Consider the following 112,100-nt stretch of genomic DNA (forward strand, 5'->3'; position numbering starts at 1 on the left):
GTGGCGGCCACCGGCGGCCTGCTCGGCGGCCTGGCCGCCCGAGGTGCGGACTGGCTGCCCGCGGGCGGTCCGCCGTTCTCCGGCCTGGCGCGCTGAGCCGCGCCGAGCCGCGCCGAGCCGCGCCGAGCCGCGCCGAGCCGCGCCGAGGACGCCACGCGTCGTCACCCGGCAGACGCTGACCGGATGCCAAGACTTCTGTCCGCCAGGTGGGCGGCGGTGGCATCATGGAGTCATGCAGTCCCGTCAGCCCCGACAGCACCGACAGCACCGCACGATCATTAGCTAGCGCGTCGGGACACCGACGCGCCGACCTCTCGTACCCCGAGAGGTTTTTTTGTGCCCGGACCGAAGCCGAGAAGGACCGATGAGCGATTTCCACGTCTACGACACCACGCTGCGCGACGGCGCCCAGCAGGAGGGCCTCAACCTCTCGGTGGCCGACAAGCTGGTGATCGCGCGGCAGCTCGACGGGCTCGGCGTGGGCTACATCGAGGGCGGCTGGCCGGGCGCGAACCCCAAGGACACCGAGTTCTTCAGTCGCGCCCGCAGCGAGCTGAAGCTGGAGCACGCCCAGCTGGCCGCGTTCGGCGCCACCCGTCGGGCCGGGATGCGGGCCGCCGACGACCCGCTCATCGCGGCGCTGCGCGACTCCGGTGCGGGCGTGGTCACGCTCGTGGCCAAGTCGCACGATCGCCACGTGGAGCTGGCCCTGCGGACCACGCTGGAGGAGAACCTGGCGATGGTACGCGACACGGTCACCCACCTGCGGGAGGAGGGCCAGCGCGTCTTCGTCGACGCCGAGCACTTCTTCGACGGCTACCGCGCCAACCGGGCCTACGCCCTGGAGGTGCTGCGCACGGCGGCCGAGGCGGGTGCCGAGGTCGTCGCGCTCTGCGACACCAACGGCGGGATGCTGCCCGGCTGGGTCGCCGACGTCGTCCACGACGTCGCCTCCGTGGTGGGGTCCGGCGGGCTGAGGGTCGGCATCCACTGCCACAACGACACCGGCTGCGCGATCGCCAACAGCCTGGCCGCGGTCGACGCGGGCGCGACGCACGTCCAGGGGACCGTCAACGGCTACGGCGAGCGCACCGGCAACGCCGACCTCGTCGCCGTCGTCGCCAACCTCGAGCTCAAGCTCGGCCGGCAGGTGCTCCCGACCGGCCTGCTGCGGGAGGCCACCCGCACCGCGCACGCGATCGCCGAGGTCACCAACGTCCCGCCCGCCTCGCGCCAGCCGTACGTCGGCTCGTCGGCGTTCGCCCACAAGGCCGGCCTGCACGCCTCGGCGATCAAGGTCGACCCTCACCTCTACCAGCACATGGACCCGTTCGGCGTCGGAAACGACATGAGGCTGCTCGTCTCGGACATGGCCGGGCGCGCCTCGATCGAGCTGAAGGGTCGCGAGCTCGGCTTCGAGCTCGACGCCGACCTGGCCCGCCGGATCACCGCGCGGGTCAAGGAGCTCGAGTCGAACGGCTACACCTTCGAGGCCGCCGACGCCTCCTTCGAGCTGCTGCTGCTCGAGGAGGTCGAGGGCGCCCGGCCGTCGTACTTCGAGGTCGAGTCGTGGCGGGTGATCTCCGACCACGACGGGCTGACCGAGGCGACCGTCAAGATCGTGGGCGACGGGGAGCGGTTCGTGGTGACCGGCGAGGGCAACGGGCCGGTCAACGCCCTCGACGCCGGGCTGCGGGCGGCGATCGGGCAGGCCTTCCCGGAGGTGCAGCAGTTCGAGCTGACCGACTACAAGGTCCGGATCTTCGACGAGAGCCACGGCACCGACGCCAAGACGCGCGTGCTGATCGAGACCTCCGACAGCGACGGTTCGTGGGTGACCGTCGGCGTCGGCGAGAACGTCATCGAAGCGTCGTGGGAGGCGCTCGTCGACGGGCTGACCTTCGGGCTGCGCCGCCACCGCTGAAACCCACTGGCCGGGCACCGGGTCCTCTGCCAGGGTGGCGGCCGTGCACCTGTCACCGAGCTACCCGATCGAGACCGAGCGGCTGCTGCTGCGCCCACTGTCCCCCGACGACGTCGACGCCGCCCACGCCTACATGTCCCGGCCGGAGGTGACCGCCTACACGCCCTACGAGCCGCGCAGCCGCGAGGAGGTCGCCGCCCGCTTCGCCGACCCGAAGTTCACGCGCACCACGCTCGACGCGGAGGGACAGTTCGTCTTCCTGGGCATCGTCGTCAAGGAGACGGGCCAGCTGGTCGGCGACGCGCTGCTCGCCTGGCACAGCGAGCTGCACCGGTCCGGCGAGGTGGGCTACCAGCTGCACCCCGACCACTGGGGCCGCGGCTACGCGACCGAGGCGGCGCGGGAGATGCTCCGGCTCGGCTTCGAGGACCTCGGGTTGCGCCGGATCGTCGCCCGGATCGACGAGGACAACCCCGGCTCGGCGGCCGTCCTGCGCCGGCTCGGGATGCGTCAGGAGGCCGTGCTCGTGGAGAACGAGTGGTTCAAGGGGCGGTGGAGCACGGAGGTCATCTTCGCGATGCTGGACCGCGAGTGGCGCGACCTGTCCGGCGGCGCCTGAGCGGCGTACCGTCGCGGCGTGACCGAACTCCACGACCTCTCCGCGCTCGAGCAGGGCGAGCTGGTCCGGCGGTGCGAGGTGTCGCCCTGCGAGCTCGCCGAGCACTACCTGGAGCGCATCGACAGGCTCGACACTGGGAACGGCGCGCTGGGCGCGTTCGTGACCGTCACCGCTGATCGGGCCGAGAGCTGCGCCCGGTCGCTGGCGGTCGGTCCGGTGGGGGAGTCGCCCCTGTTCGGCGTACCGACCGCCATCAAGGACCTCAACCTCACCGCCGGCGTACGCACGAGCTTCGGCTCGGCCGCGTTCGCCGACTTCGTGCCCGAGATCTCCGACAACGTGACACTCTCGATCGAGTCCGCCGGGATGGTCTCCCTGGGCAAGACTGCGACCCCCGAGTTCGGGTCGCCCTGCTACACCGAGCCGGACGGCGCGCCGCCCGCCGTCACGCCCTGGGACCGCACACGCGGGGCCGGCGGCTCGTCGGGTGGGGCGGCCGCCGCCGTGGCCGCCGGGCTGGTCCCGGTCGCCCAGGGCTCCGACGGCGGCGGGTCGATCCGGATCCCGGCCTCGTGCTGCGGCATCGTCGGGTTCAAGCCGTCGCGCGGCGTCGTCTCCGCCGCGCCGATGTACGGCGACCCGATCGGCCTGTCGACGTCCGGCTCGCTCGCCCGGTCGGTGCGCGACGCGGCCGCCCTGCTCGACGTGCTGGCCGGTCACCGGGTGGGCGACCCGACGTGGGCGGTGACCGGGAACTACCTCGAGGCGTGCGACCGGCCGGTCGGGCGGCTGCGGATCGCGCGGTTCGTCGAGCCGGTGATCGCCTCCGCCACCGTGGACCCCGAGGTCGTGGCCGCCTGGGAGTCCACGTCGTCGCTGCTGGAGTCGCTGGGCCATGAGGTCATCGACGTAGCCGTCCCGCTGCCGCCCGAGGCGGTCCCCGTCTTCGAGACGTGCTGGGCGGTGCTGACCGCGCTGTCGGTGGTCCCGCCCGAGAAGGAGCGCTTGCTGAGGCCGCTCACCCGGTGGCTCTCCGAGCGCGGCCGCGCGGTGTCCGGCCCGGAGCTGGGGCTGGCGATCGGCGCGATGCGGCGCTTCGCGGCCGGTGCGCTCACCGCCCTGGCGCCGTACGACGCCGTGCTCACCCCGACCCTCGCCGTGCCGCCCGCGCCTGTCGGCGCCCTGCGCGACGACGCCGACCCCTCGCGTGACTTCGAGAACCAGAAGGCCTTCACGCCGTGGACCTCCGCGTGGAACGTGACGGGCATGCCCGCGGTGTCCCTGCCGCTGCACTGGACGCCCTCAGGCCTGCCCGTCGGTGTCATGCTCGCGGCGCGGCCGGCCGAGGACGAGCTCCTGCTCTCCCTGGCCGCCCAGGTGGAGTCAGCGGTCGGTGGGTTCGTGCGGCGGCCGCCGGGCTGGTGAGACCGCCTCAGTCACCGATCCCGCGGGCCTGGAGCGCGGCGCCGGTCTCGTGCGCACGTGCGACCACGCGGATGACGAAGGGGGTGAGGTAGGCGCGCGCCGACCGCAGGCCACGAGCGCGCGCGGCGTCCCGGGTCTCCAGCGCCAGCGCGTGCGTCTCGGGCAGCGAGGAGATGGTGAGGCTGATCGTCAGGGCGACCCGGTCGGGGTCGACGCCGAACCGGCGGAACGGCTCGAGCCAGCGCACGAACGCGTCGATCAGGTCACCGCTGGCGGTGGTGACCGTCAGGCAGAGCCCGAGCAGGCCGAGCGTCACGACGTCGAGCAGGGTCTCCAGCGCCCGGGAGGCGCCCGACGACCACCACTGGAACGCACCGCCGACGAGCGCGATGACGAGCAGCAGCCGCAGCGAACGCGCGGTCGTGGCCAGGGGGATCCGCGCGACGAGCGCCAGGACGACGGCGCACCCGAGGGCCACCAGCGCGGCCGGAGGGCCGTGGGTGACGACGACCGCGGTGCACGCCACGACCAGCCCGAGCAGCTTCGCACCGACCGGGAGCCGGTGCAGCACCGAGGTCCCGGGGCGGTAGACGCCGAGTGGGCTGCTCATCGCGCCACCGAGGCGACGTAGGAGTCGACGGCCGCTGCCGCGGGTCCGTCGAACGCCACCGCGCCGTCGGCCACCACGATGCCGCGGTCGCAGCGTACGGCGAGGTCGAGGTCGTGGGTGACCAGGACGAGCTGCTGGGGGAGCCCGAGCAGCAGCTCACCGACCGAGCGGGTGTTGCGCAGGTCGAGCAGCGTTGTCGGCTCGTCGGCGACCAGCACCTCGGGGTCGGTCGCGAGCACGCCGGCCAGCGCGAGCAGCTGTCGCTGACCGCCCGACAGGGTGTGCACCGACTGGTCCTCGCGCCCGGCCAGCCCGAACCGCTCGAGGACGTCGACGGCCTGCGCCCGCCGCGTCGCGCGGTCGCGGACGGTCCGTCGCAGCGACAGCTCGACGTCCTCGACGCAGGTCGGCATCACCAGCTGGGCGGAGGGGTCGGTGAAGCTGAATGCCACCTTGCGCCGTACGGCGGCGCCGTGGCGGGCGACATCGAGGTCGTCGACCAGCACGCGACCCGTCGTGGGCAGCACGAGGCCGTTGAGCAGGCGGGCGAATGTCGACTTGCCGGAGCCGTTGCCGCCGATGACGGCGACGCGGTGCTCGGTGAGGGTCAGCGAGGTCGGCGCGAGGATGACGCGGCCGGTGTCGGGGACCGTGACCCCGGCCTGCTCGAGCCGGATGAGCGGCATGTCAGCGCCGCAGCAGCGCGGGGAAGGCCCGGTGCACCTCGGCCGCGACCAGCGCGACGACGGCGGCCTTGACGATGTCGCCGAGCCAGTAGGCGCCGTCGATGGTGAACGCCTTCGACCAGGACACCCCGAGCACGACCTGCAGGCCGACCACGCCGCCGAGGTGGTTCACGACGGTGCCGACCAGAGCCGCGGCGAAGATCCAGAGCGCGCGCGTACGCCGCTCGCCGGCGACGTACTTCACCAGGATGCCGACGACGAGCGCCGCCAGCGGGAACGTGTAGAGGTAGCCGGCCGTCGCGCCCGTGAACACCTCGGCGCCGGACGTGTGGCCCGCGAAGACGGGGAGGCCGGCGAGGCCGAGCAGCAGGTAGAGCAGGGTGGCGAGGAGGCCGCGCAGCGGGCCGAGGACGGCGCCGGCCAGCAGCACCGCGAAGGTCTGCAGGGTCAGCGGGACGCCCGCGCCGCCGACCGGGATCGCGGCCGTGTAGGACGCCACCGCGATGAGCGCAGCGAAGGAGGCGACCAGCGCAAGGTCGGTGGTGGAGAGCCTGCGGCGTACGTCGGGCACGGCTGGTGTCTCGGTCATCGTCATGGGGGCGGCTTCCTCGTGCGGGCCTGAACGGTGTTCAGGTGAACGGCGTTCAGGTTAGGGTGCTCGTGCCGGGCGGTCAATCCGTGCCCGGCTCGTGGGGGGCTGAGCCGAGGAAGGAGTCGATGTGCGCTACCGCAGGTCCGACGTGGTGTCCCGCGCGATCGAGGCGCTCGACGACTACGGCCTGGCCGACCTCACCATGCGCCGGCTCGGCACCGAGCTCGGGGTGCAGCCGAGCGCGCTCTACCACCACTTCGCCAACAAGCAGACGCTGCTCGCGGCGGTCGCCGACGAGATCCTGGCCCGCGCTCCGTGGCCGACCCGGCAGCCCGGTGAGGCCGACTGGGTCGACGTGGTCGGTGACATCTGTGTCGGCCTGCGCGACACCCTGCTGACCTGGCGCGACGGCGCTGAGCTGGTCGCGACGGTGTGGTCGTTCGGCCTGGGCGCGGCAGCACCCTACGAGCGTCTCGTGGCCGCGCTGACCGCGGGCGGGCTCGAGCCGCTCGCCCCGGTCGCCGCCCGGACGCTCCTGCACTACGTCTACGGGCACGCCGTCGACGAGCAGACCCGCCTGCAGGCCGCGGCGGCGGGCGCCATCGACGACGACCCGCGCGACGAGAGCGACTTCGCCGCCGGGCTCGGGATGGTCATCGCGGGGATCCAGGTGGTGCGGGCGGCTCGCTGAGCCGTGCGGTCAGCCGCGCCCGGCCGTCGCGGCCGCCGCTCCGAGCGCCTGGAGCGCCTCCCCGGTGAGGCGGTTGACCGTCCAGTCGTCCATCGCGACGGCGCCGAGCGAGCGGTAGAACCCGATCGCCGGCTCGTTCCAGTCCAGGACCACCCACTCCAGCCGCTCGTAGCCCTGGGCGAGGCACTCCTCGGCCAGCGCGGTCAGGAGGGCCCTGCCGAGACCGCCGCCCCGCTGGTCGGGCCGCACGAAGAGGTCCTCGAGGTAGAGCCCGTGCTCCCCGCGCCAGGTGGAGAAGTTCAGGAACCACAGCGCGACACCGGCGACGGCTCCGTCCGCGTCCGTCGCGACGTGGCCGAAGAGCTTCGGGTCCGGCCCGAAGAGCGCTCGGGAGAGCTGCTCCTCGGTCAACCGGCAGGACTCCGGCTCCCGCTCGTAGGCGGCGAGCTCGTGGACGAGGGCGACGGCGGCAGGTACGTCGGCCCGGGCGATGCGGCGGATGCGGGAGTCGGTCACGCCGACGATTGTGCCGGTCCGGCCATCGGACGTGCTCAACAGCAGGATGGTCGCTCGCCGGCTCCCCGGACGACCATCCTGCTGCTCAGCGGCCGTGCCGAGGTCGGTCGAAGAGTCCGTGCCGAGGACGAGGAACACGCGACGCCGCGTGGCGTCAGCGTATCTCTCGCGTCCTGGCTCAGTGGAACCGTCGGCGGTGGAGCGCGCGGGCGGTCAGCCCAGCCAGCCGCCGCCTCGCTGGCGGGCCTTGCGGTACTGCTCACCACCGGGTCCGTCGTCGGCGCGGCCGGCGCTCCACCAGATGAGGACGAGCAGCAGCAGGATGGCCAGACCCAAGAGAACAAACCTCAGCATGCGTCAGTCTCCCTGCTGTTCGCCCGACGTGGGAGGAAAGGGTACTGCTCCGCCCCCGCTGACGGCCATCGTCAGTCGCTGACGGCCAGCAGCCGCTCGCACTCCTCGATCAGCCGCTGCCGGAGGGGAGCGGCGCGCTCCGAGTGACGACGCTGGAGGTCCGCGTACTCGCGCTTGCCGTCGGGCGTCTCGACCTCGACGGGCGTCCACGGCTCGCCGGTCGGATCGAGGACGACGCCGGACATGTCGTACGGGGCCGCTCTCATGTCGAGGATCCGGATGTCCCAGGCGAGCTCGAAGGCGTCGGCGGCGAGGTCGGACGGGATCAGCGGCGTCAGCCGGAACGCGTGCTTGTAGAGGTCCATCCCGCCGTGCAGGCAGCCCGGCTGCTCGAACACCTCGCGATCCGTCGAGGAGGGCGAGAGCGCGTTGAGCGGCACGGCGTCCGGCGTGAAGAACCGGAACGCGTCGAAGTGCGAGCAGGCGACCCGGTGCGACTCGACCACCGTGTCGGTCGCCGGCCCGCCGAGGCGGAGCGGGACCGCGTGGCGGGTGGCGTCGGCGCGATAGACCATCGCCCACTCGTGCATCCCGAAGCAGCCGAAGTTGCCCGGCCGGGCCGCGGTCGCGCGGAGCAGCCGGAGGAGCGTCTCGAGCAGGACGCGCTGGGTGGCGAGGTAGGTCGGGGAGACGGCGACGGTCGGGGTCTCGATACGCTCGCTGGCGCTCGCTACTCGACCACCGACAGCCTCGCTGGCGCTCGCTACTCGACCACCGACAGCCTCGCTGGCGCTCGCTACTCGACCACCGACAGCCTCGCTGGTCGAGTAGCCCGAGCCGCTGGGCGAGGGCGTATCGAGACCGGGTGGGACGGGTGCGTAGCCCTTGAGCGACGCATACGGATCGGCGTCGGCGAGCGCCACGCCGAAGCCCGGGTGCCAGCGCAGCAGCTGCGCGGGTCGCTGGGAGTAGTAGGTGAAGAGGAAGTCGTGCACGGGGTGCTTGACCCCGGCCGCCCGACGGGCGAGGTGCGGGTCGACGTACGGCGCGAGCCGGGCGCGGTGTGACGCGGCCCGTGTCTCCCACTCCTCGCGTGACAGCACCTCCACGGCCACCAAGGGTAGGTCGATAGGCTCAGCGGGTGCGCATCGCGAGATTCACGACCGGCGGAGACCCCCAGTACGGCGTCATCGCCGGTGAGCTCGACCAGTTCGGCCAGCCCGAGGAGGATGCGCAGATCCTCGTCCTGGCCGGCGACCCGCTCTACGTCGGTCTGAAGCCGAGCGACCAGGCGGTCGCGTTCAAGGACGCGAAGCTGCTCGCGCCGGTCATCCCGCGCAGCAAGGTCGTGGCGATCGGCAAGAACTACGCCGACCACGTCGCCGAGATGAAGGGCGTCACCGGGGGCGAGGCTCCCGAGGAGCCGCTGTTCTTCCTCAAGCCCAACACCAGCGTGATCGGGCCGGGCGACGCCATCGTCTACCCGCCGCAGACCGAGAACCTGCACTTCGAGGGCGAGCTCGCCGTCGTCATCGGCCGCATCTGCAAGGACGTCCCGGCCGAGAAGGCCGCCGACGTGATCTTCGGCTACACGCTCGCCAACGACGTCAGCGCTCGTGACCTGCAGGTCAAGGACAAGCAGTGGAGCCGCGCGAAGGGTTTCGACACGTTCTGCCCGCTCGGCCCGTGGATCGAGACCGAGCTGACCCTCGACGAGATCAAGGCCGGCATCGACCTCAAGACCTACCTCCAGGGTGATCTGAAGCAGGACGGCAGCACCGCCGACCTGATCTTCGACATCCCGCGGATCATCGCGCACGTCAGCGCCGCGATGACCCTGCTCCCCGGTGACGTCATCCTCACCGGAACGCCCGCTGGCGTCGGCCCGATGGAGCCGGGCGACGAGGTCGAGGTGGCCTCGCCCCGGCTGGGCGCCCTGACCAACCCCGTGACCAAGAAGTCCTGAACCAGAAGTGAGTGCACCAGTGACCGTCCGCGTCCGCATGGCCCCCAGCCCCACCGGCTCCCCGCACGTCGGCCTGGTGAGGACGGCGCTCTTCAACTGGGCGTTCGCGCGGCACCACGGCGGCACGTTCGTCTTCCGCATCGAGGACACCGACAAGGAGCGCAGCACCCAGGAGTCCTACGACTCGATCATCGACCTGATGCGCTGGCTCGCGCTCGACTGGGACGAGGGCCCCGAGGTCGGCGGCCCGCACGCGCCGTACTTCCAGAGCGAGCGCAGCGAGGTGTACGCCGACGCGCTGGCCCGGCTCCGCGAGAGCCGCTTCGCCTACGACTGCTACTGCACCACCGACGAGGTCGCCGCCCGCCGGCTCGAGAGCGGCTCCAAGGTGATGGGGTACGACGGCTTCTGCCGCGACCTCACCGACGACCAGGTCGCTGCGTTCATAGCGGAGGGCCGCCGGCCGATCGCCCGGTTCCGGATGCCCGACGGCTCCATCACCTGGGACGACCTGGTCCGCGGCGAGGTGACCTTCGAGACGCAGTACGTCCCCGACTTCGCGCTGTGCCGCGCCAACGGCGACCCGCTCTACACGCTGGTCAACCCCGTCGACGACGCGCTCATGGAGATCACCCACGTGCTCCGCGGCGAGGACCTGCTCTCGAGCACTCCGCGCCAGCTCGCGCTCTACGAGGCGCTCAAGGAGCTCGGCATCGCGAAGCTGACCCCCGAGTTCGGGCACCTGCCTTACGTCATGGGCGAGGGCAACAAGAAGCTGTCCAAGCGCGACCCCGAGGCACACGCGCTCGCCTACCGCGACCAGGGCTTCCTCCCGGAAGGCCTGCTCAACTACCTGGCGCTCCTCGGCTGGTCGATCGCGGCCGACCGCGACGTCTTCTCCCTCGAGGAGATGGTCGAGAAGTTCGACATCAAGGACGTCAACCCGAACCCCGCGCGCTTCGACATCAAGAAGGCCGAGGCGATCAACGCCTCGCACATGCGGCTGCTCTCCACTGACGAGATCACGCACCGGGCGCTGCCCTACCTCAAGCGCGACGGCGTCCTCACCGACCCGGTCAGCCCGGCCGACCAGCAGCTGCTCGAGCTGGCGATGCCGTTCGTCGCCGAGCGGATCAACAAGCTGACCGAGGCCTCCAGGATGCTCGGGTTCCTCTTCGTCGCCGAGCAGGACTTCGCCCTCGACGAGGCCGACCGGGCCAAGCTGGTCGACACCGACGAGGGCCAGGCGGTCCTCCGGGCGGCGTACGACGCCCTGGCCCGCGTCGAGCCGTGGTCGGCCGCTCGGATCAGCGACGCGCTGACCGCTGCGCTGGTCGAGGAGATGGGACTCAAGCCGCGGGTGGCCTTCGGTGCCGTCCGCGTCGCGGTGACGGGCAAGCGGATCAGCCCACCGCTCTTCGAGTCCCTCGAGCTGCTCGGGCGTGACCGCGGCCTGGGCCGCCTGCAGTCGGCACTCTCCTGACGGGCCGGCCGATGCGCGCCGGACTGGGCTACCAGGAGCTGCACAAGGGCGGTGTCACCAGCTGGTGGCGCGCGCTCGTCGGCGTGTTCGTGCTGACCCTGAACTTCCTCGGCTTCACGTTCTTCCCCCTGGTGCTGCTGGGTCTCTTCGCGGCCGGCTTCGTCGCCCAGGGCGACTCGACCGACCAGGCGATGGACCGGCTGGCCGGACACGTCGTCACGCCGGGGTCGCTGGCCTTCCTCAACCTGGCCCTCGCCTCGACCATCCCGATGGTCATGATCCTGACCTACGTCCTGCACGGCTGGCTGCGGCCCGGCTGGCTGGCGTCGGTGGTCGGCCGGATCCGGTGGGGCTGGCTGCTGGTCTGCCTCGGGATCTCCGTCATCGCCCTCGTCGCCACCCTCCTCGTCTCGGCGTTGCTGCCCGCGGCCGGGGACACCGACGACATGGGCGGGCAGCTCAACGACTTCACCCCGACCACGCTGGCCTTCCTGCTCGTGATCGTGTTCCTGACCCCGTTGCAGGCGGCGGGGGAGGAGTACGCCTTCCGCGGCTACCTGACCCAGGCCGTCGGAGGGCTCTTCCGGCGGCGCTGGGTCGCGGTCGTGATCCCCGCCCTGCTCTTCGCTCTCGCCCACGGCGCGCAGGACGTCCCGGTCTTCTTCGACCGGTTCGCCTTCGGCCTGGTCGCCGGTGTCCTGGTGATGGCGACGGGCGGACTCGAGGCGGGCATCGCGATGCACGTCCTCAACAACTTCCTCGCCTTCGGGCTGGCGTTGGCGTTCGGCGACATGACCGACGCGCTCAACGCCGAGGGCGGGAGCTGGTGGATGATCCCGACCACGCTGACCCAGTCCCTCGTCTACCTCGGGCTCGTGACGTACGCCGCCCGCAAGCTCGGCATCGCGACGAGGACGACCGCCGAGCCGGCGGAGGGCCCTATCGTTTTGGTCGGCCAAACCCCGGCCGTGTAGGGTTCCATCTCGGTTCGGACGCCTCGGCGGAAGAGCCGATCGACTCCAAAGTCGATGGCCTATGGTGTAATTGGCAACACGACTGGTTCTGGTCCAGTTATTCTAGGTTCGAGTCCTAGTAGGCCAGCGGATCCGCACGGAGACGTGCGGATTTGGAGCAGAAACGAAGCCACGGCTAAGGTTCTGCGAGTCTTGAGGACACGAGTCCGAGAGACGAAGCCCCCGTTGTGTAGCGGCCTAGCACGCCTGCCTCTCACGCAGGTAGCGCCGGTTCGAATCCGGTCGGGGGTACACACCGACAAGAGCCCCTGATCAGCGGAGACGCTGGCCAGGGGCTCTTCTCGCTGCGCCGGCCCCTCGTTCCTGGTTCAAACCGCGGGGCGATCCTTCCGGGGGTCGTTCAGCCATGACCTGGCCCCGGTCCGCGCAGCGTCGTGTCCGTACCATTCCGATCCATGAGTCCGCTCTCCGAGCCGCAGATCCGCGCCGCCTTCGTGAACCTCAGCAAGGGGGCCGCGGCGCGCGTCAACCTGCCAGCCGACCTGGAGGAACGGGCCTGGCAGGAGCTCGACTACCTCGGTTGGCAGGATCCGAAGGCACCGGGACGGACCTACCTGGTCACCGATCGTGCTGGGCAGACCCGCGCGATCGCCCTGCGGGTCTCGGAGGCGGGCCGGCGCGCGCGCAAGACGATGTGCGACCTGTGCTTGACCGTAGGGTCCGTGACGCTGATGGTGGCGCCGCGAGCGGGCCGGGCCGGGCAACGCGGCGACTCGGTCGGGACCTACATCTGCGCCGACCTCGACTGCTCTCTCTACGTCCGCAACAAGCGGAGCAACGGCACCGTCGTCATGGAGGAGCGACTCAGCGTGGAGGAGAAGATCGCGCGGCTCGTGGCAAACCTCGACACCTTCGTCACGAGGGTGCTCGGCTGAGGGCGGGGCGTCGACAGGGCCAGGCGGCGCAGCTCAACCTGCGTGGTTCCGTCGAGCCTGACGTTTCCCGACCTGCATGCGGATGAGGTACCAGAAGCTGGGTGGCACCCAGCCCAGCTGCTTGGCCATGCCGAGGTCGTCCCTGTTGGCCCAGTGTTCGCAGATACGACCGTCCTCGAGCCGGAACCAGTGGGATTGGGTGGCGGCGAACTCCTTCCCTGTCGGCGGGAAGACGGTGTCGACCTCGCCTGACGCGGCGTATACCACCCAGGGCGCCGTGTGGCGGCCCTTCATCGTCGAGTTGACCGCCACCAGGTCCCCGGCGACGGCCGCATGGTGGACGTCGTAGTGAAGGCCGGCGAACGCCGCGCGGAGCCATTGCGCGGTCGACCAGAAGCAGTCGGGGCCCGGGACCCGAGAGCTCGGGGGCTGGATCGGGTTCTCCCGGTCCCGCGCGGTCGGGCAGTAGAGGACGTCGAACTCGTCGCGCTCGCCGCGGGACATCGCGTGGATGCTGCGTACGGCGATCGCGATCGGGTCGAATGGGACGCCAGGGCGGGTAGCCCTGGGCGTCGCCGACACGCCGGAAGATACGTCGGACATGGGCGGAGCCGTCCTTTCGCTACAGTGCGTCTGTATTGAAAGTGTGGAGGTCGACGTGCACACCGTCAAGAGGTCCTACGACGCGTCGGGCCGCCGAGAGGTCGCCCGCTCGCGACGGCACCGCGTGGTGCGGGCTGCCCGGGACCTGTTCGAGCGTGACGGCTTCCGGGCCACCACCATCGCGAGCGTCGCAGCGGCCGCTGAGGTGTCCCCCGAGACGGTGTACAAGGCGTTCGGCAGCAAAGCCGTCCTCGCCAAGGCGGTGTTCGACCTCGCCCTGGCGGGCGACGACGAACCGGTACCGATCCGTGAGCGTCCCGGGATGCTCGCGATCAGGGCCGAGCACGACGTGCGCGGCAAGATCGCGATGTTCGTCGATGGTCTCGTCCAACGCCTGGAACGGTCGGCCAAGGTGCAGATCATGGTTCGAGACGGTCGGCATGTCGACGAGGCCCTGGTCCCGGTCTGGGACCAGCTTCTCGCCGAGGGCCTCACCGGCATGGAGATGTTCGGCGAACAGCTGCTGGAGACCGGGCAGCTGCGCGACGACCTCGACCGGGACGAGGTCCGCGACCTGCTGTGGAACTACCTCGCGATCGACCACTACGAACGGCTGGTGCTCCTGCGCGGATGGTCCTTGAACCACTACCGGCAGTGGCTGAGTTCTGCCATCACGAACGCACTCTGCCCGTGACCCGGCGAAGGATCACCGTGAAGGGCGAACAGTGCCAACCGGTGGACGGTGCGCCACGAGCCGGCGTCAGCGGAGGACGGCGTCCTCGCCCGGCCGGGTCCGGCGAGCGTTGCGCGCGCCGTAGCCGAGGTAGATGGCGATCCCGATGACCAGCCAGACGACGAACCGCAGCCACGTCTCGATGGCGAGGTTCGCCATCAGCGCCACGCAGAGCACCGCCGAGACGATCGGGAGCACGGGCACCAGGGGCGTGCGGAAGGGCCGCTGCAGGTCCGAGCGCGTCCGCCGCAGGATCGGTACGGCGAGCGAGACGACCGTGAACGCGAAGAGCGTGCCGATGCTCACCATCTCGGCGAGGTCGGCGAGCGGGATGAAGGCGGCCAGCACCGCCACGAGCGCAACGACGACGAGCGTGATCACGCTCGGCGTGCCGAACCGGGGGTGCAGCCTCGCCAGCTTGGTCGGCAGGAGTCCGTCGCGGGCCATCGCGAAGCCGATCCGCGACATGGTCACGATGTCGACGAGAATCACCGAGGTCAGCCCGCACATCGCGGCGAGGCTGATGAGCGACGCGGCCCAGCCGAGGCCGACGGTCTTGAACGCCTCCGAGATCGGGGCGCCCTCGTCGAGGTGGCGGAAGTCCACCATGCCGGTCAGGACGGCCGACACCCCGACGTAAAGCACCGTGCAGATGGCGAGGGAGCCGAGCAGCCCGATCGGCAGGTCGCGCTGCGGCCGGCGGGTCTCCTCCCCGAGGTTCGCCACCGCCTCGAAGCCGGTGTAGGAGAAGAACACGATGGCCGCGGCGGAGAGGACCCCGGCCATGCCGAAGATCGACGGCTCGACTCCGACCACCGCCTGCCAGAGCGGCTGGGTCAGGCCGTTCGTGGCCTCCTCCGGCGCCCGGCCCGGCGGGATGTAGGGGTGCCAGTTGGCGGTCTTGACGTAGAAGGCGCCGACGACGATCACGAAGACGCACACGGTCACCTTGATCACGACGAGGATGTTGGTCAGCCAGGTCGACTCGCGGATGCCCACCCACGCCACGGCGCCGAGCACCAGGACGATGAGCACCGCACCGACGTCGACCGGAGCCGACTCGCCGAACAGGCTGGTCGGCACAGCGTCGGAGAGGCTGGCGAGGTAGCCCGCCCACCCGCGCGCGACGACCGCCGCGCCCAGCGCGAACTCGAGGATCAGGTCCCAGCCGATGATCCAGGCGAAGACCTCGCCGATCGTCGCGTAGGCGTAGGTGTAGGCCGAGCCGGCCGTCGGGACGGAGGCGGCCAGCTCGGCGTAGCAGAGCGCGGCCAGGAGGCTGACCACACCGGCCAGCACGAAGGACAGCATCACGGCAGGGCCGGCGTAGTTCTTCGCCGCGACCCCGGTCAGCGTGAAGATGCCGGTGCCGATGACGATGCCGATCCCGAAGCTCATCAGGTCGACGGGTCCCAGCCGTCGCTGGAGGTGGTTGGAGTCGTCCTCCGGCAGCTCGGCGCTGGTCGCCAGGATCTCGTCGACGGACTTCGTTCGGGTCAGGTCCACACCCGTCCTTACCCGGAGCAACGAGGCCACACGCACGGCCGGCGCCGAGCGGGTCGAGCGCTCAGGCGCAGAGCCCGTTGGCGGCCGCCTCCTCGGCGGACGGCCCGGTCGGCGTGGAGGTCGGCGAACCGCTGGGTGTGCTGCTGGGTGCGCCGCTGGCCGACCCGCTCGGCGAGCCGGTCGGGGTCGGCGTACCGGTGGCATTGGGCGGCGCCCCGGCGTTGATCGCGTCGCCGCTGAAGCCCTTGCCGAGCGGGCGGTCGGCAGCGACCTGCTGCCACAGCCGCTTCGAGCTCGGCAGGATCCGCACCCGGCCGCGGTGCTCGCCGTCGTTCGGGTAGGGCTCGTTGGGCACCGTGACGAACTGGATGTGCTGCAGGTCGGCGTGGCGCAGCTGCCGGGCGAGCTTGACCAGCGAGCCGAGGCCGTCGATGTCCGGATCGGTCGTGATCGAGCCGGTCAGCGCGTCGGCGAACTGGTAGAGCCGTGCCGGCTGGCTGAGCGTCTGGGCGGAGAAGACCTTGTTGATCAGTGAGGCGAGGAAGGCCTGTTGCCGCTTCATCCGGCCGATGTCGGAGTTGGCCGTGGAGTAGCGCTCGCGCACGTAGTCGAGGGCCTTGCGCCCGGTCAGGGTCTGGTCGCCCTTGTCGAAGTGGATGTGATGGTCGGTGTCGTCGATGTCCTCCGGGATGCAGACCGTGACGCCCTGGACGGCGTCGACCATCTTGATGAACCCGGCGAAGTTGAGGGTGAGGTAGTGGTCGACGTAGATGCCCGTCAGCGCCTCGACCTGCTGCGCCGTGCAGGCGGCCCCGCCGATCGCGTAGGCGTCGTTCCACATGGCCAACGTCGCCGGCTCGGTCTGCTCGCCGTCCGCCGTCGTGCAGGAGGGTCGGTCGACGAGGGCGTCACGCGGGATGGAGATGCCGTACGCCGACCGGCGGTCCGCCGCGACGTGCAGGAGGATCGTCGTGTCGGACCCGCCCTTGCCGCTCTCGGTGTCGATGTCACAGCCCTCGCAGTCGCGGCTGTCGATGCCCAACAGCAGGATGTTGAGCGGCGCCTTGGGCTCCTTGGCTTTCTTCGTCGAGTGCTTGATCGCGGTCCCCACCTGCAGCCGGCCGTCGAGGTGACGGTAGGCCAGCACCGTCGTGGTCGCGGTGAGCACGGCGAGCACGACGAGCGCGCTCAGGATCACGACCAACACGGTCCGGCGAGCATGGAGGACCGCGGTCGGTGGCATGAGCGGATCCTGACAGCACCGGGCCGTCGGCGGAAGGAGATGGCGCCCGACGCGGGTGCACGGTGGTGTCCGAATTCCGCCAGAAGGTGTCGATGGCATGGGGGAGGATGGGGGCATGTCATTCGATCCGCAGGCGTGCTACCGGGCCGTGCAGAGCCGCGACCGTCGCTTCGATGGCGCGTTCTACACGGCGGTCCGGACGACCGGGATCTACTGCCGCCCTTCGTGCCCGGCACGGACCCCGGCCTTCGGCAACGTCACCTTCCATCCGAGCGCGGCGAGCGCCCAGGCGGCCGGCTACCGAGCGTGCAAGCGCTGCCTGCCGGACGCCACGCCTGGCAGCCCCGAGTGGGACGTCGCCGGAACCGTGGCCGGGCGGGCGATGCGGCTGATCGCCGACGGTGTGGTCGACCGCGAGGGGGTCGAGGGCCTGGCCCGGCGGGTCGGCTACACGCCGCGCCACCTGAGCCGACTGCTCGTCGCCGAGCTGGGAGCCGGCCCGCTGGCGCTGGCCCGCGCCCGTCGCGCCCAGACCGCGCGGGTGCTCATCGAGACCACCTCGCTCGGCTTCGCCGACGTCGCGTTCGCCGCCGGGTTCGCCAGCGTGCGGCAGTTCAACGACACGGTGCGGGAGGTCTACGCCGCGAGCCCGACCGACCTCCGGGGGCGCCGCGGCGGCGCCGACCCCCAGCCGGGGGCCGTCACGATGCGGCTGGCGGTGCGGACCCCGTTCGCCGGCCGCGCGCTGCTGGCCTTCCTGGCAGGGCACGCGGTGGCGGGCGTCGAGACCTCGGGCGAGGGCTGGTACGCCCGCACGCTCGACCTCCCGCACGGGCCCGGCGCCGTCCGGCTCGACCTGGCCGACGCGCTCGACGTCGGCGAGACGGCGTTCGTGCACGCGACCTTCCGGCTCACCGACCTGCGCGACACCGGCGCGGCGGTGGAGCGCGCCCGCCGCCTGCTCGACGCCGACTGCGACCCGGTCGCGGTCGGCGAGCAACTCGGCCTCGACCCCGTGCTCGGGCCGCTGGTCCGCCGCACGCCGGGGCTCCGCGTCGCCGGACACGTCGACGGCGACGAGCTGGCGGTCCGCACCGTCGTCGGACAACAGGTGAGCGTTCTCGGCGCCTGCACCGTCCTCGGCCGGCTCGTCTCGACCCACGGAACACCCGTCGAGACCGGGATCGAGGGGCTCACCCATCTCTTCCCGCGCGCGTCGGTGCTCGCCGAGGTCGACCCCGCGACCCTGCCAATGCCGCGCTCGCGCGGACGAGCGATCGCCGGGCTCGCGGCGGCGCTCGCCGACGGGCGGCTCGCGCTCGACCGTGGCGCCGACCGGGCCGACGTACGCACCCGGATGCTGGCTCTGCCCGGCATCGGGCCGTGGACGGCCGACTACGTCGCGATGCGCGCCCTCGGCGACCCCGACGTCTTCCTGCCGACCGATATCGGCGTGCGCCGCGCGCTCGACCGGCTCGGCGCCGACCCAGCCCCGGACCCCGCGGCGTGGCGCCCCTGGCGCTCCTACGCCCTCATGCACCTGTGGCACAGCCTCGACCTGGACCTGGAGGACCTCTGATGTGGACCGCCATCGACTCGCCCATCGGCGAGCTGCGACTCGTGGAGCACGACGGCGCGATCAGCGCCATCGAGTTCTCACCGTTCCGCGACGACACCGGCCGCCCGCTCGGCGACCGCGCCGACGACACCCCGGTGCTCAAGGAGTGCGCGCGCCAGCTGCACGCCTACTTCGCCGGCACGCTCACCGACTTCGACCTGCCGCTGAAGCCCGAGGGCACGCCGTTCCAGCTCCGGGTGTGGGGCCAGCTGTGCCACATCGGGTTCGGCGAGACGGCGACGTACGGCGAGGTCGCCCACCGGCTCGGCATGACCGCCTGGTCGGCCGCGCGCGCCGTCGGCCTGGCCAACGGCCGCAACCCGATCCCGATCGTGATCCCGTGCCACCGGGTCATCGGGGCCAACGGATCGCTGACCGGCTATGCGGGCGGCCTCGACCGCAAGCAGCTCCTGCTCAGTCTGGAGACCGACTCGCTCTTCTAGCCTGGGCGGGTGAACCCCTGGCAGACCACCTCGTCCCGCACCTCCTACGAGAACCCCTGGATCCGTGTCCGTGAGGACGAGGTGGTCCGGCCGGACGGCGCCGACGGCATCTACGGCGTCGTCGAGGTGCGCAACCCGGCGGTGTTCGTCGTGCCGGTCACCGACGCCGACGAGGTCGTCCTCGCGCGGATGTACCGCTACACGATGGGCCGCGAGACGCTCGAGGTCCCGGCCGGCGGCAGCGACGGCGAGGACCCGCTCGTCGCGGCCCGCCGGGAGCTGCGTGAGGAGACCGGGTACGCCGCCTCCGACTGGCGGCTGCTCGGCGAGGTGTTCTCGCTCAACGGCGTCGCACACGCCCCGGGCTATGTCTACCTCGCCCAAGGGCTCAGCCTCGCCGGGGGCGAGGAGATGCTCGAGGAGGGGATCATCGGCGTCGAGCTGCTGCCGTGGGGCTCGCTGATGGAGATGGTCGGCCGCGGCGAGATCGTCGACGGCGAGACGCTGGCCTCGCTCCTCTACGCCGCCGTCGCCCTCGGCAAGCTCCCCTGACGCCGAGGGGTCAATCCCTCAGCACCGAGGGGTCAATCCCTCAGCACCGAGGGGTCAATCCGTCGCTGTCGAGGGGTCGATCTCTCGCTATCCGGGAAGTCGAATCGTCTGGATCGCCCCCCGGGCCTCAGGGAATGACTCCTCGGGCGTGAGGGATAGACCCTTCGATGCTGTGGGAATGACTCCTCGGGCGTGAGGGATTGACCCCTCGATGCTGAGGGATTGACTCCTCGCGGCTACTCGGCGGCGCGGCGCAGCGACTCGGAGAGCCGCTCGGCGGCGGCGAGGACCGCGGGGGCATGCATCCGGCCGGGCTGGCGGGAGAGCCGCTCGAGGGGCCCGGAGACCGACACGGCGGCGATGACCTTGCCGCCGGGGGAGCGGACCGGCGCCGAGACCGACGCGACGCCCGCCTCGCGCTCGCCGACCGACTGGGCCCAGCCGCGTCGGCGGATGCCGGAGAGGGCCGCAGCGGAGAAGGCGGCGTTCTGCAGGCCGCGGTGCATCCGCTCGGGGTCCTCCCACGCCAGCAGGACCTGGGCGGCGGAGCCGGCGCGCATCGTCAGCTGGGAGCCGACCGGGATGGTGTCGCGCAGGCCGGAGGGGCGCTCCGCGGCGGCGACGCAGACGCGGGACTCGCCCTGGCGGCGCCACAGCTGAGCGGACTCGCCGGTGATGTCGCGCAGCCGGGCGAGCACCGGCCCGGCCGTGGCCAGCAGGCGGTCCTCACCCGCAGCGGCGGAGAGCTCGGCGAGCCGCGGCCCGAGCACGAAACGGCCCTGCATGTCGCGGGCCACGAGACGATGGTGCTCGAGGGCGACGGCGAGGCGGTGTGCCGTCGGCCGGGCCAGTCCGGTGGCGGAGACGAGACCGGCGAGCGTCGCCGGACCCGACTCCAGCGCGGTCAGCACCAGAGCCGCCTTGTCGAGAACGCCCACACCACTGCCGTTGTCCATAATGCAAGATTAATGTCTCACCTTCTGGGATGCAAGCGTAGGCTTTCGGACGCACGCTTGAAGGGCGGTCGACGGCGACCGCGACGTTCGGAGGAGATGTCATGGGTAGGACGCTGTCGGAGAAGGTGTGGGACGAGCACGTCGTCCGGTCGACCCCCGGTGAGCCGGACCTGCTCTACATCGACCTCCACCTCATCCATGAGGTGACCAGCCCGCAGGCCTTCGACGGCCTCCGTCTCGCCGGCCGCACGATGCGCCGGCCGGACCTCACCCTCGCGACCGAGGACCACAACGTCCCGACCGTCGACTGGGACAAGCCGATCGCGGACCCGGTCAGCCGGACGCAGGTCGAGACGCTGCGCAAGAACGCCGCCGAGTTCGGCGTACGGCTGCACCCGCTCGGTGACGAGAACCAGGGCATCGTGCACGTCGTCGGCCCGCAGCTCGGGCTGACCCAGCCGGGCATGACGATCGTGTGCGGCGACTCGCACACCAGCACGCACGGCGCCTTCGGTGCGATCGCCTTCGGCATCGGCACGTCCGAGGTCGAGCACGTCCTGGCCACCCAGACGCTGCCGCAGGCCAAGCCGAGGACGATGGCCGTGACCGTCAACGGGAGCCTGCCGGCCGGTGTCACCGCCAAGGACCTCATCCTCACGCTGATCTCGAAGACGGGCACCGGCGGCGGCCAGGGCTACATCGTGGAGTACCGCGGCCAGGCGATCCGCGAGCTCTCCATGGAGGGCCGGATGACCGTCTGCAACATGTCGATCGAGTGGGGCGCCAAGGCCGGCCTCATCGGCCCGGACGAGACGACGTTCGCCTACATCCAGGACAAGCCCGAGGCGCCGAAGGGCGCCGACTGGGACGCCGCCGTGGCGCACTGGAGGACGTTGGTCACCGACGACGACGCCGTCTTCGACCAGGAGATCGTGCTCGACGCGGCCGAGGTCACCCCGTTCGTCACCTGGGGCACCAACCCGGGTCAGGGTGCCCCGCTGGGCGCGAGCGTGCCGAACCCGGCCGACTTCGCCGATGAGCAGGACCGGGTCGCGGCCGAGAAGGCGCTGACCTACATGGGTCTGGAGGCGGGAACGCCGCTGCGCGAGATCAAGGTCGACACCGTCTTCATCGGCTCGTGCACCAACGGCCGCATCGAAGACCTGCGCCTCGCCGCCGAGACCATCAAGGGCCACAAAGTCGCCGAGGGCACCCGACTGCTCGTGGTCCCCGGCTCGGTCAAGGTGCGCCTGCAGGCCCAGGAGGAGGGCCTGGACCAGGTCTTCATCGAGGCCGGTGCCGAGTGGCGCGGCGCCGGGTGCTCCATGTGCCTGGGCATGAACCCCGACACCCTCGCGCCGGGCGAGCGCTCGGCTTCCACCTCCAACCGCAACTTCGAGGGGCGCCAGGGCAAGGGCGGCCGCACCCACCTCGTCTCCGTGCCGGTGGCCGCCGCGACGGCGGTGCGCGGCACCCTCTCCGCCCCCGCCGACCTCGAGCCGGCCTTCGCCTGATCCGCCGCTGGTCGAGGAGGGCCGCCAGGCCAGCCTCGAGACCACGGATCGAAAGGAACACTGATGGACAAGTTCACGACCCACACCGGCGTCGGCGTCCCGCTCAAGCGCAGCAACGTCGACACCGACCAGATCATCCCGGCGGTCTACCTCAAGAGGGTGACCCGCTCCGGATTCGAGGACGGCCTCTTCGCGGCCTGGCGCAACGATCCGGACTTCGTCCTCAACCAGGACATCTACCAGGACGGCACGGTGCTGGTCGCCGGCCCCGACTTCGGCACCGGCTCCTCGCGCGAGCACGCCGTCTGGGCGCTGCAGAACTACGGCTTCAAGGTCGTCATCTCCTCGCGCTTCGCCGACATCTTCCGCGGCAACTCCGGCAAGGCCGGCCTGGTCGCGGCACAGGTCGACGAGAAGGTCGTCCAGAGGCTCTGGGACTACCTCGACGACAACCCGGGTGGCCGGATCACCGTCGACCTCGAGGCGCAGACGGTCTCGAGTGCGGACGGGTCGGTCATCGACTCCTTCGACATCGACCCCTACACCAAGTGGCGGCTGCTCAACGGCTTCGACGACATCGGCATCACCCTCTCCCACGAGGCCGACATCGAGTCCTACGAGAGCACCCGCCCGGCGTGGAAGCCCGCGACGCTCTGACCTCTGCCTCCCCGTCGCCGGGGAATTTCGCAGGTGACACGCCCGAGGTGGTGTCGGTGGGCCGCCGTCGTCACTAGCGTGCGAACTACCACGTCGGGCAGCGAGCCCGGCTCTCGAGGTTGTTGAGGAGAGGCCGATCGTGAACAAGTCCCAGCTCGTCGACGCGCTTGCGGCGCGGTTCGACGGCAACAAGAAGGCCGCAGCGCATGCGCTGGAGTCAGTGCTCGACACCATCACTCGCGAGGTCGCCCGGGGCGAGAAGGTCGCCATCACCGGCTTCGGGTCCTTCGAGAAGAGGGTCCGGCCCGCGCGACTCGTCCGCAACCCGCGGACCGGTGAGCAGATCAAGACGAAGAAGACCTTCGTCCCGAAGTTCAACGCCGGGGCCGACCTCAAGAACGTGGTGTCCGGCGTGAAGAAGCTCCCGAAGCTCTCCCTCCCGTCCCTGCCCGGCAAGCGGGCGGCCGCCGCCAGGAGCACCGGCGCCGCGCCGGCCAAGGTGGCCGCCAGCAAGCCCGCGCCGGTCAAGCAGACGACAGCGGCGAAGAAGACCACCACCACCAAGTCGGCTCCGTCCAAGAAGGTGACGGAGAAGTCCACCGCCGCGAAGGCCCCGGCCAAGTCGACGGCTGCGAAGACATCGACCACCAAGTCGACGGCGGCCAAGAAGACGTCGACCACGAAGGCGGCGCCGGCGAAGACGTCGACCACCACGTCGGCGGCGGCCAAGACGGCGACCAAGTCGTCGGCGGCGAAGAAGGCCCCGGCCAAGAAGACGGCGACCAGGTCGGCCGCCAAGAAGACCTCCTGACGCCCTCCTCGAACGGGCCTCGAACGGGCCGTTTCCTCCGGGGGCGGCCCGTTCGGCTCATCTCAGGCGGTCACGACAGGGCGAGCCCCTCGACCACCGCTGCCGTTCGCGGGCCGAGACCGAGCGTGATCGCGTGGTTCAGGTCGGCGACGGAGTCGACGTCACGGCGCAGGGAGGCGAGCTCGCCGGCCACGGCTCGAGCGCCGGCGCTCTCGTGCGCCCGGCTCGAGCCCTCGCCGAAGTGCGGGTCGAACCGCGCGGCGTCGGCCGTGTAGAGCGTCGTGCCCACGCCCTCCGCGTCCGAGACGTACGCCGGGCTGCCGGCCGGGACCGACGCGAGGGCCGCGTCGAGGTCGGCTGCGCGCAGCGCCGGCAGGTCACCGGTCAGTGCGACCGGGACCAGGTCCGGCCAGCGCCGGCGTGCCTCCGCGGCCGCCTGCACCAGGGTGGCGTTGAGGTCGTCGGAGACACCGTCGGGGATCGCGGCGCACCCCAGCGCCTGCAGCCGCGCGGAGAATCCCGCGTCGTCGGTGACGACGAGGACGGCACCGACCGACGACGCCGACAGGCAGGCCTCGGCCGTGTCCAACGCGAAGGCCTCGGCCAGCCGTCGGCGTACCTCGTCGGGGAGACCGGAGAAGACGGTCAGGCGGGACTTGCCGCGCGCGGGCGGCTTCACGGGGAGCAGGACGACGTGCGTGGACATCACCACGATCTTCCCAGGTGACCGACGTCATGATCGCCGCGGGGACCGGTAGCCTCCTTCCTCGTGGGCAAGTACCGGAACCTGAAGCACAAGCGCGGCTGGGCGTGGTGGATAGCGGTGTCCATCGTGAAGCCCACCCTCCTGGCGACGACGAAGCAGGACTGGGACGGCGGCGACAAGATTCCGGAGACCGGCGGCTGCATCCTCGCGCTGAACCACATCTCCCACATCGACCCGCTCACGGCGGCCCACATCACGTGGGACTACGGCCGTCAGTCGCGTTACCTCGCGAAGGCGGGGCTGTTCAAGAACAAGTACCTCGGTCGGTTCCTGCGGGCCGCCGGCCAGATCCCGGTCGAGCGTTCCGCGGCCGGCGCGCGCGCGTTCGACGAGGCGGTCAAGGCGGTCAACGCCGGTGAGCTCGTCGTCGTCTACGTCGAGGGGTCCATCACCAAGGACCCGGCCGGCTGGCCGATGGTCGGCAAGTCGGGCGCCGCCCGCATCGCGCTCGCCACCGGTGCCCCCGTCATCCCGGTCGGGCAGTGGGGCGCCCAGGAGCTGCTGCCCGCCTACTCCGCCAAGCCGCACCCGTTCCCGCGCAAGACCGTCCGGATGAAGGTCGGCGACCCCGTCGACCTGTCCGACCTGCTCGCGGAGGAGCCGACCACCAAGGTGGTGGCCGAGGCGACCGGCCGGATCATGAACGCGATCGTCGACCTCGTCGCCGAGGTCCGCGGTGAGCCGCGGCCGGCCGAGCTGTTCGACCCGCGCAAGGCCGGGGTCAGCTCCACCGGCAACCCGAACAAGAAGCGCAAGAAGTGACGGGCAAGGTCGCCGTCTTCGGCGCCGGCTCGTGGGGGACCGCCTTCTCCATCGTGCTCGCCGACGCCGGCAACGACGTCACGATCTGGGCGCGGCGGGAGGAGGTCGCCGACCGGATCAACGAGCGCCACGAGAACGCCGACTACCACCCCGGCGTCCAGCTGCCGCCGGCCATCTCCGCGACGCACGACGTCGAGAAGGCCGTGCACGACGCCGACGTGGTCGTGCTCGCCACCCCGTCCCAGACGCTGCGTGACAACCTCGTCGAGTGGGCGCCGTTCGTCCCCGATCGGGCCGTCCTCGTCTCGCTCATGAAGGGCGTCGAGCTCGGCACCCTCGCCCGGATGAGCGAGGTGATCGCCGAGGTCACCGGCGCCGGTCCGGACCGCATCGCCGTCGTCAGCGGCCCCAACCTCTCGCCGGAGATCGCCCGCCGCGAGCCGGCCGCGGGCGTCGTCGCCTGCACCGACGAGGGCGTCGCGCAGATGCTCCAGGGCCGCGTGCACAGCCCGGCGTTCCGGCCCTACACCTCCACCGACGTCATCGGCTGCGAGATCGGCGGCGCCTACAAGAACGTCGTCGGCATCGCCGCCGGCATGGCCGCCGGCCTCGGCTTCGGCGACAACACGCGTGCCTCGGTCATCACGCGCGGCCTGGCCGAGACCGCCCGTCTCGCGACCAAGCTGGGCGCGAACCCGCTGACCCTGATGGGCCTGGCCGGCCTCGGCGACCTCGTCGCCACCTGCTCCTCACCGCTGTCGCGCAACCGGACCTTCGGCGAGAAGCTCGGCCGCGGCATGTCGGTCGACGAGATCGTCGCCCAGACCCGCCAGGTCGCCGAGGGCGTGAAGTCGTGCCACTCGCTGCGCGAGCTCGCCGCGCGCAACGACGTCGACGTCCCTCTCGCGCAGTACGTCGACGACCTGGTCGCCGGCCGGATCAGCGCCGACCAGATGATGGACGAGATGCTCGGCCGCCCGACCAAGGCCGAGACCGACTGAGCCGAGTCGTCAGAGCTTGTCGAGGGCCTGGAGCAGGTCGCTCCACAGGTCGTCGACGTCCTCGATGCCGACAGAGACCCGCACCAGGCCCTCGGGGACGTCGGGCGACTCGCCGCTCCAGCGGCGGCGGCGCTCGAAGGTCGACTCCACGCCGCCGAGCGAGGTGGCGTGCACCCACAGCAGCGTGCTGTGGGTGAGCAGCTCGGCCTGCTCGGCGGTGGGCAGTACGACGGCCAGCATCGCGCCCATGCCGGGGTAGCGCACCTCGCTGACCGCGGGGTGTGCCTCCAGCCGGCGAGCCAGCTCGGCGGCGCTGGCCGACGCGCGCTCGATGCGCAGCGGCAGCGTGCGCAGCCCGCGCAGGGCGAGCCAGGCCTCGAACGGACCGGGGATGGCGCCGTACAGGTCGCGGCGGCCCTTGAGGACGTCCCACAGCGCCGGGTCGGAGACCACGAGGGCGCCCATGACGACGTCGGAGTGACCGGCGAGGTACTTCGTGACCGAGTGCAGCACGACGTCGGCGCCGAGCTCGAGGGGACGCTGCAGGATCGGCGTGGCGAAGGTGTTGTCGACCACGACCCGCGCGCCGACCTCGTGGGCCGCCGCGATCAGGGTGGGCAGATCGGCCACCTGCATGCCGGGGTTGGTCGGCGACTCCAGCCACAGCAACGCGGTGTCCTCGTCGATGGCCTCGAGCACGGCGGCGGTGTCGCTCACGTCGACGAGTCGGGTCTTGACCCGCCCGCGCGACTCACGGTCGGCGAGCTGGCCGATCGTGCCGAGGTAGGCCTGCCCGGCCACGACCACGCTGTCCTGGTCCACCAGGTCGAGCAGGGTCGCCGTCGCCGCCTGCCCGCTGGAGAAGGCCAGCGCCTTGCCGCCCTCCAGCGCGCCGAGGGTGTCCTCGAAGGCGACCCACGCGTCGTTGGTGTAGCGGCCGTACTCCTTGTCCCCACCGGCGACGTAGGTCGACGTCAGGGTGATCGGCACGTTCAACGGCTGGTCGGGCTCGTGCGGCGGGCGCCCCGCGTGGACGGCCACCGTCGAGGGGCGCAGGGTGCTGGGCTTCGGAGTCTCGGCCATGGTGCCCAGACTAGGGTGATCCTCCGTGAGTGGGACGACCGGGATGACCGCATGATCGCGCTGACGCTGGACCGGATCGCCGAGGTCGTCGGGGGCCGGATCGCAGGGGAGGTCGCGGCGGAGAACGAACCCGTCACGATCGACGGCCCGGTCGTCATCGACGGTCGCGAGGCGGCACCGGGCAGCCTGTTCGTGGCGTTCGCCGGCGAGCGTGTCGACGGCCACGACCATGCCGCCCAGGCCGGCGAGAACGGCGCCGTCGCGGTGCTCGGCAGCCGCCCGACCGCCCTGCCGACCGTCGTCGTTGAGGACGCCCGGCTCGCGCTGCAGCGACTCGCCGCGTACGTCGTCGCGCAGGTGCGCGCGCAGGGCCGGCTGACCGTCGTCGGGATCACGGGCTCGCAGGGCAAGACGTCGACCAAGGACCTGCTCGGCGCGGTGCTCGGCAGCGCGGCGCGGACCGTCGCCACCCGGGGCTCGTTCAACAACGAGCTGGGGATGCCGCTGACCGCCCTGCAGGTCGAGCCGGACACCCGCTTCCTCGTGCTCGAGCTGGGCGCCCGCGGCAAGGGCCACATCGCCGAGCTGACCGCGCTGGTCGCCCCGGACATCGCCGTCGTGCTCAACGTCGGGCAGGCGCACCTGGGCGAGTTCGGGTCGCAGGAGGCGATCGCGGAGGCGAAGGGCGAGCTCGTCCAGGGCCTGGCGCCCGGCGGCACGGCGGTCCTCAACGCGGAGGACCGGCGGGTCGCCGCGATGGCTCGCCTCACCGACAGGCCGGTCGTCGCCTTCGGGACGGGGGAGGCGGCCGACGTACGCGTCGAGGGGCTGACGCTGGATCGTCTCGGCCGTCCGTCGTTCATCCTGGCCACCCCGGCCGGCAGCGTCCCCGTGGGCCTGCGGCTGGTCGGGGCGCACCAGGCGCTCAACGCGGCCGCCGCTGCCGCCGCAGCGTTCACGGCCGGGCTCGCCCCGGCCGAGATCGGCCAGGCCCTCGCCGGCGTCGAGACGCTCTCGCAGTGGCGGATGGAGCTGCGCGAGCTCCCGAGCGGCGTCCTCCTCCTCAACGACTCCTACAACGCCAACCCCGACTCCATGCGGGCCGCCCTCGACGCGCTGGCCTCGATCGGGGTCGACGCCGACGTCCGCCGCACGATCGCCGTCCTGGGCGAGATGCGCGAGCTGGGCGAGGCCGGTGCGGCCGAGCACGAGACGGTCGGCGGCTACGCCGCGCAGAGCGGTGTCGACCACGTGCTGGTGGTCGGCGACGCGGCTCGTGGCATCGCGGCGGGCGCGGGACCGCTCAGCACGTTCGTCGACGACAACGCCGCGGCGATCGCCTGGCTGCGCGACAACGTCGCCGCGGGCGACGCGATCCTCGTGAAGGCCTCGCGCGGGGCGCGCCTCGACGAGGTGGCCGCTGCCCTGGAGTGAGCGGGCCATCATCTAGGCTCGACGGCCATGACCGACAGCCCTGCCCGCAAGATCCGGGTCGCCCTCGTCTTCGGCGGCCGCTCGGGCGAGCACGCCATCTCCGCCGCGACCGCCGCGGGCGTGATGAAGGCGATCGACAGGGACCGGTACGACGTCCTGCCGGTCGGCATCACCCGCGAGGGGCGGTGGGTGCTCGCCTCCGGTGACCCGGCGCAGTGGGAGCTCTCCGCCGGCCGCCTGCCCGAGGTCACCACGGACGCCGGCCGCGAGCTGGCCGGCCTCAACGAGGTCGACGACGTCGACGTGGTCTTCCCGCTCCTGCACGGTCCCTACGGCGAGGACGGCACCATCCAGGGCCTGCTCGAGCTCGCGGGCGTGCCCTACGTCGGCGCCGGTGTCCTGGCGTCCGCGGTCGGCATGGACAAGCAGTTCATGAAGCTCGTCTTCACGGGCCACGGCCTGCCGGTCGGGCCCTACGTCGTCGTGAAGCCGCGCGACTGGGAGCACGGACAGTCCGAGGTGGTCGCCCGGGTCCAGGCCGAGCTGAAGTTCCCCGTCTTCGTGAAGCCGGCACGGGCGGGATCCTCGCTGGGCGTGACCCGGGTGGACGACCTGACCGGCCTGGCCGACGCCATCGAGGAGGCCCGCTTCCACGACCCGAAGGTGATCGTGGAGGAGGGGATCGCCGGCCGTGAGATCGAGTGCGCGGTCCTCGGCGGCCGCGGCGGTGCGGCGCCGCGGGCGTCCGTCCCCGGTGAGATCGTGGTCGACCACGCCGAGGCGCAGTTCTACGACTTCGAGGAGAAGTACTCCGCCGACTCCCACGCCCGCACGCAGGCCCCCGCCGACCTGCCCGACGACGTCGCGGCGCGGGTGCGCGAGCTCGCGGTGCAGGCCTTCGAGTCGATCGGGGCCGAGGGCCTCTCCCGTGTCGACGTCTTCGTCACGCCCGAGGGCGAGGTGATCCTCAACGAGATCAACACGCTGCCGGGCTTCACGCCCATCTCGATGTACCCCCAGATGTGGCAGGCCTCCGGGATCTCCTACCCCGAGCTCATCGACGAGCTGATCCGCCTCGCGCTGGAACGCCCGACCGGTCTGCGCTGATGGCGGTCGAGGTCCGTCGCGTCCGGGCCGAGGACTGGCAGCGGGTGCGGGCGATGCGGCTGGAGGCGCTCCAGGACGAGGTGGCGTCGATCGCGTTCGTCGAGAGCCATGCCCGGGCCCTCGTCGAGCCGGACTCCTTCTGGCAGGAGCGCACGACCGGAGCCAGCGCGGGCGACCGGATCGCGCAGTTCGTCGCGATCGACGGCGACGACTGGGTGGCGAGCGCGGTCGGCGTCCGCGAGCAGGCCGGCGCCGTTGACTGGTCCGGTCGCCCCGTCAAGCAGGACCAGGTCCACGTCGTCGGCGTCTGGGTCCGGCCCGACCGCCGCGGCGCAGGACTGCTCGGGCGGCTGGTCGACGAGATCGCCGTCTGGGCCGCCGGGCAGGGCATCGAACGGCTGCGCCTGCTCGTCCACGAGGACAACGCCCGCGCCCGGGCGGCGTACGGCAAGCTCGGGTTCGTGGCGACGGGGGTCGTCGTCGTGCTCGAGGCGGGCAACGAGCTCGAGATGCGTCGCCCCTGACCCTCAGAGACAGCGGGTGCCCGCGGTGAGCGTCTCCGTCAGCGGGCCGGCCAGGTCGACCAGCGCCGCGGCCAGGGTGCCGCCCCGATAGGTCGCCGGCACGTGCAGCCTGACGCGTGGCGTGAGCGTCACCGTCGTCAGGGTGATGTCGGAGTCGTTGTCCTGCGTCTCGTCGTCCGGGGCGAACCAGTCGACGCCGTTCGCCGCGATGCAGCTCGAGGCCGGTCCGAAGCCGCGGGGTACGCCGACCCCGCAGGTCAGCGTGATCGGCGGGTCGCCCCAGGCGCCGCCGTCGGCGTCCTCGGGGGTGAAGGGCACCGGGTCGAGGTCGGCCAGACGCTCGGGAAGCCGGTCGGCGAGCGCCTCGCACGCGGCGCGGTCGCGACTCGGCGGGCGGGCGATCTCGACCGGTCCGCCACAGGCGGCGACCAGCACGAGCAGTGCCCCCGACACAGCAGCACCCCGTGCCGCGGACGGCACGGGGCGCGGCAGGAGGGTCACCCTCAGATGTGGACGACCGGGCAGGTCAGCGTGCGGGTGATGCCGTCGAGCGTCTGGACCTTCGCGACGACGAGCTTGCCCAGCTCGTCGACGTTGCGCGCCTCGGCGCGGACGATGACGTCATAGGGGCCGGTGACGTCCTCGGCCAGCGTCACGCCCTTGATGCGGGCGATCTCGGCGGCGACGTCGGCAGCCTTGCCGACGTCGGTCTGAATGAGGATGTAGGCCTGGACGACCATCGTGTTCTCCCTGCTGTCGGGGGATGTCTGGGCTTGCTGGGCGGTGCTGAGCAACCTCTCGGGCCGACGATCAACCTATCGCGAGGCGTGGTCGTGCCGATAGCCGTGTCCGCCGGCCGTGTCCGCCGTGGGCGGCGGGGGCCCGCGTGTTGGGATGGGTCCGTGGCGGAGCAGACGTTGGCGGACATCGGTGAGTTCGGGCTGATCGCCGAGCTCACGAAGCGGTTCCCGCAGGGCGAGCAGGTGGTGGTCGGCCCCGGTGACGACGCGGCGCTGCTGCGGATCCGCAACGGGCACGTGGTCGTGTCCACCGACCTGCTGGTCGAGGGCAGGCACTTCCGACGTGACTGGGCCTCCGCGGCCGACGTCGGCCACCGGGCCGCCGCGCAGAACCTCTCCGACATCAACGCGATGGGCGGCCGCGCCCACTCCCTGACCGTCGGCTTCGCTGCTCCGCCGGACCTGCCCGCGCGCTGGGCGTTGGAGTTCGCCGACGGGTTCGCCGAGGAGTGCGCACTGGTCGGCGCGAGTGTCGTCGGCGGCGACGTGACCCGCTCGGCACAGATCGTGGTCTCGGTGACGGTGCTCGGCTCGGTCACCCAGGCCCCGGTCCTGCGCTCGGGCGCCCGCCCGGGCGACGTACTCGCGCTCGCCGGACGGCAGGGCTGGGCCGCCGCCGGGCTCGCCGTGCTCGGTCGCGGCTTCCGCTCCCCGCGTGCGGTGGTCGCGGCCTACCAGCGCCCGGAGCCGCCGTACGCCGCCGGGCCCGCCGCAGCTGCCGCGGGAGCGACCGCGATGGTCGACGTCTCCGACGGCCTCCTGGCCGAGGCCGGCCACCTGGCGTCGGCGTCGGGCGTCGCCATCGACGTGACCTCCGGTTCGCTGGAGGTCCCCGAGCCGTTCCGGGCCGTCGCCGCGGCCCTGAACGCAGACCCGCTCTCCTTCGCGCTCAGCGGTGGTGACGACCACGCGCTGCTCGCGACCTTCCCCTCCGCGTCCGCCCTGCCCGAGGGCTGGCGGGAGATCGGGTCGGTCTCCGATGGGGACGGCGTCACCGTCGACGGGAAGCCGTACGACGGGCCGACGGGCTGGACGCACTTCTGAGCGAACGGTGTCCGGCTCGGGCTGCTGGTTCATCGAGGTATGCAGCCGAGCCTGCGCATCCCTAGCGGAACTCCGCGAGGTAAGTGACGGTTCGCCTGCATACCTCGACGAACCAGCAGAGGCGACCAGCAGAACCGTCGACGTACATCGACCGGGACCGTCAGCCCGCGAGGCCGAGCACCCGCTCGAGACGCGCACGGGTCACAGCAGGTGAGTCGAAGTCGCTCCAGACGAGGCGGATCATGCCCGCCTTCGTCAGCTCCCGGATCTCGTCCTCCCGGCGCTTCTCGGCGAACACGGCGTCGCCGGGGTCCTGCCCGGGCTTGAGGAGGCGGCCGTACTTGATCCGCCCGTCGAACTCGCCGTAGCAGCGGTGCGCGGGCCACCACCAGTCCGTGATGCCGACGAGAGATCCGTCGGCGCGTCGTACCTCGACCTGTGCCTCTGGGCGCGGGAGGCCGCTGCGGTGGAAGAGCCAGTTGCCACGGGACTCTCCGATGGACCCGGAGAGCGGGCTCGCGAGATCGAGCGGGATGCCGAGGTGCCGCACGTACGGCCAGTGCCGGATCAGGTCGTAGGTCCCCTCGAGCGCCGCGCGGTCGAAGAGGCCGGCTCGCATCCCGGCCTCCATCAGGCAGAGAGCCTTCTCGTCGGTCGTGCGCGACCCCGCCTCCAACACGCATCGGTCGGCGCGAAGGACCCGCTGCCCCCCGACCGTCATCACGTCGTCATCGGCCCAGAAGCCCTCGTGGTGGGTGACATCGCCCTCGACCCTCCCGGCGCCGCCGTCGAGCCGGGTCACGTGCACGCGCGTGAGGTCCAGGCCCCACACGTCGATGCCGTGGCGGATCACGCCGGACGCGTGGCTCAGAGCGACAACGTCGCCGAGGGGGTGGAGGACCGCGCTGGATCGGATGCGATGCCGGGCAACGTCGTCGAGCGAGGTCCAGACGTCGGTGAACACGTAGGCCCCGCGTCGGAGGCGGGTCCACACCTTCGCACGCACCATGCGGGTGACGTCGCGGTCGGCGTAGCCCGCCTGGCGGGCGTGGGCGCGGGTGAAGAAGCCGTCGGCGGTCGCGATCTCGCGCAGGGGGTCGATGTCCATCGGCCGAGCCTCCGCCCGGACCGGCCCGTCGGGCACTGTCGATGGACGAGGCTGTGGACCACGGCGCTCACGCGGCCGCCTGTGGACGCCAGGTGGCTCAGCTGCTGGTTCATCGAGGTATGCAGCCGAGCATCCGCTTTCCCAGCGGAACTCCGCGAGGAAAGTGACGGTTCGGCTGCATACCTCGACGAACCGACCGAGCCCGCGAGCCACCGACCCACCAAGCACGAGAGCCGCCGCCCGGATCGGGCGACGGCTCTCGTGGGAAGACTGTCAGCGGGTCAGCGAGTGACCTTGCCGGCCTTGAGGCAGCCGGTGCAGACGTTGAGGCGCTTGGGGGTGCCGTTGATGACGGCACGGACGCGCTGGATGTTGGGGTCGAAGCGACGCTTCGTGATCTTGCGGGACCACGGCCGGTTGTTGCCGAAGCCCGGCTTCTTGGCGCAGATGTCGCAGACGGCAGCCACCGTGAACTCCTGAAGTGATTTCGTTGCTAGGTCAGTCGTCACCGGCGGAACTGCGCCAGGCAACCGAAGAAGAATATCCCAGGCCCGCCGGACCGGTGAAATCCCCGGCGACCGCAGGTGCAGCGGCCGCTGTCGACCGGGACACCACTAGCCTGTGACGACCACAGGCTACCCAGGATGGCAGGAGGACGCATGTCGACGGAAGGCCGCCCCCAGCGCCCCCGCGGCCCCCTCGACATCGCCGTCGTCGCCCGCTTCGCCGACCTCGCCACCGACGCCCTCGCCGCGGCGCGCGAGGAGGTGGACGCCCTCAACGTCTATCCGGTCCCCGACGGCGACACGGGGACCAACATGTTCCTCACCATGTCGGCCGCTCGCGACGCGCTGCGCGAGGCTCGTGGCGAGGACCGGGCCGGGGCGCTCGAGGCCTTCGCCAAGGGGGCGCTGCTCGGCGCACGCGGCAACTCGGGCGTGATCCTGGCCGAGATGCTCGGCGCCGTGGCGCGCCGGCTCGCGCACCAGCAGGAGGGCGAGGCGTCGGCGGTCGTGGTCGCCGACGCGCTGGTGGAGGCGACGGAGGCGTCCTACGCCGCAGTGGGCGAGCCGGTCGAGGGCACGATCCTGAGCGTGATGAAGGCCGCCGGCGAAGCCGCGACGCGGCGGGCGATGCCGGATACCCGGACCGGGGACGTCCTGTGCGCAGCAGCGGCCGCGGCACGCGAGGCCCTGGCGCGTACGCCGGACCAGCTCGCCGTCCTGCGCGAGGCGGGTGTCGTCGACGCGGGTGGTCGGGGTCTCACGGCGATCCTGGACGCCGCCGAGACCGCGCTCACCGGGCGCCGACCGAGCCCGGTCGAGCCGCGGTTCGCCCCGCGCCACACCATCCCGACGCCGCAGCCGGGGACCCGGCCCGAGCAGGACGGCCCGGCCTTCGAGGTGATGTACCTGCTCGACGCCCCGGCCGACGCCATCGGTCCGCTCCGCGACCGGCTGTCGGCCCTCGGCGAGTCCCTGGTGATCACCGGGTCCGACCCGCTGTGGAACGTCCACGTGCACGCCGACGACGCCGGGGCCGCGCTCGAGGCCGGCATCGAGGCCGGTCGGCCGCACCGGATCCGCGTCACCCACCTCCAGACCGGCACGAGGGTGCCCGCCCGGACCGGCCGCAAGGTCGTCGCGGTTGCGGCCGGCCCGGGGCTGCACGCGCTCTTCGACCGGTCCGGCGCCATCGTCGTCGACGGTGGACCGGGGCGGCGACCCTCGACGGGCGAGCTGCTGGACGCGATCCGGCGCAGCCACGCCGCCGAGGTCGTCGTGCTCCCCAACGACAACGACACGATCCGCTCGGCGGCCGTCGCGGCCCGCACGGCGGAGGCGGACGACGGCATCCGGGTCGCCGTCATCCCGAGCCACGCCCAGGTGCAGGGGCTCGCCGCGATGGCCGTCCACGAGCCGGGCCGCTCCTTCGACGGCGACGTGCTGGAGATGACCGCGACGGCGCGCCACGTCCGGCACGGCGCGGTCACTGTCGCCGCCAAGCGGGCGATGACGATGGCCGGCCCGTGCGAGGTCGGCGACGCCCTGGGCGTCGTCGACGGCGACTTCGTGGTGGTCGGCAGCGACCTGGCCGCCGTCGCCACCGACGTCCTCGGGCGCCTGCTCGGCGCGGGCGGCGAGCTGGTCACGATCGTCACCGGCGCGGGCGACGCCGCCGCCGGGCTGGGCCGCGCGTGCGCCTCCTGGGTCGAGGAGCACCACCCGACTGTCGACGCCATGGTGTACGACGGGGGCCAGGACCGGTATCCGCTGCTGATGTCCGTCGAGTAGGAGGGGAGCATTGATCGCGCTCGACTCCCCGGTGGCCGCCGTGCTCGGCGCCAACAAGAAGGCCGAGAAGTTCACCAAGGGTCTCGGCCTGCAGACCGTCGGCGACCTCCTGCGGCACTTCCCTCGCCGCTACCTCAACACCGCCGACCTCACCAAGGTCGACCAGCTGCACGATGGCGACTTCCTGACCGTGGTGGGGGAGATCGTCGACAGCCGGATCAAGGACTACACCGACCGCCGCACCGGCCGGGGCGCCTCGCGGCTGGAGACCACGCTCGCCACCGACGGTCCGCAGCTCCAGATGACCTTCTTCGCCAAGAAGCGCCACGTCACCGAGTGGCAGGCCCGCCGGTTGGCACCGGGCACCCGCGGCGTCTTCATGGGCAAGGTCGGCAGCTTCCGCGGCACGTGGCAGCTCACCAACCCCCAGCTGGTCCTCTTCGGCGACGCCGACGCCGGCGACGCCGACGCCGAGGCGGCCGAGGCCGCAATGACGATCGAGGAGCTCACGGCCCTCTTCCCGATCTACCCGCTCACCGCCGGCCTGGAGTCGTGGGAGGTGATGCGGGCGGTGCGGTTCGCCCGCGCGGTCGTCGAGGACGTGCCCGAGGTCGTCCCGGAGAGTGTGCGGTCGGCGTACGACGTCGTCGGCGCGCGCCAGGCCTTCGACTGGGTGCACGCACCGGAGGACTGGGCGCAGGTCAAGGCCGCTCAGCGGCGCTTCCGGTTCGAGGAGGCGCTGGTCCTGCAGACCGTCCTCGCCCGCCGGCGTCAGTTCGCCCGCACGATCGGCGCCGCCCCGCGGACCGGGGGCGGCGACCTGCTCGAACGGTTCGACGCCACCTTGCCCTTCACGCTGACCGAGGGCCAGCGCACGGTGGGGGAGCAGGTCGAGCGCGACCTCGCCCAGCCCCACCCGATGAACCGCCTCCTGCAGGGAGAGGTCGGCTCCGGCAAGACCCTCGTGGCGCTGCGCGCCATGCTCCGGGTCGTCGACTCGGGCGGCCAGGCGGCCCTGCTCGCGCCGACCGAGGTCCTCGCCCAGCAGCACTACCGGTCGATCACCGCCATGCTCGGCGACCTCGCCGGTGGCGGGCTCTTCGGTGAGGGGACCGGCGTGGAGCTGCTCACCGGCTCCATGACGAAGACCCAGCGCACCGGCCCGCTCAGCCGTCTCGTGACCGGCGAGTCGGGCATCGTGATCGGCACCCACGCCCTGCTCGAGGACCAGGTGCAGTTCTTCGACCTCGGCCTGGTCGTCGTCGACGAGCAGCACCGCTTCGGCGTGGAGCAGCGCGCGGCGCTCACCGACAAGGCCGGTACGCCGCCGCACGTGCTCGTCATGACCGCGACCCCCATCCCGCGGACGGTGGCGATGACCGTCTTCGGCGACCTGGAGGTCTCGACGCTGACCGAGCTCCCCGCCGGGCGGGCGCCGATCCAGACCAACCTGGTGCCGCTGGCCGAGCACCCTCAGTGGCAGGCCCGCGTCTGGGAGCGGGTCCGCGAGGAGGTCGGGAAGGGCCATCAAGCCTACGTCGTCGCCCCGCGGATCAGCGGCGACACCCAGGAGCAGGGCGAGACCGACGCGGTCGACCGCGACGAGGAGGGCAACCCCATCAGCCCCGTCGCGGCGCCCGGGAGCCTGAGCGCCGTCGTCGAGGTGGCCGAGCAGCTGTGCAGCGGCCCCTTGGGCGGGCTTCGCGTCGGCGTGCTCCACGGCAAGCTCCCGCCCGACGAGAAGGACCGCACCATGCGGGCCTTCGCCGCGGGCGACCTCGACGTCCTCGTCTCCACCACGGTGATCGAGGTCGGCGTCGACGTCGCCAACGCGACGGCGATGGTGATCCTCGACGCCGACCGGTTCGGCGTCTCGCAGCTCCACCAGCTCCGGGGCCGGGTCGGCCGCGGCGGACTACCCGGGCTGTGCCTGCTCGTCACCCACGCGGAGATGGGGTCGCCCGCCCGCGAGCGGCTGGATGCCGTGGCAGGCACCACCGACGGCTTCGAGCTCAGCCAGGTCGACCTCGAGCTGCGCCGGGAGGGCGACATCCTCGGCGCCTCGCAGTCCGGCCGTTTCTCCAGCCTCCAGAACCTCCGGGTCCTGCGCGACGAGCGGACCATCGTCGAGGCCCGCACCGCCGCGACGACACTCCTCGACGCCGACCCCGAGCTGACCGGCGCGCCCGAGCTCGCGCGCACCGTCGCCGAGATCGAGCGCACCGAGGGTGCGCAGTTCCTGGAGCGGTCGTGAGGACCCGATGACCCGGATCATCGGCGGCACCGCCGGCGGGCGCCGGATCGCGACGCCCAAGGGGGACGCGACCCGGCCCACCAGCGACCGGGTCCGGGAGGCGCTCTTCTCGGCGCTGGAGTCCTGGGCGGGCTCGCTGCACGGCCTGCGGGTCCTCGACCTCTACGCCGGCTCGGGAGCCATCGGCCTGGAGGCCTGGTCCCGCGGGGCCGCCGCCGTCACGCTCGTCGAGTCCGACCGTCGCACCGCCGCCCTGATCAGCGCCAACGTCCGCGACCTCGGCTGCCCGGTCGCCGACGTCGTCGCGGGGTCGGTCGCGACCGTCCTCGCCGGACGGCCGCGGCCGTCGTACGGGTCCGACGACCCCTTTGACGTCGTGTTCAGCGACCCGCCCTACCCCCTCGACGACCGGGCCCTCGCTCACGACCTCGCCCTGCTGGTCGACAACGACTGGCTCACCGAGGGCGCCCTCGTCGTCGTCGAGCGGGCCAAGCGCAGCCCCGAGCCGACCTGGCCGGACGGCCTGACGCTCCTGCGCGAGAAGAAGTACGGCGAGACGCGGCTCTGGTACGCCGAGAAGACCGACGCATCGGCCGACCGCTAGCGTGTCCGCCATGCGTCGCGCGGTCTGCCCCGGCTCCTTCGACCCGGTGACCAACGGTCATCTCGACATCATCGGCCGCGCGTCGGGCCTCTTCGACGAGGTGGTCGTCGCCACGGGCGTCAACGTCTCCAAGAGCCGGCTCTTCGATCCCCAGGAGCGCCTGGCGATGCTCGAGGAGGCGGTGCGGCCGTGGGACAACGTCCGTGTCTCCGGCTTCGAGGGCCTGATCGTCGACTTCTGCCGCGAGATCGGCGCCGTCGCGATCGTGAAGGGGCTGCGCGGGGCGACCGACTACGAGTACGAGCTGCCGATGGCGCACATGAACTCCCACCTGACCGGCATCGAGACGGTCTTCCTGCCCGGCGCCGCGGGCAACTCCTACGTCTCCTCGACCCTCATCAAGGAGGTCGCCGGCTTCGGCGGCGACATCTCACCGTTCGTGCCCCGGTTCGTCGCCGACGCGCTCCTCAGCAAGCTCGCCCGCTAGGGTCGTCCGGTCCCGACGCCCCGTTCCAGGAGCCGCATGTCCACCTCCGGTCGCTCTCCGCTCGCCATCGCCAAGCAGACCTACGCGGGCTCGATGAAGGCTGTCGGTCGCGGCCTGGCCCGCACGGGTCTCGCGCGCGACACGGCGCCTCCGGTCGAGCATCGCGTGCGGCACTGGGCGCACAGCCTCACGAGGGTCTACGACTCCCTCGCGATGGCCGAGCTCGACGTCCCGTGGTGGAGCTACGCCGCGATCAGCCATGTCGACGGCTGGCTCGCCGGGCGACGCCGACCGATCCGGGTCTTCGAGTATGGCTCGGGCGCCTCGACCGTCTGGCTGGCCAAGCGCGCCGACGAGGTGCACAGCGTCGAGCACCACCGTGGCTTCGGCGAGATGATGGCGACCGAGCTCGCCAGGCTCCCCAACGTCTCGCTGCGGATCGTGGAGCCGACCGCGTCGGCCCACCCCGTCGTCGGGTCGGCCAAGGAGGGCCACCAGGACCTCGACTTCCAGGCGTACGTCGACGCGATCGACGCGGTCGACGGCGCGTTCGACCTCGTCGTGATCGACGGGCGCGCCCGCGAGGCCTGCCTGGCGAAGGCGTCGCGGCGGCTCGCGCCGGACGGGATCATCGTCTTCGACAACAGTCGCCGGCAGCGCTACCGCGTCGCGATCGTCGGGTCGGGCCTGCGTGAGCGGGTCTTCCGCGGCCTCACGCCGACCCTGCCCTACCCCGAGCAGACCTCGGTCCTCACGAGGCCCTGACCGACGGCCCGACCCGCCGCCGGGCCAGCGCGCCCAGGGCGGCGAGGAGCACGTCGGCGAGCAGCAGCAGCAGCCGAGACGCGAGCGCGACGGTGAGCGCCTGCGAGGACCCGGTGATCGGAGTCAGGGTGAGGACGAGCACGGCGTCCCGCACGCCCGCGCCGGCCGGGGCGGGGATGAAGGCGATGCCCGCCGCCCAGGCCAGGCCCATGCCGCCCACCGAGGCGGCCACCTCGCGGAGGCCGACCCCGTGGAAGGCGCCCACGAGGACGGCGACGTGGGCGCCCAGCACGAGCCAGCTCGCGAGCGACCAGGCGCCGGCTGCCGCCAGGCCGCGCGGGCTCATCCGGGTGCCGAGCGGCTCGCGGCCGATCCGGCGCAACAGCATGTCCAGCACGGCCGGGACGGTGCGCGGGTGCAGCCCCGCGAGCAGCGGGACCAGCAGGAGCACCAGCCACCAGTAGTGGCTGAGCCCTCGCGGGCTCGCCCACGGCAGCAGGACCGCCCCGACGGCGATGCCGCTCGCGGTGACCGCCCCGAGCAGCAGGACGTTGGCCGCGAACATGACCGCGCGCGGCACGCCCCAGCGCCGGCCGAACTGCATCTGGGCGACGACCGGCCAGACCGACCCGGGGAGGTACTTGCCCAGCTGGCTGACGAAGAAGACCGAGGCTGCGTCGCGCCGGCCGGGATGCGCGTCGAGACCGTGCAGCAGTGCGCCCCAGATGTTCTGGATGAGGACGGTCCCGACGACCGCCAGCACGCCCGAGACGAGGAAGCGCCCGAGGCTGAGCCGGTCCACCGCGTCGGCGATGTCGTCGCTCCTGGTCCAGACCAGGAGGGCGCCACCGACCAGGACCGCAGCACCGATCAGGAGCTGGGGCCAGCGAGGTCTCGAGCGGACCTCCGACCCGGCCTGCGGCTGCGGGGCGCTCAGCGCCGACCCGATTCGAGCCGCTCGTAGGTCAGGGGCGCCAGACCCTGCATCGCGAGCCGCTCCTCGGGCGAGGACCCGAAGCGGAGCCGCTTGGTGTGCTCGAGGTTGTCCTCGATGAGGACGCGGTTGGTCCTGATGAGGTCCGAGATCACCCCGAGCATGATGCAGAGCACCGCGACGATCATCAGGAGGGAGCCCAGCAGCAGCGACTGGAGGTGGCCGTCCTCCCGGTCGCCCAGCCACAGGACGGCGTACCGCACGAACGGCACGAGGCCGAGGACGCCGAAGACGGCGGTGAGCCAGGCGAAGATGACGTAGGGCTTGTACATGATGAACGAGCGGATGATCGCCGCCGCCGACTTCGCCACGTGCTCGGGCGTGGACCTGAACAGCCTCGACTCACGGGTCTTGGCGTTGGTCACCACCGGGATGCTCGCGATCTTCAGGTTCTTGTTGCCCGCCTGGATGATCGTCTCCATGCAGTAGCTGAACCGGGTCACCGTGTTGAGCAGGATCAGGCTCTCGCGCGAGTAGGCGCGGAACCCGCTGGCGGCGTCGGGGAGCCGGGTGCCGGCGGCGCGGTTGACCACGGCGCTGCCGACCCGCTGGAGCTGCTTCTTCAGCTGTGAGAAGTGCTCGACGAGATGGACCTGACGGTCGGCGATGACGATGTCGGCCTCGCCGCGCAGGATCGGCTGCACCAGGTCGGTGATGCGGTCCTGGGGGTACTGGTTGTCGCCATCGGTGTTGACCACGATGTCGGCACCCATCTCCAGGGCCCGCACCACGCCGTCGTGGAACGAGCGGCCGAGGCCCTGGTTGCGGGTGTGGTGGACGAACTCGGTGACCTCGTGGGCGCGCGCCACCTCGACGGTGCCGTCGCTGCAGCCGTCGTCGACGACCAGGATGACGATCTCGTCGATGCCGGGGATCTCGGTCGGGATGCCCTCCAGCACCGACGGGAGGGTCTCCTCCTCGTTCAGGCACGGGATCTGGACGACTAGTTTCAACGCAGAGCCTTATCTGGACGTCGCGACCGCGGGCCGGCGGGTGCGGATCCGCCGGGTTGGCGCGACCGCAAGCGTAATCGTCCGACGCCGATCCCGCGCGCCGCCACCCGGTGAGCGGCGCGCGGCGCGGGTAGCCGCCGCCAGGTAGCGGCCGTCCTGGCCGATGGTGCCGGAATGCCGTGCCCGCCTGCCGCGCGGCTACCGTTGTCCCTGTGAGCAGCTCCGCCAAGCGACTGGACCCCCGGGCCCCGTTCGTTCTCGACGTGCACGACCTCGGCCGCCGCCCCGGCACGCAGCGCGAGGTCACCCACACGGCGCCAGCGCCGGCCGACCTCGGGATCGAGGTGCTCAGCGTCCCCGAGGGCTCGCCGGTCGAGCTCGACCTGCGGCTCGAGGCCGTCATGGACGGCGTCCTGGTGACCGGGGAGGCCCGTGCCGCCCTCGAGGGCGAGTGCGTGCGCTGCCTGGAGCCGATCACCGACGAGCTCGACGTGGACTTCCAGGAGCTGTACCTCTACGACGACACCCGCGACGCGGCGTCGGTGGAGCAGGAGGGCGACGACGAGGTCAGCATGCTCCACGGCGACCTGCTCGACCTCGAGCCGGTGCTGCGCGACGCCGTCGTCCTGGCGCTGCCCTTCCAGCCGCTCTGCCAGGACGACTGCCCCGGGCTCTGCACCGAGTGCGGCGCGCGCCTGGCCGACGACCCCGACCACCACCACGACGCGCCGATCGACCCGCGCTGGGCGAGCCTGACCACGCTCGAGGAGGGCCAGGAATAACGCCCCGGCGCTCGGGTCTCGTAGGATTGCCAGGTTGCCTGATCCGCCGCGTCGTCGCGGCTGACGGGTGAGTCGACTTGGTCTGCAGTTAGAGGAGAGAAAAGTGGCTGTCCCGAAGCGGAAGATGTCGCGCAGCAACACGCGTCACCGTCGCTCGGCCTGGAAGGCCGTTGCGCCGACCCTGGTCACCTGCGCCAACCCGGCGTGCGGTGCCAAGCACCTCCCGCACCGTGCGTGCGGCGAGTGCGGTCAGTACGGCGCTCGCGCCGACCGTCGCCAGGTCCTCTGACACCTGACCTCCACAGTGCCGTCGAAGGGTCAGGTCCGCTGACCGCCTACACGGACTATCCCGAGCTGCGCGAGGCGCTCGGGGATCCCACGCTGGACCCCGAGCTCCTCGAGCTTGCCCTCACCCACCGCTCCTACGCCTACGAGAACGGCGGCCTGCCGACCAACGAGCGGCTGGAGTTCCTGGGCGACTCGGTGCTGGGCGTCGTCGTCACCGAGACGCTCTACCTGAAGCACCCCGACCTCTCCGAAGGTCGGCTGGCCAAGCTGCGGGCCGCCGTCGTGAACGCGCGTGCGCTGGCCGGCGTGGGCCGGGCCATCGGCTTGGGCGGCTACGTCAAGCTCGGCCGTGGCGAGGAGTCGACCGGAGGCCGCGAGAAGGCCTCGATCGTCTCCGACACCGTCGAGGCCGTGATCGGCGCCGTCCATCTCTCCGGCGGCATCGAGACGTCCTCGGCACTCGTCCACCGGCTGTTCGACCCGCTCGTCGAGGCGGCCTCGGCGCTCGGCGCCGGGCTCGACTGGAAGACCTCCCTGCAGGAGCTCACCGCCGACCGCGGTCTGGGCGTGCCCGAATACGTCATCACCGACGAGGGCCCCGACCACATGAAGGTGTTCACCGCCCAGGTGAAGGTCGGCGACGAGCTCTACGGCAACGGCGTCGGCCGGTCGAAGAAGGAGGCCGAGCAGGCGGCCGCCGAGACGGCGTACGGCGAGCTCGACGCCGCCCTCCCTCCCTCCGCCTAGAGCCGTGCCCGAGCTTCCCGAGGTCGAGGTCGTCCGCGCCGGCCTGGAGCGCCACGTGGTCGGCGCCACGCTCGCGCAGGTCGAGGTCCTGCACCCACGGCCGGTCCGCCGTCATCCGACCGGCTCCACCGGCTTCGTCGCCGAGCTCCGCGGGCGCACCGTCACCGCCGCCCGCCGCCGCGGCAAGTACCTCTGGCTCCCTCTCGACGACGGCAACGCGCTCCTCGGCCACCTCGGCATGAGCGGCCAGCTCCTGGTCCGGCCGTCCGACGCGCCCGACGAGCGCCATCTCCGCGTCCGCTTCTCCCTCGAAGAATCCGCCGGCGATGTCGCTGGTCGAGTAGCGAGCGCTGGCGAGCGTGTCGAGACCACCTCGTCCCTCGAGCTGCGCTTCGTCGACCAGCGCATGTTCGGCGGCCTCGCCGTCAGCGCCGGGGGAGCCGAGCTGCCGCCCGAGATCGTCCACATCGCTCGCGACCCGATCGACCCCGAGTTCGACCCCGAGCAGTTCGTACGCCGGGTTCGCCGGTCCTCCAGCGGCATCAAGCGGCTGCTGCTGGACCAGACCGTGATCTCCGGCGTCGGCAACATCTACGCCGACGAGGCGCTGTGGCGCTCGCGCCTGCACGGTGAGCGGCCGGGGAACCGGCTGACCGGCCCGGTGCTCCGCGAGCTGTTGGGGCACGTGAACGATGTGATGACCGATGCCCTGGCCCAGGGCGGCACGTCGTTCGACGCGCTCTACGTCAACGTCAACGGCGAGTCCGGCTACTTCGACCGCTCGCTCAACGCCTACGGCCGCGAGGACGAGCCCTGCCGGCGCTGTGGGACGCCGATGCGGCGGGTGGCGTTCATGAACCGGTCGTCGTACTTCTGCCCGGTGTGTCAGCCGGCGCCACGGCGCGCAGCGGTCACTCGGTCAGCCTCTTCTGCTCCACGTGAGCGTTGATAGCGACGAGCTCGGGGTGCCGGTCGAGGAGGTCGATGATCTGCTCGGCCCCGAGTCCGGCCGCGTCGTGCTCCTCGATCAGTCGCCGGATCAGCTCGAAGTCGTCCGCGGTGTCGAGGGTGACCCGGTAGGCCGAGGCGTCACCGGCTCGCCGGAACGCGCGCATCGGACGCCGGTCGGAACCGGCGCCGGAGTAGAGATAGGGCGTCACGTGCTCACGCTGCGCCTGCTCACGGGCGTTGCGATCAGCATCGAGGAGTGCTCCCGCGCTGAAGACCTCGAAGTCGAAGCCGCGTGGATAGGTGCGCTCCACCGAGTTGGAGAGGTAGAGGGTCGGATCGCCGGCAGCCTCGAAGGCGCGCACCCCCTCGGCGACGACGGCACCGTCGATCAGCGGACAGTCCGACGTCACGCGAACGACCACGTCCAGCCCGAACTCGCGCGCCGCGTCGGCGTACCGGCCGAGCACGTCGTCCTCGCTGCCGCGGTGCACGGGCACGCCGAGCTCGCCCGCCGCCTCGACGAGGGGGTCGTCCGTCGCGTTCGTCGTGGTCGCGACGTGGACGGCCAGGCCGGCGCGCTGGAGTCGCGTCACGTGGTGGGAGAGCATCGTGACACCCCCGGCCTTCATCAACACCTTGCCGGGTAGGCGGGTGCTCGTCATCCGGGCCTGCGTGATGACGCCGACGGTCATCGGAGCGCCGTGACGACGCTGTCCACCACCTGATCGACCTGGTCGTCGGTGAGGTCGGGGAACAGCGGCAGGGAGAGCTCCTCGGCGTAGAACGCCTCGGCGTTCGGGCACATGCCGCGCCGGTAGCCGGCGTCGGCGTAGACGGGGTGCCAATAGACCGGGATGTAGTTGACCTGCACGCCGATCCCATCGGCACGCATCCGCTCGAACACCTGCCGGCGCCGTCCGTCGAGGACCCGGAGCGGGTAGAGGTGCCAGACCGGGTCGACGCCGTCACGCTGAACGGGGGTGCGCACGCCGTCGAGCGCGGCGAACGCCGCGTCGTAGCGCGCCACGATCTCCGCGCGGCGGCGCTTGAAGTCGGCGAGCCGCCGTAGCTGGGCGAGGCCGAGCGCACTCGCGATGTCGGTGAGGCGATAGTTCAGCCCGAGCTCGTGGACCTCCTGGTGCCACGGGCCCTCGTCGGTGAGGCGGAAGCGGTCGGAGTCGCGGACCAGCCCGATGAAGTGGAACTCGTGGGCCCGCTGCGCGATCCCAGGATCCTTCGCGACGACCGCGCCACCCTCACCCGTGGTGAGGTTCTTCGTCGGGAAGAAGGAGAACGTCGTGACGTCCGCCAGGTCGCCGACCGGCCGTCCTCCCGCCGTCCCGCCGATGGAGTGGGCCGCGTCGGCGAGCGTCAGCGCGCCGACGCGGTCGGCGATCGGCTGGAGTGCCGCGTAGTCGGCGGGCTGCCCGGCGTAGTCGACCGCAGCGACGACCTTGGTGCGCTCGGTCATCACCACCTCGACGGCGGCCGGGTCGAGCAGCGCGGTGTCCTGGTCCACGTCGGCGAACAGCACGGTGGCGCCCAGGATCGACGCGGTCGAGGCGGTGGCGACGAATGTCATCGGCGTGGTGACCACCTCGTCGCCGGGACCGACACCCATGCCGGCGTACGCCGTGTGCAGCGCCGACGTGCCCGACGTGGTCGAGATTGCGCGATGGCCGCCGGCCAGCTGGCCGACCGCCTGCTCGAAGGCGGTGACCGCGGGCCCGGTGGTCAGCCAGTCGCCCCGGAGAATCTCGACGACGGCGGCGATGTCCTCCTCGCTGATCGACTGACGGCCGTAGGGCAGCACGTCAGACGCCGCTCTCGAGAACACGCCTGATGTCGTCGACGCCGTACCAGAGGTCGTTCTTGTCCGAGGCGCAGTGGAAGCCCTCGGGGACGGGTTGGGCGTCCTGGATCGGCCGGTAGCCCCACTGCGGCGTCTCAGGCTCGATGACGAAGTACTTCCCGTCGGAGATGATCACCGCACGGCGGCCCTCCTCGGGGCTGATCATCTCCTCGTGCAGCTTCTCGCCGGGTCGCAGCCCGATGTCGACCAGCTCCGCCCCGGGCGCGACGGCGTGCGCCAGGTCGACCACCTTGTGCGACGGGATGTGCGGGACGACGAGCTCGCCGCCCTGCATCAGGTCGAAGGTGTCGACCACCATCTGGACGGCCTGGGGCAGCGTGATGAGGAAGCGCGTGCAGCGCAGATCGGTGATGCCCAGCGGCTCGCCGCGAGCGGCCATCTCGCGCCACTTGGGGATGATCGAGCCGCGTGAGCCGGTCACGTTGCCGTAGCGCACGACGCTGAACCGGGTCGGGTACGACGCCGCGTAGTTGTTGCCCAGGATGAAGATCTTGTCGGCGGTCAGCTTGGTCGCGCCGTAGAGGTTGATCGGGCTGGAGGCCTTGTCGGTCGACAGGGCGACGACCCGTTTCACGCCCGCGTCGATGCAGGCCTCGACCACGTTCTCGCTGCCCAGCACGTTGGTCTTGATGAACTCGAAGGGGTTGTACTCGCCGGTGTCGACCTGCTTCAGCGCCGCCGCATGCACCACGTAGTCGACATCGTGCATGGCGCGGGTGAGCCGTTGCCGGTCCCGGACGTCGCCGATGAACCAGCGCAGCCGCGGGTCGTCGGCGAAGAGCTGCCGGCACTCGAACTGCTTGAGCTCGTCACGGCTGAAGACGATCAGTCGGCGGGGATCGAGGTGGTCCAGCGCATATCGGACGAAGGCCTTGCCGAACGAGCCGGTCCCTCCGCTGACGAGGATGCTGGACCCTTCCAAGATGGACAAGCTTCGCCTCTAGTGCTCTCGATGCAAGTGACTGCCGGCCAACGGCCGCCGGTCCTGACTCCCCGTATCCTAGGCAGGCCCGTGCGAGAGCCCGGGGATCGGTCGAGCGAAGGAGATCACGTGCCACGACGCCTGGTCGTTCACTGCAACGCCGGCGGAGCTCATGGCATGGGTCACCTGATGCGGTCGCTAGCCCTGGCCGAGGAGGCTGCTGGCCGTGGGTGGGAGGTCCGTCTCGCGGGGGACCTGGACGAGGTCGCTCGGGCACGGGTCCGGACCTGGCTGCCGGACGCCGCGTTGGAGCACGTGGGCGTCCAGGACGTCCCAGCCTGGTTGGGGACTCTCCACGCTCGCACCGGTGTCGACGTCCTGCACGTCGACTCCTACCGCCCGGAGGCCGACGTCCTGCCGCGAGGTCCTCGGCTGGTCAGCAACATGCAGGACGGTCCGTTCGGGGCCCGACGGGCCGATCTGGCGATCGACGCGAACCTCGGCGGTGAGCAGCGGCTCACCGCCGTCGACGCGCGGACCGTCCTCGCCGGGGTCACCGTGGTCCCCATCCGTCAGCAGGTGCTCCGCCAGCGTGCCCTGCGGCAGGAGCAGGGGACCCCGGCCCGGACCGGGCCGCCACGCGTCCTCGTGGTCCTCGGCGGCACCGACCCGTTCGGTGCGACGACGACCGTCGTGGCCGGCCTGGACGCCGTTCCCGCAGACCTCGAGCTGACGGTCGTGACGCCTCCGGGTCAACGAGAGGCGATCGAGGAGCTCGCCGCCACGTCTGTGCACCGGATCGATCCGGTGGCCTTCCTGGACGACCTCCCGGGTGCCGCGGCGCGTCACGACCTCGTCATCAGCGCGGCCGGCACGTCGGTGTGGGAGCTGGCCTGCCTGGGGGTGCCGATGGCCCTCCTCTGCGTCGCCGACAACCAACGTGAGGGTTACGACGCCGTGGTCGAGGCGGGCCTCGCCATCGGGCTCGGACGCCCGGCGCACTCGGACCTCCACGAGCGGCTCGCAGCGCTCGGCGAGACGCTCCGGCACCCCGCCGGACTCGCGCAGATGCAGGATCGTGGCCGCGGGATCGTCGACGGCCTCGGCGCGTGGCGGATCGTCTCGGCGTGGGAGCAGTTGCTCGACGTACCACAGGCAGGCCCCGAGCGTTCCGGGCTGGTGGGCCGGCCCGCCACGCTCGACGACGCCCGAGCGCTGTTCGACTGGCGCAACGACCCGGTGGCCCGGGTCGCGTCGCGCTCGCGGGAGGAGGTGGCGTGGGACGACCACATCGCCTGGCTCAGGCGAACGCTCGCGACTCCCGCCCGGCGCCTCCTTGTCATCGAGTCCGAGGGGTCTCCGGTCGGCGTGGTCCGCTGGGACTCCCGGGGTGATCACGACTGGGAGGTGTCCATCACCGTCGCCCCCGTCGTCCGGGGGCATGGCCTGGCCCTGCCGCTGTTGCGGGCGGGGGAGGAGGAGCTCGGCGTCGCCGGACCGGTGCGGCTGGTCGCAACGGTGCATCGTGACAACGTGGCCTCCCGGCGGCTCTTCCAGCGCGCGGGCTACCTACCGTTGATGCCGTCGGACGCGGACGGCTTCGCCACCTACGCACGGTTGCGGGTCTAGTCGGCGGACGACCCCGTTCAGAGCACGTCCCACGTCAGCGGCGTTCCGCGGCTGACGTCCGTGGTGAAGCGGCGGCCGCTGACCGTCGACATCTCGTCAGGCGACAGCCCACCGGAGGGACGGATCGAGCGGACGTTGACGGGACTGACCTCGTCGCCCGCCTTGACGTCCTCCACGACATACAGCGACCGACGCAGCGCGAGCACGGCGCGCTCCTCCTCGGTCGGCCCGAACGCCACTCCGCTCCGTACGCCGACCCTGGCCTGCTCCGCGGCGGTGACGAGGGTGGACAGCTCGCTGGGGTTGAGCGAGAACTCCGAATCCACGCCGCCGTCCCGACGGTCGAGGGTGACGTGCTTCTCGATCGCCACCGCGCCCAGCGCCGTCGCGGCGACGGCCACGCCGACGCCGGGCGTGTGGTCGGACAGACCGACGGGCACATCGAAGGCCTCGCGCAGGACGGCGATGTTGCCCAGCCGGGCCTCTTCGGGACTCGCCGGGTAGGCCGCCGTGCATGCCAGCAGCACGACCTGGCTGCCTCCCACGCTCCGGATGGCGCCGAGGGCGGCGTCGATCTCGGCCAGCGTCGCCATGCCGGTGGAGACGATCATCGGCTTGCCGGTGGAGGCGATCTCGCGCATGAGCGGGAGGTCGATGATCTCGGCCGACGCGGTCTTGTAGAGCGCCACGTCGAGGCTCTCGAGCAGCTCGACGGCCGACGGGTCGAAGGGGGTCGAGAAGGGGATGAGCCCTCGGTCCCGGGCGCGCTCGAAGATCGGCGCATGCCAGTCCCACGGCGTGTGCGCCTCCTGATAGAGGCTGTAGAGGTTGCGCCCGCCCCACAGCCCGTGTTCGCCGGTGACCCGGAACGGCTCGGTGTCGACGTCGATCGTGAGCGTGTCCGCGGTGTAGGTCTGGATCTTCAACGCGGTGGCCCCGCCGTCGGCCACAGCGTCCACGATCTGCAGGGCGCGGTCGAGGTCGCCGTTGTGGTTGCCCGACATCTCCCCGATGACGAAGACCGGTGCCTGGCGACCGATGATCCGGCCCGCTACCTTGATCTCCTGCGCAGCGCTCATGGTCCGAGCCTAGACGTTCGTCGGTGGTGCCGTGACCCGCGCTGAAGGCACTCCTCCGTTTGACCCTGACTTCCATCGGTGGGACTCTGGTAGACGGCCCGGTTCGCGGGCCGTATGGCGATGCAACGAAGGAACGTTCCCCATGGCCAAGGCGCTGATCGGCTACATGCACAGCGACCTGCGGACGCCGCACCACCTGACTGCCGAGAACGCTCGGCTGCGTGCGCGCGTGCAGGAACTCGAGAAGCTCGTCCTCTCGCTGAAGAGCGAGAACGACGGCCTGGTCGCTGCCCACACCGAGCTGCTGGAGACCTCGATCCAGGAGATGCAGCCCGCCTGATGAGGCGGTGAGGCCACCGCCCCGATCGACCACGGTCGGCGAGGGGCGGTGACAACTGGTGCGCGACCAGCGAGGATCGCGCCATGACCACTCCGGGCACCGTCGGACCTGACGCTCCGGCCGCCGTACCTGCTGGCCTCGCCGTCGAGCTGAACGCGCTCAACCCGATCCCCGAGGACGAGCGCCGCGGGCGGCCGGCCGACCTCTTCTGGCCGTGGTTCGGGGCGAACGTCTCGGTGCTGGGCCTCGGCTACGGTTCCTACCTGCTCGCCTTCGGGGTGTCGTTCTGGCAGGCGCTCATCGTCGGGGTGCTCGGCATCATCGCGTCCTTCCTGCTGTGCGGCTTCGTGTCGCTGGCCGGCCGGCGCGGCTCCGCGCCGACCATGGTGCTGAGCCGGGCGTCCTTCGGCATCGACGGCAACCGGCTGCCGGCGCTCGTCTCCTGGGTGCTCACCGTCGGCTGGGAGACGGTGCTGGCCTCGTTGGCCGTGCTCGCGACCACCACGGTCTTCAAGGAGCTGGGGTGGTCGCACGGCGACGCCACGCAGGTCGTCGTCCTGCTCGTCGTGGTCGCCGTGGTGATCGCCGCGGGCGTCTTCGGCTTCGGCATCGTCATGCGCCTCCAGGTCGTGATCACCTGGGTGACCGGTGTGCTGACGCTGGTCTACTTCGCGCTCGTGCTGGACGACATCCACTGGGACACCGTCTCCTCGCTGCCCGGAGGGGGCACGCCGGCCGTGATCGGCGGCTTCGTGTTCATGATGACCGGCTTCGGGCTGGGGTGGGTCAACGCCGCGGCCGACTACTCGCGCTACCTGCCGCGCGTCGCCTCCGGCCGCGGCATCGTCGGGTGGACGACGCTCGGGGGAGCGGTCGCCCCGGTCGTGCTGCTCGTCTTCGGCCTGCTGCTCGCAGGGTCGTCGACCGACCTCAGCGACGCGATCGGCGCGGACCCGATCGGCGCACTCTCTACGCTGCTCCCGACCTGGTTCCTCGTGCCGTTCGCGCTCGTGGCGGTCCTCGGCCTCATCGGCGGGGCGGCGCTCGACATCTATTCGTCCGGGCTCGCGCTGCTCTCCGTCGGCCTTCCCGTCCCGCGGTACGTCGCCGCGGCGATCGACGGCGTCATCATGCTGCTCGGCGCGATCTACATCGTCTTCGGCTCCGGCACGTTCATCTTCACCTTCCAGGGCTTCCTGATCACCCTCGGCGTGCCGATCGCGGCCTGGTGCGGTGTCTTCCTGGCCGACGTCGCCACGCGTCGGCGCGACTACGTCCAGGGCGACCTCTACTCCGCCGCCGGTCGCTACGGCAGCATGCGCTGGGTCCCCGTTCTGGCGTTGGTGCTCGGCACCGTGGTCGGCTGGGGCCTGGTCACCAACACCTACGCCGGGTGGCTCGACTGGCAGGGCTACCTGCTCGGTCCGATCGGTGGCCGCGACGGTGACTGGGCCTTCGCCAACCTCGGTGTGCTGGTGTCCCTCGTGATCGGCTTCGTCGGCGGCCTGGTGACGTGGCTGTGGCTGCCGCCGACCGAGGTCGAGGCGACGGAGGCGGCGTGACCGAGCCGTGGCTTGTCGTCGTCGACATGCAGCAGGTCTTCACCGGGGCGAGCCCCTGGGCCTCGCCTCAGTACGACGACGCAGCAGCCGGCATCGCCCGGCTGCTGCCCCGCTTCGGTGACCGGGTCGTCCTCACCCGCTACGTCGCGCCACAACCGCCGACCGGCGCCTGGGTCGACTACTTCGAGCAGTGGCCCTTCGCCCTCGTGCCGCCCGACGACCCGCTCTACGACCTGACCCTCGACCCGGGGGAGCACCGGGTCGTCACCGCACCGACCTTCGGTAAGTGGGGGGCCGAGCTGGCGGAGGCGACCGGCCACGCCGACCAGATCGTGCTGACCGGCGTCTCGACCGACTGCTGCGTCCTCTCGACCGCACTCCCCGCGGCGGACGCGGGGGTACGGGTCGTCGTACCGGCCGACGCCTGTGGCGGGGCGACGCCGGAGGACCACCGGCGCGCGCTGGACGCGATGGGGCTCTACGCCCCGCTCGTCGAGATCTCGACCGTCGATGAGGTGCTCGCGTCGTCGCGCTGAGCCGTCAGCGCGCCGCCGCCTCCTCACGCGGCTTGAGCGGGAGCAGGAAGACGGTGAGGAAGCTGACCGCGTAGCAGCCGAGCGTCGCCCAGGTCACCCACCGCGTCGAGACGGGGAAACCGTGCTCGGGCAGCAGGTGGAAGAGCAGCGTGCCGAGCGCGGCGACCCCGAGGGCGCCGGAGAACTGCTGGACGGCGTTGAGGAGGCCCGAGCCGGAGCCGACCTCCTGGTCGCTCAGGTCGGCCAGGATGATGTCGAAGAGCGGCGCGAAGATCAGACCGCTGCCGAGCCCGGCCAGCAGGAACGGCCCGGCCAGGTGCCAGGCGCTGGCGCCGTGGTCGAGCCCGCCGGCGACCAGGCCGAACCACGCGATGCCGACCATGGTGACCGCCAGGCCGATGTGCAGCACGTGCCGGCCGAGCTTCGGGCCCAGCAGCGCACCCGAGAGCACGGCGCCGACGGAGATGCCGATCGCGTACGGCGTCTGCGCGATCGCCGCATGACGCACGCCGAACCCGAGGCCGAGCTGCATGAACAGGCTCATCACGAGGCCGAGGCCGACCATCGAGACGAAGAAGGTGCCGAGGAAGACGATCCCGGCCACGAAGCCGTGGTGCCGGAAGAGCGTCGGCTCGATGATCGGGTGGTCGCTGCGCTGCTCGGTCCACACGAAGAGGACGAACATGACGAACGAGCCGACCACGACGGCGTACAGCCACGTCGGCCAGCCGAGCTCACGGCCCTGCACCAGGGCGTAGATCAGGCCGGCGCTCGCGACCGTGATGAGCAGGGAGCCGAGCGGGTCGAGCCGCGCTCCGCGCACCTTGGGGACGTCGGGGAGGTAGCGCCAGGCCACCCACGCGCCCGCCAGGCCGATCGGCACGTTGATGAGGAAGATGGCGCGCCAGCCGGTTCCGGCGATGTCGGCGTCGATGAGGAAGCCGCCGAGGATCGGGCCGAGCACCGCGGACAGGCCCATGATCGGGCCGAACGGGATGAACGCCTTCTGCAGCTCCTCGGGTGGGAAGGACTGCTTCACCATGGCCAGGCCCTGCGGGATCATCGTGGCGCCGAAGAGTCCCTGCAGCACGCGGAAGGCGATGAGGCTGTCGGGGGTCGGCGCCAGTCCGCAGGCCAACGAGGTGACCGCGAAGCCCGCCATGCCGAGGATGAACATGGGGCGCCGCCCGACGATGTCGCCCAGGCGGGCCGAGGTGATCAGCCCGACGGCGAAGGCCAGCGTGTAGGCGGCGAGGATCCACTGGAGCGTGGTCTCGGAGCCACCGATGTCACGCCGGATGGACGGCCCCGCCAGCTGGGCGACGGTGCCGTCGATGAGGTCCATGACGTCGGCGATGATCACCGCCGCCATCACGAACCAGCGGTTGCGATAGGCGGCCGATGTCGGGGACCCCGGCGTCGTGGCTGGTGCTGCGGTCGTCATGGCGTCTGCCTCCTGGCGAACGGCGTTCGTTTCAACGAACGGTGTTCTACTGGCGAACGCTGTTCGTGTCAAGCCGCTAGAATCGCCGCCATGGCGGCGGAGAAGTTCTTCCAGGTCGGGCCCGTGCGGGTCCGCGTCAGCACGACGGCGGATGCGCCGCGGGAGCGCCTCAGCCGCGAGCGCATCGTCGACGTCGCGCTGGCGCAGATGAAGGAGAGGGGCTACGACGCCGTCTCGATGCGCTCGATCGCCAAGGAGCTCGACACGGGCCCTGCGTCGCTCTACGCGCACGTCGCCCACAAGGACGAGCTCGACCAGCTCGTGATCGACCGGATCGCGACGCTCGTGGAGGTGCCCGAGCCCGACCCCGAGCGCTGGGCCGAACAGGTCAAGGACGTCATGCGGGCGAACCTCGCGGCCTATCGCGCGCATCCCGGCTCGGCGCAGGCGGCGCTCGCCATGATCCCCACCGCGGAGGGTGGGCTGCGGGCGGCCGAGGGGTTCATGCAGCTGCTGCTCGCCGGAGGGATCCCGCCCCAGGCCGCCGCCTGGTTCTGTGACCTCGCGGCGCTCTACGTCAGCGCGATCGCCGCCGAGGAGAGCATCTGGGCCCAGCGCGGCAAGGCTGCTGCGGCCGGCGGGCGACCGGTCTCCGAGGAGGACGTGGTCGCCCAGGTCCGCCAGGTCTTCGCCGCGCTGCCTCCGGAGACCTACCCCGCGCTCACCAGGCACGCCACCGAGATGACGACCGGCGACGGGGACGACCGCTTCGAGTTCGGCCTCGACGTCCTCCTGGCCGGACTGGTCGCCGTGTCGCGCCGCGCGTGAGTCTTCGGCGGATCGCCCGAGCCGGCAGGTAGGGTGAGACCCGCTGAGCTTCCCCCGCGCAGCACCAGGGCAGTCCGAGAAGGACAGCTGCGCGACGTCCGTACCAGTTGGGAGCCCGCGTGTACCTGAAGAGCCTGACCCTGAAGGGGTTCAAGTCCTTCGCGTCGTCCACGACGCTCCAGCTCGAGCCGGGCATCACCTGCATCGTCGGCCCCAACGGCTCGGGCAAGTCCAACGTCGTCGACGCGCTCGCGTGGGTCATGGGCGAGGCCAGCGCCAAGAGCCTGCGCGGCGGCAAGATGGACGACGTCATCTTCGCCGGCACGTCCGGTCGCCCGCCGCTCGGCCGCGCCGAGGTCGTCCTCACCATCGACAACTCCGACGGGGCGCTGCCGATCGAGTACGCCGAGGTGACGATCAGCCGGACCATGTTCCGCTCGGGCGGGTCCGACTACGCCATCAACGGGCAGTCCTGCCGCCTCCTCGACGTCCAGGACCTGCTCAGCGACTCCGGCATCGGCCGCGAGATGCACGTGATCGTCGGCCAGGGCCAGCTCGACACCATCCTTCATGCGACGCCCGAGGACAGGCGAGGGTTCATCGAGGAGGCCGCCGGCGTCCTCAAGCACCGCAAGCGCAAGGAGAAGGCGCTGCGGAAGCTGGACTCCACCGAGGGCAACCTGACCCGGCTGAACGACCTGCTGACCGAGATCCGCCGCCAGCTCAAGCCGCTGGGCCGGCAGGCCGAGGTGGCGCGGCAGGCGCAGACCGTGCAGGCCGACGTCCGCGACGCCAAGGCCCGCCTGCTCGCCGACGACCTGGTCACCGCACGGTCCGCGCTCCAGCAGGAGCTGGCCGACGAGTCGGTGCTGGTCGAGCGGCGCGAGCAGGTCGAGCAGCAGATCGCGACCGCACGCGAGAACGAGGCGGCGCTGGAGGCCGCGCTCCGTGAAGACCTGCCGGCCCTGGCGAAGGCGCAGGAGACCTGGTTCGCCCTCAACGGCCTGCGTGAGCGGTTGCGCGGCACCCAGTCGCTGGCCGCCGAGCGGGTCCGCAACGCCACGTCGGTGCCCGAGGTCGAGCACGGGCGCGATCCCGATCAGCTCGAGGCCGAGGCCGGGCGCGTCCGCGAGCAGGAGCGCGCGACCGACGCCGAGGTCGAGGCCCGGCGCAGCGTCCTGGAGCAGGCCGTCACGGCCCGCCGGGCGGCCGAGGACGCCGCCGCGGAGGAGGACCGTCGCATCACCTCCCTCCACCGGGCCGCCGCCGACCGGCGCGAGGGCCTGGCCCGCCTGCACGGCCAGGTCAACGCGCTCAAGTCCCGCGCAGCAGCCGCCGACGACGAGGTCGGCCGCCTGACGCTGGCCCGCGAGGACGCGGTCGCCCGCGCCGAGCGCGCGCAGCGCGACTTCACCGCGCTCGAGACCAAGGTGGCCGGCCTCGACGCCGGCGAGGAGGGCCTCGACGCCGAGCACGAGGCGGCCTCGACGGCGCTCGAGGACGTCGAGCAGCGGCTCGCCAAGCTGCGCGAGGAGGCCGCCCAGGCCGATCACGACCGCTCCGCCCTCGCCGCCCGCAAGGACGCCCTCGAGCTCGGCCTGGCCCGCAAGGACGGCGCCGGCGCGCTGCTCGCCGCGGCCGCGGACCCGGGCCGCCTCTCCGGCCTGATGGGATCCGTCGCGGCCGTCGTCAGCGTCCGCGCGGGCTACGAGACCGCCATCGCGGCGGCGCTCGGGGGCGCCGCGGACGCCGTCGCGGTAGCGGATGCCGACTCGGCGCTCGCCGCCATCGACCTGCTCAAGGCCGACGACCTCGGCCGGGCCGGGCTGCTGCTCGGCGGCGCCCCTGCCGACCCCCGGGACCGGCCGGCCCTGCCCGCAGGAGCTGTCTACGCCGTCGAGGTCGTCGACTGCGCCGAGACGCTCCGCCCCGCGTTGTCGAGGCTGCTGCTCGACGTGGCGCTCGTCGACGATCTCTCCGCGGCCCGGGCCCTGGTCGCCGACCGGCCCGACGTCACCGCCGTCACGCGTGAGGGCGACGTGCTGGGGGCGCACTTCGCCTCGGGCGGGTCCAACGCCCAGCAGAGCCTGATCGAGATCCAGGCCGCCGTCGACGAGGCGACCGACCGGCTCGCCGAGGCGGTCGCCGCGGCCGAGCGGCTCACCTTCGAGACCTCCCGGCTCGAGGCCGAGCGGCTCGACGCCCAGAAGAGGGTCGACGTCGCCCTCGCCAGGCTGCACGAGTCCGACGCGACGCTGGCGGCGGTCGCCGAGGAGCTCGGGCAGTACGGCGCCCAGGCCCGCGCCGCGCGCGGAGAGGCGGACCGGCTCGGCCAGGCGATCGCGAAGGCCCTCGAGGCCCGCGAGCAGGCGGTGACCGGCCTGGCCGACCTGGAGGCGCGGCTGTCCGCCGCCGAGGACGCCGGCGAGGAGGAGCCGTCGTCCGACGAGCGCGACCGGCTCGCCGAGGCCGCCCGGGACGCCCGTCAGGCCGAGACCGACGCGCGCCTGGCCCTGCGCACCTCCGAGGAGCGAGCGCGGGCGATCTACGGCCGCGCCGACGGACTGCTGCGTGCTGCGAAGGCCGAGCGGGAGGCCCGTGCCAAGGCGGCCGAGCGGCGCGAGCGCCTCCTGCGCGAGGGCCGGGCGGCCCGGGCGGTGAGCACCGCCGTCGCCCACGTCCTGGTCAGGCTCGAGGGCGCGATCGCTCGCGCGGCCGACGCGCGGATCGCCGTTGAGCAGGCCCGCAGCGGTCGGGAGCAGGAGCTGCTCGGCGTACGCGCCACGCTGCGCCAGCTCGGCACCGAGCTCGAGGAGCTCGTCAGCTCGGTCCACCGTGACGAGATGGCCCGGACCCAGCAGCGGATGCGGATCGAGCAGTTGGAGGAGAAGGCGCTGGCCGAGCTCGGCCTCGACGCCGACTCCCTGGCCGCCGACTACGGTCCCGACCAGCCGGTGCCGGTCGCCTCGATCGGCTCCACCGGTTCGACCGACGAGGACTCCGACGACGCTGCTGTGGAGGCGGTGCCCTACGTCCGCGAGGAGCAGGCCAAGCGTCTGCGCGCCGCGGAACGGGCCCTGGCCCAGCTGGGCCGGATCAACCCGCTGGCGCTCGAGGAGTTCGCGGCGATGGAGGAGCGTCACCAGTTCCTCACCGAGCAGCTCGAGGACCTGCGCAGCACCCGACGTGACCTGCTCGACATCGTCAAGGAGGTCGACGCGCGGGTCGAGCAGGTCTTCACCGAGGCGTACGCCGACGTGGAGCGGGCGTTCGACCACGTCTTCAAGCGGCTCTTCCCCGGCGGCGAGGGACGGCTCGTCCTCACGGACCCGGACCACATGCTCACCACGGGCATCGAGGTCGAGGCCCGGCCCCCGGGCAAGAAGGTCAAGCGCCTCTCGCTGCTCTCGGGCGGCGAGCGATCACTGGTCGCCGTCGCGTTCCTGGTCGCCCTCTTCAAGGCGCGGCCGAGCCCGTTCTACATCCTCGACGAGGTCGAGGCCGCCCTCGACGACACCAACCTCGGCCGCCTGCTGGAGATCTACGAGGAGCTGCGCGAGAACTCCCAGCTGTTGGTGATCACCCACCAGAAGCGGACCATGGAGGTCGGCGACGCGCTCTACGGCGTGACCATGCGCGGCGACGGCGTCTCGACGGTGATCAGCCAGCGCCTGCGGGAGTCCGAGCCCGCCTAGCGGCGTCAGGCCGGCTTGCGGAAGACCAGATGCATGATGTCGCTCGCCCGGGGACTGTTGAAGACCGGCGCGAGGAGCCACACGACCGCCACGCCGAGCACGCTGGTCGGTGACGGACGCCGGTCGGAGTGGGCGCGCTGCCACAGGCCGGTCCGGCGGACGCTGTCGAGGGTCTCCGACGACTCGAGCACCAGTCCGTGCCGCTCGCACAGGCGGGTCAGGCCGTCGCTGTCGAAGAACCACAGGTGCGGCGACGGCAGGCCGACCTGCCACAGTCGCTCGAACGCCGAGCGCAGCCCGAGCACGTGGCAGACCATCGCGAGCCGGTAGAAGAGGCCGCGGCTGTTGGGGATGTTGATCGACAGGAGGCCCCCGGGGTTCAAGTGGCGCACCGACGCCTCAACCGCCGCGTCGGCGTCGGGGAAGTGCTCGAGCACGTCGTTGTAGGTGATCGCGTCGAAGCGCTCGTCGTCCTCCAGCACGTCGGGGAAGAAGCCCACGCGCACGTCGCCGGTGCCGGCCCGCTCGGCGACCGCCTCGTCGGGCTCGATGCCCTCGGCCGTCAGGCCCCGCGCCTGCGCCGCGGCCAGGAACCATCCATGCGCCGAGCCCACGTCCAGGACGCGCGCGCCCGGTGTCAGGCCGTGGGCGACCAGCCGGTCCGCGACGATGCCCAGGTTGTGGTGGCGGAGCTCGGCCAGACCGGTCTCGCGCTGGTCCTCGTCGAGCGACGCGTGGACGTCGGAGTTGATGCCGATCTCGAGCGTCGAGCCCCACGTCCCGCAGCTGTCGCACCGCCAGCACCAGTCGGTCCGCCGCGGGGTCATCGGCCGCTCGCAGACGGCGCAGCGGATCGGGCTCATGTGGTTCCTCTCATCCGTCGGGGCCGGCCTCGCCGGTCGTCCGGCCCCTCGACTCGAGCTCGAGCCGCAGCAGCGCGGTCTCCTCCGCAAGCGTGCGGGTCCGCTCCTCGAGCCGTCCCAGCTCGACGCTGTGCTGGATGCTCGTGAGCAGCAGCAAGAGGCTGGCCAGGAAGAAGAGCAGGTTCGAGGGCACCTCGACGCCGGCGGCATCGGCCAGCCAGGTGAGGATCCCGGGAAAGATCGTGATCAGCAGCGAGCAGAGGGCGACGGTTCCCCACAGGACGGCGTACTTCTCCCGCAGGTGCCGGCGGCGGAGCATCTCGAACAGGAAGACGAGGGTGCCGAGCGAGCCGATCAGGCCCAGCACGAGGGTGGCCTTCACACGTGCTCCTTCGGAGGGTGCTCCAAGGTGGTCGGCCAGCGCCGGACGAGCGCCAGGCCGAGGGCGATCACCGCACGGGCGAGGTAGATCGCCGCGCGGACCGGGGTCTGGCTCGCCCGGCCGCCGGCCCGGGGCCGCATCTCCACGGGGACCTGGCGGACCGTGCAGCCGGTCCGCAGCGCGATCACCAGGGACTCGACGGTGTCGCCGAGGTACTCGGCGGGGTAGTGGGTGGCGAAGATGTGCAGCGCGCGCCGGTTGATGACCCGGAAGCCACTGGTCACGTCGGTGAGCCGGGTCCCGGCCAGGCGGCTGAGCACGGCGGCGAGCAGGCGCATCGCGAGGCCACGGACGAACCCCACCTGGTAGTCGCCGCGGCCGGCGAAGCGGGCGCCGACCACGACGTCGGCGGAGTCCAGCGCGGCGATCAGCTCGGGCAGGTAGGCGCCGTCGTGCTGGCCGTCGGCGTCGACCTGGGCGACGACGTCGTAGCCGTGCTGCACGGCGTACCGGTAGCCGGCCCGCATCGCCCCGCCGACGCCGAGGTTGAAGGGCAGCGGGCACACGATGGCCCCCGCTCGGGCTGCCTCCGCGGCGGTTCCGTCGCTCGAGCCGTCGTCGACCACGAGCACGTCGATGCCGGGTTGGGCCGCCCTCAGCGAGCGGACGGTGGCCCCCACCGACTCCTCCTCGTTCCACGCCGGCATCACCACGAGGACGCGCGGGGACGCGGGCGAGGCGGTTGGCATGCGCGGGACCTTACCGGCTACGGTCCGCGGGTCGGAGTCGGAGTAGCACGCGCTCGAGGGTGGAGGGGATCGGTGACGACCACGCCGGAGCGATCGCCCCTCCGTCGGCCCAGGACGGTCGCCGGCATGCTCGCCGCGGTCATCGATGGTGCCGTCGACGGCGCCGTCGTGGCGGGAGCGCTCTGGACCCTGTGGTACCAGCTCGCCCTGGCCCTCCAGTTCGACCTTCGCCCGAGCGGATGGCCCTTCGCCGTCGCCGCGCTGCTCTGCGTTGTCGTCGGTGCCCACCGGGCCGTAGCCGCAGCGCGGCCAGAGGAGCGCATCGTCGCGCTCGACGACGAGCGCCCCGGACCGGCCCGAGATTCCACGCGCCGGCTCGCCGTGCGCGCCGTGCTGGTCGTCGTAGGTGTCGTCGGGCTCGTCCAGATCGTCCGCGACCGGGACTCTCTCGGCGCGGTGGCTCCCGCGGTCGTCGTGATCCTGCTCGTCGTCCTCCTGGCCTGGCCGGTGGTCGCGGCGCCGACGCCGGACGCGCGCGAGGAGGAGGCCCCCGGAATGGTCTCCCACCTCGTCGTAGTCGCGGCCGGCCTCGCTCTCGGCGCCCTGTCCCTCTTCCTGGTCAGGTACGACGCCGACGACGTCTACTACGTCAACCGCGCCGCCTGGGTCGCCGAGCACGGCACGGCCCACCTGCGCGACACGATGTTCGGCCCAGGCACGTTCCCCAACTCCTACGGGGGCGGGCTGCCCACCCCGAGCATCGAGGCGCTGCAGGGGGTGGCGGCCTCCATGCTCGGCGTGGAGGCGGGGACGTTCGCCTACCTGCTCTACACGCCGGTGCTCGCCGCGGCGTTCGTCTGGGCGACCTGGCGACTGGTGCGGACCTGGGCCCCGCGCCGGCACCTGCTCGTCCTCCTCGTCGCGATCCTCTTCGTGCTCGCCAGTGGGGCGTCGATCATCGGCAACTACTCCGTCGGGCGCATCTGGCAGGGCAAGGTGACGGCGTACGCCGTCCTGCTACCGCTCGTCTGGGCCTACCTCAGCCGCGCCGCGGCCGGGCGGTCCAGGTCCGCGACGGTCCTGTTGCTGTGCTCGGGCGTGGTGTTCGTCGGGCTCACGACGAGCTCGGCGTTGCTGATGCCGGTGATCGTGGGCGCCGGCCTGCTGGCCGCGCTCGCGCTGCGCTCGCGCTCGCTGCTGGTCGGCGCGCTGGCCTTCGCGGCGGCGCCGCTGGTCAACGGCCTCGTCCAGGCCTTCGGTCCGTCGGTGATCGGCACGCAGCCCGTCGGCGTGACCGGTGCCGACCAGGTCTTCGCGATCGCGTTCGGGCCGGGCACCGCCATGGTCGCCCTCGCGGTGGTCGCGACAGCGCTGGCGCCGGGGGTCGTACGACGACCCGCCGCCGTCGTCGCCGGAGCAGCCGTCGTTGCGACGATGGCGACGTTCCTGCCCGGCGTGATCGGCATCGCGGACGCCGCGACCGGGGCCGGCCCGGTCGTGTGGCGTCTGGCGATCGCCGCGCCCACCTGGGTGTTCGTCGGTCTGCTCGTCGCGGCGCCCGCCCCGGGACTGGCCGAGCGCCTGCGTGTGCCCGAGCGACTGGCCCGGCCCGCGACCGCGGGAGTGGCGGCGGCGATCGCCGCCCTCGCCGCCGCCGTCTGCGTGACCGGCGGGCACTGGCTGTGGTCGGGCGAGGTCGGCGCGCGGCTCGCCTCCCGGCCGGTCTGGAAGGTGGACGCCGTCGCTCTGGCCGACGTCCGAGCCGCCCGCGCCCTCGACGTGCCACCCGGGCTGTGGCTGATGCCGCCCGCTCAGATGGAGGCGCTCTCGATACTGACGGCCCGGCAGCACGCGGTCGTGCCGCGGATCGCCTACTTGGAGACCCTCGACGCCACCGCCCAGCAGGTCTCCGACCGGCGCGTCCTCTTCGACCTGGTCAGGCGACACCCCGGTCCCCAGCCCTCGGTGGCCGACGTACGGACCGCCCTGGACCGTCTCGACGTCTCCCTGGCGTGCGTGTCGGCGTCGGCGAAGCGGGCGGGCCGCGTCCTGACCGAGGTCGTGGGGGAGGACCTGCGACGGATCGGCACCATGCGGTGTCACGTCCGGGATTCGTGACCGCGCCGTGGCACGGTGGAGGCTGGACCCGATGACCTACTCGATGACCTACTCGGAGGCCCTCGTGCTCTTCCTCGCCATCACCATGCTCGTGATCCTGACCTTCGCCGGACTGGTGCTGCTCTACGCCGCCTTCCCGCACCGCGGTGAGCGGGTGCCTGTGGTGCCGTGGCTCGGCGACGCGCTCGAGCGCGCGACGGACGCCGCGCCCGTCCTGGAGGAGGACGACACCGAGGCGTGGTTGCCCGGGCGATGACGCCGTGAGCGGGTTCGGGTCCGGCCCGGACCCTCTGGTTGGATGGTCGGCATGACGACGTTCATCATCATCGGGGCCGCGATCCTGCTGATCGCGATCCTCCTGATCGGCCTGCTCGCGACCCGCCGCGGGAAGGGGCCGACGCCCTCGTCGTCGACGGACGTCATCACCACGCCGCCCGAGACCGGACCGGGCCAGGTCGACACGACGACGGTCGAGGCGCCTCCGGGTGCCGAGGAGGTCCCGGTCGTCGAGCGCCCGGAGCGGACCGCGTCGCGCCTGGTCCGCCTGCGCCAGCGGCTCGCCGGGTCGCAGGGCGGCCTCGGCAGGAGCCTGCTCAGCCTGCTGAGCCGCGATCGGCTCGACGAGGACACCTGGGAGTCGATCGAGGACGTCCTGATCACCGCCGACGTCGGCGTCGCGCCGACCCAGGAGCTGGTCGAGCGGCTGCGGACCCGGCTCCGCGTCGAGGGCACGGCGGCCGGCGACCCGAAGGCCGTGCTCCGCGAGGAGCTCGTCGCTCTGGTCGAGCCGACCATGGACCGCCGGCTCCAGGTCAGCGGCGAGGACGGTGCGCCGGGCGTCGTCCTGGTCGTCGGCGTGAACGGCGCCGGCAAGACGACGACCGTCGGGAAGATCGCCCGCATCCTCGTGGCGGAGGACCGCTCGGTCGTCCTCGGCGCCGCGGACACCTTCCGCGCCGCGGCCGTCGACCAGCTCGCCACCTGGGGCGAGCGCGTCGGCGTCGACGTCGTCCGCGGACCGGAGGGCAGCGACCCCGCGAGCGTCGCCTTCGAGGCGGTCCGGACCGCTGTGCAGACGTCGGCCGACACCGTCCTCGTCGACACCGCGGGCCGCCTGCAGAACAAGCAGGGCCTGATGGACGAGCTCGGCAAGGTCAAGCGGGTCATCGAGAAGCAGGCGCCGGTCACCGAGGTCCTGCTCGTCCTCGACGCCACGACCGGCCAGAACGGGCTCATCCAGGCCCGCGTGTTCTCGGAGGTCGTCGACGTGACCGGGATCGTGCTGACGAAGCTCGACGGATCGGCCAAGGGCGGCATCGTCGTGCAGGTGCAGCGCGAGCTCGGCGTACCGGTCAAGCTCGTCGGCCTCGGCGAGGGTCCCGACGACCTGGCGCCGTTCAGCGCCGAGGCGTTCGTCGACGCGCTGCTCGGCTGAGGGCCCTCCGGATGGCTCGCGTCCTCCTCCACATCGGGGGCCCGAAGACCGGGACGTCCTTCCTCCAGGCAGTGCTCTGGCAGCAGCGCGACCTCGCCCTCGAGCAGGGGCTGCTCCTTCCGCTCACCGGCGTCGCGGACCACTACCGCGCCTATCTCGAGCTCAGCGGCCAGGCCAACTGGATGGGCGTCACCGGATCGGTCGACGGGGCCTGGGCTCGACTGCTCGACGCCATCGCCGACCACCCGACGGACAGCCTAGTCTCCACCGAGTTCCTCGTGCACGCCACCGCCGAGCACGCCGACCGCGCGGTCCGGGAGCTCAGTGCCCTGGGTCGTGAGGTCCACGTCGTGATCACCGTGCGGGACCTGGCCCGGTTCCTGCCGTCACAGTGGCAGGAGACGATCAAGTCGACCCGCACGTGGACGTTCGACGACTTCCTGGACCAGACCCGCGAGGGCACCACGAGCGCGGGCGCCTTCCAGCGACGGCTCTGGAACTGCCCCGACTGGGCGGCCACCTGGGCGCAGGTGGTCGGCCCGGACCGGGTCCACGTGGTCACCGTGCCCCCGGCCGGTGCGCCCCGGTCCCTCCTCTGGGAGCGGTTCGCCTCCGTGCTCGGACTGGACGCCGGCCGCTTCTCGCTCGACCTCCCGCGCGCCAACGACTCCCTGGGCGCCGAGCAGGCCGAGCTGCTCCGCCGGATCAACGTCGCACTCGCGGGGAGGCTGGCGTGGCCGGCGCCCTACAAGGCCATCGTCAAGCGCGGTCTCGCCCGCCGGATCCTGGCGCAGCAGCCCGGCACCGCGATCACCGTCCCTGCGGCCCAGCTGCCCTGGGTCCGTGCCGAGGCCGACGCGATGGTCGGCGCGCTCGCCGCCGGCGGCGTCGACGTGGTCGGCGACCTGAGCGACCTGCGCGTCCCGGACGTCGGGCAGACCGACCGGCCGGCCACCGCCGACCCCGGCGCCTCCGGCGACACCCGGATCGCCGACGAGGCGGTCGCGGCCATGGCCGAGCTCCTGCTGGCGACGGCCGAGGCCCGCGAGCGGAACGAGGTCAAGGTCGCCCGGCTGCGCAGCCGGCTGGCCGCCTCGGACGGCCCGACCACGGACGCCGGTCGCCGGCGCGGGCTCGGTCGCTGGCTGCGGGCCAAGGACGGCGAGCGCTGATGCGGTCGACCCCCGAGCAGCTGCGCCTGCTGCGCTCGCCGCTCTTCGACGAGAAGTGGTACTCGCTGCAGGCCGGCCGGCCGCTGCGCCGACGAGCTGCGGTCCGGCACTACCTCGAGGTCGGCGTCGCGGCCGGGCACCACCCGCACCCGCTCTTCGACCCGGCCTACGTCCGCTCCCAGATGCACCCCGACCGCCGGCGCAAGCTGGGCGCCGGCGACCCGCTCGGCCTCTACCTGAGCCGCGGTGCCTTCCACCTCGTCACCCACGCGGCCTTCGACACCGAGGGGTACGTCGGCCGCGTCCCCGCGGCCGCGAGCCATCCGTCGGGGCCGACCGCGCACTACGTCGAGGTCGGCGCCGCGGCCGGGATCGCCGCCAACGACTGGCTGGACGGCGACCTGCGCGACTGGGTCGCCGAGCGGCGTACCGCTGCCGCCGACCGGCTCGCCGACCCGGCCCCGATCGCCGACGACCCGTCCGCTCCGGACGACCCGGCCCGGGTGTCGGCCGTCGTGGTGGTCTCCGGCGACGGCGCCGCGGCCATCGGCGCGGTCGAGGGGCTCGTGCGGCAGGACCTGGACGGTCGTGAGCTCGACTGCCTGGTCTGGGACGACGGCACCCGGCCCGAGGTGGCCGCCGGCCTCGATGCGCTGCCGATGCGGTTCCCGCAGGTGCAGGTCGTCCACGCCGGCCGCCGCTACGGCGCGGCGCAGGCCCGGACCCGCGCCGCGCGCCTCGTCCGAGGCGCCGAGCTCCTGCTGCTCCACGACGACCTCGACCTGCCGCCCGGCGCGCTCGGGCCGCTGCTCGCGCCGCTGGCGGACACCGACGTCCTCGGCGTCCAGCCCCTGGTCGTCTCGGAGGACCTCCTCGTCTCCTCGGCCGGCTATGCGTTCCCGGACCGGGGCCTGCCGCACCACTTCCTGCGCGGCTTCCCGGTCCACGACGCCCGGCGGGTCGCCCACCTGCGCTTCGGCGCGGTGAGTGGCGCAGCGCTCGCGCTCCGGCGGAGCCAGGTGCTCGAGGTCGGCGGGTGGGACGGTTCGCTCGAGGGTGAGATCGCCGACGTGGACCTGTGCGTGCGGCTGGCGCGCGCCTTCGGCGGCCACTTCCAGGTGGCCACGGACGTGGTCGCCGTCCACCACGACAACCACGCCGCCGACCCCGCCGAGGACCGGGCGCGCTACCTTGCATCGGAGCAGCCCGCCGGTGACGACCGGGCGCTGTGGGCCGCCGCCGGGTTCCGGATCGTCGACCACGACGTGCGGTCGACCGAGCCGAGCCTCCCACCCGCGCTCCGCGTGCCGCAGCCGGTGCTGGTCCGCGAGGCGCGCCTCCACGCGGACCCGGCGCGCACGGAGCCGCGAGCTCTGCGCTGGGCGATCAAGAACCCGGCCCCGGCGCGCTCCTCGATCTGGGGCGACACCCACTACGCGGACGGTCTGGCCGACGCGCTGCGCGCGCTCGGCCAGGAGGTGGTGATCGACCGCCAGGAGACGTTCGAGCGGCCGACGGCCCGGCACGACGACGTGGCATTGGTCCTCCGCGGTCCCGAGCCGGCCCGGCCGACGCCCGAGCACCCGACGCTCGCCTGGGTCATCTCGCGTCCCGACACCGTCAGCGGTGAGGAGCTGGCCGGCTACGACGCTGTGTTCGCCGCCAGCCCGGGGTGGGCGGAGCGACGCTCTCGTGAGTGGGGGGTCACGATCGAGCCGCTCCTCCAGGCCACCGACCCCGCGCGGTTCTCGCCCGGCTCGGCGGCGCCCGACACCGGTCCGGAGGCGCTGTTCGTGGGCAACACCCGCGGCGAGTTCCGTCCCGTCGTGCGCGACGCGATCGCCAGCGGCCTCGACGTGACGATCTACGGCACCGGTTGGGGGCGGTTCCTGCCGGCGGAGCGGATCGCGGGCACCTACCTCGACAACACCCTGCTCTCCGCCGCCTACCGTTCGGCGAGCATCGTCCTCAACGACCACTTCGACGACATGCGCCGCCACGGCTTCATCTCCAACCGGATCTTCGACGCCCTCGCCAGCGGTGCGCGCGTCATCAGCGACGACGTGGAGGGCCTGGCCGACCTCTTCGGCGGGGCCGTGCAGGTCTACCGGACACCGGAGGACCTGCGCGCCCTCGCCTCACGCTGGCGGGACGCGTTCCCCGACGACGACGCCCGCGTCGAGCTCGCCGAGCGGGTCCGCCGCGAGCACAGCTTCGGCGCCCGCGCGCGGGTGCTCCTGGCCGCGGCCCACCGGGCCGTCAGTCGGCGTACCACTCCTTGACGCGCTCGACGACGCGTGCCCCCGCGCGATCGTCGACGTGGTCGAAGAAGATCCGCCGCTTCCACTCGTACTCCTCGACCTCCGCGGGCGTCCGGTCGACGAAGACCCGGTCCAGCGCGCCGGCCAGCTCGTCGAAGGTGCGGCAGACCGGTCCGGGGAGGACCTTGTCCAGGTCGTAGAACAGGCCGCGCTCGGCGTTGGCGTACCGCTCGTAGTCGTAGGCGAAGCTCATCACCGGCCGGCCGGTCAGCATGAAGTCGACCAGGCAGCTGGAGTAGTCGCTGATCAGGGCGTCGGCGACCCGGTAGAGGACCTCCAGGTCCGGGTAGCGCCGCGACGAGAGGTCGATCGGGTCGAGCGGGGCGAGCATCGTGGAGTAGGTGTGCGCCTTGTCGGCCATGTGCTCCCGGATCCCGAGCACGGCGTTGTTGCGCTCGGCCCAGGCGGCGAGCCGGGCGACCTCGTCGGCCGAGAACCGGTAGTAGGCGTCGGCCTGGGCCTCCTTGAAGGTCGGCAGCATCATCACCAACCGCCGGCCGGCGACCTCCTCCCGGAGCCGCTCGACCGAGGCGCGCAGGTCCTCGGGGAGCCGGCTCTCCTCCCGCAGGACGAAGTCGTTGCGCGGGAGCCCGGTCGGCCACATGTCGCGGTACGACGCCGGGAAGAACGCCGCCGACATGGCCAGCCGGTCCATCCGGCTCGACGTGACGATCGCCCGCGAGCCGCCGTTGTTACGCATCATGATGCGCCAGGAGGTCTCCGAGACGTCGACGCCGGCGACGCCGAAGCGCTTGAGCGGGATGCCGTGCCACAGGTTGACGAAGTTGTGCAGCGTCGGCGCGAGCGGCCACGGGACGTTGATCCGAGGCCCGTGCTTGACGAAGACCTGACCGGCTCGGAGCAGGTGGTACTGACCCTCCGGGCTCTCCAGCGGGACGATGACGACGTTCTCGCCATCCACGTCCACCTTGCGCGAACGGGTCAGGATGATCTTCTTGATCGACGGGTCGTCGCGGACCTCCTCGAACAGGGCGCGCTCGTTGCTGGCGAAGGTGTGGTCGTAGGCGCAGACGGGGAAGGCCCACCAGTGCTCGAACTTCGGCGTCCGGAGGTCCTCGCGCCGGAACTCCGCGGCGCTCAGCGGCTCGTGCAGGTCGACGGTGCCGTCCTCGCGGGTGCGGATCGCGAAGCTGCGCTGCAGGCCGTCGTCGGGGGCGACCCGGAGCAGGTTGCGCTCCAGCATGTCGACGGGGGCGCCGGGCACGTGCTCGAGCACGCGCTCCTTCCAGTGCACCAGGTCGGCGGCCCGGCGCGGGTTCTCGCCGACGAAGTTCCGCTTCATCAGCGGGAAGCCCTGGCCGAGCAGCTCGAAGAAGTCGGCGGTGTAGAGGGGGTGGTAGGGGTAGAGGGCGTCGATGAACGTCTCGAAGTCGTAGCCGGCGCCGACCAGGTAGTCGCCGATCCCGATCTCGTACTTGAGGATGACGCTGATCTTCTGCGCCTGCTCGGTCACCGAACCCAGCCGCCGGCGGAACCCGGGGTCGGCCACGACCCGGCGTCGGAAGATCAGGAAGTAGGAGCTCACGTGGAGCCGGTAGTAGGGGTTCCACTGCTCTGCCGTCGTGTGGAGCCGCTTCGCCTCGGCCAGCGGGATCGGCTCGAGGTGGCCCTTCGCTGGCTCGTAGTCGCGCTTGGTCGCCTGCAGCCCCCACCAGTCGGCGGGCCGGGCGTCCATGGTCGCGAAGACGTCGTCGAGCGGCCGGAGCAGGTAGCAGCTGTCGTTGGCGAAGAGCAGCTCGTCGTACTCGTCGATGACGTCCCAGCCGACGAGCTCCTCGGCGAGCAGGGCGTAGGAGCCGAAGTCGTAACGGCCGTGCCGCACCGCCCAGGCGCCCTTCGTCACCCCGGCGAGCTTCGCCAGCTCGGCCTCGGACATCACGCCGTCGACGAGGTAGAAGACGTCGGCGTGCCGGCTCAGCTCTCTCAGGTAGGCCACCACGTAGTCGTCGACGACACCGTCGACGTCGTACGCCGCGAAGAGACAGACGCGGCGGGTGCTCGGCCCGGCCGTGGGCGGGTCGGGAAGCGGGTCCCGCCGAGCGGGGACGGTGGCCAGGCCGGCCTGCCGGCCGGCCAGGAGGTGGTGGAGGAACGGGTTGACGTCGGTTGCGGTGGCGTCGAGGTGCTCGTTCCAGTACCACCAGAGGTCGAAGTCGCGGCGCGGGTTGCGCAGCAGCAGCCAGCCGTCGGCGCAGAAGTGGCGCTCGGGGGACGTCCGTCCGGACCTGAGCTCCTGGAACCGGCGGTTGGCGGCGAGGTAGCCGTCGGTGTCGAACCGCCGCGACGCCTCGACGACCGCGACCGCGCAGTCCAGCGCGGTGTCGGGGTCCGGCTCCTCCGTCGACGGGGGCAGGTCGAGGGCGGCCACGCCCGCGCGGAGGGCCTCGTCGAGGAGTCGGGCGGCCTCCGCGGGCTCGCTCGTGCGCAGCTCGGCCCAGGCGCGGACGAGGCTCGGCCAGGCGGCCCGGAACTGCTCGTGGGACATCACCGCGCCGCCTCCCGCTCCGCCGCGAGGCGCTCGAGGACCCGCGTCGTGCTGGCCCCGTCGCGGTGGTCGACGAGCAGGTCGCGCACCCGCTCGTGGAGCGCCTCGTCGGGCTGGTCGAAGACCGACTCGAGGGAGGCGGTCAGCCCGTCGAAGTCGGAGCTGACCGGCCCTGGGAAGAAGTGGTCGAGGTCGTAGAGCAGGTGGTCCTCCACGTCCGGCAGGTCGTGCACGAAGCTGACGACCGGCCGGCCGGTGGCGGCGAGGTCGAGGGCGGTGCCGGCGAAGTCGGTCAGCAGGGCGTCGGCACTGCGCAGCACGGGGTGCAGGGCGGGGTAGCGCTGCTCGGACAGGTCCAGGGCCATGCCCTCGAGCTGGGTGGTGTAGGAGCGTTCGAGGTCGCCGGGCGCCGGGCGGACACCGATGGCGACGTCGTTCCGGCTGCTCCAGTGGCGCAGGGCGGCGCACTCGGCGTCGCTGAACACGTAGGGCTCGCGCGCGGAGCCGGTGAGCCGCAGCGACGGGGCGAAGAGAAGCAGCCGGCGGCCGGCCAGCTCCGCCCGGAGCCGGTCCAGCTGCTCCCGGTGGTCGGATGGGAGCAGCTCCTCGGGCGCCAGGAGGAAGTCGTGCGCGGGCAGTCCGGTCTGCCAGGTCTGGTTGAGCGGCGCGGGGCCGTACGTCGCCAGGGCGGCGAGCCGGTCCACGTCCGAGGCGACCAGGAGGGCCGTCATGGTGCGCTCGGGCACGTCGTGCAGGTAGTGCAACGGCTCCGAGAGGTGAGCGGGAGGACCGGGCACGGTCGGCGGGGCGGCGGCCGAGCCGGTCCGCTCGAGCAGCAGGCCGTCGCGGACGGCGATGACCGTCTGTCGTTCGGTCGAGACAGGCGCGAGCAGCGACTGCCGCAGGCGCGACTCGACGAACACCACGCCGGCCCGCATGAGCTGGCTGCGGCCGGCCGGGCTGAGCAGCGGCTCGACGACGACGCTGCTGCCGGTCAGCTCGACGCGGCGCGACCGGGTGAGGATCACCTTCGTGATGGCGGGGTCGTCCTTGACCGCCTCGAAGATGGCGCGGCTGTTGGCGGGCAGCAGGTGCCGGTCGGGGTCGACGGCGAAGGCCCAGACGTCGGGGCGCTTCTCGACGGAGGCGTCCTTGCGCTCGTAGGCCGCTCCGCGGAGCACCCGTGGCACCTTGACCGAGCCGTCGGCACCGCGGGTGATGGCGAGGCTGCGACGCAGCCGGTCGTCGGGGGCGGTGCGCTCCAGCGCACGCTCGAACAGGTCGACCGGCGCGTCGGGAGCCGCGACGAGCACGCGCTCCTTCCACCGCGCCAGGTCGGGCACGTCGTAGTGGTTCTGGTGGATCAGGTAGCGCTTCAGCAGCGGGAACCCGTCCCGGATCAGGTCGAAGTGCGTCTCGCTGAACAGCGGGTGGAACGGCAGCAGGTCCGGCAGGTAGGTGTCGAGGTCGTGCCCGCGCCCGATCAGCAGGTGGGTGAGCCCGACCTCGTACTTGAGGACCACCAGCAGCTTCCCGGGCTGCGGCCGGACCGAGTCGAGCAGGTTGCGCACGACGGGGTCGTCGAGCACCGGCCGGCGCAGGGCGAGGAAGTAGGAGCCGACGTGGAAGTCGTAGACCGGGTCCTCCTCGAAGTCGGCGAGGAGGTCGGTGCGGACGGTGTCCATCGGGATGGGGTCGCGGAACCCGTTGCGCCGGTTGTCGCGGGTGCTGGCCAGTCCCTTCGTCGCCTGCAGGCCCCACCAGTCGCAGGGGCGCGCGTCCATCGCCGCGAACACCTCGTCGAGCGGGTGGACGAGGAAGCAGCTGTCGTTGACGAGCAGCACCTCGTCGTAGTCGGCGAGGCGGTCCCAGCCGACCAGGTCCCGCGCCAGCATCGAGTAGGAGCCGAAGTCGTAGGCGCCGTGCCGGACTGCCCAGGCGCCTCGGGTGATGCCGTCCAGCTTGGCCAGCTCCTCCGGTGGGAGATAGCCGTCGCTGAGGTAGAACACGTCGGCGTGCCGGGCCAGCTCGGTCACGAGCAGGACGACGGTGTCGTCGATGACGCCGTCGAGGTCGAACCCGGCGAAGAGGCAGGCCCTGCGAACCGGCCGGTCCTGCGGCAGCCGGTGACCCTCGCGTCGGTCGGCCGGCGGCTGCGGGCGGGTCGACAGCCCCAGATCGCGCCCGACCAGGGCGTAGTGCACGAGCGGGTCGACGTCCTCTGACGACGGGTCGAGGTTGTTGACCCAGTACCACCACACGTCGAAGTCGGGGCGGGGCTTGCGCAGCTCGCGCCAGCCGACCCGGCAGAAGTGCTCCACCGGGTCCTCGCCCGGGGCGAGCGCCGCTGCGTTGGTCAGCGTGTAGTACGCGCGATCGACCAGGTCGGCCACGAGCGAGGCCTCACGGCGGAGCCGTCGCGGGGGCGTCTCGTTCGCGAGGTCGGCCAGCTCCGCCGCTGCCGCCGCCGCTGCGGCAGCCGTCACTGCGCGACGCCCGGGACGCCGGCCTGGTAGTGCAGCAGCGGGTTGGCGTGGGCCGGGAGCTCAGGGTGGTCGCGGACGTAGGACACCGCGTCGAAGCTCGGGCCGGGGTGCTTGCGCTGGGAGCGCCCGTGCCGCAGGTAGTGCAGGGCCGGGCTCATGCCGGACCGTACGACGTCCGGGTACTGCTCGAGGTACCACGCCCCGTCGAAGAGCGGCGAGGAGCGGATCCGGGCGAGGTCGTCCACCTCGGCTGGCGCCGGCGTCCCGGGCAGCAGGCGTCGCTTGACCCAGCCGCGCAGGCCGGGCGTGGCCCGCTCGACCGCGGTGAGGTGCTCGTCCAGGGCCGTGGCGAGCTCGCGGAGCTGACCCGCAGCGTGCTCGAGGGGCGCGAGGCGCTCGGACCAGGTCTCCTGCTCCAGCCGGAGTGCGGCGAGCTCGAGCCGGCACTGACGCAGCGACTCCTCGAGCCTGGAGGCGTCGGGCTCGGCCATCGTCCTCGTTCCGTGTCGCGCGCTCTGCTCGGCGCTCGGGTTGCACCGGCCGGCGTACCGCCGACCCGGCCCCATCGTATCGTCGCTGCACCAGCCGCCGGACCAGCCGCCGGACCAGCCGCCGTACCCCGGCCGTAACGCGACGTTAACGTGCGCGCCGCACCGGTTACGTCCGCGCAACACGTGGCACGGTGCACCGAAACCTCCGCCCCCGAAGGTGATCCGCAAGCAGGGCGAGGGACGGTCAGCCGGACACGGGCCGACCAGATCCACTCGCCGTCCGATGTCTTCTGGAGGTTCTGTGGACGGCTATTACGCCTTCATGTTGGTGGCGACGGCCATGGTCCTGGTGATGACCGTGCCCGCGCTCGCGCTGTTCTACGGCGGGATGACGCGGTCGAAGTCGGTCCTCAATATGATGATGATGTCGTTCGTCGCGTTCGGCATGGCGAGCATCGTGATGGTGCTGTGGGGTTGGTCCGAGGGCTGGGGCGGCGACGGTGCCGGCAACGGGAACGGCAAGCTGCTCGCCAACCCGTTCAGCATGTGGGGCCTCGACGGCGTCAGCTCGGCCAACTACATCTTCGTGGTCTTCCAGCTGACCTTCGCGGCGATCACGGTGGCGCTCATCAGCGGCGCCATCGCCGACCGCGTGAAGCTGGTCGCGTGGGTGGTCTTCATCCCGATCTGGCTGACCGCCTGCTACTTCCCGATCGCGCACAACGTCTGGGGTGGCGGCTGGCTGGCCGGTCAGCTCGCGAAGGGCTCGACCTTCGCGCAGGACTACGCCGGCGGCACGGTCGTCCACATCAATGCCGGTGTCGCCGGCCTCGTCCTGGTGCTGGTCATCGGCAAGCGCGTCGGCTTCGGCAAGGAGCCGATGCGGCCGCACAACCTGACGCTCACGATGATCGGCGCCGGGCTGCTGTGGTTCGGGTGGTACGGCTTCAACGTCGGCTCGATCGTCTTCACCCCGGAGTCCCTCGACGACCCGGACAGGTTCTCGAAGCAGTTCTTCTCCGAGACCGGTGTGACCTTCTTGAACACCACGATCGCCACCGCAGCGGCGATGCTCGCCTGGCTCCTCGTCGAGCGCCTCCTGCACGGCAAGGCCACGTCGCTCGGCGCCGCCTCGGGCATCGTCGCCGGCCTCGTGGCGATCACCCCCGCCTGTGGGGCGGTCGCCTTGACCGGTGCGATCGTCGTCGGCGCCGTCGCCGGCGGGCTCTGCGCCCTGGCGGTGGGACTGAAGTACAGGCTGGGCTACGACGACTCGCTCGACGTCGTCGGCGTCCACCTCGTCGGCGGCCTCGTCGGCACGCTGCTCATCGGCTTCGTCTCCAGCGCTGACGCGCCCGGCGGCATCGACGGCCTCCTCTACGGCGGCGGCCTGGCGTCGCTCGGCGACCAGTTCCTCGCGGCGCTGTTCACCATCGTGTGGACCGGCGTCCTGACCGCCGTCATCGCCTACGCGATCAAGCTCACGATCGGCTGGCGCGTCACCGACGAGGCCGAGGTCGAGGGCATCGACGGCGACCAGCACGGCGAGTCGGCGTACGACATCGCCGCCGGGACGGGGGTCCTCGCATGAAGCTCGTGACCGCGGTCATCAAGCCGCACAAGTGGGAGGACGTCCGGGAGGCGCTCGAGACCTTCGGCGTGACCGGCATGACGGTCAGCGAGGTCAGCGGCTACGGGCGGCAGAAGGGCCACACCGAGGTCTACCGCGGCGCGGAGTACGACATCGCGCTCGTGCCCAAGATCCGCGTCGAGATCGTGGTCGAGGACGGGGACGCCGACGACGTCGTCGGCCTCGTCGTGAAGAGCGCGCAGACCGGCCGGATCGGCGACGGGAAGGTCTGGGTCACCGCGGTCGAGACCGTGGTCCGGGTCCGGACCGGCGACCGCGACGCGGCGGCGATCTGAGCGGCTACGGCTGGCCGGCCGACGGCCCGGCTCCGGAGGGAGCCGGGCCGTCCGCCGATCAGGCATGATCGGTCCCCAGCCCGCCCGCCGACCCGCGCGGCCGGCTCATCGTGAGGAGAACCATGAAGCTCGTCACCGCGGTCGTGAAGCCGCACAAGTGGGAGGACGTCCGCGTCGCCCTCGAGTCCGTCGGCGTGACCGGCATGACGGTCACCGAGGTGAGCGGCTACGGGCGGCAGAAGGGGCACACCGAGGTCTACCGGGGCGCCGAGTACGACATCGCGCTCGTGCCGAAGGTCCGCATCGAGATCGTGGTGGAGGACGGCGACGCCGATGGCGTGGTGGACGCCATCGTCCGCAGCGCCCAGACCGGTCGCATCGGCGACGGCAAGGTGTGGGTCACGGTCATCGAGAGTGTCGTACGCGTCCGGACCGGCGACCGCGACGACGCGGCGATCTGAACACCGCGGGAACCAGCGGGTGACAGCGGCCGAGCGGGCCGAGAGGGCGGCCGCCGCCGACCTCCTGTGCGTCGAGGCGTACAACGCCGCGTCGGGTCCCTTGCAGGGGGCGGCGCTCGTCGCGGTCGGCGGCTACGGTCGCGCCGAGCTGGCGCCGTGCTCCGACCTCGACGTCGTCCTCGTACACGACGAGGGCGTCGGCCTGGGCGCGACGCCGTCGACGCTGTGGTACCCCCTCTGGGACTCGGGGGCGAGGCTCGACCACTCGCTGCGGTCGCTGCCGGAGATGGTCTCCGCGGCCGACGACGACGTCCGGGTGGCGCTCGGGCTGCTCGACGTCCGCCACCTGGCGGGCGACCCGAACCTGACCCTCCGGCTGCGGACGACGATGCTGGCCCACTGGCGGCGGCACGCCCGACAGCGGCTGTCGGAGCTGCGCAGGCTGGCCCACCAGCGCCACGACCTGCTCGGCGAGCTCGCCCACGCCAGCGTCCCGGACGTCAAGGAGTCGGCCGGCGGCCTGCGCGACGCCACCATCCTCAACGCCCTCGTCGCGACGTGGCTGGTCGACGTGCCGCACACCGACCTCGAGCCGCGCCGCCAGGACCTGCTCGACATCCGCGACCACGTGCAGGAGGTCGCCGGACGGGCGACCGACCGGATCGCACCCGAGATCTGGCCGCAGCTGGCCGAGCGCCTCGCGCTGCCCGACGAGCGGGCGGCCCAGGCCTACGTGCGCGGGACGGGGCGCCGGATCACCCACATCTCCCGGCTGACGTGGCGGCGCGTCGACGCGGTCATCGAGCGACCGGTCGGGGTGCGCCCGCGTCGTCCCGACCTCACCCCGCTCGAGGCGGGAGTGGCGCTGTCGGGCGGCGAGGTCGTGCTGGACGGCAGCGTCCGGCCCGCCGACGACCCCCTGCTGCTCCTGCGCGCCGCGGCCCTCGCGGCGGAGCACGACGTCGTGCTGGCGCCGCCCACGATCTCGCGGCTGGCCGACGACGTGGCGCCGCTCCCGGTCCCGTGGCCGCCGGCCGCGCGACGGCTCTTCGTCCGCCTGCTCGCCGCCGGACCCGGACTGCGGGCGGTGTGGGAGACGCTCGACGAGACCGGCGCCGTGGACCGTCTGCTGCCGGAGTGGGAGCGGGTCAGGCTGCTGCCGCACGCCTCGGTCATCCACCGGTTCACCGTCGACCGGCACATGGTGGAGACGTGCATCGAGGCGGCCGGGCTGATCCGCGCCGTCGCGCGCCCCGACGTCCTCGCGGTCGCGGCGCTGCTGCACGACATCGGCAAGGGCGGCCCGACCGAGCACAGCGTCGCCGGCGCCCCGATCGCCCGGGAGATCGCGACCCGGATGGGGTTCGACCGCGAAGCCGTGGCGCTCATCGAGACGCTCGTGCGCTGGCACCTCCTGCTCGCGACCGTCGCGACGACGAGGGACCCCGACGACCCCGCCACGGTCGCCGCGATCACCGAGCGGATCGCCGAGCCGGCGGCCGTCGACCTGCTCGCGGCGCTCACCGAGGCCGACGCACGGGCGACCAGCCCGAAGGCGTGGTCCTCGTGGCGGGCGTCCCTGATCCTCGACCTCGCCCGGCGCGCCAGGGTCGCGCTCGACCCGGGTGCGTCGCCGGCGCCCCTGGTCGCTGAGGAGGTCACCCTCCCGCCGGCGGTGCGACGGGGGGTGGCCTCCTTCGCGGTGCAGCCGGTCACCGACGGGACGCGGCTGACGGTGATAGCACCCGACCGGGTCGGGCTGCTCGCCGACACCGCCGCCACGTTCGCGATGCAGCGGCTCCGGGTGCGCGCGGCGAGAGCCTGGTCGCAGGAGGACTGCGGCGTCTCGGTGTGGGAGGTCGACGACCAGCACCTCGACCCAGCGGTCCTGCGCGAGCGCTTCGAGGCGATCAGCGAGGGCCGGATCGACCCGGCCGGCCGGTTGCGGCCGGCGGACACCTCGGTGCTCGCACCCAGCGTGGCGGTCCGGGCGGAGGCCTCCGCGCAGGCCACCGTCCTGGAGGTGCGCGCGACCGACCGCCCCGGCGTGGTCTACCTCGTCTGCGCGGCCCTCGCCCGGCTCGGCGTGGCCGTGCGCTCGGCCCACGTCGACACGCTCGGGCCGCAGGCGGTGGACGTGTTCTACCTGCAGGAGTCCCACGCCGGCGTACTCGGCGACCAGCGTGCGGCGGAGGCGGCGCACGCCGTCCGTGCGGCGCTGTCGGGCGAGTCGTGACGGTTCGTCGAGGTATGCAGCCGAACCCCCACCTCCCATGCGGAGCTCCGCGCGGCAGGTGACGGTTCGCCTGCATACCTCGATGTGCCGACCCGCCCGTTACCCTTGGGCGTCGATCCACTCGCCTGATCCGAGGACCAGAACTTGTTCGCCACGCTCTCCGACCGGCTCGCCGACACCTTCAAGAACCTCCGGGGGAAGGGCCGGCTCTCCGAGGCCGACATCGACGCCACCGCGCGCGAGATCCGCATCGCGCTGCTGGAGGCCGACGTCGCGCTGCCCGTCGTCCGTGAGTTCGTCGCGGCGGTGAAGGAGCGGGCCCGGGGCGAGGAGGTCTCGCAGGCGCTCAACCCGGCCCAGCAGGTCGTCAAGATCGTCAACGACGAGCTCGTCTCGATCCTGGGCGGCGAGACCCGGCGGCTGCGCTACGCCAAGACCGGCCCGACCGTCATCATGCTGGCCGGACTCCAGGGTGCGGGCAAGACGACGCTCGCGGCCAAGCTGGCGCTCTGGCTCAAGGAGCAGGGCAAGTCGCCGCTCCTCGTCGCCTGCGACCTCCAGCGGCCCAACGCGGTCAACCAGCTGCAGGTCAACGGCGAGCGGGTCGGCGTACCCGTCTTCGCGCCCGAGCCCGGCAACGGCGTCGGCGACCCGGTCGGCGTGGCGCGACGCAGCATCGACGAGGCCAAGCGCACCCTCCACGACGTCGTCATCATCGACACCGCCGGCCGCCTCGGCGTCGACGCGGAGATGATGAAGCAGGCCGTGGACATCCGGGACGCGACGCAGCCCGACGAGGTGCTGTTCGTCGTCGACGCGATGATCGGCCAGGACGCGGTCACCACCGCGCAGGCCTTCCTCGACGGGGTGGGGTACGACGGCGTCGTCCTCACCAAGCTCGACGGTGACGCCCGCGGTGGCGCGGCGCTGTCGATCGTCAGCCTGACCGGCAAGCCGGTCATCTTCGCCTCCAACGGCGAGAAGATGACCGACTTCGACCTGTTCCACCCCGACCGGATGGCCGGCCGGATCCTCGACATGGGCGACATGCTCACCCTGATCGAGCAGGCCGAGAAGGCGTTCGACGCCGAGGAGTCGGCGGCAGCCGCGGCCAAGGTCGCGAGCGGCGACTTCACGCTCGACGACTTCCTGCAGCAGATGCAGCAGCTGCGCAAGCTCGGCTCGATGTCGAAGCTGATGGGGATGCTGCCCGGCATGGGCCAGTTCCGCGAGCAGCTGGCCAACTTCGACGACCGTGAGATCGACCGGATCCAGGCGATCATCCAGTCGATGACGCCGGCCGAGCGGGCCAACCCCAAGATCATCGACGGCTCCCGACGCTCCCGCATCGCCCGCGGTGCGGGACGTGCGGTCTCCGACGTCAACCAGCTCATCGAGCGCTTCACCGAGGCGGCCAAGATGATGCGCCAGCTCGCCTCGGGCGGCGGCATGCCGGGCATGCCGGGCGCTCCCGGCATGGCCTTCGGCAAGCGCGCCGGCGCCAAGCAGCAGGCCAAGCCCAAGAAGGGCAAGGGCGCGCGCCGCTCGGGCAACCCTGCCAAGGCCGCCCAGGAGGCCAAGGCCGAGGCACAGAAGCCGGCTGCCGCGAACCCGTTCGGCAACCCCGGCGGCGAGGAGATCGACTACGAGGCGGCGGCCGCGCAGCTCAACCTGCCCAAGGACTTCTCCAAGTACCTCAAGTGACTTCTGGTGGGGCGGCTCCGCTCCCCGGTGCCTCACTCCAGCCCGAAGGCGAACACCCGCTCCGGTGTGATCCGGATGATCTCCGGGGAGTAGCCCTCGCCGAACGGCTCGACGTCGGTGAGCGCCTCCGCGGTGCCGCGGATCTCCAGCATCCGCGGGCGCCACGGCTTCGTCGACGCGAGGTCGTCGACGACGAACGCCACCCTCGGGTGCCGCTGCACGTTGCGGAACTTCCGCGTCCCGCCCATCCGCCTGCCACCGATCAGGATCCGGTGGGAGTCGTCGACACGGAAGCCGACCGGGTTGTTCTGGGGGCCGCCGTCGGGGCCGACCGTCGCCAGGCGGCCGAGCAGCTGCGAGCCGAGGTAGGCCAGCTGGGCGTCAGTGAACCTCATGGCCCCATCGTCGCCGGGCGACGCGGCCGTCGCTAGGGTCGTGGCGTGCCCAGCGTCCTCGTCGTCGACGCCGCCAACGTCGTCGGCGCCCGCCCCGACGGCTGGTGGAAGGACCGCGCAGGTGCGGCCGCCCGGCTCTACGACGAGATCTGCGCCGCCGACCTCCCTGACGACCTCGTCGTCATCGTGCTCGAGGGTGAGGCCAAGAAGGGCGTGCCCGCAGTGCGGACGCCGGGCCTTCGCGTCATCCACGCCCCCAAGGACGGCGACTCCACGATCCTCGCCCAGGCCAGGGCCGCGCACGACCGCGGTGACCGGGTGCGCGTGGTGACGGCCGACCGGGCGCTGAGCGCCAACCTGGCCGGGTACGCCGACACCGTCCGGCCCACCTGGCTGCTCGACCGGCTCTGACGGCGGCACGCAACCCGGCAGGACGCTCGTGGAGCGCTCCCAAGTTACGCGCGCGTAGCCGTTGACCCGGATGTGACGCACGCCACAAGGTGGATCCGCGCGGCGACGCGTCCCGGTGTCCTCAGAGCCGAGGCGTCGGGCCATCTCGGGAGGAGGCTCACGTGCTGTTCCCACAGCATTCGCACGATCACTCCAGGTCAGCCCGGAGGCGGCTAGCCGTTCTGAGCGCGACGACGGCGACCGCACTGGGTCTCGCGGTCCTGGCCGCGCCGTCGGCCGACGCCGACCACGGCGCGCGGCACCAAGGCTCGGGGCACCACAGCACCGGGCACCACCACGGCTCCCGGCCGACGTACCGCGACGCCAGGCTGCCCACGAAGGCCCGCGTCGCCGACCTGCTCGGCCGGATGACGCTGGCCGAGAAGATCGGCCAGATGGCGCAGGCGGAGCGGGCCGACATCGACGCCGACACGTCCCAGATCACCTCGCTCGGGCTGGGCAGCGTGCTGTCCGGCGGCGGCTCGGTCCCCGGCTCCAACACGCCCGAGGCCTGGGCGAACATGGTGGACCGCTACCAGCGGGCGGCGCTACAGACCCGGCTCGGGATCCCGTTGCTCTACGGCGTCGACTCGGTGCACGGCCACGGCAACCTCGACGGCGCGACCATCTTCCCTCACAACATCGGCCTCGGTGCGAGCCGTGACGCCAGGCTGGTCAAGAAGATCGGCCACATCACGGCGATCGAGACGCGAGCGTCCGGGCCGCAGTGGGCGTTCGCGCCGTGCATCTGCGTCGCACGCGACGACAGGTGGGGCCGCACCTACGAGTCCTTCGGCGAGGACCCCCGGCTGGTCCGGCGGATGGAGACGGTCATCGACGGCCTCCAGGGCAGGAAGGGCCAGCTCGACCGGCCCGATCACGTGCTCGCGACCGCGAAGCACTACGCCGGGGACGGCCTGACGTCCTACCGCGACACCCCGACCGACCCCAACGACTACCCGATCGACCAGGGCGTCGACGAGGTCTCGCACGCGGAGTTCGCCAGGCTCGCGCTGTCGCCGTACCCCGACGCCGTCCGCAAGCACCACATCGGCTCGGTCATGCCGTCCTTCTCCAGCGTCGACTGGACCGAGGACGGGCTGGGGAACCCGATCAAGATGAGCGCCAACCGGGAGCTCATCACCGGCGTGCTCAAGCACGCCCTCGGCTTCCAGGGCCTGGTGATCTCGGACTGGCGGGCGATCCACCAGCTGCCGGGCACCTACGCCGACCAGGTCGAGGCGTCCGTCAACGCGGGCATCGACATGTTCATGGAGCCGTTCTCCGGTGACCCGGTCGGCTACCCGCAGTTCATCAGCACGCTCACCCAGCTGGTGAACACCGGCGCGGTGCCGATGAGCCGGATCAACGACGCGGTACGCCGGATCCTGACCGTGAAGTTCAAGCTCGGGCTCTTCGAGCACCCCTACACCGACCGCAGCCTGATGGACACCATCGGCAGCCGGGCGCACCGGGCCGTGGCTCGGCGTGCGGTGGCCGAGTCGCAGGTGCTGCTCACCAACAAGCGCCGCACCCTGCCGCTGTCCAAGCGGGCTCCGGTCTACGTGGCCGGCGGCAGCGCCAACAGCATGGGCAACCAGGCCGGCGGATGGACGCTCACCTGGCAGGGCAGTCCTGCCGGCGTCATCCCGGGGACGACGATCCTCGGCGGGATCCAGCAGGCGACCAACGCACCCGTGACGTTCAGCCAGGACGCCTCCGCCCCGGTCCCGGCCGACGCCAACGGCGTGGTGGTGGTCGGCGAGACGCCGTACGCCGAGGGCCCGGGCGACGTCGCGGGCCCGAGCTGGGCGCCGAACGGCGTCCAGACCATGCAGCTCTCGGCTGCCGACCGGGCGGCGATCGACACCGTCTGCTCGCAGGCGGCGACCTGCACCGTGCTGGTCGTCTCCGGGCGGCCGATCATCCTCCCGCCCGAGGTCGTCGACGAGGTCGACTCCCTCGTCGCGTCCTGGCTGCCCGGCAGCGAGGGCCAAGGGGTCGCCGACGTGCTCTTCGGTCGGGAGCCGTTCACCGGCAGGCTGCCGGTGACGTGGCCGCGGACCCTGGACCAGGAGCCGATCAACGTCGGTGACGCGGCGCGGGGGAAGAGCTACGACCCGCTGTTCCCCTACGGCTGGGGGCTGACCACGCGGCGGCGCTGAGACCGGCCGGGGCGTCGTGCGGACCGGACCGGGCCCGCGCCCGGTGCAGGTCCGCACGACGCCCCGGACCGTCTCTCCTGCTCCGGTAGCGTGCGTCGCATGACGGCGCTCAGGTTCCACGGTCCTGTCCTGCCCAGCGGTGAGGTCCGCGACCTCCATGTGGTCGACGGTCGCATCACCCACGAGCGCCAGCCCGGTGCCGAGACGGTCGCCAGCGGCTGGATCGTGCCCGGCCTCGTCGACGCCCACTGCCACCTCGGGCTCGGTCCGGACGGCGGCGTCGACGAGGAGGAGACCGAGCAGCAGGCCATCGCCGACCGCGACGGGGGAGCGCTGCTCATCCGCGACTGCGGAACGCCGACGGACACTCGCTGGATCCAGGGCCGTGACGACCTGCCGCGGCTGATCCGGGCCGGGCGCCACGTCGCCCGCACCCGCCGCTACATGCGCAACTACGCCGACGAGGTCGAGCCGGCCGACCTCGCGTCGGCGATCGCCGAGCAGGCCGAGCGTGGGGACGGCTGGGTCAAGCTGGTGGGGGACTGGATCGACCGGGAGGCCGGCGACCTGATGCCCTCCTTCTCGGCCGACGACTTCGCCGAGGCGATCAAGGTGGCCCACGACCACGGCGCGAAGGTGACCGCGCACTGCTTCGGCCACGAGGTCCTGCCCGGGCTGATCGAGCACGGCATCGACTGCATCGAGCACGGCACCGGTCTGACCCCCGACCTCGTCGGCGCCATGGCGGAGCAGGGCACCGCGCTGGTGCCGACGGTGCGTCAGCTCGAGATCTTCCCCGACCTCGCCGCCTCGGCGGGGCCGAAGTTCCCGCGCTACGCCTCGACCATGACCGACCTCTTCGCGCGTCGCCGCGAGACGATCATGGCGGCGTACGACGCCGGGGTGCCGCTCTTCGCGGGCTCGGACGGGGCCGGCGGTCACCAGCACGGCGTCCTCCACGAGGAGGTCCTCGCGATGCACCGGATCGGGTTGCCCGCCGACGTCGCCCTCGGCGCCGCCTCCTGGCGGGCGCGCGAGTGGCTCGGCTTCACGCCCGACCTGGCCGAGGGCAGCGAGGCCGACTTCGTCGTCTACGACGCCGACCCGTTGGCCGACCTGACCGTGCTGGCCCGGCCCGCGGCCGTCGTGCTCCGCGGCGTGCTCGTCTCCTGACCGGGAGGATTTCGACCGGCGGCTCCACCTCTGGCAAGATTGTGCGTCGAGTCCTGTACGGGCGGACCCTCTCACCGGCCGTGCAGTGTCCTCAGAGGACCGGGCGTCGGTGTTCCCCACCTGTCGCGCGTCCCTCACCCACACACGAATTCCGAAGGAATACCACAAACGTGGCTGTCAAGATTCGCCTGAAGCGCCTGGGCAAGATCCGGGTCCCGCAGTACCGCATCGTCGTCGTCGACTCCCGCAAGAAGCGTGACGGTCGCGTCCTCGAGGAGATCGGCAAGTACCACCCCAAGGAGGACCCGTCCTTCATCTCGGTGGTCTCCGAGCGCGCCCAGTACTGGCTCGGCGTCGGCGCGCAGCCGACCGAGGCCGTCGAGGCGATCCTCAAGATCACCGGTGACTGGCAGACCTTCAAGGGCCTCCCGGGCACCGAGGGCACCCTCAAGGTCGCCGCCGCCAAGGCCGACAAGCTCGACCTCTTCAACAAGGCCCTGGCCGAGGCCCACTCCGCCCCGACCTCCGAGGCCGTGACGAAGTCGTCCAAGAAGGCCGAGAAGAAGGCTGAGGCTCCTGTCGCGGAGACCCCCGCCGAGGACGCCCCGGCCGCTGAGGCCGCAACCGAAGAGGCCTGATGCTCGCCGAGGCTCTGGAGCACCTCGTCCGCGGTGTGGTCGACCACCCCGACGATGTCGTGGTGCGTGACAAGCAGCTGCGGCGCGGGTCGATCCTCGAGGTCCGGGTCCACCCCGAGGACCTCGGCAAGGTGATCGGCCGCGGCGGCCGCACGGCCTCCGCGTTCCGCACGGTCATCGGAGCCCTCGCTGGCAAGGACGGCGCTCGGGTCGACTTCGTCGACGTCGACCGGCGCCGCTGAGGCAGAGCAACAGCAGCAAGCGGAGCGGGCGTCACCCCCGAGGGGGTGGCGCCCGCTGCGCATTTCCCGGCGGGCGCCGCTCCCGGGGCCGGACAACACCGTCCCGTGCGGAACAATGACGCCCGTGGAGTCCATCGAGGTCCTGGTCGGACGCATCGGCAAGCCGCACGGCATCCGCGGTCACGTGACGATCGACGTGCGCACCGACGAGCCGGAGCGCCGCTTCGTCGACGGCGCACGGCTGCGGGCGGTGCCGCCCAAGGGGTCCGCCTTCACGGCTGACACGCTCACCGTCGCAGGGAGTCGGTGGCACCAGGGCGTGCTGCACCTGCTCTTCGAGGAGATCTCCGGGCGCGACGCCGCCGAGTCCGCGCGGGGCGTGCTGCTCTACACCGACATCCCCGCCGACGCGACCCCCGAGGACCCCGACGAGTACTACGACCACCAGCTCATCGGCCTGGCGGCGTACGACACCGAGGGCAACCACCTCGGCGAGGTCTCCGGCCTGGTCCACGGCGGCGCCCAGGACCTGCTGACCATCCGGACGCCGGACCGGCGCGACGCGCTGGTGCCGTTCGTGAAGGCACTCGTCCCCGTGGTCGACCTGGCCGAGGGCAAGGTCGTCATCGAGGACCGGCCCGGCCTCGTCACGCCGCTGCCCGACGACACCGACGACACCGACACGGACCAGGACCGGCCGTGAGGCTCGACTACCTCACGATCTTCCCCGACTACCTCGCCCCCCTCTCGCTCAGCCTGCCCGGCAAGGCGATCAGGAGCGGGCTGCTCGAGGTGCACGTCCACGACCTGCGCGCCTGGGCGCACGACCGGCACCGGACCGTCGACGACACGCCCTACGGCGGCGGCGCCGGGATGGTGATGAAGCCGGAGCCCTTCGGCGAGGCCTTCGCCGACCTCGGGATCGGCCCCGACGGCGGAGCGCGGACGACCGTCGTCTTCACGACCCCCAGCGGGGAGCCGTTCACCCAGCAGCTGGCGACCGAGCTCGCCACCGGCGAGCGGATCGTGTTCGCGTGCGGTCGCTACGAGGGCATCGACCAGCGCGTCCTCGACCACGCCGGCACGATCGCCGAGGTCCGTGAGATCAGCATCGGCGACTACGTCCTCAACGGCGGAGAGGTCGCCGCGCTCGCCATCACCGAGGCCGTGGTGAGGCTGCTGCCCGGCTTCATGGGCAACGCCGCCTCGCTCGTGGAGGAGTCGCACTCGGGGGAGGGGGCCGGACTGCTGGAGTACCCCGTCTACACCAAGCCCGCCTCCTGGCAGGGGTACGACGTCCCAGCGGTGCTCCTCTCCGGTGACCACGGCCGCATCGCCGCCTGGCGCCACGAGCAGCGCCTGCGCCGCACCGCCGAGCGTCGTCCCGACCTGCTGCACGCCAGCGCGGCAGGTACGGAGTGGAAGGTCGTCCCCGGGACGCGTGGTGACGCCGCCGAGCTGCTCACCCTGCAGCGGGCGTGCTGGGTGCAGGAGGCGCTGGCCAACGACACCCTCGACATCCCCGCGCTGCACGAGTCACTCGCCGACGTGGAGCAGTCGCTGGGGAAGTGGGACCACTACGTCGTGCGGGTGGCCGGCCGGCTGGTCGGCGCGGTGCGCGGCCGGCTCGAGGGCGACGCGTGGGACATCGGGCGGCTGATGGTCGCCCCCGACCTGCAGGGACGCGGGCTCGGGCGGGTGCTGCTCGACCACATCCAGGCGGTGGCCCCACCGGCCGCGACGTCGTACGTGCTCTTCACCGGCAGGGCGAGCGCCGCCAACCAGCGGATGTACAAGAAGGCGGGCTTCCGGCTGCGTCCCGAGCTCGAGGCTCCGCCCGGTGCGGTCGTCCTGACCAAGCCGCGACGGATTTCCGGCCGCTGACGCCTCTGTGGCAGACTCAGCGCTTGGTCTCGTCGGCCGAAGGCACGCTCCGAAAGCCTCATCATCCGGAGGTGCCGCGTCGGGCTCCTGCCACAGGGGGAACCGTACGCCGCCGGCCAGCACGGCGAGCCACACCTGAACAAGCACGTTCCCACACCGCGGCTGACCTGTGGCATCTGCGAGGAGAGATCATGAGCAACAACCTGCTGGCCGACATCGGCAACGGCATCAAGCGCGACGACGTCCCGGACTTCCGCGCCGGCGACACCGTCAAGGTCCACGTCAAGGTCGTCGAGGGCAACCGGTCCCGCATCCAGGTCTTCCAGGGTGTCGTGATCCGCGTCCACGGCTCCGGCGTCGGCCGCACCTTCACCGTCCGCAAGGTCTCCTTCGGCGTCGGCGTCGAGCGCACCTTCCCGCTGCACTCCCCGATCTTCGAGACCCTCGAGATCGTCACCCGCGGTGACGTCCGCCGGGCGAAGCTCTACTACCTGCGCAACCTGCGCGGCAAGAAGGCGAAGATCAAGGAGCGCCGCGAGGCGTGAGTCTCGGGTTTCCTAGACTCTGCGCGTGACTTCCGAAGACCGCGATCCCACCACCGTCGAGGCGGAGGGGTCGCGGTCTTCTGCGTCCCAGCGCGGCCACATGCCGCTGTGGCAGGAGACCGTCCTGCTGCTGGCCGGCGCGCTGGTGCTCGCCATCGTCATCAAGGCGCTCTTCGTCCAGGCGTTCTACATCCCCTCCGAGTCCATGGAGCCGGGACTGGTGAAGAACGACCGCATCCTGGTCGAGAAGCCGTCCTACTGGCTCGGCGGTGAGCCGCAGCGCGGCGACGTGGTGGTCTTCAAGGACCCCGGCGGCTGGCTCGGCCCCGAGGACGTCAGTGAAGCGACGAACCCGGTGACGCGGTTGCTGACCAAGGTCGGGCTCTACCCGTCCGGCGGGCACCTGGTGAAGCGCGTCATCGGCACGCCCGGCGACGTCGTGGAGTGCTGCGACGACCAGGGTCGGCTGATGGTCAACGGCAAGCCGATCGACGAGTCGGCGTACGCCCGCCCCAACGACGTCGGCTGCGCCCCCGGGACGGCCGGGAAGTGCTTCGGACCGATGCCCGGGGTCAAGCACTGGAAGACGCCGCCGGTCCCGAAGGGCATGCTGTTCGTCATGGGCGACAACAGGGCCCACTCGGCCGACTCCTCCTACCACCTGTGCACGGCGAACGAGACCGACTGCACGGACTCGCCGTGGGTCTCCGCCGGCCTGGTGGTCGGCAAGGTCATGGCGGTCGTGTGGCCGGCCGGCAAGGTCCGCTTCGAGCACCGGCCGGACAGCTTCGACCCGGTGCCCGCGCCATGAGCATCGCCCCCTCGCTCCGCTTCGAGCGCACCCTGCTGCGCGGGGGAGTGCGACACCTGGCCGCCTGCGACGAGGTCGGCCGCGGGGCACTGTCCGGCCCGGTGACGATCGGCGTCGTGGTGATCTCCGAGACGACGCGTACGGCGCCCCAGGGGGTCCGCGACAGCAAGCTGCTCACCCCCGAGGCCCGGCAGCGGCTGGTACCCCGGATCCAGCGTTGGGCGGCCTGCTGGGCCGTCGGCCACGCGACGCCGACGGAGATCGACGACTTCGGCATCATCGCGGCGCTGCGGCTTGCCGGTCATCGTGCCCTCGGCCAGCTCTCGATCCCCCCCGACCAGGTGTTGCTCGACGGCAACCACGACTACCTCACGCCCCCGGTCCCGGCCGTCCTCGAGGACGGCGAGCCCGGGCTCTTCGACCCGCTCCCGCCACCGCGTCCGGAGCCGCCGGCGGCCGAGCTCGTTGCGCTGCCGCCGGTGCGGACCCGGATCAAGGCCGACCTGACCTGCGCGGCGGTCGCGGCGGCCAGCATCCTGGCCAAGACGGCGCGCGATGCGCTGATGGTCGAGCTCGACGCCCGGCACCCGGAGTACTGCTGGGGCGAGAACAAGGGCTACTCGGCGCCCGCCCACATCGACGCGCTGGCCCGGTTCGGTCCGACCGTGCACCACAGACGGTCCTGGAGCCTCCCGGGCGTGGGGTCCGGACTAGAGTCTGAGCTGCCCGTCGCCGTACCCGTCGAGGCCCTGATTTCGGAGGAGACAGCATGAGCGCCGAGGACCTCGAGAAGTACGAGACCGAGATGGAGCTGACGCTCTACCGGGAGTACCGCGACGTCGTCGGCATCTTCAAGTACGTCGTCGAGACCGACCGACGCTTCTACCTGTGCAACCAGGTGGACGTGAAGGCGCGCAGCGAGGGCGGCGACGTGTTCTTCGAGATCTCGATGAGCGACTGCTGGGTGTGGGACATGTACCGCCCGGCGCGGTTCGCCAAGAACGTGAAGGTGCTGACGTTCAAGGACGTCAACGTCGAGGAGCTCCAGCCCGCGGAGATCGACCCGCCGAAGTGACCCTGCCGTGACCGGGGCCTGCCCGGGGCTGTGACCGGCACCCTGACCGGGGCCGTGGGCCCGGTCGGTCAGTCCGGGAGGTTCATCAGCTTGACGCCGCCGCCGACCTGGTTGAGCGCCGCGATGAAGATCGATCCCATGTCGTCGCCGGAGGCCGCGCAGAAGAAGAAGTCACCGTCGGTGTTCTCAGCGGTGCGACTCGCCGAGCCGGTGCAGTTGCCCGGGTCGACGGTCGACGGCTCGATGCCGTCCCCGCCGGCCGCGTAGGCCAGGACGTTGTTGACCGAGTCGCCGGGGTCGTTGTCGACCACGGTGTTCTTCCACGTGACCTTCGTGGCGACCGCGTAGGTCACCGTCAGCGGAACCTTGCACGAGGCGTACTTGATCGTCTTCGCATCGTCCGCGGTGCTGCCGTTGCCGCCTCCCACGCAGTCGGACTGCCTCTGGCCGCTCGTGTTGCTCCAGCTGCCGTTGTTGTCGGTCCGGTCGATGTCCTGGATCCACGCGCCGTTGAACTCGGTGGAGCCTGACGGCGTCGAGAACCCGGAGACATCCGGAGTGACGTTGCCCTTGTTGCAGTTCGTGCTGCCGTCGAGGTTGTAGCCGATCGTGATGATGAGGTTGTCAGGGTCGTACGCCTTGATCGTGTCGGCGACGGCCTTGAAGTTGGAGCAGGCGTTCTCGCCGCCGTTGCGCTCGTAGTTCTGGGAGTCGGTGCGCGAGTTCTGCACCGTCTTGTAGCTCAGCGTGTAGCGGGTGCCGGAGGAGCACGAGTTCGTCGTACCACCCGACTTGTAGCAGGCGGTCGGCGCGGGGGCGGGGTCGTACGTCGACCACTTGCCGTCGTTGTAGCTGAGGCTCGAGTCCCTCGTGGTGAACGAGGTTCCCGGGTTGCCCTTCGTCGTCCCGCTCTTGGCGACGTGCATGAAGTCGGAGAAGACGTCGTACCCGTTCCCGCAGCCCGACGCCTGCGTCGTCAGGCTGTTCGTGATCCCGCACGCGTTCTTGGTCGGGTCGCTGTCCGAGTTGGCGATCTCCTGCGGCTGGCCGTCGGTCTCGAAGATGATCACGTTGCGGACCCTGCCGGAACGGTTGGCCCCGCCCAGGCCGTCCACGTTGAAGCCACTGGAGTCCATGCTCGGCTGGTCGCCGAGGACGTAACGCGCTGCCGCCTTGAGAGGCGCCGCGAGATAGGTGCCGTGGCTCTTCTGCGGGCCGCTGCCGTCCGGGTCGAGGCAGTTGAGGGCCCTGATGAGGTTGCTGCCCGTGTTGATGGCGCCGGTGCTGCCCAGGTAGTTCTTGAAGAACTGGAGGGGCACCCAGAGGTTCGAGCTGTACTTGGAGAGGGAGTCTCCGCTGTAGCCCCAGCCCCGCGAGTTCTCGTCGGCGGGCACCTTGACCGAAGAGCAGGCGCTGAAGCTGCTTCGGGTGGTCGTGGTGCTGCGGCCGATCGTTCCGAGCGCGACGTACTGCTGCTCCGGCGACATCTTGGCGAGCATGTCCTTGATGCCCTGGATCATGGAGTGCTCGTCGGTGTCATCCATCGACGACGTGCGGTCGGTGACGACCACGACGTTCATCGGGTTGGGGGCGATGGCGCCGCACACACCCTTGCAGGCGACGGCGATCTGCGCGCCCGTCGAGCCCTTGTCGATCCCGAGGACCGGCGCGAAGGTGAACGGCACGTCGTCGCTCGCGCCGACCCTGATCGTGTTGCACGTGACCGGAAGGTTGTTGTAGATCGACGTTCCCGCCGCCCAGCCGTTGCCGGGGCCGGCGTTCAGGGCGCACGGCACGGCACAGAGCTCGGAATTGCAGGTCATCGCGAAGTGGGAGCCGTCCCACGCCCGCACCCGGTTGGTGTAGTCGGACTGCAGCCAGGTCGTGCTCGACGACGAGGCGTCGGGGTTGCAGACGCCGCCCTTCTGGCCTCCACTCGGGATCTGGTAGTCGGCGACCTTCGCCGGAGTGGACGGGCTCCCGTCGACGGCGAGCTTGCGACCGACCACGCACCAGAAGCTGATCTGACTCGGATCGAGTGTGCCGGGGCCGTTCTTCTCGTAGTAGTCGATCGCGTTCTGGGCGGCGTCCCGGATGGCGTTGGTCTGCGAGTCGAGGTGGTACGCCGCCGCCGTGGCCGCGGCATCGAGCTGGTTCTTGAGCAGGTGCTTGCGGTTGACCTGCGTCGCGATGTCCACCCCGAGCGCGGCGACGCCGAACAGGACGATCGACAGCGCCGCCACGATGATGGCGACAGCGCCTCGCTCGCCGCGAGAGCGTGAGAAGAAGTGGATCATTCCCTGACCATCTCCGATGTGCGGGTGAGCTCGATCGTGCTTCCCGTGCAGGATCCGCCGCCGAAGAAGGAGCACAGTGCGCCGACCGGGGTGATCCAGTGGTGGGTGTACGAGACGGTGACTCGGACCGAGGAGCCCGCGATGGCCTTCGCGTCGAAGTCGCTGTCGTTGCACGTCACGCCCGCAGGGGTGGTGCAGGTGATCGTCACGGTGGCGTTGGGCCCCGGGTACGTCACGCCGATGTCGGCGAGCTCGTCCGTGGCGACGGTCCGGATCGTGGCGCGGTTCCCGTCCAGACTGGCCGTGCGAGCGGCGTCACGGGCGACGTTGTTGACGACGTTGCTCCGGTCGATCATCCAGCCGAAGTCGATGATCCCGAAGACGATCATGAGGAGGAGCGGCGCGACCAGGGCGAACTCGACGACCACGGCGCCGCGACCGGACCGGCGACGCCGGCGTACGCGCGTCACGACGTGGCCACTCGGCAGTCGGCGCCGTCGCCGAGCTGGAAGGTCTCGTGCTTGGTGATGGTCACTCCTTGGAAGACTCCGGTCAGGAACGAGTGGTTGGCCTTCACGTAGACGCCGAAGCTGCTGCCGCACGCATCGATGTCGTGCGCGCCGAGGCGGCCGCCGGTGCGGTGGAACTCCTGGGCATCGGCGTCCCACGCGTAGGCGGCGCAGCCGTCGTCGCAGCGGGCGAAGTGGTCGGTCCCGTTGCGGAGCGGGAAGCCGGCCGGGTTGGCCTCGTAGACCCACAGCTCGCTGATGGAGTCCTTGGACAGCGTCGTCTTCGCCTGCTCGATCGCCGAGGCGGTCAGGTCGGAGAGCGTTGTCGCCGGTGCATCGGCGACCGTGGCGGCCGGCCGGTCGGCATCGACGGCGAAGGAGGTGGCTGCCTTGCCTCCGGTGTGGATGAGCGAGTTCAGGGCGACGTTGTCCCTCATGAGCAGGGCCATCTCGACGATGCCGAGCATGATGACCACGAGGAGAGGGGTGAGGAGTGCAGCCTCGAAGACGACGGCGCCGGTCGCAACCGCGCCGCGCGTGTCGGAACGCGTGAGTGTGCGCATCGTCGGCTGTCCTCCTCCCAAGAGTCCCGCCCCTGCGGGCACACGTTAGGGAGGCCCAGGACCCGTCGCTACGGGACCGCGACTAGATCATTCCATCGGGCCAGTCGGCATAGACCGGAAGGACTACGTCGACCCGGGACCAACCAGCCCAGCAGGCCTCAGAGGGTCTCATCGGCCGCACGAGCGGTCAGCTGAGCCGTCCCACCCCTCGACTTCCGTCACACGGGGGGCCACTTCCCGTCCACAGGGTCCCCTCTCGGCGGTGTGCTCCACAGGGCGTTCGGCCGCGCCCACCGCCTGTCCTCGCCGCGGTCGATGCTCGTCGCATGACAACGATCGGCTCGGAGGTCGAGGACATGGTGGCAACGGCAGCGGCCCGGACGGCGCTCGGACGCTACGGCGAGGACGTGGCGGAGCGCCACCTGACCGAGCTGGGGATGGTCCTGCTCGAGCGGAACTGGCGGTGTGACGAGGGCGAGCTCGACCTCGTCCTGCGCGACGGCCCGGTGCTCGTGGCCTGCGAGGTCAAGACCCGGAGCGACACCTCCTACGGAACGCCGCACCAGGCGGTGGGGCCCGACAAGCTCGACCGGCTGCGTCGACTCGCCGAGCGCTGGGTACAGGCCCGGGGCCTGAACCCTCCGGAGATCCGCATCGACCTCGTCGCCGTGCTGCGCCGGGTCAAGGGGGCCGCCGTGGTCGACCATGTCAGGGGCATCTGATGGGGGTCGCGACGGCGGCCACCGTCGCCCTGGCCGGCGCCGTCGGTCACCTCATCGACGTCCAGGTCGACGTCTCGCGGGGGGTCGTGGGGACCACCATCGTCGGGCGAGCCGACTCCGTGCTCAACGAGGCGCGCGACAGGTGTCGCATGGCCGTCAACAACAGCCATGTGCGGATCGAGACCCGCGCCGACGAGACGCGCAACGCCGAGTGGCCGAACACGCGACGCGTCACCATCCTGCTCTCGCCCGCGGACCTTCCGAAGAGCGGCACTCACTTCGACCTCGCCATCGCGGTCGCCACCATGGCGGCCATCGGCGTGGTGCCGTCGGCCTCGCTGGCCGGCACCCTCTTCATCGGGGAGCTGACGCTGTCCGGTGGCCTGCGCAGCGTCCCCGGGGTGCTGCCGATGGTCCTCGCGGCCGCCCACCGCGGCGTGCGGCGGGTCTTCGTCCCCGAGCCGCAGAGCCGCGAGGCGGCGATGGTCCCCGGCATGGCGGTCTTCGGAGTGCGCTCCCTCGCCCAGGTCCTGTGCGAGCTCCGCGGCGAGGAGGTGCCGGAGGCACCGCCGGTCGCGCCGATGTCCGGAAGCCGCCTGCTCGCCTGGCGCGGCCAGGAGCGGCTGGCCGAGCAGGACCTCTCCGACCTGCTCGGCATGGAGGATGCCCGTTTCGCCCTGGAGGTCTCGGCCGCGGGCGGCCATCACCTGATGCTCTCGGGCCCGCGAGGTGCCGGGAAGACCACGCTGGCCGAGCGGATCCCCGGCATCCTGCCGGACCTCACCGTCGAGGAGTCGCTCGAGCTGACCGCGATCCACTCGCTGGCGGGCGCGCTCGAGCCGGAGGACGGGATGATCAGGCGGCCGCCCTTCTCCGCTCCGCACCACGACGCGAGCCGGGCGAGTCTGCTCGGAGGCGGCACCGGCCGGGTGAGGCCTGGGGAGGTGAGCCGGGCCCACAACGGTGTCCTCTTCCTCGACGAGTTCCCGTTGTTCCAGTCCGACGTCATCCAGGCACTGCGCCAGCCGCTCGAGAGCGGAGAGGTGACGATCGCCCGTGGAGAGGAGTCGGCCACCTTCCCCGCCCGCGGCATCTTCGTGCTCGCGATGAACCCGTGCCCGTGCGGTGAGTTCGACAGCGACCAGGGCAGCAACCGGTGCTACTGCACGCCGCCGCAGCTCCGGGCCTACCAGGCACGCTTCTCCGGGCCGATCGCCGACCGCATCGACATCCTGAGGAAGGTGCGTCCGATCAAGGGCGACGGCACCCCGGACCCGCTCACGCCACCGCCGGAGACGTCGGCCAGCGTCCGCGCGCGGGTGCAGGTGGCCCGCGAGCGTCAGCGGGAGCGGTACGCCGACCGGTCCTGGCGGCTCAACGGGCAGGCCCCAGGTCCGACGCTGCGCCAGGAGTGGCCATTGACGCCTGCCGCGCAGACCGCGCTCGACGCGGCGACCTATCAGGGCCGGCTCACGGGGCGCGGCAACACCCGCGTCCACCGGATGGCCTGGACGGTCACCGACCTGTGGGGGACGGAGCAGCCCGGCCTCGACGAGCTCGACGTCGCGATGCGGCTGCGCAACGGTGAGCCCCTGCTCGAGGCGATGCTGAGGCAGGCGGTATGACGGCCACGACGAACGTGGCCGACGCCGAGCGGCTCGCGCGCGTGGCGCTGAACGTCGCGTTCGAGCCGGCCGATCTCGAGCTCGCGCAGCAGGTGTCGGCCCACGGTGCGGTGGCCGTGTGCCGCCGGCTGATCGACACCGGCAAGCTCGGAAGTCGGTCCGCGGAGGCGGTCGCCCGGCTCGACGCCGTCGACCCCGCCGACGAGCTGGAGAGGGCGCACCGCAGCGACCTCCGGTTCGTGGTCCCGGGCGATGCCGAGTGGCCGAGCCAGCTCGACGACCTGGAGCACGCGGCCGACGTCACGGAGGGCCGAGGCGGCGTCCCGCTCGGGCTCTGGGTGCGCGGGCCGGTCCGGCTCGACTCGCTCGCCGACTCCGTCGCGGTCGTGGGGTCGCGCTCGGCCACCGACTACGGCACCACCATCGCCCGCGAGATCTCGGCCCAGCTCGCTGCGGAGAGGTGGGCCGTCGTCTCGGGCGCCGCCTACGGCATCGACCAGGCGGCGCATCGTGGCGCCCTGGCCGGCGGCGGCGTCACCGTCGCCGTGCTCGCCTGCGGGGCCGACCGGTTCTACCCGGCCGCGCACGAACGGCTGATCGGCCACCTCGCCGAGCACGCCGCGGTGATCTCCGAGGCGCCGCCCGGAGCCGCTCCGATGCGGCTGCGTTTCCTCGCCCGCAACCGGATCATCGCCGCCCTCTCCCGCGGGACGGTGATCGTCGAGGCGGCACCGCGCAGCGGCGCGCTCAACACCGCGAGCTGGACCGACGCCATCAGCCGTCCGGTGATGGGGGTCCCGGGCCCGGTGACGGCGATGACCTCCGCGGGCGTGCACGTCCTGCTCCGACGCGGCGCCACGGTGGTGACCAACGCCGGCGAGGTGCTGGAGTCCGTCGGCGCGTCGGGAGAGCACCTCGCGATCGACCTCCGCGGGCCTGAGCGCCCACGTGACCGCCTGTCCATGACCCAGCAGCAGGTGCTGGAGGCGGTGCCCTTGTTCAGGCCCTCAGGGCTGGAGTCGATCGCCCGCATCGCCGGCCTCGGCACGGCCGAGACCGAGCGCCACCTCGCCGACCTCACCCGCAACGGCTTCGCCGAGCGGTCCTCCACCGGCTGGCGGCTCAGCGCCTATGCGCGATCGTGATGCGGCGGACCTGTCGTCGCGGGCGTGTCGGCACCGGCCCGCAGCGGCTCGTCGGCCACGCTGGGCAGCGTGGAGGAAGCCGACCTGCCCGAGGAGTTCGCCCGGTTGCTGGGTGACTACGAGCGGCACCTGCGCTCCGAGCGCGACCTGACCGCGCACTCGATCCGCGCCTATATCGGCGACATCGCCAGCCTGCTCGACCATGCGCACCGGTCGGGGATCGACTCCGTCGACCGGCTCGACCTGCGCGTCCTCCGCAGCTGGCTGGCCAAGCAGCAGACCACCGGCCGTGCCCGCACGACCATCGCGCGTCGGGCCACCGCGGCCCGGGTCTTCACCGCTTGGCTCGCCCGCACCGCCCGGACGTCCACGGACGTCGGCTCGAGCCTCGGATCGCCGCGTGCCCACCGGACCCTGCCGCCGGTGCTGCGTGCCGACGAGGCCGGCGCACTGATCCGCGCTGCCGCCGAGCTGGCTGACGACGGGAGCGCCATGGGTCTACGCGACGTGGCGATGCTCGAGCTGCTCTACGCCACGGGGATCCGCGTGGGCGAGCTCGTGGGGCTCGACGTCGACGACGTCGACCACGGCCGCCGTGTCGTGCGCGTCCTCGGCAAGGGCCGCAAGGAGCGGACGGTGCCCTACGGCGATCCGGCGGCCCGAGCGCTCGACGCGTGGCTCGTCCGCGGCCGGCCGGCGCTCGTCGTCGACGGAGCCGGCGCCGCCCTCTTCCTCGGTGCGCGCGGGCGGCGCATCGACCAGCGGGCCGTGCGTACCCTCGTCCACCGCCGGATCGCCGAGGTCCCCGGCGCCCCCGACATCGGCCCGCACGGGCTGCGCCACACCGCCGCCACCCACCTCCTGGAGGGCGGCGCCGACCTGCGCTCGGTGCAGGAGCTGCTGGGGCACGCGTCCTTGGCGACGACACAGCTCTACACCCACGTCAGCACCGACCGACTCCGTCGCGCTTATCAACAAGCCCATCCACGCGCGTGAGCGGGGGCCGCGCCAGCGGACCCGCTGACGGTGGTCGAGCGAGCCGCGCGACCGAGCCTGCGAGGCGATGACCGCCGAGTCGAGACACCGATCGCTCCGGCCCAACGCCGCTCGGAAGCCCGTCAGGACGCCGGCGAGAACGACACCACCTCGACGAGCGGCCGCCACCCGGCGTACGGGGAGACAGAACGAGGCGCGATCGGCCCAGAACCGCCCGGCCGGTCACCCCACAGCGGCAGCAGTCGGACCGGGCCTGCACCGACGAGCAGCAGCGGGTCGAGGTAGACGTCGTCGACGTTGCGGATCCAGCCCCAGTGCAGGCAGGCGGCGGGCGGGCAATGGGAGAGGTCCGGGGTGAGCGAGCCGAGCGGGCCGCCGGCGCTGACGAGATCCCCGACGTGGGCCGTCGCGGCGACCGGCTCATAGCTGGTGCGGGTCTCCCCGTGGTCGACGACGACCACCCCGCGGCCGGCCAGCATGCCGGCGAAGGTGACCCGGCCGGGGAGCGCGCTCCCGACGGTCTGGCCGACGTGACCGAGCAGGTCCACACCCCGGTGACCGGCTCCCCAGGGGGATGAGGGCGGGTCGAACCGCTGCACGACGGATGGGGCGGGGGAGAGCGGCCACACGCCGACCGGATCCGGCTCCCCGGCGGTGCTGACCGGCGATGGGCCGAGGATGGAACCGGTCAGCAGGACGACGACAAGGACCGCGCCGGGGAGCCGGGTCCGGGCGGCGGTGGACGATCTCACGGGGAGGACGATGCCCCGCCGGAGGCGACGACGCGCGGGCCGTCGTACGGTTGTGGAGAACCGCGCCTGAGAGGCGAGCTGTGGACGACGATCGGCCCGAACGAGGCGGGGCCGCACAGATTCGCTCCGCGCAGGCGATCGGACTATCCTCGACCGTGCAACCCGTGTGGGTTGACTTCGCACGTCCACAGACCGCGACGGCGCTCACCTCCTGAGCGTCGATCACCCGTGGGTGCGTCCCTCAGTCCCGAGGCCAGTCCGAGGGTGGGGGCGCGCGTGAGCGTCAGGGCCCGGCTGAGCAAGAACCGGGCAGCAACTGAAAACCCGATCGGAGCCACCTCCGGCACGCCCTCGACAGACGCAAGGGCGAGCTGAACGGAGTGCGGCTCCACCACAAGGAGAAGAAAACATCATGGCAGTCGTGACCATGCGCCAGCTCCTCGAGAGCGGCGTCCACTTCGGACACCAGACCCGTCGCTGGAACCCGAAGATGAAGCGCTTCATCCTCACCGAGCGCAACGGCATCTACATCATCGACCTGCAGCAGTCGCTGGCCTACATCGACCGCTCCTACGCCTTCATCAAGGAGACCGTCGCCAAGGGCGGCGTCATCCTCTTCGTCGGCACCAAGAAGCAGGCCCAGGAGGCGATCGCCGAGCAGGCGACCCGCGTCGGCATGCCCTACGTCAACCAGCGTTGGCTCGGCGGCATGCTCACCAACTTCTCGACCGTGCACCAGCGGATCAACCGCCTCAAGGAGCTCGACGAGATCGACTTCGACGACGTCGCGAGCAGCAGCCGCACCAAGAAGGAGCTGCTGCAGATGCGTCGCGAGCGCGACAAGCTCAACAAGTCGCTCGGTGGTATCCGTGAGATGGTCCGCACGCCTTCGGCGGTGTGGATCGTCGACACGAACAAGGAGCACCTCGCCGTCGAGGAGGCGCGCAAGCTGCGCATCCCGATCGTGGGCATCCTCGACTCCAACTGCGACCCCGACCAGGTCGACTTCCCGATCCCGGGTAACGACGACGCCATCCGCGCCGTCGGCCTGCTGACCCGAGTGGTCGCCGACGCCGTCGCCGAGGGCCTCATCGCCCGCTCCGGCGCCAAGACCGTCGGCGCCGAGGGCACCACGGCCGAGCCGCTGGCCGAGTGGGAGCGCGAGCTGCTCGAGACCCCGGCCGCCGAGGCCACCACGGAGGCCCCGGCCGCCGAGGAGCCGCAGGCCGCCGAGGCCACCACGGAGGCCCCGGCCGCCGAGGAGCCGCAGGCCGCCGAGGCTGCCATCGAGGCTCCGGCCGAGGGCGAGACCGAGGGTGAGACCGAGGCGACCACCGAGGCTCCGGCCGAGGCCTGATCCACTCCCGTACACCGACGTACCTGAAGAGGAAGACATATGGCTTACACCGCAGCCGACGTCAAGAAGCTCCGTGAGCTGACGCAGGCCGGAATGATGGACTGCAAGAAGGCGCTCGACGAGACCGACGGCGACTTCGACAAGGCCGTCGAGCTGCTCCGCGTCAAGGGTGCGGCCAAGGCCGCCGCCCGCGCCGCCGAGCGCGAGGCCTCCGCCGGCCTCGTGGCCACCTCGGGCAACGCCCTGATCAGCCTGAGGGCCGAGACGGACTTCGTCGCCAAGAACGAGGCGTTCGTCGCCGCCGCCCAGGCGATCGCGGACGCCGCGAACGCCAGCAAGGTCGGCGACGCGGAGGCCCTCAAGGCCGTGTCGCTCGGCGACAAGACGGTCGGCGAGACGGTCGACGAGCTCGCCCGCACCATCGGCGAGAAGATCGAGCTGGGCGAGGTCGCCTACTTCGACGGCACCACGACGGTCTACCTGCACAAGAAGGCCTCCGACCTGCCTCCGACCCTCGGCGTGCTCGTCGAGTTCGAGGGCGACGAGGCTGCCGCCAAGCAGGCCGCCCAGCAGGCTGCTGCGCTCAAGGCGCAGTACCTCACCAGCGACGAGGTCCCGGCCGACGTCGTGGCGTCGGAGAAGGACGTGCTGACCAAGAAGACGCTCGAGGAGGGCAAGCCCGAGGCTGCCGTCGCTCGGATCGTCGAGGGTCGCATCGGCGCCTTCTTCAAGGAGATCGTCCTGCTCGACCAGGAGTCGGTCTTCGAGGCCAAGAAGTCGGTCAAGCAGGTGCTCGACGCGGCCAACACGACCGTCAAGCGGTTCGCCCGCTTCGAGGTCGGCGCGTAACCAGATAGGTTTCACCTGACGTACGACGAGGAGGCCGGTCCGATGACGGAACAACTGATCATCGGACCGGCCTTCTCGCACGTCCAGACCCAGATCGACCACGGAAAGGTCACCGCGTGACGGCGTACAAGCGGGTTCTCCTCAAGCTCTCCGGCGAGGTCTTCGGCGGGGGCAAGGTCGGCGTCGACCCCGACGTGGTGCAGACGGTCGCGAAGGAGATCGCGGCGGTCGTCGACGCAGGCGTGCAGGTCGCCGTCGTCACCGGCGGCGGCAACTTCTTCCGCGGCGCCGAGCTGCAGAACCGCGGCATGGACCGCGCACGGGCCGACTACATGGGCATGCTCGGCATCGTCATGAACTGCCTGGCGCTGCAGGACTTCCTCGAGAAGCTCGGGGTCGACACCCGGGTCCAGACCGCCATCACCATGGGCCAGGTCGCCGAGCCCTACATCCCGCGCCGAGCGATCCGCCACCTCGAGAAGGGCCGCGTCGTGATCTTCGGCGCCGGCATGGGACTGCCCTTCTTCTCCACCGACACCGTCGCCGTCCAGCGGGCGCTGGAGAGCAAGTGCGACGTGGTCCTGGTCGCCAAGAGCGGCGTCGACGGCGTCTACTCCGCCGACCCGAAGAAGGACCCGAACGCGGTCAAGTACGACCAGCTCACCTACGCCGAGGCCATCGGGCAGGGCCTGCGGATCATGGACCAGACGGCGTTCGCCCTGTGCGGCGAGAACAAGCTGCCCATGGTCGTCTTCGGCATGGAGCCACGGGGCAACATCCTGCGCGTCGTGCAGGGTGAGAAGATTGGCACCCTGGTCAGCGCCGGCTGAGACCCCCACCAGCACAAGCGCGACCAGCGAGACATCGACGAAGGAGCTCCGGTGATCAACGACATCCTCAACGAGGCCGACGACAAGATGGGCAAGTCGGTCGATGCGACCCGCGAGGACTTCGCGACCCTGCGTGCCGGCCGCATCACCCCGACGGTCTTCAACAAGCTGACCGTCGAGTACTACGGGACGCCCACGCCCATCCAGCAGCTCGCGACGTTCACCAGCCCCGAGCCGCGGGTCATCGTGATCGCTCCCTTCGACGCCTCGGCGATGCCGAACATCGAGAAGGCCATCCGCGACAGCGACCTCGGCGTGAACCCCTCCAACGACGGTCGCGTCCTGCGCGCGGTGTTCCCCGAGCTGACCGAGGAGCGCCGCAAGGACTACATCAAGCAGGCGCGGGAGAAGGCCGAGGGCGGCCGCGTGTCGGTTCGCCAGGTGCGCCAGAAGGCCAAGCAGAACCTCGAGAAGCTCGAGAAGGACGGCGAGATCGGCAAGGACGACCTCACCGGCGCCGAGAAGCGGCTCGACGGGATGACCAAGAAGCACACCGACGCCATCGACGACCTGCTGAAGGCCAAGGAGGCCGAGCTGCTCGAGGTCTGACCTCGAGCGCTCCTCACGATGACCGACATGTCAGTGCCGGCACCTGCCGCCGACGGCTCCGGAAGCTCCGGGAAGGTCGGCGGCGACAAGCCCACGAAGGACCACGGCCGCGCGGGCCGCGACCTCAAGGCCGCGATCCTCTCGGCGGTGGTCCTGCTCGCCGCCGTGGCGCTCTCGCTCTTCATCTGGAAGAGCCTCTTCATCCTGATCGTCGCGACCGCCGTGGTGGTCGCCGTCTGGGAGCTGCGCAAGGGCCTGCTCGCCAAAGGCATCGACCTGCCCGAGCAGCCGCTGATGGCCGGCGGCGTCGTGATGGTCGTGGTCGCCTACGCCTGGGGCGCCGAGGCGCTGGTCACGGCGACGGCGGTCACCGCGCTGGTCACCATGCTCTGGCTGCTGCGCCGCGGCGTCGACGGCTATGTCAAGACCGCCACCGGCTCGGTCTTCACGCTGGTGTACCTGCCGTTCCTCGGGTCCTTCGTCGCGCTGATGCTCGCCGAGGGCGGCACCTGGGACGAGACCGGCATCGACGACGGCGTCAAGGGCATCATCACCTTCGTCCTGGTCACGATCGCCTCCGACATCGGTGGGTACGTCGCCGGCGTGCTCTTCGGCCGGCACCCCATGGCTCCGGTCATCTCCCCGAAGAAGTCCTGGGAGGGGTTCGCCGGCTCGGCGATCTTCACGATCACCGCGGGCGTCCTCCTGGTCGTCCTCCTGCTGGACGCGGACTGGTGGGTCGGTGTGGCGCTCGGCGTGATCACCGTGGTCATGGCGACTCTCGGCGACCTGTGCGAGTCGGTGATCAAGCGTGACCTGGGCGTCAAGGACATGAGCCAGGTCATCCCGGGGCACGGCGGGCTGATGGACCGGCTGGACTCGCTGCTGGCCACGATCGCCCCCATCTGGCTGCTCCTGCACTACGCGGTCTTCAACTGACCGACCGACGCGATGTGCCGCACCTGGCGCGACGGTGGCGCTAGGGTCGAGACACACGTCCTCGACTTCGAGGAGGAGACATGAGTCAGCTGCGACCACAGTCGGCGGACAGCGCCGCAGAGATGCCCGAGCCCGAGAGCCCCAACTGGTGGCACCGCGACCACCCTGTCTTCACGCCGCTGAGCGGCTTCTTCTCCGGGCTCGCCTTCACGCTCCTGGTGCCGGGGCTGTTCGCGGCCGTGCTCGAGGCGTTCTTCCCGAAGCACACGGCGACCGACCTCTTCCCGTTCGGAGCCGTCCTGCTCGTCGTACCGCTCGTGCTGATCGTGCGGGAGCGCACCCGCCGGCTGGGTCTCTACTTCCTCCTGGGCATGGTCACCACCGCCGTCGTGGTGGTGGGAGTCGCCGCGACGGCGCTCTGGCTGCTGACCCGCTGACCGCGTCGATCTCGTGGGCGACCCAGTCGTCCGGCTGCGTTCACGCACCGGTCACGTGAGGTGGCGCGCACGGTCTTCTTGCGTCCCTAGCTTGCGACTGAACCGCCTGGGAACGGCTCGGGCGAGAGTCGAAGGAAGCCAAGATGGCCCGCACGAATGCCAGCATGCGCCGGGTGCGCCTGCTCGCCGGCGTCACGGGGCTCGCGGTCGCGAGCACCGGGGTGGCGTACGCCGCCGACATCAGCGAGACCGGTGGCGCCAACCGCCACGACGGTGACCAGACCGCCGAGATCGCCGCGCAGGTGAAGTTCGGCAAGGCGAAGAACGTCATCCTCTTCATCGGCGACGGCATGGGTGACTCCGAGATCACCGTCGCGCGCAACTACCTCGTCGGCGCCTCCGGCCAGCTCGAGGGCATCGACAGCCTTCCGCTGACCGGCCAGTACACGACGTACGCGCTGCACAAGGGGGACGACCCGCTGACGACCGGGGACGACACCGGCAAGCCCGACTACGTGACCGACTCCGCCGCGTCGGGCACCGGCTGGTCGACAGGAACGAAGACCTACAACGGCGCGATCAGCGTCGGCCTGGACGGCACCACCGCGCACCAGACGCTGCTCGAGTGGGCCAAGACCCAGGGGCTCAAGACCGGTGACATCACCACCGCCGAGGTCCAGGACGCGACCCCCGCCGTCCAGCTCTCGCACGTCGCCGACCGCGGCTGCTACACGCCGGTGGGCCAGACCGTGACCGTCGACGGCAAGTCGCAGAAGAAGGACACCGCCAAGTGCCCCGGGCAGAAGTCGATCGAGGAGCAGATCCTCGACACCCGGGCCGACGTCGTCATGGGCGGCGGCAAGGGCTGGTTCGACGCCGTCGCGGCGAACGGTAGGTCGGTGCTGCAGAACGCCCAGGACGCCGGGTTCCAGGTCCCCACCACCAAGGCGGAGATGACCGCTGTCACCAAGGCGGACCAGTCCGCCCCGGTCCTCGGCCTCTTCGCCTCGGGGAACATGCAGACCCGCTACAAGGCGACCCCCGCGACGGCCGACGGCTACGCCAAGCCCGCCGCCGAGTGCCAGACCAACGACACGGCGCCCGACGGCACGTCGGTGACCTGGCCGGGCACCCAGCCGACGCTCGCTGACATGACGAGCAAGGCGATCGGCCTGCTGGACAACGACAAGGGCTTCTTCCTCCAGGTCGAGGGCGCGTCGATCGACAAGCAGGACCACGCCGCCAACGCCTGCGGTCAGATCGGTGAGACCAAGGACCTCGACGAGGCCGTGAAGGTCGGGATGGACTTCGCCAAGACGCACGGCGACACGCTCGTCATCGTGACGGCGGACCACGCCCACACCAGCCAGATCATCAACGCCGAGGACATCACCGGAGGCTCATCGGTCCCGCTTGCGGGCACCTACAACCTGCTGACCCACGACGGCACCGTGGAGACCGTCGCCTACGGCACCGCTCAGCTCGGCGGTTCCCAGCAGCACACAGGCACCCAGCTGCGCATCGCCGGCTTCGGGCCGGGCGCCGCCAACGCGGTCGGGCTGTCGGACCAGACCGACGTCTTCGACACGATCAAGGACGCGCTCAGCGGCGTCGGCCTCGATCCGGCCCCGTCGGCCGGCACGACCACGAAGACCGTGACGGTCACCAAGGAGGTCGCCCCGGCGCGCCTCACGAGCGCCGTGGACAGCAAGGTCAGGACGCTGGCCAAGCAGATCAGGAAGGCCAAGGGCGACCGCAAGGCGAAGCTGAAGGCGCAGCTGCGCGCCTACCGGGCCGTCCAGCGGCAGCTCCACTGATCCCGTCGCGCTGATCTACCGACTGATCGGCGGCAGCGGCCCGGGGAGTATCCCCGGGCCGCTGTCAGCGTCCCGGGGCCGCTGCTTCGCCGAGTAGGACCGGCCGCCGCCCGGGTGGGACACTGGCGGGGTGAGCAGACCGATCGGCGAGGAGACCCCGGACGAGGCAGCCGCGCGTGGCCGCGCGCTGCCGCTGGTGATGAGCCCGCCGAAGGGCCGCGGCAAGCCGCCGCGTCACCTCGCCGACCTCACCCTCGCCGAGCGGCAGGAGGCCGCCACGGAGGCCGGGCTGCAGGCGTTCCGTGCCAAGCAGCTGTCGGTGCACTACTTCGAGCGGCTCGTGCACGACCCGGCCGAGATGACCGACCTGCCCGCGGCCCAGCGCGAGTCGATCGTCTCGACCTTCCTGCCGGACCTGATGACCCCGATCCGGACGCTCGAGGCCGACCGCGGCACCACGGTGAAGACGCTGTGGAAGCTCTTCGACGGCGCGCTGGTCGAGTCGGTGCTGATGCGCTACACCGATCGCGCCACCATCTGCATCTCCTCCCAGGCCGGCTGCGGCATGGCCTGCCCCTTCTGCGCCACCGGCCAGGGCGGCCTGCAGCGCAACATGTCGACCGCCGAGATCGTGCACCAGGTCGTCGTCGGCGCCCGCGCGATGGCGTCCGGCGAGGTCCCGGGCGGGCCGGGACGGCTCTCCAACGTCGTCTTCATGGGCATGGGCGAGCCGCTCGCGAACTACCGCGCCGTCATCGGAGCCGTACGCCGGCTCACCGACCCCGCCCCCGAGGGGCTCGGCCTCTCGGCGCGCCACGTCACCGTCTCGACGGTCGGCCTGGTGCCCCGGATCAAGCAGCTCGCGACCGAGGGCGTCCCGGTCACCCTGGCGTTGAGCCTGCACGCGCCCGACGACGAGCTGCGCAACGAGCTGGTGCCGATCAACACGCGCTTCAGCGTCGCCGAGACCGTCGAGGCGGCCTGGGAGTACGCCCGGACGACCAAGCGCCGGGTGTCGATCGAGTACGCCATGATGCGCGGCATCAACGACCAGGGCTGGCGCGCCGACCTGCTCGCCGACGTCCTCAACTCCTACGGCGACTGGGGCTGGGTGCACGTCAACCTGATCCCGCTCAACCCGACGCCCGGCTCGAAGTGGACCGCCTCCGACCCCGCCGACGAGCGGGAGTTCGTGCGCCGGCTCGAGGCCAAGGGCATCTCCACGACCGTGCGCGACACGCGCGGCCGCGAGATCGACGGCGCCTGCGGGCAGCTGGCGGCCGTCGAGGCCTGAGCCCGACTACGCGCTCGCGTGAGCGCGGTGCCGGCCGCCGACGTACCCCTCCCGGGCCAGCCCCAGAGCACCGCAGACCACCGCGACGAGCTCGACGACGAAGGCCAGCCAGGCGTACCAGCTCCAGTCGGTCTCGATGCCGAAGAGCCCGACGGTCGCGGCGATGAGGAACGCGACGATCGTCGCGGCGCCGAAGCCGGCGGCGAGGAGGAGCGGCGCCCAGTCGTGCCACATGACGAGCAGGACCGCGATCGCGATCCCGGCCACGACGTTGACGACGAACAGGGCGCCGACGGTGCCCTGGTCCTTGACGCCGTCGAACCAGAGGTAGAGGTGGACGACCGCGGAGACGAGCACGGCCGCCGCGGCGATGGTGCGGATCATCATCATGGGCTCCCTTCCGGAGCAGGGTCGCTGAAGGTGGCGAGGAACCGGTCGCGGAAGGTGTCCATCCGCGTGACCGGCGCGTCGGGCGGCGGCCGCAGCCCGGCCGACCAGCCCCAGCCGGAGACGGCGTCGAGCACCGCGGGGTCCTGCGCGATGACGCTGATCGGGACGTCGTGGCCGGGAGAGGCACCGGTGACGTAGGAGTGCGGCTGGTGGTCGCCGAGCACGACGAGCACCAGGTTCGGGTCGGGACGCCGGGCCAGCCACGACACGAGCGCCGACCAGGTGTACTCGACCGACTTCCCGTAGGCGGCGCGCACCCGGGACGGGCTGCGCAGCACCTCGTCCGGCGAGCCACCCACGGCGGGGACCCGCGAGAAGACCGAGCCGTCGCCCACCGCCGACCACGGCACGAGCTGGGGCAGCGGCGTCCACGGGTGGTGGCTGGAGACCAGGTCGATCTCCGCCATCACCGGCTTCCGGGGGCCCGCGGTGAGCTCGTGCTGCTCGAAGGCGGCGATGGTGAACTGGTCGGGCATCGGCGCATAGCTGAACCGAGGTCCGCGGTAGCCGACGTTGCGCTCGTCGTAGAGCTTGTCGAAGCCGTAGAACCGGCGGCCGTCGGACCAGTCCTTCGTCACCGCGGGGACGTCGAAGACGGTGCGCCAGCCGGCCTGCTCGAAGGCCGACGTGAGCGTCGCGTGGGAGGAGGTGACCAGCTGGTTGTAGCGCTGTTGGCTGTCGACCCAGAGGCCGGACTGGAGGGTCGAGTGGGCCAACCAGCTCGCCGCGCCGAACGTCGGAGAGGTGAGGAACGCGCTGCGCGAGTCATAACCCGCGGCCCGCAGCTGCGCGGTGCCGCGGTCGAGGACGGCGTCGACACCTCGCGAGTACGACGTCCCCTGCACCGCCACCCGGCCGTAGCTCTCGACGAAGACGAGCAGGACGTCCTTGCCGCGAAGCCGGCTGAGGAGCCCGGGCGGCAGGGGGTCGTCCTCGGCGATCTCGCCGGCGAAGACGTGCCGGTCCGCGAGGTCGAACGAGACCGCCTGGACCTGTCGCGCGGCCAGCACCGACGTCCCGGTCGAGGCGACGCCACCTCCGGCCGCCGCGGAGAACGCCCCGACCGTCGCAGCGGCGGCCACGACCGTCACGCCGACCCGACGGTGCCGGGCCGCGGAGGAGGCCACCCGTCTGACCGCCGCGGTGAGCACCACGCCGATCACGACGACGAGGACGGCCACGCCGGCCACCAGCCCCACCACGGCCACGATCCCGCTCGAGTCGCGCACCACGCCGAGCCCGGGGCCGACGTAGTAGGAGTCGTTCAGCAGGTCGAAGCGGCGGTCCAGCACGACCGAGAACCCCAGGTCGAGGGCGCGCACCACGGTCAGCAGGGTCAGCACGACACCGAGAGCGGCAACGGCCGGCCGGCGTACGGATGAGGGGAGGACGGCGGCCAGGAGCACCAGCGCCAGCAGCTCCACGGGCACCTGCAGGAAGGCCGCGAGCGAGAGGTCGCGGACCCGGTCCGGAGCGACGAGGGCGAGCCACAAGACGACGTACGCCGCGACAGTGACCGCGACCGTGGGCGGCCGGTCGACGGTGTCGGCGGATCCCAGTCGCCGCAGCTGGCGGACCTGGTGGGCGAAGGACTCGACGAGCAGCGCGAGCGCGACGGCGAGTGCGGTCAGGGCGAGCGTGCGAGGCATGACGTCGGCCGTGACGGCGGTGAGGACGATGCCCTGGACGGCGGCGACGACCTTGGCCCAGTAACGCGGCGGCGTCTGCGCGCGCAGCCAGGGCCACAGCCACCCCGCGACGAGCAGCAGGTAGCGAGCCAGGCCGATCAGGATCACCCACCACGCCACCGTGCGGGCGACGTGCACGCTCAGCGCCAGCACCAGGAACGCGTCGACCTCCATGTCGTAGCGCGCCCCGAATCGGGTGCAGACCGTCCGGCGCGCCACCGCTCCGTCGACCGCGTCGAGGACCAGCGCGACGCTCGCGAGCGGGACGAGCAGACCGAGCGCGACGGGGGCGACCATCGCCCGGACCACCAGCGCTGCGACCGCGCAGACGAGTGCCAGCCGGACCGTCGTGACCAGGTCGGCCGGGCGGCGGGCCGCGGGGATCTGAACCTCGAGCATGTGGCCTCCGTAATGGTGGTGACAAGTGGGGCACGACACCGGCACGGTGTTGGTTCAAGAGGGTGGTTCAAGAGGGTGGTTCAAGAGGGTGGTTCAAGAGGGTGGTTCAAGAGGGTGGTTCAAGCGGTTTCACGAGCCCCGGAGGACCGGCTCAGGACAGGACGGGCACCATGACCCAGCGCACCGCACGCGCCTTCGTCGTCGTGCGCCCGGGCGTCGGCGAGGTCCGTGGGGTGCCCGTGGCCGAGCCCGGCCCCGACGACGTCCTGGTGCGGACGCTGCACAGCGGGGTCAGCCGCGGCACCGAGACCCTGGTCTTCCGGGGCGAGGTGCCCGAGGACCAGCGCGAGCGGATGCGGGCGCCGTTCCAGCGCGGAGACCTGCCGGGTCCGGTCGCCTACGGCTATCTGAACGTCGGCGTCGTCGAGGCGGGCCCCGACGAGCTGCTCGGCCGCACCGTCTTCTGCCTCCACCCCCACCAGACGTCGTACGTCGTCCCGGCGAGCGCCGTCGTCCCGGTGCCCGACGGCGTACCGGCCCGTCGAGCCGTCCTCGCGGGGGCCGTGGAGACCGCCGTCAACGCGCTGTGGGACGCCGCGCCGCTGGTCGGCGACCGGGTGACGGTCGTCGGCGGCGGCATGGTCGGCTGCAGCGTCACCCGCCTGCTGGCGCGGATCCCGGGGGTCGACGTGACGCTCGTGGACGTCGACAAGGAGCGAGCCGCGGTCGCCGAGGCGCTCGGTGCCCGGTTCGCGACGCCGGGCGACGCCGAGGGCGAGCGCGACCTGGTCGTGCACGCCAGCGCGACGTCGGCCGGGCTGCAGACCAGCGTCGACCTGCTCGCCGACGAGGGCACCGTCCTCGAGCTGAGCTGGTACGGCGACCGGGAGGTCACCGTCGGCCTCGGCGGCGCCTTCCACTCGCGTCGCCTGCGGATCGTCGCCAGCCAGGTCGGAGCGGTCGCCCCGGCCCGGCGCGCCCGGCGCTCGACCTCGGACCGGCTCGCGTTGGCGCTCACGCTGCTGCGCGACGACGCCTTCGACACCCTGCTCACCGGCCGCTCGCCGTTCGAGGAGCTGCCCGACGTCATGGCGGCGCTCTCGGCCGGGTCGCCCGCGCTGTGCCACACGATCGACTACCAGGAGGCCTGACCATGTTCACCGTCACCGTCCGAGACCGGATCATGGTCGCGCACAGCCTGGCCGGGGAGGAGTTCGGCCCGGCGCAGCGGCTCCACGGGGCGACCTACGTCGTCGAGGCGGCGTTCCGAGGGAAGAGCCTGGACCCGTCGGGTGTGCTGGTCGACATCGCCAAGGCGACCAGCGAGCTGCGCGCCGTGCTGGCCGACCTGGACTTCCAGAACCTCGACGAGCTGCCCGCGTTCACCGGCCGCAACCGGACCACCGAGGCGGTGGCGGAGGTCATCGGCGACGAGCTGGCCGCCCGGGTCGGCGAGGGGGTCCTGGGCAATGGCGTCACCTCCGTCGCCGTGACGCTGCGCGAGTCCGACGTCGCCTGGGTGACCTACGAGGCTCCGCGGGTCCTCACCGAGCCATGACCGTCCTGCACCTCGTCGTGCCCCACGACATCGACGACCCGGCCCGGCCGAGCGGAGGCAACCGCTACGACCGGCGGCTCGCCGATGCCCTGACGGCGCGCGGCCGGCGGGTCGTCGAGCATGCCGTGACCGGTGACTGGCCGCACCCGGGCGCGGAGGCGTCCGCCCGGCTGGCCGCCACCCTCGCCGCCGTGACCGACGGCGAGGCCGTGCTCGTCGACGGCCTGCTGGCCTCGGCGTCGCCCGACGTGGTGATCCCCGCGGCGGCCCGGGTCGCGCTGGGCGTCCTCGTCCACCTCCCGCTGGGGGTCGAGACGCCCGCGGTGCGCGCCGCGGAGCGCGCGGTCATGAGGTCGGCCCGATCGGTGGTCGTGACCAGCTCCTGGACGGGGGACTGGCTGGGTCGTCAGTACGGACTGGCCGACGTGCACGTCGCGCCGCCCGGCGTCGACCCGGCGCCGGTCGCGGCCGGCACGCCGTCCGGGCGGGCGCTGCTCAGCGTCGGCCGCGCCTCCCACACCAAGGGGTACGACGTCCTCGCCGACGCGCTCGCCACGCTGACCGACCTGCCGTGGACCTGCACGTGGGTCGGGCCCCACGACGACCTGCCGCCCGGGCCGATCGCCCTGACCGGGCCGCTGCCGCCGGCCGCCGTCGCCGAGCGCTACCACGCGACCGACCTGCTGGTGCTGCCGTCGCGGACCGAGTCCTACGGCATGGTGCTCGCCGAGGCGCTCGCCCGCGGCGTCCCCGTGCTCGCCTCCGACGTCGGCGGGGTCCGCGAGGCGATCGGCTCCGGCCTCCCCGGCCTGCTCGTCCCGCCCGGCGACCCCGGCACGCTCGCCGGTGCGCTGCGCCGCTGGCTCACCGACGCCTCCCTGCGGCGCGACCTGCGCAGCCGGGCGCTGGCCCGGCGCGACACCCTCGACGGCTGGGACGTGACGGCCTCGCGGATCGAGGCCGCCCTGCCGACAGCGGTGGGAGCCGGATCGTGACGGCGCAGCTCCGACCGGTCGCCGGCGCACTGATCCTCGCGGTGCTCCTGGCCCGCTTCGGCGCCGACCCGGTCGTGCGCGGTGTCCGCGCCGCCGACGGCCGCCTCCTGGCGCTCGCCCTCTGCCTCACCGCCGTGGCCACCGCGTGCTGCGCCTGGCGCTGGCGGGCGGTCGGGACGGCGCTCGCGGCGGGGATCGGCTTCGGGCCGGCGTACCTCTCGTGCTTCAGCGCCCAGTTCCTCAACGCCACCCTGCCGGCCGGCGTCCTCGGCGACGTCCACCGGGCGCTCGAGCACGGGCAGCGGGTCGAGAGCCGCGGCCGGGCCGCGCGCAGCGTCCTCTGGGAGCGCACGCTCGGCCTGGCGACGCAGGTCGTCGTCACGGTGGCCCTGGTCGCGCTCGTGTCGACCGGCCTGCGGCCCGCGGCCCTCGTGGTCGGCGCCGTGGCCGTCGTGCTGGCTGCGGTCGCGCTGTGCTGGCGTCCGGTCAGGTCGGACCTGGCCGCCATCCTCCGCCGCCCCTCGACGGCCGGCATCGTGGTCGGCACCTCGCTCGGGGTCGCCGCCTGCCATGCCGCCGTCCTGGTCGCCGGGATGGCGGCCGCCGGGGTCGACCTGCCACCCGGGCAGACCACGGCCCTCGCGCTCGCGGTCCTGCTCGGGTCCACCGTGCCCACCAGCATCGCCGGATGGGGGCCGCGGGAGGGAGCGGCGGCCGCCGCCTTCGCCGCGGTCGGGCTGCCCGCCGCCGACGGTCTGGCCGTCTCGGTCACCTACGGCGTGGTCGCGCTGGTCGCGACCCTTCCGGGCGCCGTCGCGCTTGCCGTCACCCGGCTCCGGCCGGCCCGGGAGGCACGCCTTGGCTGAGACCCCTTACACCGTCCTCAGCTGCTGCGTCTCGCTCGACGGCTTCCTCGACGACGCGACCGACCGGAGGCTGGTGCTCTCCGACGAGGCCGACCTCGACCGCGTCGACGCGGTCAGGGCCGGCTGCGACGCGATCCTGGTGGGCGCCGGGACCATCCGTGCCGACGACCCGCGGCTGTGCGTCCGCTCCGCCGAGCGACGCGCCGAGCGGGTCCGTCGCGGGCTGCCCGACAGCCCGTTGAAGGTGACCGTGACCGAGCGGGGCAAGCTCGATCCGGGCGCGCGCTTCTTCACCGCGGGCAGCGCTGCGAGGCTCGTCTACGCGGCCTGCGCCTCGGACGTGCACGAGTCCGTGGGGGAGCGCGCGACGGTCGTCGGCCTCGGCCCGGCGCTGTCCATGCGCGCGGTCGCCGAGGACCTCCACACCCGAGGCGTACGTCGGCTGCTGGTCGAGGGCGGCGCGAGGGTGCTCACCCAGTTCCTCGCCGAGGGCGTCGCCGACGAGCTGCAGCTCGCGGTGGCCCCGCTCCTGGTCGGCGACCCGCATGCGCCCCGGCTGCTGGGGCCCGGCGGCCACGTCGGGGACCGGGCGCGGCTGGCGGGTGTGGACCAGGTGGGAGATGTCGTGGTGCTCCGCTACGCGTTCACCGATCGGTGCGTGCAGCGGCCAGAGGAGGGATGAGGCGTGGCAACGATCAGGACACAGGTGCGGCTCCCGGTGCGGCTGCCCGACGGGCGGGTCGCGACCGGGACGCTCGTCAGCTTCGACGGGCTCGTCGACGGTCGCGAGCACGTGGCGCTGGCGCTGGGCGACGGGCCGGTGCCGGGCGGGACCGGCCCGGCCGGCGTACCCCTGGTGCGGCTGCACAGCGAGTGCCTCACCGGTGACGTGCTGGGCAGTCGTCGGTGCGACTGCGGTCCTCAGCTCGACGACTCGCTCGACCTGCTCGCGACCATGGGCGGCTACCTGCTCTACCTGCGCCAGGAGGGCCGCGGCATCGGCCTCTACGCCAAGATCGACGCCTACCGGCTGCAGGACTCCGGGCTGGACACCTTCGACGCCAACCTCGCGCTCGGCTATCCCGAGGACGGGCGCGACTACACCGCG

Annotated in this window: 112 protein-coding genes, 2 tRNA genes and 1 pseudogene (2 of these 115 cut by a window edge); 79 read left to right on the forward strand and 36 right to left on the reverse strand. The window is 72.0% G+C overall.

Going from position 1 to position 112,100, the window contains the following annotated elements; genetic code table 11:
• From BM236_RS09880 to BM236_RS09895, 4 genes are all read left to right on the forward strand, one after another.
• A protein-coding gene (locus tag BM236_RS09880; RefSeq protein ID WP_091123071.1) for a serine/threonine-protein kinase crosses the window boundary here: on the forward strand, positions 1-96 show its 3' end. The gene continues 1,506 nt to the left of window position 1, outside the view; only the last 96 of its 1,602 coding nucleotides appear in the window; its start codon lies beyond the left edge, outside the window; its stop codon occupies positions 94-96.
• A 268-nt stretch (positions 97-364) separates the two neighbouring features.
• Positions 365-1,924 carry a citramalate synthase gene (gene cimA / locus BM236_RS09885; protein ID WP_091123073.1) on the forward strand — a complete coding sequence of 520 codons (1,560 nt, stop codon included), beginning with the start codon at positions 365-367 and terminating at the stop codon, positions 1,922-1,924.
• A gap of 43 nt (positions 1,925-1,967) precedes the next feature.
• Positions 1,968-2,543: a GNAT family N-acetyltransferase gene (locus BM236_RS09890; protein ID WP_245750244.1), complete on the forward strand. Its 576-nt coding sequence runs from the start codon at positions 1,968-1,970 to the stop codon at positions 2,541-2,543.
• A gap of 18 nt (positions 2,544-2,561) precedes the next feature.
• Positions 2,562-3,968, forward strand: a complete 1,407-nt coding sequence (locus BM236_RS09895) for an amidase (RefSeq protein WP_091123075.1) — start codon at positions 2,562-2,564, stop codon at positions 3,966-3,968.
• 7 nt (positions 3,969-3,975) lie between these two features.
• On the opposite strand, the gene BM236_RS09900 is transcribed toward BM236_RS09895, so the two are convergent.
• The 3 genes from BM236_RS09900 to BM236_RS09910 are packed head-to-tail and all read right to left on the reverse strand — an operon-like array spanning position 3,976 to position 5,859.
• Positions 3,976-4,578 carry an energy-coupling factor transporter transmembrane component T family protein gene (locus tag BM236_RS09900; RefSeq protein WP_091123078.1) on the reverse strand — a complete coding sequence of 201 codons (603 nt, stop codon included), beginning with the start codon at positions 4,576-4,578 and terminating at the stop codon, positions 3,976-3,978.
• Complete coding sequence (locus tag BM236_RS09905) at positions 4,575-5,264, reverse strand: energy-coupling factor ABC transporter ATP-binding protein (RefSeq protein WP_091123080.1); 690 nt, start codon at positions 5,262-5,264, stop codon at positions 4,575-4,577. Before BM236_RS09905 ends, BM236_RS09900 begins: the two co-directional genes overlap by 4 nt.
• Before the next feature lies 1 nt (position 5,265).
• The gene (locus BM236_RS09910) at positions 5,266-5,859 is read right to left on the reverse strand and encodes a biotin transporter BioY (protein WP_091123082.1); all 594 of its coding nucleotides are present in this window, start codon (positions 5,857-5,859) and stop codon (positions 5,266-5,268) included.
• A gap of 124 nt (positions 5,860-5,983) precedes the next feature.
• On the opposite strand from BM236_RS09910, the gene BM236_RS09915 reads away from it, so the two are divergent.
• On the forward strand, positions 5,984-6,547 hold the full coding sequence (locus BM236_RS09915; RefSeq protein WP_091123084.1) for a TetR/AcrR family transcriptional regulator C-terminal domain-containing protein: 564 nt from the start codon (positions 5,984-5,986) through the stop codon (positions 6,545-6,547).
• A gap of 9 nt (positions 6,548-6,556) precedes the next feature.
• Here BM236_RS09915 and BM236_RS09920 read toward each other — a convergent pair whose 3' ends face one another.
• From BM236_RS09920 to BM236_RS19360, 3 genes are all read right to left on the reverse strand, one after another.
• Complete coding sequence (locus BM236_RS09920; protein ID WP_091123352.1) at positions 6,557-7,063, reverse strand: GNAT family N-acetyltransferase; 507 nt, start codon at positions 7,061-7,063, stop codon at positions 6,557-6,559.
• A gap of 213 nt (positions 7,064-7,276) precedes the next feature.
• Entirely contained in the window at positions 7,277-7,417 is a 141-nt protein-coding gene (locus BM236_RS18970) for a hypothetical protein (protein ID WP_175507631.1), read from the reverse strand.
• A gap of 71 nt (positions 7,418-7,488) precedes the next feature.
• A complete protein-coding gene (locus BM236_RS19360) occupies positions 7,489-8,526 on the reverse strand; it encodes a 3-methyladenine DNA glycosylase (protein ID WP_245750245.1) in 1,038 nt (345 codons plus the stop codon).
• Positions 8,527-8,558: 32 nt separating this feature from the next.
• Here BM236_RS19360 and BM236_RS09935 point away from each other — a divergent pair, with 32 nt between their 5' ends.
• The 6 genes from BM236_RS09935 (at position 8,559) to BM236_RS09960 (ending at position 12,775) form a co-directional block, all read left to right on the forward strand.
• Positions 8,559-9,383 carry a fumarylacetoacetate hydrolase family protein gene (locus tag BM236_RS09935; protein WP_091123086.1) on the forward strand — a complete coding sequence of 275 codons (825 nt, stop codon included), beginning with the start codon at positions 8,559-8,561 and terminating at the stop codon, positions 9,381-9,383.
• Between the two features lie 19 nt (positions 9,384-9,402).
• A complete protein-coding gene (gltX, locus tag BM236_RS09940) occupies positions 9,403-10,866 on the forward strand; it encodes a glutamate--tRNA ligase (RefSeq protein ID WP_425434195.1) in 1,464 nt (487 codons plus the stop codon).
• A gap of 11 nt (positions 10,867-10,877) precedes the next feature.
• Positions 10,878-11,840 carry a CPBP family intramembrane glutamic endopeptidase gene (locus BM236_RS09945; protein ID WP_091123089.1) on the forward strand — a complete coding sequence of 321 codons (963 nt, stop codon included), beginning with the start codon at positions 10,878-10,880 and terminating at the stop codon, positions 11,838-11,840.
• 55 nt (positions 11,841-11,895) lie between these two features.
• A tRNA-Gln gene (locus BM236_RS09950) sits at positions 11,896-11,967 on the forward strand.
• Positions 11,968-12,058: 91 nt separating this feature from the next.
• Positions 12,059-12,131 (forward strand) — tRNA-Glu (locus tag BM236_RS09955).
• 164 nt (positions 12,132-12,295) lie between these two features.
• Entirely contained in the window at positions 12,296-12,775 is a 480-nt protein-coding gene (locus tag BM236_RS09960) for an FBP domain-containing protein (RefSeq protein WP_091123090.1), read from the forward strand.
• A gap of 33 nt (positions 12,776-12,808) precedes the next feature.
• On the opposite strand, the gene BM236_RS09965 is transcribed toward BM236_RS09960, so the two are convergent.
• Positions 12,809-13,279, reverse strand: a complete 471-nt coding sequence (locus BM236_RS09965; protein WP_217645288.1) for an ester cyclase — start codon at positions 13,277-13,279, stop codon at positions 12,809-12,811.
• A 7-nt stretch (positions 13,280-13,286) separates the two neighbouring features.
• Here BM236_RS09965 and BM236_RS09970 point away from each other — a divergent pair, with 7 nt between their 5' ends.
• Positions 13,287-14,072, forward strand: a complete 786-nt coding sequence (locus tag BM236_RS09970; RefSeq protein WP_245750246.1) for a TetR/AcrR family transcriptional regulator — start codon at positions 13,287-13,289, stop codon at positions 14,070-14,072.
• 66 nt (positions 14,073-14,138) lie between these two features.
• Here the strand turns inward: BM236_RS09970 and BM236_RS09975 are convergent, their stop codons facing one another.
• Positions 14,139-15,617, reverse strand: coding sequence for an amino acid permease (locus BM236_RS09975; RefSeq protein ID WP_091123096.1), 1,479 nt, complete (start codon positions 15,615-15,617; stop codon positions 14,139-14,141).
• A gap of 61 nt (positions 15,618-15,678) precedes the next feature.
• Positions 15,679-16,860, reverse strand: coding sequence for an LCP family protein (locus BM236_RS19230; protein ID WP_217645289.1), 1,182 nt, complete (start codon positions 16,858-16,860; stop codon positions 15,679-15,681).
• Between the two features lie 115 nt (positions 16,861-16,975).
• Between BM236_RS19230 and BM236_RS09985 the strand changes: the two genes are divergently transcribed.
• Genes BM236_RS09985 through BM236_RS09995 form a run of 3 tightly spaced genes read left to right on the forward strand, consistent with a single transcriptional unit; the run spans position 16,976 to position 19,473 of the window.
• Complete coding sequence (locus tag BM236_RS09985) at positions 16,976-18,439, forward strand: AlkA N-terminal domain-containing protein (protein ID WP_091123101.1); 1,464 nt, start codon at positions 16,976-16,978, stop codon at positions 18,437-18,439.
• Entirely contained in the window at positions 18,439-18,921 is a 483-nt protein-coding gene (locus BM236_RS09990; protein WP_091123103.1) for a methylated-DNA--[protein]-cysteine S-methyltransferase, read from the forward strand. The genes BM236_RS09985 and BM236_RS09990 overlap by 1 nt, the downstream gene beginning before the upstream one ends.
• Before the next feature lie 9 nt (positions 18,922-18,930).
• The gene (locus BM236_RS09995; RefSeq protein WP_091123106.1) at positions 18,931-19,473 is read left to right on the forward strand and encodes an NUDIX domain-containing protein; all 543 of its coding nucleotides are present in this window, start codon (positions 18,931-18,933) and stop codon (positions 19,471-19,473) included.
• A 236-nt stretch (positions 19,474-19,709) separates the two neighbouring features.
• Here the strand turns inward: BM236_RS09995 and BM236_RS10000 are convergent, their stop codons facing one another.
• On the reverse strand, positions 19,710-20,429 hold the full coding sequence (locus BM236_RS10000) for an IclR family transcriptional regulator (protein ID WP_091123107.1): 720 nt from the start codon (positions 20,427-20,429) through the stop codon (positions 19,710-19,712).
• A 101-nt stretch (positions 20,430-20,530) separates the two neighbouring features.
• On the opposite strand from BM236_RS10000, the gene leuC reads away from it, so the two are divergent.
• The 3 genes from leuC to BM236_RS10015 all read left to right on the forward strand — a co-directional run bounded on the left by leuC (position 20,531) and on the right by BM236_RS10015 (position 23,411).
• Positions 20,531-21,943, forward strand: coding sequence for a 3-isopropylmalate dehydratase large subunit (gene leuC / locus BM236_RS10005; RefSeq protein ID WP_091123110.1), 1,413 nt, complete (start codon positions 20,531-20,533; stop codon positions 21,941-21,943).
• Between the two features lie 63 nt (positions 21,944-22,006).
• Positions 22,007-22,600: a 3-isopropylmalate dehydratase small subunit gene (gene leuD, locus BM236_RS10010; protein ID WP_091123112.1), complete on the forward strand. Its 594-nt coding sequence runs from the start codon at positions 22,007-22,009 to the stop codon at positions 22,598-22,600.
• Positions 22,601-22,739: 139 nt separating this feature from the next.
• Positions 22,740-23,411, forward strand: a complete 672-nt coding sequence (locus BM236_RS10015; RefSeq protein WP_091123115.1) for an HU family DNA-binding protein — start codon at positions 22,740-22,742, stop codon at positions 23,409-23,411.
• Between the two features lie 70 nt (positions 23,412-23,481).
• Here the strand turns inward: BM236_RS10015 and cofC are convergent, their stop codons facing one another.
• Positions 23,482-24,117 carry a 2-phospho-L-lactate guanylyltransferase gene (gene cofC, locus BM236_RS10020; RefSeq protein WP_091123358.1) on the reverse strand — a complete coding sequence of 212 codons (636 nt, stop codon included), beginning with the start codon at positions 24,115-24,117 and terminating at the stop codon, positions 23,482-23,484.
• Positions 24,118-24,180: 63 nt separating this feature from the next.
• On the opposite strand from cofC, the gene BM236_RS10025 reads away from it, so the two are divergent.
• Together BM236_RS10025 and BM236_RS10030 are read left to right on the forward strand one after the other, a co-directional pair.
• Positions 24,181-24,939 (forward strand): lysophospholipid acyltransferase family protein, encoded by a 759-nt coding sequence (locus tag BM236_RS10025; protein ID WP_091123117.1) that lies wholly within the window; start codon positions 24,181-24,183, stop codon positions 24,937-24,939.
• The gene (locus tag BM236_RS10030; RefSeq protein WP_091123119.1) at positions 24,936-25,940 is read left to right on the forward strand and encodes an NAD(P)H-dependent glycerol-3-phosphate dehydrogenase; all 1,005 of its coding nucleotides are present in this window, start codon (positions 24,936-24,938) and stop codon (positions 25,938-25,940) included. The genes BM236_RS10025 and BM236_RS10030 overlap by 4 nt, the downstream gene beginning before the upstream one ends.
• Before the next feature lie 9 nt (positions 25,941-25,949).
• Here BM236_RS10030 and BM236_RS10035 read toward each other — a convergent pair whose 3' ends face one another.
• Complete coding sequence (locus BM236_RS10035) at positions 25,950-27,023, reverse strand: trans-sulfuration enzyme family protein (protein ID WP_091123121.1); 1,074 nt, start codon at positions 27,021-27,023, stop codon at positions 25,950-25,952.
• A 51-nt stretch (positions 27,024-27,074) separates the two neighbouring features.
• On the opposite strand from BM236_RS10035, the gene BM236_RS10040 reads away from it, so the two are divergent.
• Genes BM236_RS10040 through BM236_RS10050 form a run of 3 tightly spaced genes read left to right on the forward strand, consistent with a single transcriptional unit; the run spans position 27,075 to position 30,088 of the window.
• The gene (locus tag BM236_RS10040; RefSeq protein ID WP_091123360.1) at positions 27,075-28,457 is read left to right on the forward strand and encodes a UDP-N-acetylmuramoyl-tripeptide--D-alanyl-D-alanine ligase; all 1,383 of its coding nucleotides are present in this window, start codon (positions 27,075-27,077) and stop codon (positions 28,455-28,457) included.
• Between the two features lie 27 nt (positions 28,458-28,484).
• Positions 28,485-29,564 carry a D-alanine--D-alanine ligase family protein gene (locus BM236_RS10045; RefSeq protein ID WP_091123123.1) on the forward strand — a complete coding sequence of 360 codons (1,080 nt, stop codon included), beginning with the start codon at positions 28,485-28,487 and terminating at the stop codon, positions 29,562-29,564.
• Positions 29,564-30,088, forward strand: a complete 525-nt coding sequence (locus BM236_RS10050; RefSeq protein ID WP_245750247.1) for a GNAT family N-acetyltransferase — start codon at positions 29,564-29,566, stop codon at positions 30,086-30,088. The genes BM236_RS10045 and BM236_RS10050 overlap by 1 nt, the downstream gene beginning before the upstream one ends.
• A 3-nt stretch (positions 30,089-30,091) precedes the next feature.
• Here the strand turns inward: BM236_RS10050 and BM236_RS10055 are convergent, their stop codons facing one another.
• Entirely contained in the window at positions 30,092-30,541 is a 450-nt protein-coding gene (locus tag BM236_RS10055; RefSeq protein WP_217645290.1) for a DUF3515 domain-containing protein, read from the reverse strand.
• A gap of 50 nt (positions 30,542-30,591) precedes the next feature.
• Positions 30,592-30,828, reverse strand: coding sequence for an Lrp/AsnC family transcriptional regulator (locus BM236_RS10060; protein ID WP_091123126.1), 237 nt, complete (start codon positions 30,826-30,828; stop codon positions 30,592-30,594).
• A 162-nt stretch (positions 30,829-30,990) separates the two neighbouring features.
• Here BM236_RS10060 and BM236_RS10065 point away from each other — a divergent pair, with 162 nt between their 5' ends.
• Positions 30,991-31,932, forward strand: coding sequence for a thiamine-phosphate kinase (locus tag BM236_RS10065; RefSeq protein ID WP_091123128.1), 942 nt, complete (start codon positions 30,991-30,993; stop codon positions 31,930-31,932).
• 160 nt (positions 31,933-32,092) lie between these two features.
• Here BM236_RS10065 and BM236_RS10070 read toward each other — a convergent pair whose 3' ends face one another.
• Positions 32,093-33,040, reverse strand: a complete 948-nt coding sequence (locus tag BM236_RS10070) for a type IV toxin-antitoxin system AbiEi family antitoxin domain-containing protein (RefSeq protein ID WP_091123131.1) — start codon at positions 33,038-33,040, stop codon at positions 32,093-32,095.
• Positions 33,041-33,321: 281 nt separating this feature from the next.
• Complete coding sequence (gene rpmB / locus BM236_RS10075) at positions 33,322-33,507, reverse strand: 50S ribosomal protein L28 (protein ID WP_091123134.1); 186 nt, start codon at positions 33,505-33,507, stop codon at positions 33,322-33,324.
• Positions 33,508-33,699: 192 nt separating this feature from the next.
• Between rpmB and BM236_RS10080 the strand changes: the two genes are divergently transcribed.
• Genes BM236_RS10080 through BM236_RS10100 form a run of 5 tightly spaced genes read left to right on the forward strand, consistent with a single transcriptional unit; the run spans position 33,700 to position 39,444 of the window.
• A complete protein-coding gene (locus tag BM236_RS10080) occupies positions 33,700-35,334 on the forward strand; it encodes a DAK2 domain-containing protein (RefSeq protein ID WP_091123136.1) in 1,635 nt (544 codons plus the stop codon).
• A gap of 10 nt (positions 35,335-35,344) precedes the next feature.
• The gene (locus BM236_RS10085) at positions 35,345-37,588 is read left to right on the forward strand and encodes an ATP-dependent DNA helicase RecG (protein WP_091123138.1); all 2,244 of its coding nucleotides are present in this window, start codon (positions 35,345-35,347) and stop codon (positions 37,586-37,588) included.
• A gap of 7 nt (positions 37,589-37,595) precedes the next feature.
• Positions 37,596-38,192 (forward strand): 16S rRNA (guanine(966)-N(2))-methyltransferase RsmD, encoded by a 597-nt coding sequence (gene rsmD / locus BM236_RS10090; RefSeq protein WP_091123140.1) that lies wholly within the window; start codon positions 37,596-37,598, stop codon positions 38,190-38,192.
• Between the two features lie 10 nt (positions 38,193-38,202).
• Positions 38,203-38,679, forward strand: a complete 477-nt coding sequence (gene coaD, locus BM236_RS10095) for a pantetheine-phosphate adenylyltransferase (protein ID WP_091123364.1) — start codon at positions 38,203-38,205, stop codon at positions 38,677-38,679.
• Between the two features lie 36 nt (positions 38,680-38,715).
• Entirely contained in the window at positions 38,716-39,444 is a 729-nt protein-coding gene (locus tag BM236_RS10100; protein WP_245750248.1) for a class I SAM-dependent methyltransferase, read from the forward strand.
• Here the strand turns inward: BM236_RS10100 and BM236_RS10105 are convergent.
• The gene (locus BM236_RS10105; RefSeq protein ID WP_281247644.1) at positions 39,431-40,393 is read right to left on the reverse strand and encodes a lysylphosphatidylglycerol synthase domain-containing protein; all 963 of its coding nucleotides are present in this window, start codon (positions 40,391-40,393) and stop codon (positions 39,431-39,433) included. The genes BM236_RS10100 and BM236_RS10105 overlap by 14 nt on opposite strands.
• The gene (locus tag BM236_RS10110; RefSeq protein WP_091123146.1) at positions 40,378-41,391 is read right to left on the reverse strand and encodes a glycosyltransferase family 2 protein; all 1,014 of its coding nucleotides are present in this window, start codon (positions 41,389-41,391) and stop codon (positions 40,378-40,380) included. Before BM236_RS10110 ends, BM236_RS10105 begins: the two co-directional genes overlap by 16 nt.
• Before the next feature lie 212 nt (positions 41,392-41,603).
• Between BM236_RS10110 and BM236_RS10115 the strand changes: the two genes are divergently transcribed.
• The 4 genes from BM236_RS10115 to mutM all read left to right on the forward strand — a co-directional run bounded on the left by BM236_RS10115 (position 41,604) and on the right by mutM (position 44,157).
• Positions 41,604-42,173 carry a YceD family protein gene (locus BM236_RS10115; protein WP_091123148.1) on the forward strand — a complete coding sequence of 190 codons (570 nt, stop codon included), beginning with the start codon at positions 41,604-41,606 and terminating at the stop codon, positions 42,171-42,173.
• A gap of 103 nt (positions 42,174-42,276) precedes the next feature.
• Positions 42,277-42,462, forward strand: coding sequence for a 50S ribosomal protein L32 (rpmF, locus tag BM236_RS10120; protein WP_081790257.1), 186 nt, complete (start codon positions 42,277-42,279; stop codon positions 42,460-42,462).
• Positions 42,417-43,208, forward strand: coding sequence for a ribonuclease III (gene rnc / locus BM236_RS10125; RefSeq protein WP_175507634.1), 792 nt, complete (start codon positions 42,417-42,419; stop codon positions 43,206-43,208). Before rpmF ends, rnc begins: the two co-directional genes overlap by 46 nt.
• Before the next feature lie 4 nt (positions 43,209-43,212).
• Positions 43,213-44,157, forward strand: coding sequence for a bifunctional DNA-formamidopyrimidine glycosylase/DNA-(apurinic or apyrimidinic site) lyase (gene mutM / locus BM236_RS10130; protein ID WP_091123151.1), 945 nt, complete (start codon positions 43,213-43,215; stop codon positions 44,155-44,157).
• On the opposite strand, the gene BM236_RS10135 is transcribed toward mutM, so the two are convergent.
• Genes BM236_RS10135 through pseB form a run of 3 tightly spaced genes read right to left on the reverse strand, consistent with a single transcriptional unit; the run spans position 44,120 to position 46,963 of the window.
• Positions 44,120-44,851 (reverse strand): cytidylyltransferase domain-containing protein, encoded by a 732-nt coding sequence (locus BM236_RS10135; protein WP_091123153.1) that lies wholly within the window; start codon positions 44,849-44,851, stop codon positions 44,120-44,122. The two genes, mutM and BM236_RS10135, sit on opposite strands and share 38 nt — an antisense overlap.
• On the reverse strand, positions 44,848-45,996 hold the full coding sequence (locus BM236_RS10140) for a DegT/DnrJ/EryC1/StrS family aminotransferase (RefSeq protein WP_245750249.1): 1,149 nt from the start codon (positions 45,994-45,996) through the stop codon (positions 44,848-44,850). Before BM236_RS10140 ends, BM236_RS10135 begins: the two co-directional genes overlap by 4 nt.
• On the reverse strand, positions 45,974-46,963 hold the full coding sequence (gene pseB, locus BM236_RS10145) for a UDP-N-acetylglucosamine 4,6-dehydratase (inverting) (RefSeq protein WP_091123158.1): 990 nt from the start codon (positions 46,961-46,963) through the stop codon (positions 45,974-45,976). The genes BM236_RS10140 and pseB overlap by 23 nt, the downstream gene beginning before the upstream one ends.
• Positions 46,964-47,143: 180 nt before the next feature.
• Here pseB and BM236_RS10150 point away from each other — a divergent pair, with 180 nt between their 5' ends.
• Positions 47,144-48,583 (forward strand): bifunctional UDP-2,4-diacetamido-2,4,6-trideoxy-beta-L-altropyranose hydrolase/GNAT family N-acetyltransferase, encoded by a 1,440-nt coding sequence (locus BM236_RS10150; RefSeq protein ID WP_139230074.1) that lies wholly within the window; start codon positions 47,144-47,146, stop codon positions 48,581-48,583.
• A 17-nt stretch (positions 48,584-48,600) separates the two neighbouring features.
• Here the strand turns inward: BM236_RS10150 and pseI are convergent, their stop codons facing one another.
• Entirely contained in the window at positions 48,601-49,662 is a 1,062-nt protein-coding gene (gene pseI, locus BM236_RS10155) for a pseudaminic acid synthase (protein ID WP_091123163.1), read from the reverse strand.
• 142 nt (positions 49,663-49,804) lie between these two features.
• Between pseI and BM236_RS10160 the strand changes: the two genes are divergently transcribed.
• The 3 genes from BM236_RS10160 (at position 49,805) to BM236_RS10170 (ending at position 52,100) form a co-directional block, all read left to right on the forward strand.
• Positions 49,805-50,002, forward strand: a complete 198-nt coding sequence (locus tag BM236_RS10160) for a hypothetical protein (protein WP_091123165.1) — start codon at positions 49,805-49,807, stop codon at positions 50,000-50,002.
• 83 nt (positions 50,003-50,085) lie between these two features.
• Complete coding sequence (locus BM236_RS10165) at positions 50,086-51,564, forward strand: purine-cytosine permease family protein (RefSeq protein WP_091123168.1); 1,479 nt, start codon at positions 50,086-50,088, stop codon at positions 51,562-51,564.
• Positions 51,561-52,100 (forward strand): cysteine hydrolase family protein, encoded by a 540-nt coding sequence (locus tag BM236_RS10170; RefSeq protein WP_091123370.1) that lies wholly within the window; start codon positions 51,561-51,563, stop codon positions 52,098-52,100. The genes BM236_RS10165 and BM236_RS10170 overlap by 4 nt, the downstream gene beginning before the upstream one ends.
• A gap of 4 nt (positions 52,101-52,104) precedes the next feature.
• Here the strand turns inward: BM236_RS10170 and BM236_RS10175 are convergent, their stop codons facing one another.
• Positions 52,105-53,544, reverse strand: a complete 1,440-nt coding sequence (locus BM236_RS10175; protein WP_091123170.1) for a DHA2 family efflux MFS transporter permease subunit — start codon at positions 53,542-53,544, stop codon at positions 52,105-52,107.
• A 90-nt stretch (positions 53,545-53,634) separates the two neighbouring features.
• Between BM236_RS10175 and BM236_RS10180 the strand changes: the two genes are divergently transcribed.
• Entirely contained in the window at positions 53,635-54,372 is a 738-nt protein-coding gene (locus tag BM236_RS10180; protein WP_091123172.1) for a TetR/AcrR family transcriptional regulator, read from the forward strand.
• 119 nt (positions 54,373-54,491) lie between these two features.
• Positions 54,492-58,067 carry a chromosome segregation protein SMC gene (gene smc, locus BM236_RS10185; protein WP_091123173.1) on the forward strand — a complete coding sequence of 1,192 codons (3,576 nt, stop codon included), beginning with the start codon at positions 54,492-54,494 and terminating at the stop codon, positions 58,065-58,067.
• 5 nt (positions 58,068-58,072) lie between these two features.
• Here the strand turns inward: smc and BM236_RS10190 are convergent, their stop codons facing one another.
• From BM236_RS10190 to BM236_RS10200, 3 genes are read right to left on the reverse strand one after another with little or no spacing between them, the layout of a single operon-like run.
• Positions 58,073-58,930 carry a class I SAM-dependent methyltransferase gene (locus BM236_RS10190; protein ID WP_091123176.1) on the reverse strand — a complete coding sequence of 286 codons (858 nt, stop codon included), beginning with the start codon at positions 58,928-58,930 and terminating at the stop codon, positions 58,073-58,075.
• Positions 58,931-58,940: 10 nt separating this feature from the next.
• On the reverse strand, positions 58,941-59,312 hold the full coding sequence (locus BM236_RS10195) for a DUF2304 domain-containing protein (protein WP_245750250.1): 372 nt from the start codon (positions 59,310-59,312) through the stop codon (positions 58,941-58,943).
• Positions 59,309-60,061: a glycosyltransferase family 2 protein gene (locus BM236_RS10200; protein WP_091123178.1), complete on the reverse strand. Its 753-nt coding sequence runs from the start codon at positions 60,059-60,061 to the stop codon at positions 59,309-59,311. The genes BM236_RS10195 and BM236_RS10200 overlap by 4 nt, the downstream gene beginning before the upstream one ends.
• Before the next feature lie 126 nt (positions 60,062-60,187).
• Here BM236_RS10200 and BM236_RS10205 point away from each other — a divergent pair, with 126 nt between their 5' ends.
• The 5 genes from BM236_RS10205 to BM236_RS10225 are packed head-to-tail and all read left to right on the forward strand — an operon-like array spanning position 60,188 to position 67,068.
• Entirely contained in the window at positions 60,188-62,179 is a 1,992-nt protein-coding gene (locus tag BM236_RS10205; RefSeq protein WP_091123180.1) for a DUF6077 domain-containing protein, read from the forward strand.
• 31 nt (positions 62,180-62,210) lie between these two features.
• Positions 62,211-62,435: a hypothetical protein gene (locus BM236_RS10210; protein WP_091123183.1), complete on the forward strand. Its 225-nt coding sequence runs from the start codon at positions 62,211-62,213 to the stop codon at positions 62,433-62,435.
• A gap of 51 nt (positions 62,436-62,486) precedes the next feature.
• Entirely contained in the window at positions 62,487-63,614 is a 1,128-nt protein-coding gene (gene ftsY / locus BM236_RS10215; RefSeq protein ID WP_091123375.1) for a signal recognition particle-docking protein FtsY, read from the forward strand.
• An 11-nt stretch (positions 63,615-63,625) separates the two neighbouring features.
• On the forward strand, positions 63,626-64,786 hold the full coding sequence (locus BM236_RS18975) for a hypothetical protein (protein ID WP_091123184.1): 1,161 nt from the start codon (positions 63,626-63,628) through the stop codon (positions 64,784-64,786).
• The gene (locus tag BM236_RS10225; protein WP_091123187.1) at positions 64,786-67,068 is read left to right on the forward strand and encodes a glycosyltransferase family protein; all 2,283 of its coding nucleotides are present in this window, start codon (positions 64,786-64,788) and stop codon (positions 67,066-67,068) included. Before BM236_RS18975 ends, BM236_RS10225 begins: the two co-directional genes overlap by 1 nt.
• Here the strand turns inward: BM236_RS10225 and BM236_RS10230 are convergent.
• The 3 genes from BM236_RS10230 to BM236_RS19365 are packed head-to-tail and all read right to left on the reverse strand — an operon-like array spanning position 67,046 to position 72,590.
• Positions 67,046-69,613 (reverse strand): CDP-glycerol glycerophosphotransferase family protein, encoded by a 2,568-nt coding sequence (locus BM236_RS10230; protein WP_091123189.1) that lies wholly within the window; start codon positions 69,611-69,613, stop codon positions 67,046-67,048. The two genes, BM236_RS10225 and BM236_RS10230, sit on opposite strands and share 23 nt — an antisense overlap.
• A complete protein-coding gene (locus BM236_RS10235; RefSeq protein ID WP_091123192.1) occupies positions 69,613-72,099 on the reverse strand; it encodes a CDP-glycerol glycerophosphotransferase family protein in 2,487 nt (828 codons plus the stop codon). Before BM236_RS10235 ends, BM236_RS10230 begins: the two co-directional genes overlap by 1 nt.
• Positions 72,096-72,590 carry a hypothetical protein gene (locus tag BM236_RS19365; protein ID WP_245750251.1) on the reverse strand — a complete coding sequence of 165 codons (495 nt, stop codon included), beginning with the start codon at positions 72,588-72,590 and terminating at the stop codon, positions 72,096-72,098. The genes BM236_RS10235 and BM236_RS19365 overlap by 4 nt, the downstream gene beginning before the upstream one ends.
• Positions 72,591-72,912: 322 nt before the next feature.
• Between BM236_RS19365 and BM236_RS10245 the strand changes: the two genes are divergently transcribed.
• The 5 genes from BM236_RS10245 (at position 72,913) to ffh (ending at position 78,917) form a co-directional block, all read left to right on the forward strand.
• Positions 72,913-74,181, forward strand: a complete 1,269-nt coding sequence (locus BM236_RS10245) for an ammonium transporter (protein WP_245750252.1) — start codon at positions 72,913-72,915, stop codon at positions 74,179-74,181.
• Entirely contained in the window at positions 74,178-74,516 is a 339-nt protein-coding gene (locus BM236_RS10250; RefSeq protein WP_091123196.1) for a P-II family nitrogen regulator, read from the forward strand. The genes BM236_RS10245 and BM236_RS10250 overlap by 4 nt, the downstream gene beginning before the upstream one ends.
• Positions 74,517-74,638: 122 nt before the next feature.
• Positions 74,639-74,977: a P-II family nitrogen regulator gene (locus tag BM236_RS10255; RefSeq protein ID WP_245750253.1), complete on the forward strand. Its 339-nt coding sequence runs from the start codon at positions 74,639-74,641 to the stop codon at positions 74,975-74,977.
• Positions 74,978-74,996: 19 nt separating this feature from the next.
• Entirely contained in the window at positions 74,997-77,213 is a 2,217-nt protein-coding gene (locus tag BM236_RS10260) for a [protein-PII] uridylyltransferase (protein WP_245750254.1), read from the forward strand.
• A gap of 144 nt (positions 77,214-77,357) precedes the next feature.
• On the forward strand, positions 77,358-78,917 hold the full coding sequence (gene ffh / locus BM236_RS10265; protein ID WP_091123200.1) for a signal recognition particle protein: 1,560 nt from the start codon (positions 77,358-77,360) through the stop codon (positions 78,915-78,917).
• A gap of 32 nt (positions 78,918-78,949) precedes the next feature.
• On the opposite strand, the gene BM236_RS10270 is transcribed toward ffh, so the two are convergent.
• A complete protein-coding gene (locus BM236_RS10270; protein WP_091123202.1) occupies positions 78,950-79,312 on the reverse strand; it encodes a PPOX class F420-dependent oxidoreductase in 363 nt (120 codons plus the stop codon).
• Between the two features lie 45 nt (positions 79,313-79,357).
• Here BM236_RS10270 and BM236_RS10275 point away from each other — a divergent pair, with 45 nt between their 5' ends.
• The 12 genes and pseudogenes from BM236_RS10275 (at position 79,358) to BM236_RS10325 (ending at position 88,295) form a co-directional block, all read left to right on the forward strand.
• Entirely contained in the window at positions 79,358-79,723 is a 366-nt protein-coding gene (locus BM236_RS10275; protein WP_091123204.1) for a hypothetical protein, read from the forward strand.
• A 161-nt stretch (positions 79,724-79,884) separates the two neighbouring features.
• On the forward strand, positions 79,885-81,927 hold the full coding sequence (locus BM236_RS10280) for a glycoside hydrolase family 3 protein (protein WP_245750255.1): 2,043 nt from the start codon (positions 79,885-79,887) through the stop codon (positions 81,925-81,927).
• A 99-nt stretch (positions 81,928-82,026) separates the two neighbouring features.
• Positions 82,027-83,100 carry an amidohydrolase family protein gene (locus BM236_RS10285; protein ID WP_091123206.1) on the forward strand — a complete coding sequence of 358 codons (1,074 nt, stop codon included), beginning with the start codon at positions 82,027-82,029 and terminating at the stop codon, positions 83,098-83,100.
• Between the two features lie 170 nt (positions 83,101-83,270).
• Complete coding sequence (gene rpsP / locus BM236_RS10290) at positions 83,271-83,738, forward strand: 30S ribosomal protein S16 (RefSeq protein WP_091123209.1); 468 nt, start codon at positions 83,271-83,273, stop codon at positions 83,736-83,738.
• Positions 83,738-83,980, forward strand: coding sequence for an RNA-binding protein (locus BM236_RS10295; protein ID WP_091123212.1), 243 nt, complete (start codon positions 83,738-83,740; stop codon positions 83,978-83,980). Before rpsP ends, BM236_RS10295 begins: the two co-directional genes overlap by 1 nt.
• A 124-nt stretch (positions 83,981-84,104) precedes the next feature.
• Entirely contained in the window at positions 84,105-84,683 is a 579-nt protein-coding gene (rimM, locus tag BM236_RS10300; RefSeq protein WP_425434197.1) for a ribosome maturation factor RimM, read from the forward strand.
• A pseudogene (gene trmD, locus BM236_RS19370) lies at positions 84,680-85,372 on the forward strand (tRNA (guanosine(37)-N1)-methyltransferase TrmD); the annotation flags it as partial. The gene rimM and the pseudogene trmD, both read left to right, overlap by 4 nt.
• A 156-nt stretch (positions 85,373-85,528) precedes the next feature.
• The gene (locus tag BM236_RS19375; RefSeq protein ID WP_245750262.1) at positions 85,529-85,864 is read left to right on the forward strand and encodes a GNAT family N-acetyltransferase; all 336 of its coding nucleotides are present in this window, start codon (positions 85,529-85,531) and stop codon (positions 85,862-85,864) included.
• 191 nt (positions 85,865-86,055) lie between these two features.
• A complete protein-coding gene (gene rplS, locus BM236_RS10310; protein ID WP_091123217.1) occupies positions 86,056-86,409 on the forward strand; it encodes a 50S ribosomal protein L19 in 354 nt (117 codons plus the stop codon).
• Between the two features lie 25 nt (positions 86,410-86,434).
• Positions 86,435-87,220 carry a signal peptidase I gene (gene lepB / locus BM236_RS10315; protein ID WP_245750256.1) on the forward strand — a complete coding sequence of 262 codons (786 nt, stop codon included), beginning with the start codon at positions 86,435-86,437 and terminating at the stop codon, positions 87,218-87,220.
• A complete protein-coding gene (locus tag BM236_RS10320) occupies positions 87,217-87,993 on the forward strand; it encodes a ribonuclease HII (protein WP_091123222.1) in 777 nt (258 codons plus the stop codon). The genes lepB and BM236_RS10320 overlap by 4 nt, the downstream gene beginning before the upstream one ends.
• The gene (locus BM236_RS10325; protein WP_091123224.1) at positions 87,990-88,295 is read left to right on the forward strand and encodes a DUF2469 domain-containing protein; all 306 of its coding nucleotides are present in this window, start codon (positions 87,990-87,992) and stop codon (positions 88,293-88,295) included. The genes BM236_RS10320 and BM236_RS10325 overlap by 4 nt, the downstream gene beginning before the upstream one ends.
• 68 nt (positions 88,296-88,363) lie before the next feature.
• Here the strand turns inward: BM236_RS10325 and BM236_RS10330 are convergent, their stop codons facing one another.
• The 3 genes from BM236_RS10330 to BM236_RS10340 are packed head-to-tail and all read right to left on the reverse strand — an operon-like array spanning position 88,364 to position 91,664.
• On the reverse strand, positions 88,364-90,592 hold the full coding sequence (locus BM236_RS10330) for a hypothetical protein (RefSeq protein ID WP_091123227.1): 2,229 nt from the start codon (positions 90,590-90,592) through the stop codon (positions 88,364-88,366).
• The gene (locus BM236_RS18695) at positions 90,589-91,062 is read right to left on the reverse strand and encodes a TadE family protein (RefSeq protein WP_175507637.1); all 474 of its coding nucleotides are present in this window, start codon (positions 91,060-91,062) and stop codon (positions 90,589-90,591) included. The genes BM236_RS10330 and BM236_RS18695 overlap by 4 nt, the downstream gene beginning before the upstream one ends.
• On the reverse strand, positions 91,059-91,664 hold the full coding sequence (locus BM236_RS10340) for a TadE/TadG family type IV pilus assembly protein (protein ID WP_091123232.1): 606 nt from the start codon (positions 91,662-91,664) through the stop codon (positions 91,059-91,061). Before BM236_RS10340 ends, BM236_RS18695 begins: the two co-directional genes overlap by 4 nt.
• Before the next feature lie 326 nt (positions 91,665-91,990).
• Between BM236_RS10340 and BM236_RS10345 the strand changes: the two genes are divergently transcribed.
• The 4 genes from BM236_RS10345 to BM236_RS10360 all read left to right on the forward strand — a co-directional run bounded on the left by BM236_RS10345 (position 91,991) and on the right by BM236_RS10360 (position 96,152).
• On the forward strand, positions 91,991-92,386 hold the full coding sequence (locus tag BM236_RS10345) for a YraN family protein (RefSeq protein WP_245750257.1): 396 nt from the start codon (positions 91,991-91,993) through the stop codon (positions 92,384-92,386).
• Positions 92,386-94,011: a YifB family Mg chelatase-like AAA ATPase gene (locus BM236_RS10350; RefSeq protein WP_091123234.1), complete on the forward strand. Its 1,626-nt coding sequence runs from the start codon at positions 92,386-92,388 to the stop codon at positions 94,009-94,011. Before BM236_RS10345 ends, BM236_RS10350 begins: the two co-directional genes overlap by 1 nt.
• Positions 94,008-95,156, forward strand: coding sequence for a DNA-processing protein DprA (dprA, locus tag BM236_RS10355; protein WP_091123236.1), 1,149 nt, complete (start codon positions 94,008-94,010; stop codon positions 95,154-95,156). The genes BM236_RS10350 and dprA overlap by 4 nt, the downstream gene beginning before the upstream one ends.
• Before the next feature lie 69 nt (positions 95,157-95,225).
• Positions 95,226-96,152 carry a tyrosine recombinase XerC gene (locus BM236_RS10360; protein ID WP_245750258.1) on the forward strand — a complete coding sequence of 309 codons (927 nt, stop codon included), beginning with the start codon at positions 95,226-95,228 and terminating at the stop codon, positions 96,150-96,152.
• 122 nt (positions 96,153-96,274) lie between these two features.
• On the opposite strand, the gene BM236_RS10365 is transcribed toward BM236_RS10360, so the two are convergent.
• Positions 96,275-96,904: a M23 family metallopeptidase gene (locus BM236_RS10365; RefSeq protein WP_091123241.1), complete on the reverse strand. Its 630-nt coding sequence runs from the start codon at positions 96,902-96,904 to the stop codon at positions 96,275-96,277.
• 412 nt (positions 96,905-97,316) lie between these two features.
• Here BM236_RS10365 and rpsB point away from each other — a divergent pair, with 412 nt between their 5' ends.
• From rpsB to rlmN, 8 genes are all read left to right on the forward strand, one after another.
• Positions 97,317-98,261, forward strand: a complete 945-nt coding sequence (gene rpsB / locus BM236_RS10370) for a 30S ribosomal protein S2 (RefSeq protein ID WP_091123243.1) — start codon at positions 97,317-97,319, stop codon at positions 98,259-98,261.
• Between the two features lie 39 nt (positions 98,262-98,300).
• Positions 98,301-99,110 carry a translation elongation factor Ts gene (gene tsf, locus BM236_RS10375; RefSeq protein ID WP_091123245.1) on the forward strand — a complete coding sequence of 270 codons (810 nt, stop codon included), beginning with the start codon at positions 98,301-98,303 and terminating at the stop codon, positions 99,108-99,110.
• A gap of 116 nt (positions 99,111-99,226) precedes the next feature.
• Complete coding sequence (gene pyrH / locus BM236_RS10380; protein ID WP_091123249.1) at positions 99,227-99,940, forward strand: UMP kinase; 714 nt, start codon at positions 99,227-99,229, stop codon at positions 99,938-99,940.
• A gap of 54 nt (positions 99,941-99,994) precedes the next feature.
• Positions 99,995-100,549 carry a ribosome recycling factor gene (gene frr, locus BM236_RS10385; protein WP_217645294.1) on the forward strand — a complete coding sequence of 185 codons (555 nt, stop codon included), beginning with the start codon at positions 99,995-99,997 and terminating at the stop codon, positions 100,547-100,549.
• Positions 100,550-100,576: 27 nt separating this feature from the next.
• Complete coding sequence (locus tag BM236_RS10390; RefSeq protein WP_091123253.1) at positions 100,577-101,488, forward strand: phosphatidate cytidylyltransferase; 912 nt, start codon at positions 100,577-100,579, stop codon at positions 101,486-101,488.
• 80 nt (positions 101,489-101,568) lie between these two features.
• Positions 101,569-101,925 carry a hypothetical protein gene (locus tag BM236_RS10395; protein ID WP_245750259.1) on the forward strand — a complete coding sequence of 119 codons (357 nt, stop codon included), beginning with the start codon at positions 101,569-101,571 and terminating at the stop codon, positions 101,923-101,925.
• A 143-nt stretch (positions 101,926-102,068) separates the two neighbouring features.
• Positions 102,069-103,742: an alkaline phosphatase gene (phoA, locus tag BM236_RS10400; RefSeq protein WP_217645291.1), complete on the forward strand. Its 1,674-nt coding sequence runs from the start codon at positions 102,069-102,071 to the stop codon at positions 103,740-103,742.
• Positions 103,743-103,941: 199 nt separating this feature from the next.
• Positions 103,942-105,036 (forward strand): dual-specificity RNA methyltransferase RlmN, encoded by a 1,095-nt coding sequence (gene rlmN, locus BM236_RS10405; RefSeq protein WP_217645295.1) that lies wholly within the window; start codon positions 103,942-103,944, stop codon positions 105,034-105,036.
• A gap of 6 nt (positions 105,037-105,042) precedes the next feature.
• Here the strand turns inward: rlmN and BM236_RS10410 are convergent, their stop codons facing one another.
• Together BM236_RS10410 and BM236_RS10415 are read right to left on the reverse strand one after the other, a co-directional pair.
• Positions 105,043-105,423 (reverse strand): hypothetical protein, encoded by a 381-nt coding sequence (locus tag BM236_RS10410; protein ID WP_091123258.1) that lies wholly within the window; start codon positions 105,421-105,423, stop codon positions 105,043-105,045.
• On the reverse strand, positions 105,423-107,573 hold the full coding sequence (locus BM236_RS10415; RefSeq protein ID WP_091123261.1) for a CDP-alcohol phosphatidyltransferase family protein: 2,151 nt from the start codon (positions 107,571-107,573) through the stop codon (positions 105,423-105,425). The genes BM236_RS10410 and BM236_RS10415 overlap by 1 nt, the downstream gene beginning before the upstream one ends.
• A gap of 170 nt (positions 107,574-107,743) precedes the next feature.
• Here BM236_RS10415 and BM236_RS10420 point away from each other — a divergent pair, with 170 nt between their 5' ends.
• The 6 genes in view from BM236_RS10420 to BM236_RS10445 are tightly spaced (at most 3 nt apart) and all read left to right on the forward strand, a layout consistent with a single transcriptional unit that may run on beyond the window.
• The gene (locus BM236_RS10420) at positions 107,744-108,724 is read left to right on the forward strand and encodes a zinc-dependent alcohol dehydrogenase (RefSeq protein WP_091123263.1); all 981 of its coding nucleotides are present in this window, start codon (positions 107,744-107,746) and stop codon (positions 108,722-108,724) included.
• Between the two features lie 2 nt (positions 108,725-108,726).
• Positions 108,727-109,131 (forward strand): 6-pyruvoyl trahydropterin synthase family protein, encoded by a 405-nt coding sequence (locus BM236_RS10425; protein WP_091123266.1) that lies wholly within the window; start codon positions 108,727-108,729, stop codon positions 109,129-109,131.
• Positions 109,128-110,126: a glycosyltransferase family 4 protein gene (locus BM236_RS10430; protein ID WP_091123268.1), complete on the forward strand. Its 999-nt coding sequence runs from the start codon at positions 109,128-109,130 to the stop codon at positions 110,124-110,126. Before BM236_RS10425 ends, BM236_RS10430 begins: the two co-directional genes overlap by 4 nt.
• On the forward strand, positions 110,123-110,992 hold the full coding sequence (locus BM236_RS10435; protein WP_175507638.1) for a lysylphosphatidylglycerol synthase transmembrane domain-containing protein: 870 nt from the start codon (positions 110,123-110,125) through the stop codon (positions 110,990-110,992). Before BM236_RS10430 ends, BM236_RS10435 begins: the two co-directional genes overlap by 4 nt.
• Positions 110,985-111,674, forward strand: coding sequence for a RibD family protein (locus BM236_RS10440; protein WP_091123272.1), 690 nt, complete (start codon positions 110,985-110,987; stop codon positions 111,672-111,674). Before BM236_RS10435 ends, BM236_RS10440 begins: the two co-directional genes overlap by 8 nt.
• Positions 111,675-111,677: 3 nt before the next feature.
• On the forward strand, positions 111,678-112,100 hold the 5' portion of the coding sequence (locus tag BM236_RS10445) for a GTP cyclohydrolase II (protein ID WP_091123274.1). It continues 225 nt past the right edge of the window; 423 of the gene's 648 nt are visible here — the first part of the coding sequence; it begins with the start codon at positions 111,678-111,680; its stop codon lies beyond the right edge, outside the window.

It is taken from the genome of Nocardioides terrae (assembly GCF_900112345.1).
In the GTDB taxonomy this organism is placed as follows: domain Bacteria; phylum Actinomycetota; class Actinomycetes; order Propionibacteriales; family Nocardioidaceae; genus Nocardioides; species Nocardioides terrae.

Excerpts from the sequence above, each read along its gene's own strand:
- cimA (WP_091123073.1), top strand. The coding sequence starts at position 365 with ATGAGCGATTTCCACGTCTACGACACCACGCTGCGCGACGGCGCCCAG.
- BM236_RS09900 (WP_091123078.1), bottom strand. The coding sequence starts at position 4,578 with ATGAGCAGCCCACTCGGCGTCTACCGCCCCGGGACCTCGGTGCTGCAC.
- BM236_RS09905 (WP_091123080.1), bottom strand. The coding sequence starts at position 5,264 with ATGCCGCTCATCCGGCTCGAGCAGGCCGGGGTCACGGTCCCCGACACC.
- BM236_RS09910 (WP_091123082.1), bottom strand. The coding sequence starts at position 5,859 with ATGACGATGACCGAGACACCAGCCGTGCCCGACGTACGCCGCAGGCTC.
- BM236_RS18970 (WP_175507631.1), bottom strand. The coding sequence starts at position 7,417 with ATGCTGAGGTTTGTTCTCTTGGGTCTGGCCATCCTGCTGCTGCTCGTC.
- BM236_RS09945 (WP_091123089.1), top strand. The coding sequence starts at position 10,878 with ATGCGCGCCGGACTGGGCTACCAGGAGCTGCACAAGGGCGGTGTCACC.
- BM236_RS09960 (WP_091123090.1), top strand. The coding sequence starts at position 12,296 with ATGAGTCCGCTCTCCGAGCCGCAGATCCGCGCCGCCTTCGTGAACCTC.
- BM236_RS09965 (WP_217645288.1), bottom strand. The coding sequence starts at position 13,279 with ATGTCCCGCGGCGAGCGCGACGAGTTCGACGTCCTCTACTGCCCGACC.
- BM236_RS09970 (WP_245750246.1), top strand. The coding sequence starts at position 13,287 with ATGCTGCGTACGGCGATCGCGATCGGGTCGAATGGGACGCCAGGGCGG.
- BM236_RS19230 (WP_217645289.1), bottom strand. The coding sequence starts at position 16,860 with ATGCCACCGACCGCGGTCCTCCATGCTCGCCGGACCGTGTTGGTCGTG.
- BM236_RS09985 (WP_091123101.1), top strand. The coding sequence starts at position 16,976 with ATGTCATTCGATCCGCAGGCGTGCTACCGGGCCGTGCAGAGCCGCGAC.
- BM236_RS09990 (WP_091123103.1), top strand. The coding sequence starts at position 18,439 with ATGTGGACCGCCATCGACTCGCCCATCGGCGAGCTGCGACTCGTGGAG.
- BM236_RS10000 (WP_091123107.1), bottom strand. The coding sequence starts at position 20,429 with ATGGACAACGGCAGTGGTGTGGGCGTTCTCGACAAGGCGGCTCTGGTG.
- leuC (WP_091123110.1), top strand. The coding sequence starts at position 20,531 with ATGGGTAGGACGCTGTCGGAGAAGGTGTGGGACGAGCACGTCGTCCGG.
- leuD (WP_091123112.1), top strand. The coding sequence starts at position 22,007 with ATGGACAAGTTCACGACCCACACCGGCGTCGGCGTCCCGCTCAAGCGC.
- cofC (WP_091123358.1), bottom strand. The coding sequence starts at position 24,117 with ATGTCCACGCACGTCGTCCTGCTCCCCGTGAAGCCGCCCGCGCGCGGC.
- BM236_RS10035 (WP_091123121.1), bottom strand. The coding sequence starts at position 27,023 with ATGGCCGAGACTCCGAAGCCCAGCACCCTGCGCCCCTCGACGGTGGCC.
- BM236_RS10040 (WP_091123360.1), top strand. The coding sequence starts at position 27,075 with ATGATCGCGCTGACGCTGGACCGGATCGCCGAGGTCGTCGGGGGCCGG.
- BM236_RS10045 (WP_091123123.1), top strand. The coding sequence starts at position 28,485 with ATGACCGACAGCCCTGCCCGCAAGATCCGGGTCGCCCTCGTCTTCGGC.
- BM236_RS10050 (WP_245750247.1), top strand. The coding sequence starts at position 29,564 with ATGGCGGTCGAGGTCCGTCGCGTCCGGGCCGAGGACTGGCAGCGGGTG.
- BM236_RS10060 (WP_091123126.1), bottom strand. The coding sequence starts at position 30,828 with ATGGTCGTCCAGGCCTACATCCTCATTCAGACCGACGTCGGCAAGGCT.
- BM236_RS10070 (WP_091123131.1), bottom strand. The coding sequence starts at position 33,040 with ATGGACATCGACCCCCTGCGCGAGATCGCGACCGCCGACGGCTTCTTC.
- BM236_RS10080 (WP_091123136.1), top strand. The coding sequence starts at position 33,700 with ATGTCGACGGAAGGCCGCCCCCAGCGCCCCCGCGGCCCCCTCGACATC.
- rsmD (WP_091123140.1), top strand. The coding sequence starts at position 37,596 with ATGACCCGGATCATCGGCGGCACCGCCGGCGGGCGCCGGATCGCGACG.
- coaD (WP_091123364.1), top strand. The coding sequence starts at position 38,203 with ATGCGTCGCGCGGTCTGCCCCGGCTCCTTCGACCCGGTGACCAACGGT.
- BM236_RS10100 (WP_245750248.1), top strand. The coding sequence starts at position 38,716 with ATGTCCACCTCCGGTCGCTCTCCGCTCGCCATCGCCAAGCAGACCTAC.
- BM236_RS10135 (WP_091123153.1), bottom strand. The coding sequence starts at position 44,851 with ATGACCGTCGGCGTCATCACGCAGGCCCGGATGACGAGCACCCGCCTA.
- BM236_RS10150 (WP_139230074.1), top strand. The coding sequence starts at position 47,144 with ATGCGGTCGCTAGCCCTGGCCGAGGAGGCTGCTGGCCGTGGGTGGGAG.
- pseI (WP_091123163.1), bottom strand. The coding sequence starts at position 49,662 with ATGAGCGCTGCGCAGGAGATCAAGGTAGCGGGCCGGATCATCGGTCGC.
- BM236_RS10160 (WP_091123165.1), top strand. The coding sequence starts at position 49,805 with ATGGCCAAGGCGCTGATCGGCTACATGCACAGCGACCTGCGGACGCCG.
- BM236_RS10165 (WP_091123168.1), top strand. The coding sequence starts at position 50,086 with ATGACCACTCCGGGCACCGTCGGACCTGACGCTCCGGCCGCCGTACCT.
- BM236_RS10175 (WP_091123170.1), bottom strand. The coding sequence starts at position 53,544 with ATGACGACCGCAGCACCAGCCACGACGCCGGGGTCCCCGACATCGGCC.
- BM236_RS10180 (WP_091123172.1), top strand. The coding sequence starts at position 53,635 with ATGGCGGCGGAGAAGTTCTTCCAGGTCGGGCCCGTGCGGGTCCGCGTC.
- BM236_RS10190 (WP_091123176.1), bottom strand. The coding sequence starts at position 58,930 with ATGAGCCCGATCCGCTGCGCCGTCTGCGAGCGGCCGATGACCCCGCGG.
- BM236_RS10200 (WP_091123178.1), bottom strand. The coding sequence starts at position 60,061 with ATGCCAACCGCCTCGCCCGCGTCCCCGCGCGTCCTCGTGGTGATGCCG.
- BM236_RS10205 (WP_091123180.1), top strand. The coding sequence starts at position 60,188 with ATGCTCGCCGCGGTCATCGATGGTGCCGTCGACGGCGCCGTCGTGGCG.
- BM236_RS10210 (WP_091123183.1), top strand. The coding sequence starts at position 62,211 with ATGACCTACTCGATGACCTACTCGGAGGCCCTCGTGCTCTTCCTCGCC.
- ftsY (WP_091123375.1), top strand. The coding sequence starts at position 62,487 with ATGACGACGTTCATCATCATCGGGGCCGCGATCCTGCTGATCGCGATC.
- BM236_RS18975 (WP_091123184.1), top strand. The coding sequence starts at position 63,626 with ATGGCTCGCGTCCTCCTCCACATCGGGGGCCCGAAGACCGGGACGTCC.
- BM236_RS10225 (WP_091123187.1), top strand. The coding sequence starts at position 64,786 with ATGCGGTCGACCCCCGAGCAGCTGCGCCTGCTGCGCTCGCCGCTCTTC.
- BM236_RS10230 (WP_091123189.1), bottom strand. The coding sequence starts at position 69,613 with ATGTCCCACGAGCAGTTCCGGGCCGCCTGGCCGAGCCTCGTCCGCGCC.
- BM236_RS19365 (WP_245750251.1), bottom strand. The coding sequence starts at position 72,590 with ATGGCCGAGCCCGACGCCTCCAGGCTCGAGGAGTCGCTGCGTCAGTGC.
- BM236_RS10245 (WP_245750252.1), top strand. The coding sequence starts at position 72,913 with ATGTTGGTGGCGACGGCCATGGTCCTGGTGATGACCGTGCCCGCGCTC.
- BM236_RS10250 (WP_091123196.1), top strand. The coding sequence starts at position 74,178 with ATGAAGCTCGTGACCGCGGTCATCAAGCCGCACAAGTGGGAGGACGTC.
- BM236_RS10255 (WP_245750253.1), top strand. The coding sequence starts at position 74,639 with ATGAAGCTCGTCACCGCGGTCGTGAAGCCGCACAAGTGGGAGGACGTC.
- BM236_RS10270 (WP_091123202.1), bottom strand. The coding sequence starts at position 79,312 with ATGAGGTTCACTGACGCCCAGCTGGCCTACCTCGGCTCGCAGCTGCTC.
- BM236_RS10285 (WP_091123206.1), top strand. The coding sequence starts at position 82,027 with ATGACGGCGCTCAGGTTCCACGGTCCTGTCCTGCCCAGCGGTGAGGTC.
- BM236_RS10295 (WP_091123212.1), top strand. The coding sequence starts at position 83,738 with ATGCTCGCCGAGGCTCTGGAGCACCTCGTCCGCGGTGTGGTCGACCAC.
- rplS (WP_091123217.1), top strand. The coding sequence starts at position 86,056 with ATGAGCAACAACCTGCTGGCCGACATCGGCAACGGCATCAAGCGCGAC.
- BM236_RS10320 (WP_091123222.1), top strand. The coding sequence starts at position 87,217 with ATGAGCATCGCCCCCTCGCTCCGCTTCGAGCGCACCCTGCTGCGCGGG.
- BM236_RS10325 (WP_091123224.1), top strand. The coding sequence starts at position 87,990 with ATGAGCGCCGAGGACCTCGAGAAGTACGAGACCGAGATGGAGCTGACG.
- BM236_RS10330 (WP_091123227.1), bottom strand. The coding sequence starts at position 90,592 with ATGATCCACTTCTTCTCACGCTCTCGCGGCGAGCGAGGCGCTGTCGCC.
- BM236_RS10340 (WP_091123232.1), bottom strand. The coding sequence starts at position 91,664 with ATGCGCACACTCACGCGTTCCGACACGCGCGGCGCGGTTGCGACCGGC.
- BM236_RS10345 (WP_245750257.1), top strand. The coding sequence starts at position 91,991 with ATGACAACGATCGGCTCGGAGGTCGAGGACATGGTGGCAACGGCAGCG.
- BM236_RS10350 (WP_091123234.1), top strand. The coding sequence starts at position 92,386 with ATGGGGGTCGCGACGGCGGCCACCGTCGCCCTGGCCGGCGCCGTCGGT.
- dprA (WP_091123236.1), top strand. The coding sequence starts at position 94,008 with ATGACGGCCACGACGAACGTGGCCGACGCCGAGCGGCTCGCGCGCGTG.
- rpsB (WP_091123243.1), top strand. The coding sequence starts at position 97,317 with ATGGCAGTCGTGACCATGCGCCAGCTCCTCGAGAGCGGCGTCCACTTC.
- tsf (WP_091123245.1), top strand. The coding sequence starts at position 98,301 with ATGGCTTACACCGCAGCCGACGTCAAGAAGCTCCGTGAGCTGACGCAG.
- BM236_RS10390 (WP_091123253.1), top strand. The coding sequence starts at position 100,577 with ATGTCAGTGCCGGCACCTGCCGCCGACGGCTCCGGAAGCTCCGGGAAG.
- BM236_RS10395 (WP_245750259.1), top strand. The coding sequence starts at position 101,569 with ATGAGTCAGCTGCGACCACAGTCGGCGGACAGCGCCGCAGAGATGCCC.
- phoA (WP_217645291.1), top strand. The coding sequence starts at position 102,069 with ATGGCCCGCACGAATGCCAGCATGCGCCGGGTGCGCCTGCTCGCCGGC.
- rlmN (WP_217645295.1), top strand. The coding sequence starts at position 103,942 with ATGAGCCCGCCGAAGGGCCGCGGCAAGCCGCCGCGTCACCTCGCCGAC.
- BM236_RS10410 (WP_091123258.1), bottom strand. The coding sequence starts at position 105,423 with ATGATGATCCGCACCATCGCCGCGGCGGCCGTGCTCGTCTCCGCGGTC.
- BM236_RS10415 (WP_091123261.1), bottom strand. The coding sequence starts at position 107,573 with ATGCTCGAGGTTCAGATCCCCGCGGCCCGCCGCCCGGCCGACCTGGTC.
- BM236_RS10420 (WP_091123263.1), top strand. The coding sequence starts at position 107,744 with ATGACCCAGCGCACCGCACGCGCCTTCGTCGTCGTGCGCCCGGGCGTC.
- BM236_RS10425 (WP_091123266.1), top strand. The coding sequence starts at position 108,727 with ATGTTCACCGTCACCGTCCGAGACCGGATCATGGTCGCGCACAGCCTG.
- BM236_RS10430 (WP_091123268.1), top strand. The coding sequence starts at position 109,128 with ATGACCGTCCTGCACCTCGTCGTGCCCCACGACATCGACGACCCGGCC.